At 62.6% G+C, this 110,777-nt stretch carries 118 protein-coding genes, 2 tRNA genes and 1 riboswitch (2 of these 121 only partly in view); of the genes, 71 read left to right on the top strand and 49 right to left on the bottom strand.

Annotation, left to right across the window (positions count from 1 at the left end; genetic code table 11):
* Positions 1-679, bottom strand: the 5' portion of a protein-coding gene (locus AWT76_RS09600) for a BCCT family transporter (RefSeq protein WP_072246156.1). 983 nt of this gene lie to the left of the window's left edge; 679 of the gene's 1,662 nt are visible here — the first part of the coding sequence; it begins with the start codon at positions 677-679; its stop codon lies beyond the left edge, outside the window.
* Positions 680-730: 51 nt separating this feature from the next.
* Positions 731-1,144, bottom strand: a complete 414-nt coding sequence (locus AWT76_RS09595; RefSeq protein ID WP_072246155.1) for a universal stress protein — start codon at positions 1,142-1,144, stop codon at positions 731-733.
* 182 nt (positions 1,145-1,326) lie between these two features.
* On the opposite strand from AWT76_RS09595, the gene AWT76_RS09590 reads away from it, so the two are divergent.
* Positions 1,327-2,106, top strand: coding sequence for an SDR family oxidoreductase (locus AWT76_RS09590; protein WP_072246154.1), 780 nt, complete (start codon positions 1,327-1,329; stop codon positions 2,104-2,106).
* A complete protein-coding gene (locus tag AWT76_RS09585; RefSeq protein ID WP_072246153.1) occupies positions 2,093-2,995 on the top strand; it encodes a DMT family transporter in 903 nt (300 codons plus the stop codon). Before AWT76_RS09590 ends, AWT76_RS09585 begins: the two co-directional genes overlap by 14 nt.
* Positions 2,996-3,020: 25 nt before the next feature.
* Here the strand turns inward: AWT76_RS09585 and AWT76_RS09580 are convergent, their stop codons facing one another.
* Positions 3,021-3,950, bottom strand: a complete 930-nt coding sequence (locus AWT76_RS09580; RefSeq protein ID WP_072246152.1) for a class I fructose-bisphosphate aldolase — start codon at positions 3,948-3,950, stop codon at positions 3,021-3,023.
* A 174-nt stretch (positions 3,951-4,124) separates the two neighbouring features.
* Entirely contained in the window at positions 4,125-4,616 is a 492-nt protein-coding gene (ssb, locus tag AWT76_RS09575; RefSeq protein ID WP_072246151.1) for a single-stranded DNA-binding protein, read from the bottom strand.
* Positions 4,617-4,754: 138 nt separating this feature from the next.
* Here ssb and AWT76_RS09570 point away from each other — a divergent pair, with 138 nt between their 5' ends.
* From AWT76_RS09570 to AWT76_RS09550, 5 genes are read left to right on the top strand one after another with little or no spacing between them, the layout of a single operon-like run.
* Positions 4,755-5,363: a lytic transglycosylase domain-containing protein gene (locus AWT76_RS09570; RefSeq protein WP_072247622.1), complete on the top strand. Its 609-nt coding sequence runs from the start codon at positions 4,755-4,757 to the stop codon at positions 5,361-5,363.
* 56 nt (positions 5,364-5,419) lie between these two features.
* Positions 5,420-6,649, top strand: coding sequence for an aminotransferase class V-fold PLP-dependent enzyme (locus AWT76_RS09565; protein ID WP_072246150.1), 1,230 nt, complete (start codon positions 5,420-5,422; stop codon positions 6,647-6,649).
* A gap of 19 nt (positions 6,650-6,668) precedes the next feature.
* Entirely contained in the window at positions 6,669-8,114 is a 1,446-nt protein-coding gene (locus AWT76_RS09560) for a cryptochrome/photolyase family protein (RefSeq protein ID WP_245638802.1), read from the top strand.
* Positions 8,107-9,348, top strand: coding sequence for an SAM-dependent methyltransferase (locus AWT76_RS09555; RefSeq protein WP_245638801.1), 1,242 nt, complete (start codon positions 8,107-8,109; stop codon positions 9,346-9,348). Before AWT76_RS09560 ends, AWT76_RS09555 begins: the two co-directional genes overlap by 8 nt.
* A 42-nt stretch (positions 9,349-9,390) precedes the next feature.
* Complete coding sequence (locus AWT76_RS09550) at positions 9,391-9,681, top strand: DUF4389 domain-containing protein (RefSeq protein WP_072246148.1); 291 nt, start codon at positions 9,391-9,393, stop codon at positions 9,679-9,681.
* 3 nt (positions 9,682-9,684) lie between these two features.
* Here the strand turns inward: AWT76_RS09550 and mgtE are convergent, their stop codons facing one another.
* Positions 9,685-11,067 (bottom strand): magnesium transporter, encoded by a 1,383-nt coding sequence (mgtE, locus tag AWT76_RS09545; protein WP_072246147.1) that lies wholly within the window; start codon positions 11,065-11,067, stop codon positions 9,685-9,687.
* 266 nt (positions 11,068-11,333) lie between these two features.
* On the opposite strand from mgtE, the gene AWT76_RS09540 reads away from it, so the two are divergent.
* The 14 genes from AWT76_RS09540 to AWT76_RS09475 all read left to right on the top strand — a co-directional run bounded on the left by AWT76_RS09540 (position 11,334) and on the right by AWT76_RS09475 (position 24,696).
* Positions 11,334-13,175 (top strand): M3 family oligoendopeptidase, encoded by a 1,842-nt coding sequence (locus AWT76_RS09540; protein ID WP_072246146.1) that lies wholly within the window; start codon positions 11,334-11,336, stop codon positions 13,173-13,175.
* Between the two features lie 68 nt (positions 13,176-13,243).
* A riboswitch (SAM riboswitch) is annotated at positions 13,244-13,321 on the top strand.
* A gap of 54 nt (positions 13,322-13,375) precedes the next feature.
* Positions 13,376-14,557, top strand: a complete 1,182-nt coding sequence (gene metZ / locus AWT76_RS09535) for an O-succinylhomoserine sulfhydrylase (protein WP_072246145.1) — start codon at positions 13,376-13,378, stop codon at positions 14,555-14,557.
* Between the two features lie 102 nt (positions 14,558-14,659).
* Entirely contained in the window at positions 14,660-15,751 is a 1,092-nt protein-coding gene (gene folE2 / locus AWT76_RS09530) for a GTP cyclohydrolase FolE2 (protein ID WP_072246144.1), read from the top strand.
* Between the two features lie 141 nt (positions 15,752-15,892).
* A complete protein-coding gene (locus AWT76_RS09525) occupies positions 15,893-16,438 on the top strand; it encodes an AprI/Inh family metalloprotease inhibitor (RefSeq protein ID WP_072246143.1) in 546 nt (181 codons plus the stop codon).
* 59 nt (positions 16,439-16,497) lie between these two features.
* Positions 16,498-17,946, top strand: a complete 1,449-nt coding sequence (locus tag AWT76_RS09520; protein ID WP_072246142.1) for a TrkH family potassium uptake protein — start codon at positions 16,498-16,500, stop codon at positions 17,944-17,946.
* Positions 17,947-18,687, top strand: coding sequence for a glutamine amidotransferase (locus AWT76_RS09515; protein ID WP_072246141.1), 741 nt, complete (start codon positions 17,947-17,949; stop codon positions 18,685-18,687).
* A 79-nt stretch (positions 18,688-18,766) separates the two neighbouring features.
* Positions 18,767-18,842 (top strand) — tRNA-Thr (locus AWT76_RS09510).
* Positions 18,843-18,897: 55 nt separating this feature from the next.
* Positions 18,898-20,070 carry an ABC transporter permease gene (locus tag AWT76_RS09505; RefSeq protein WP_082700159.1) on the top strand — a complete coding sequence of 391 codons (1,173 nt, stop codon included), beginning with the start codon at positions 18,898-18,900 and terminating at the stop codon, positions 20,068-20,070.
* On the top strand, positions 20,070-20,849 hold the full coding sequence (locus AWT76_RS09500) for an ABC transporter ATP-binding protein (protein ID WP_072246140.1): 780 nt from the start codon (positions 20,070-20,072) through the stop codon (positions 20,847-20,849). The genes AWT76_RS09505 and AWT76_RS09500 overlap by 1 nt, the downstream gene beginning before the upstream one ends.
* A 3-nt stretch (positions 20,850-20,852) precedes the next feature.
* Positions 20,853-22,565 (top strand): MlaD family protein, encoded by a 1,713-nt coding sequence (locus AWT76_RS09495; protein ID WP_072246139.1) that lies wholly within the window; start codon positions 20,853-20,855, stop codon positions 22,563-22,565.
* 59 nt (positions 22,566-22,624) lie between these two features.
* Positions 22,625-23,191, top strand: a complete 567-nt coding sequence (locus AWT76_RS09490; protein WP_176699376.1) for an ABC-type transport auxiliary lipoprotein family protein — start codon at positions 22,625-22,627, stop codon at positions 23,189-23,191.
* Between the two features lie 58 nt (positions 23,192-23,249).
* The gene (locus tag AWT76_RS09485; RefSeq protein WP_072246137.1) at positions 23,250-23,828 is read left to right on the top strand and encodes a YqaA family protein; all 579 of its coding nucleotides are present in this window, start codon (positions 23,250-23,252) and stop codon (positions 23,826-23,828) included.
* Positions 23,825-24,286 (top strand): disulfide bond formation protein B, encoded by a 462-nt coding sequence (locus AWT76_RS09480; protein WP_072246136.1) that lies wholly within the window; start codon positions 23,825-23,827, stop codon positions 24,284-24,286. Before AWT76_RS09485 ends, AWT76_RS09480 begins: the two co-directional genes overlap by 4 nt.
* Positions 24,287-24,345: 59 nt before the next feature.
* Complete coding sequence (locus AWT76_RS09475; RefSeq protein WP_072246135.1) at positions 24,346-24,696, top strand: DUF6614 family protein; 351 nt, start codon at positions 24,346-24,348, stop codon at positions 24,694-24,696.
* A gap of 89 nt (positions 24,697-24,785) precedes the next feature.
* On the opposite strand, the gene AWT76_RS09470 is transcribed toward AWT76_RS09475, so the two are convergent.
* On the bottom strand, positions 24,786-25,772 hold the full coding sequence (locus AWT76_RS09470) for a 2-hydroxyacid dehydrogenase (protein ID WP_072246134.1): 987 nt from the start codon (positions 25,770-25,772) through the stop codon (positions 24,786-24,788).
* Positions 25,773-25,930: 158 nt separating this feature from the next.
* On the opposite strand from AWT76_RS09470, the gene AWT76_RS09465 reads away from it, so the two are divergent.
* Entirely contained in the window at positions 25,931-26,443 is a 513-nt protein-coding gene (locus AWT76_RS09465) for an SH3 domain-containing protein (RefSeq protein WP_072246133.1), read from the top strand.
* A gap of 63 nt (positions 26,444-26,506) precedes the next feature.
* Here the strand turns inward: AWT76_RS09465 and AWT76_RS16980 are convergent, their stop codons facing one another.
* The 4 genes from AWT76_RS16980 to AWT76_RS09450 form a co-directional block, all read right to left on the bottom strand.
* The gene (locus AWT76_RS16980; RefSeq protein ID WP_176699326.1) at positions 26,507-26,683 is read right to left on the bottom strand and encodes a hypothetical protein; all 177 of its coding nucleotides are present in this window, start codon (positions 26,681-26,683) and stop codon (positions 26,507-26,509) included.
* On the bottom strand, positions 26,680-27,798 hold the full coding sequence (locus tag AWT76_RS09460; protein WP_072246132.1) for a YeeE/YedE thiosulfate transporter family protein: 1,119 nt from the start codon (positions 27,796-27,798) through the stop codon (positions 26,680-26,682). Before AWT76_RS09460 ends, AWT76_RS16980 begins: the two co-directional genes overlap by 4 nt.
* Positions 27,799-27,878: 80 nt before the next feature.
* On the bottom strand, positions 27,879-28,811 hold the full coding sequence (locus AWT76_RS09455; RefSeq protein WP_072246131.1) for a sulfurtransferase: 933 nt from the start codon (positions 28,809-28,811) through the stop codon (positions 27,879-27,881).
* A 218-nt stretch (positions 28,812-29,029) separates the two neighbouring features.
* A complete protein-coding gene (locus tag AWT76_RS09450; RefSeq protein ID WP_072247619.1) occupies positions 29,030-29,956 on the bottom strand; it encodes a DMT family transporter in 927 nt (308 codons plus the stop codon).
* Between the two features lie 138 nt (positions 29,957-30,094).
* On the opposite strand from AWT76_RS09450, the gene AWT76_RS09445 reads away from it, so the two are divergent.
* The 5 genes from AWT76_RS09445 (at position 30,095) to AWT76_RS09425 (ending at position 33,318) form a co-directional block, all read left to right on the top strand.
* Positions 30,095-30,877, top strand: a complete 783-nt coding sequence (locus tag AWT76_RS09445; protein WP_072247618.1) for a hypothetical protein — start codon at positions 30,095-30,097, stop codon at positions 30,875-30,877.
* Positions 30,878-30,916: 39 nt separating this feature from the next.
* The gene (locus AWT76_RS09440) at positions 30,917-31,687 is read left to right on the top strand and encodes a YiiX/YebB-like N1pC/P60 family cysteine hydrolase (RefSeq protein ID WP_072246130.1); all 771 of its coding nucleotides are present in this window, start codon (positions 30,917-30,919) and stop codon (positions 31,685-31,687) included.
* A gap of 137 nt (positions 31,688-31,824) precedes the next feature.
* The gene (gene rplM, locus AWT76_RS09435; RefSeq protein WP_072246129.1) at positions 31,825-32,286 is read left to right on the top strand and encodes a 50S ribosomal protein L13; all 462 of its coding nucleotides are present in this window, start codon (positions 31,825-31,827) and stop codon (positions 32,284-32,286) included.
* 2 nt (positions 32,287-32,288) lie between these two features.
* A complete protein-coding gene (gene rpsI / locus AWT76_RS09430; RefSeq protein ID WP_072246128.1) occupies positions 32,289-32,783 on the top strand; it encodes a 30S ribosomal protein S9 in 495 nt (164 codons plus the stop codon).
* Positions 32,784-32,901: 118 nt separating this feature from the next.
* Complete coding sequence (locus AWT76_RS09425) at positions 32,902-33,318, top strand: universal stress protein (RefSeq protein WP_072246127.1); 417 nt, start codon at positions 32,902-32,904, stop codon at positions 33,316-33,318.
* Positions 33,319-33,401: 83 nt separating this feature from the next.
* Here the strand turns inward: AWT76_RS09425 and rpsU are convergent, their stop codons facing one another.
* Positions 33,402-33,608 (bottom strand): 30S ribosomal protein S21, encoded by a 207-nt coding sequence (rpsU, locus tag AWT76_RS09420; RefSeq protein WP_071470372.1) that lies wholly within the window; start codon positions 33,606-33,608, stop codon positions 33,402-33,404.
* 108 nt (positions 33,609-33,716) lie between these two features.
* Here rpsU and AWT76_RS09415 point away from each other — a divergent pair, with 108 nt between their 5' ends.
* The 3 genes from AWT76_RS09415 to AWT76_RS09405 all read left to right on the top strand — a co-directional run bounded on the left by AWT76_RS09415 (position 33,717) and on the right by AWT76_RS09405 (position 36,440).
* Positions 33,717-34,406, top strand: coding sequence for a COQ9 family protein (locus tag AWT76_RS09415; RefSeq protein ID WP_072246126.1), 690 nt, complete (start codon positions 33,717-33,719; stop codon positions 34,404-34,406).
* Positions 34,407-34,465: 59 nt separating this feature from the next.
* Complete coding sequence (locus tag AWT76_RS09410) at positions 34,466-35,365, top strand: branched-chain amino acid aminotransferase (protein ID WP_072246125.1); 900 nt, start codon at positions 34,466-34,468, stop codon at positions 35,363-35,365.
* Between the two features lie 79 nt (positions 35,366-35,444).
* Positions 35,445-36,440, top strand: a complete 996-nt coding sequence (locus AWT76_RS09405) for an NAD(P)H-quinone oxidoreductase (protein WP_072246124.1) — start codon at positions 35,445-35,447, stop codon at positions 36,438-36,440.
* Positions 36,441-36,494: 54 nt separating this feature from the next.
* On the opposite strand, the gene AWT76_RS09400 is transcribed toward AWT76_RS09405, so the two are convergent.
* Positions 36,495-37,505, bottom strand: a complete 1,011-nt coding sequence (locus tag AWT76_RS09400; RefSeq protein WP_072246123.1) for an extracellular solute-binding protein — start codon at positions 37,503-37,505, stop codon at positions 36,495-36,497.
* A gap of 203 nt (positions 37,506-37,708) precedes the next feature.
* On the opposite strand from AWT76_RS09400, the gene AWT76_RS09395 reads away from it, so the two are divergent.
* Complete coding sequence (locus tag AWT76_RS09395; RefSeq protein ID WP_072246122.1) at positions 37,709-39,364, top strand: ABC transporter permease; 1,656 nt, start codon at positions 37,709-37,711, stop codon at positions 39,362-39,364.
* Positions 39,365-39,536: 172 nt separating this feature from the next.
* On the opposite strand, the gene AWT76_RS09390 is transcribed toward AWT76_RS09395, so the two are convergent.
* From AWT76_RS09390 to AWT76_RS09380, 3 genes are all read right to left on the bottom strand, one after another.
* On the bottom strand, positions 39,537-40,718 hold the full coding sequence (locus AWT76_RS09390; protein WP_072246121.1) for a M24 family metallopeptidase: 1,182 nt from the start codon (positions 40,716-40,718) through the stop codon (positions 39,537-39,539).
* A gap of 68 nt (positions 40,719-40,786) precedes the next feature.
* On the bottom strand, positions 40,787-42,163 hold the full coding sequence (locus AWT76_RS09385) for an aminotransferase (protein WP_072246120.1): 1,377 nt from the start codon (positions 42,161-42,163) through the stop codon (positions 40,787-40,789).
* 57 nt (positions 42,164-42,220) lie between these two features.
* A complete protein-coding gene (locus AWT76_RS09380) occupies positions 42,221-42,460 on the bottom strand; it encodes a hypothetical protein (protein ID WP_072246119.1) in 240 nt (79 codons plus the stop codon).
* Between the two features lie 138 nt (positions 42,461-42,598).
* Between AWT76_RS09380 and AWT76_RS09375 the strand changes: the two genes are divergently transcribed.
* Together AWT76_RS09375 and AWT76_RS09370 are read left to right on the top strand one after the other, a co-directional pair.
* Positions 42,599-43,786 carry an RSP_2647 family RNA methyltransferase gene (locus AWT76_RS09375; RefSeq protein WP_176699424.1) on the top strand — a complete coding sequence of 396 codons (1,188 nt, stop codon included), beginning with the start codon at positions 42,599-42,601 and terminating at the stop codon, positions 43,784-43,786.
* Positions 43,786-44,322, top strand: coding sequence for an RSP_2648 family PIN domain-containing protein (locus AWT76_RS09370; protein ID WP_072246117.1), 537 nt, complete (start codon positions 43,786-43,788; stop codon positions 44,320-44,322). The genes AWT76_RS09375 and AWT76_RS09370 overlap by 1 nt, the downstream gene beginning before the upstream one ends.
* Positions 44,323-44,342: 20 nt before the next feature.
* Here AWT76_RS09370 and AWT76_RS09365 read toward each other — a convergent pair whose 3' ends face one another.
* The gene (locus AWT76_RS09365) at positions 44,343-45,134 is read right to left on the bottom strand and encodes a sulfite exporter TauE/SafE family protein (protein ID WP_072247617.1); all 792 of its coding nucleotides are present in this window, start codon (positions 45,132-45,134) and stop codon (positions 44,343-44,345) included.
* A 26-nt stretch (positions 45,135-45,160) separates the two neighbouring features.
* Entirely contained in the window at positions 45,161-45,586 is a 426-nt protein-coding gene (locus tag AWT76_RS09360) for a SufE family protein (protein ID WP_072246116.1), read from the bottom strand.
* 133 nt (positions 45,587-45,719) lie between these two features.
* On the opposite strand from AWT76_RS09360, the gene AWT76_RS09355 reads away from it, so the two are divergent.
* Entirely contained in the window at positions 45,720-46,187 is a 468-nt protein-coding gene (locus AWT76_RS09355) for a hypothetical protein (RefSeq protein ID WP_072246115.1), read from the top strand.
* A gap of 26 nt (positions 46,188-46,213) precedes the next feature.
* On the opposite strand, the gene rnd is transcribed toward AWT76_RS09355, so the two are convergent.
* Complete coding sequence (gene rnd / locus AWT76_RS09350) at positions 46,214-47,398, bottom strand: ribonuclease D (RefSeq protein WP_072246114.1); 1,185 nt, start codon at positions 47,396-47,398, stop codon at positions 46,214-46,216.
* A 100-nt stretch (positions 47,399-47,498) separates the two neighbouring features.
* Between rnd and AWT76_RS09345 the strand changes: the two genes are divergently transcribed.
* The 3 genes from AWT76_RS09345 (at position 47,499) to AWT76_RS09335 (ending at position 51,447) form a co-directional block, all read left to right on the top strand.
* Positions 47,499-47,575, top strand: a tRNA-Pro gene (locus AWT76_RS09345).
* Between the two features lie 421 nt (positions 47,576-47,996).
* Complete coding sequence (locus tag AWT76_RS09340; protein ID WP_176699375.1) at positions 47,997-49,355, top strand: GntP family permease; 1,359 nt, start codon at positions 47,997-47,999, stop codon at positions 49,353-49,355.
* A 241-nt stretch (positions 49,356-49,596) separates the two neighbouring features.
* A complete protein-coding gene (locus tag AWT76_RS09335; RefSeq protein ID WP_072246113.1) occupies positions 49,597-51,447 on the top strand; it encodes a dihydroxy-acid dehydratase domain-containing protein in 1,851 nt (616 codons plus the stop codon).
* Positions 51,448-51,715: 268 nt separating this feature from the next.
* Here AWT76_RS09335 and AWT76_RS09330 read toward each other — a convergent pair whose 3' ends face one another.
* Positions 51,716-52,522, bottom strand: a complete 807-nt coding sequence (locus AWT76_RS09330) for a ferredoxin--NADP reductase (RefSeq protein WP_072246112.1) — start codon at positions 52,520-52,522, stop codon at positions 51,716-51,718.
* Between the two features lie 205 nt (positions 52,523-52,727).
* On the opposite strand from AWT76_RS09330, the gene AWT76_RS09325 reads away from it, so the two are divergent.
* Positions 52,728-53,204, top strand: a complete 477-nt coding sequence (locus AWT76_RS09325; RefSeq protein ID WP_072247615.1) for an Lrp/AsnC family transcriptional regulator — start codon at positions 52,728-52,730, stop codon at positions 53,202-53,204.
* Positions 53,205-53,213: 9 nt separating this feature from the next.
* Here AWT76_RS09325 and AWT76_RS09320 read toward each other — a convergent pair whose 3' ends face one another.
* Positions 53,214-53,663: a DUF1499 domain-containing protein gene (locus tag AWT76_RS09320; protein WP_072246111.1), complete on the bottom strand. Its 450-nt coding sequence runs from the start codon at positions 53,661-53,663 to the stop codon at positions 53,214-53,216.
* 300 nt (positions 53,664-53,963) lie between these two features.
* On the opposite strand from AWT76_RS09320, the gene AWT76_RS09315 reads away from it, so the two are divergent.
* On the top strand, positions 53,964-54,212 hold the full coding sequence (locus AWT76_RS09315; protein WP_072246110.1) for a hypothetical protein: 249 nt from the start codon (positions 53,964-53,966) through the stop codon (positions 54,210-54,212).
* Between the two features lie 4 nt (positions 54,213-54,216).
* Here AWT76_RS09315 and cueR read toward each other — a convergent pair whose 3' ends face one another.
* The 4 genes from cueR to AWT76_RS09295 all read right to left on the bottom strand — a co-directional run bounded on the left by cueR (position 54,217) and on the right by AWT76_RS09295 (position 58,366).
* Positions 54,217-54,603: a Cu(I)-responsive transcriptional regulator gene (gene cueR / locus AWT76_RS09310; protein WP_072246109.1), complete on the bottom strand. Its 387-nt coding sequence runs from the start codon at positions 54,601-54,603 to the stop codon at positions 54,217-54,219.
* The gene (locus AWT76_RS09305; protein WP_072246108.1) at positions 54,600-57,071 is read right to left on the bottom strand and encodes a heavy metal translocating P-type ATPase; all 2,472 of its coding nucleotides are present in this window, start codon (positions 57,069-57,071) and stop codon (positions 54,600-54,602) included. Before AWT76_RS09305 ends, cueR begins: the two co-directional genes overlap by 4 nt.
* Before the next feature lie 55 nt (positions 57,072-57,126).
* Complete coding sequence (gene hisN, locus AWT76_RS09300) at positions 57,127-57,939, bottom strand: histidinol-phosphatase (protein ID WP_141655922.1); 813 nt, start codon at positions 57,937-57,939, stop codon at positions 57,127-57,129.
* 64 nt (positions 57,940-58,003) lie between these two features.
* A complete protein-coding gene (locus AWT76_RS09295) occupies positions 58,004-58,366 on the bottom strand; it encodes a helix-turn-helix domain-containing protein (RefSeq protein WP_072246107.1) in 363 nt (120 codons plus the stop codon).
* A gap of 290 nt (positions 58,367-58,656) precedes the next feature.
* Between AWT76_RS09295 and AWT76_RS09290 the strand changes: the two genes are divergently transcribed.
* From AWT76_RS09290 to AWT76_RS09280, 3 genes are all read left to right on the top strand, one after another.
* Positions 58,657-59,622 carry an NADPH:quinone oxidoreductase family protein gene (locus AWT76_RS09290; protein WP_072246106.1) on the top strand — a complete coding sequence of 322 codons (966 nt, stop codon included), beginning with the start codon at positions 58,657-58,659 and terminating at the stop codon, positions 59,620-59,622.
* 128 nt (positions 59,623-59,750) lie between these two features.
* Positions 59,751-60,533, top strand: a complete 783-nt coding sequence (locus AWT76_RS09285) for a Bax inhibitor-1/YccA family protein (protein WP_072246105.1) — start codon at positions 59,751-59,753, stop codon at positions 60,531-60,533.
* 73 nt (positions 60,534-60,606) lie between these two features.
* Complete coding sequence (locus AWT76_RS09280) at positions 60,607-61,266, top strand: hypothetical protein (RefSeq protein WP_141655921.1); 660 nt, start codon at positions 60,607-60,609, stop codon at positions 61,264-61,266.
* A gap of 54 nt (positions 61,267-61,320) precedes the next feature.
* Here AWT76_RS09280 and rpmG read toward each other — a convergent pair whose 3' ends face one another.
* The 3 genes from rpmG to AWT76_RS09265 form a co-directional block, all read right to left on the bottom strand.
* Positions 61,321-61,488: a 50S ribosomal protein L33 gene (gene rpmG, locus AWT76_RS09275; protein WP_072246103.1), complete on the bottom strand. Its 168-nt coding sequence runs from the start codon at positions 61,486-61,488 to the stop codon at positions 61,321-61,323.
* A 134-nt stretch (positions 61,489-61,622) separates the two neighbouring features.
* On the bottom strand, positions 61,623-63,338 hold the full coding sequence (gene metG / locus AWT76_RS09270; RefSeq protein ID WP_072246102.1) for a methionine--tRNA ligase: 1,716 nt from the start codon (positions 63,336-63,338) through the stop codon (positions 61,623-61,625).
* 67 nt (positions 63,339-63,405) lie between these two features.
* The gene (locus AWT76_RS09265; RefSeq protein WP_072246101.1) at positions 63,406-64,728 is read right to left on the bottom strand and encodes a FliI/YscN family ATPase; all 1,323 of its coding nucleotides are present in this window, start codon (positions 64,726-64,728) and stop codon (positions 63,406-63,408) included.
* A gap of 104 nt (positions 64,729-64,832) precedes the next feature.
* On the opposite strand from AWT76_RS09265, the gene AWT76_RS09260 reads away from it, so the two are divergent.
* The 10 genes from AWT76_RS09260 to AWT76_RS09215 are packed head-to-tail and all read left to right on the top strand — an operon-like array spanning position 64,833 to position 70,656.
* Entirely contained in the window at positions 64,833-65,198 is a 366-nt protein-coding gene (locus tag AWT76_RS09260; RefSeq protein WP_072246100.1) for a FlgB family protein, read from the top strand.
* Between the two features lie 11 nt (positions 65,199-65,209).
* Positions 65,210-65,602: a flagellar basal body rod protein FlgC gene (gene flgC, locus AWT76_RS09255; protein ID WP_072246099.1), complete on the top strand. Its 393-nt coding sequence runs from the start codon at positions 65,210-65,212 to the stop codon at positions 65,600-65,602.
* Between the two features lie 15 nt (positions 65,603-65,617).
* Complete coding sequence (gene fliE, locus AWT76_RS09250; RefSeq protein ID WP_072246098.1) at positions 65,618-65,908, top strand: flagellar hook-basal body complex protein FliE; 291 nt, start codon at positions 65,618-65,620, stop codon at positions 65,906-65,908.
* A gap of 4 nt (positions 65,909-65,912) precedes the next feature.
* Complete coding sequence (locus tag AWT76_RS09245; protein ID WP_072246097.1) at positions 65,913-66,179, top strand: flagellar biosynthetic protein FliQ; 267 nt, start codon at positions 65,913-65,915, stop codon at positions 66,177-66,179.
* 1 nt (position 66,180) lies between these two features.
* Entirely contained in the window at positions 66,181-66,897 is a 717-nt protein-coding gene (locus AWT76_RS09240; RefSeq protein ID WP_072246096.1) for a flagellar hook-basal body complex protein, read from the top strand.
* A gap of 18 nt (positions 66,898-66,915) precedes the next feature.
* Complete coding sequence (gene flgG, locus AWT76_RS09235; RefSeq protein WP_072246095.1) at positions 66,916-67,701, top strand: flagellar basal-body rod protein FlgG; 786 nt, start codon at positions 66,916-66,918, stop codon at positions 67,699-67,701.
* Entirely contained in the window at positions 67,701-68,126 is a 426-nt protein-coding gene (gene flgA, locus AWT76_RS09230; RefSeq protein ID WP_072246094.1) for a flagellar basal body P-ring formation chaperone FlgA, read from the top strand. Before flgG ends, flgA begins: the two co-directional genes overlap by 1 nt.
* A 31-nt stretch (positions 68,127-68,157) precedes the next feature.
* Entirely contained in the window at positions 68,158-68,883 is a 726-nt protein-coding gene (gene flgH / locus AWT76_RS09225) for a flagellar basal body L-ring protein FlgH (protein ID WP_072246093.1), read from the top strand.
* Positions 68,884-68,900: 17 nt separating this feature from the next.
* Entirely contained in the window at positions 68,901-69,365 is a 465-nt protein-coding gene (locus AWT76_RS09220; RefSeq protein ID WP_072246092.1) for a flagellar basal body-associated FliL family protein, read from the top strand.
* 49 nt (positions 69,366-69,414) lie between these two features.
* Positions 69,415-70,656 (top strand): aminopeptidase, encoded by a 1,242-nt coding sequence (locus AWT76_RS09215; RefSeq protein WP_342667165.1) that lies wholly within the window; start codon positions 69,415-69,417, stop codon positions 70,654-70,656.
* Here the strand turns inward: AWT76_RS09215 and AWT76_RS09210 are convergent.
* From AWT76_RS09210 to kynU, 7 genes are all read right to left on the bottom strand, one after another.
* Positions 70,653-70,994, bottom strand: a complete 342-nt coding sequence (locus AWT76_RS09210) for a hypothetical protein (RefSeq protein WP_072246091.1) — start codon at positions 70,992-70,994, stop codon at positions 70,653-70,655. The two genes, AWT76_RS09215 and AWT76_RS09210, sit on opposite strands and share 4 nt — an antisense overlap.
* On the bottom strand, positions 70,991-72,076 hold the full coding sequence (locus AWT76_RS09205; protein WP_072246090.1) for an EscU/YscU/HrcU family type III secretion system export apparatus switch protein: 1,086 nt from the start codon (positions 72,074-72,076) through the stop codon (positions 70,991-70,993). The genes AWT76_RS09210 and AWT76_RS09205 overlap by 4 nt, the downstream gene beginning before the upstream one ends.
* On the bottom strand, positions 72,073-72,864 hold the full coding sequence (locus tag AWT76_RS09200) for a flagellar biosynthetic protein FliR (RefSeq protein WP_072246089.1): 792 nt from the start codon (positions 72,862-72,864) through the stop codon (positions 72,073-72,075). The genes AWT76_RS09205 and AWT76_RS09200 overlap by 4 nt, the downstream gene beginning before the upstream one ends.
* Positions 72,861-74,942, bottom strand: a complete 2,082-nt coding sequence (gene flhA / locus AWT76_RS09195) for a flagellar biosynthesis protein FlhA (protein WP_072246088.1) — start codon at positions 74,940-74,942, stop codon at positions 72,861-72,863. The genes AWT76_RS09200 and flhA overlap by 4 nt, the downstream gene beginning before the upstream one ends.
* The gene (locus AWT76_RS09190; protein WP_082700156.1) at positions 74,939-75,676 is read right to left on the bottom strand and encodes a lytic transglycosylase domain-containing protein; all 738 of its coding nucleotides are present in this window, start codon (positions 75,674-75,676) and stop codon (positions 74,939-74,941) included. The genes flhA and AWT76_RS09190 overlap by 4 nt, the downstream gene beginning before the upstream one ends.
* A 75-nt stretch (positions 75,677-75,751) precedes the next feature.
* Positions 75,752-77,110, bottom strand: a complete 1,359-nt coding sequence (locus tag AWT76_RS09185) for an oligosaccharide flippase family protein (RefSeq protein WP_072246087.1) — start codon at positions 77,108-77,110, stop codon at positions 75,752-75,754.
* A 68-nt stretch (positions 77,111-77,178) separates the two neighbouring features.
* Positions 77,179-78,372 carry a kynureninase gene (gene kynU / locus AWT76_RS09180; protein ID WP_072246086.1) on the bottom strand — a complete coding sequence of 398 codons (1,194 nt, stop codon included), beginning with the start codon at positions 78,370-78,372 and terminating at the stop codon, positions 77,179-77,181.
* A gap of 114 nt (positions 78,373-78,486) precedes the next feature.
* On the opposite strand from kynU, the gene AWT76_RS09175 reads away from it, so the two are divergent.
* From AWT76_RS09175 to AWT76_RS09160, 4 genes are all read left to right on the top strand, one after another.
* Entirely contained in the window at positions 78,487-78,882 is a 396-nt protein-coding gene (locus AWT76_RS09175; protein WP_072246085.1) for a rhodanese-like domain-containing protein, read from the top strand.
* Entirely contained in the window at positions 78,879-79,325 is a 447-nt protein-coding gene (locus AWT76_RS09170; RefSeq protein ID WP_141655920.1) for a methyltransferase family protein, read from the top strand. Before AWT76_RS09175 ends, AWT76_RS09170 begins: the two co-directional genes overlap by 4 nt.
* 275 nt (positions 79,326-79,600) lie before the next feature.
* On the top strand, positions 79,601-81,172 hold the full coding sequence (locus tag AWT76_RS09165; RefSeq protein WP_072246084.1) for a Re/Si-specific NAD(P)(+) transhydrogenase subunit alpha: 1,572 nt from the start codon (positions 79,601-79,603) through the stop codon (positions 81,170-81,172).
* A 15-nt stretch (positions 81,173-81,187) separates the two neighbouring features.
* Positions 81,188-82,624, top strand: a complete 1,437-nt coding sequence (locus AWT76_RS09160) for an NAD(P)(+) transhydrogenase (Re/Si-specific) subunit beta (protein WP_072246083.1) — start codon at positions 81,188-81,190, stop codon at positions 82,622-82,624.
* Positions 82,625-82,702: 78 nt separating this feature from the next.
* Here the strand turns inward: AWT76_RS09160 and AWT76_RS09155 are convergent, their stop codons facing one another.
* The gene (locus tag AWT76_RS09155; RefSeq protein ID WP_072246082.1) at positions 82,703-83,014 is read right to left on the bottom strand and encodes a hypothetical protein; all 312 of its coding nucleotides are present in this window, start codon (positions 83,012-83,014) and stop codon (positions 82,703-82,705) included.
* 1 nt (position 83,015) lies between these two features.
* Positions 83,016-83,849 carry a GAF domain-containing protein gene (locus AWT76_RS09150; protein WP_072246081.1) on the bottom strand — a complete coding sequence of 278 codons (834 nt, stop codon included), beginning with the start codon at positions 83,847-83,849 and terminating at the stop codon, positions 83,016-83,018.
* 231 nt (positions 83,850-84,080) lie between these two features.
* On the opposite strand from AWT76_RS09150, the gene AWT76_RS09145 reads away from it, so the two are divergent.
* Positions 84,081-85,364: a DUF3422 family protein gene (locus AWT76_RS09145; protein ID WP_072247610.1), complete on the top strand. Its 1,284-nt coding sequence runs from the start codon at positions 84,081-84,083 to the stop codon at positions 85,362-85,364.
* A 54-nt stretch (positions 85,365-85,418) separates the two neighbouring features.
* Here AWT76_RS09145 and AWT76_RS16740 read toward each other — a convergent pair whose 3' ends face one another.
* The 3 genes from AWT76_RS16740 to AWT76_RS09130 form a co-directional block, all read right to left on the bottom strand.
* The gene (locus tag AWT76_RS16740; RefSeq protein WP_072246080.1) at positions 85,419-85,826 is read right to left on the bottom strand and encodes a PIN-like domain-containing protein; all 408 of its coding nucleotides are present in this window, start codon (positions 85,824-85,826) and stop codon (positions 85,419-85,421) included.
* Positions 85,823-86,506, bottom strand: coding sequence for a hypothetical protein (locus AWT76_RS09135; RefSeq protein ID WP_072246079.1), 684 nt, complete (start codon positions 86,504-86,506; stop codon positions 85,823-85,825). Before AWT76_RS09135 ends, AWT76_RS16740 begins: the two co-directional genes overlap by 4 nt.
* Positions 86,507-86,581: 75 nt before the next feature.
* Positions 86,582-88,369: an ABC transporter transmembrane domain-containing protein gene (locus AWT76_RS09130; protein WP_072246078.1), complete on the bottom strand. Its 1,788-nt coding sequence runs from the start codon at positions 88,367-88,369 to the stop codon at positions 86,582-86,584.
* A gap of 279 nt (positions 88,370-88,648) precedes the next feature.
* On the opposite strand from AWT76_RS09130, the gene AWT76_RS09125 reads away from it, so the two are divergent.
* Positions 88,649-89,083: a universal stress protein gene (locus AWT76_RS09125; RefSeq protein WP_072246077.1), complete on the top strand. Its 435-nt coding sequence runs from the start codon at positions 88,649-88,651 to the stop codon at positions 89,081-89,083.
* 17 nt (positions 89,084-89,100) lie between these two features.
* The gene (locus AWT76_RS09120; protein ID WP_072246076.1) at positions 89,101-90,627 is read left to right on the top strand and encodes an alanine/glycine:cation symporter family protein; all 1,527 of its coding nucleotides are present in this window, start codon (positions 89,101-89,103) and stop codon (positions 90,625-90,627) included.
* Positions 90,628-90,667: 40 nt separating this feature from the next.
* Here AWT76_RS09120 and AWT76_RS09115 read toward each other — a convergent pair whose 3' ends face one another.
* Together AWT76_RS09115 and AWT76_RS09110 are read right to left on the bottom strand one after the other, a co-directional pair.
* Positions 90,668-91,285: a class I SAM-dependent methyltransferase gene (locus AWT76_RS09115; RefSeq protein WP_072246075.1), complete on the bottom strand. Its 618-nt coding sequence runs from the start codon at positions 91,283-91,285 to the stop codon at positions 90,668-90,670.
* 83 nt (positions 91,286-91,368) lie between these two features.
* Positions 91,369-91,701 carry a HesB/IscA family protein gene (locus AWT76_RS09110; RefSeq protein WP_072246074.1) on the bottom strand — a complete coding sequence of 111 codons (333 nt, stop codon included), beginning with the start codon at positions 91,699-91,701 and terminating at the stop codon, positions 91,369-91,371.
* Between the two features lie 87 nt (positions 91,702-91,788).
* Here AWT76_RS09110 and AWT76_RS09105 point away from each other — a divergent pair, with 87 nt between their 5' ends.
* The 4 genes from AWT76_RS09105 to coaD all read left to right on the top strand — a co-directional run bounded on the left by AWT76_RS09105 (position 91,789) and on the right by coaD (position 95,361).
* Positions 91,789-92,964, top strand: coding sequence for a deoxyguanosinetriphosphate triphosphohydrolase (locus tag AWT76_RS09105; RefSeq protein WP_072246073.1), 1,176 nt, complete (start codon positions 91,789-91,791; stop codon positions 92,962-92,964).
* Positions 92,965-93,097: 133 nt separating this feature from the next.
* Complete coding sequence (locus tag AWT76_RS09100) at positions 93,098-94,273, top strand: trans-sulfuration enzyme family protein (protein WP_072247609.1); 1,176 nt, start codon at positions 93,098-93,100, stop codon at positions 94,271-94,273.
* Positions 94,274-94,362: 89 nt separating this feature from the next.
* Positions 94,363-94,800: a CBS domain-containing protein gene (locus tag AWT76_RS09095; protein WP_072246072.1), complete on the top strand. Its 438-nt coding sequence runs from the start codon at positions 94,363-94,365 to the stop codon at positions 94,798-94,800.
* Between the two features lie 60 nt (positions 94,801-94,860).
* On the top strand, positions 94,861-95,361 hold the full coding sequence (gene coaD / locus AWT76_RS09090; protein WP_072246071.1) for a pantetheine-phosphate adenylyltransferase: 501 nt from the start codon (positions 94,861-94,863) through the stop codon (positions 95,359-95,361).
* On the opposite strand, the gene AWT76_RS16975 is transcribed toward coaD, so the two are convergent.
* The 5 genes from AWT76_RS16975 to puuE form a co-directional block, all read right to left on the bottom strand.
* Positions 95,349-95,513 carry a hypothetical protein gene (locus AWT76_RS16975; RefSeq protein ID WP_176699374.1) on the bottom strand — a complete coding sequence of 55 codons (165 nt, stop codon included), beginning with the start codon at positions 95,511-95,513 and terminating at the stop codon, positions 95,349-95,351. The genes coaD and AWT76_RS16975 overlap by 13 nt on opposite strands.
* 238 nt (positions 95,514-95,751) lie before the next feature.
* The gene (locus tag AWT76_RS09085; protein ID WP_072246070.1) at positions 95,752-96,351 is read right to left on the bottom strand and encodes a superoxide dismutase; all 600 of its coding nucleotides are present in this window, start codon (positions 96,349-96,351) and stop codon (positions 95,752-95,754) included.
* A gap of 108 nt (positions 96,352-96,459) precedes the next feature.
* A complete protein-coding gene (locus tag AWT76_RS09080; protein ID WP_072246069.1) occupies positions 96,460-97,884 on the bottom strand; it encodes a uracil-xanthine permease family protein in 1,425 nt (474 codons plus the stop codon).
* 71 nt (positions 97,885-97,955) lie between these two features.
* Positions 97,956-98,447, bottom strand: a complete 492-nt coding sequence (locus AWT76_RS09075) for an ureidoglycolate lyase (RefSeq protein ID WP_072246068.1) — start codon at positions 98,445-98,447, stop codon at positions 97,956-97,958.
* A 49-nt stretch (positions 98,448-98,496) separates the two neighbouring features.
* Complete coding sequence (gene puuE, locus AWT76_RS09070; protein WP_072246067.1) at positions 98,497-99,912, bottom strand: allantoinase PuuE; 1,416 nt, start codon at positions 99,910-99,912, stop codon at positions 98,497-98,499.
* A 158-nt stretch (positions 99,913-100,070) separates the two neighbouring features.
* Between puuE and uraH the strand changes: the two genes are divergently transcribed.
* From uraH to AWT76_RS09055, 3 genes are read left to right on the top strand one after another with little or no spacing between them, the layout of a single operon-like run.
* The gene (uraH, locus tag AWT76_RS09065) at positions 100,071-100,427 is read left to right on the top strand and encodes a hydroxyisourate hydrolase (protein ID WP_072246066.1); all 357 of its coding nucleotides are present in this window, start codon (positions 100,071-100,073) and stop codon (positions 100,425-100,427) included.
* 56 nt (positions 100,428-100,483) lie between these two features.
* The gene (locus AWT76_RS09060; protein WP_072246065.1) at positions 100,484-101,656 is read left to right on the top strand and encodes a glycosyltransferase; all 1,173 of its coding nucleotides are present in this window, start codon (positions 100,484-100,486) and stop codon (positions 101,654-101,656) included.
* A gap of 31 nt (positions 101,657-101,687) precedes the next feature.
* Complete coding sequence (locus tag AWT76_RS09055) at positions 101,688-102,830, top strand: HPP family protein (RefSeq protein WP_072246064.1); 1,143 nt, start codon at positions 101,688-101,690, stop codon at positions 102,828-102,830.
* Here the strand turns inward: AWT76_RS09055 and AWT76_RS09050 are convergent.
* Positions 102,827-103,735 carry a LysR family transcriptional regulator gene (locus AWT76_RS09050; protein ID WP_072246063.1) on the bottom strand — a complete coding sequence of 303 codons (909 nt, stop codon included), beginning with the start codon at positions 103,733-103,735 and terminating at the stop codon, positions 102,827-102,829. The two genes, AWT76_RS09055 and AWT76_RS09050, sit on opposite strands and share 4 nt — an antisense overlap.
* A gap of 106 nt (positions 103,736-103,841) precedes the next feature.
* On the opposite strand from AWT76_RS09050, the gene AWT76_RS09045 reads away from it, so the two are divergent.
* Positions 103,842-105,071, top strand: coding sequence for a urate hydroxylase PuuD (locus AWT76_RS09045; RefSeq protein ID WP_072246062.1), 1,230 nt, complete (start codon positions 103,842-103,844; stop codon positions 105,069-105,071).
* On the opposite strand, the gene AWT76_RS09040 is transcribed toward AWT76_RS09045, so the two are convergent.
* On the bottom strand, positions 105,029-105,937 hold the full coding sequence (locus AWT76_RS09040) for a hypothetical protein (protein ID WP_072246061.1): 909 nt from the start codon (positions 105,935-105,937) through the stop codon (positions 105,029-105,031). The two genes, AWT76_RS09045 and AWT76_RS09040, sit on opposite strands and share 43 nt — an antisense overlap.
* A gap of 90 nt (positions 105,938-106,027) precedes the next feature.
* On the opposite strand from AWT76_RS09040, the gene AWT76_RS09035 reads away from it, so the two are divergent.
* Complete coding sequence (locus AWT76_RS09035; protein ID WP_072246060.1) at positions 106,028-106,642, top strand: LysE/ArgO family amino acid transporter; 615 nt, start codon at positions 106,028-106,030, stop codon at positions 106,640-106,642.
* A 323-nt stretch (positions 106,643-106,965) separates the two neighbouring features.
* On the opposite strand, the gene AWT76_RS09030 is transcribed toward AWT76_RS09035, so the two are convergent.
* Entirely contained in the window at positions 106,966-108,096 is a 1,131-nt protein-coding gene (locus tag AWT76_RS09030) for a leucine-rich repeat domain-containing protein (protein ID WP_072246059.1), read from the bottom strand.
* 158 nt (positions 108,097-108,254) lie between these two features.
* On the opposite strand from AWT76_RS09030, the gene AWT76_RS17145 reads away from it, so the two are divergent.
* From AWT76_RS17145 to AWT76_RS09015, 3 genes are all read left to right on the top strand, one after another.
* Positions 108,255-108,599, top strand: a complete 345-nt coding sequence (locus AWT76_RS17145) for a Mov34/MPN/PAD-1 family protein (protein WP_072246058.1) — start codon at positions 108,255-108,257, stop codon at positions 108,597-108,599.
* Positions 108,565-109,872, top strand: a complete 1,308-nt coding sequence (locus AWT76_RS09020) for a DNA-packaging protein (protein ID WP_072246057.1) — start codon at positions 108,565-108,567, stop codon at positions 109,870-109,872. Before AWT76_RS17145 ends, AWT76_RS09020 begins: the two co-directional genes overlap by 35 nt.
* 119 nt (positions 109,873-109,991) lie before the next feature.
* On the top strand, positions 109,992-110,777 hold the 5' portion of the coding sequence (locus tag AWT76_RS09015) for a phage portal protein (RefSeq protein ID WP_072247608.1). The gene runs 423 nt beyond the window's last position; 786 of the gene's 1,209 nt are visible here — the first part of the coding sequence; its start codon is at positions 109,992-109,994; its stop codon lies beyond the right edge, outside the window.

Raw genomic sequence — 110,777 nt, 5'->3', positions numbered from 1 at the left:
TCGGGTAGAAGATTGAGCGCACGGTCAATGGCAGACCCTTGTTATAGGCGAACAAGGCCAGCGACAGCGCCACGATGGCATAGATCGCCCAAGGGTGCAGGCCCCAGTGGTAGATGGTCGAGGCCATGGCCAGACGGCGCGCGGCTTCGACCGTTTCGGGGTCTGCCAATTGCCCGTCGACAATGCCAAGGCTGCCGCCCAGCGGGTTGTCGCCCCAAGGGGTGCCGAAATAGTAAACCGGTTCCAGCACGCCAAAGAACATCAGGCCAATGCCCATACCCGCGGCGAACAGCATCGCGAACCAGCCCAGATAGCTGTAATCGGGTGTCGCATCGACCCCGCCAATGCGCACCTTGCCCAAGGGCGAAACAAGGATACCAAGGCAAACGATGACAAAGACATTCGCCGCTGACAGGAAAAACCAGTCAAAGGTCGAGGTCAGGAAACCCCGCATCGCGCCAAAAGCAGGCCCGACCGAATCCTGAAACATCAACGTCAGGATGACGAAGGCCACCACGACAATGCCGGAAATGGCAAAGACGGGGTTGTGAATATCCAGCCCGAACGGGCCGATCTTGGGGGTAATGTTGTCTTGGCCGATCTCGTAATCGGTTTCGATGACCTCGGATGCCCCTTCGGGCTGCGGGATTGCTTCGATGTCAGTGTCTTCTTGTGACATTCAATGTCTCCATTCTTGGCCGCATGGGGCGGCAGCACGGTGCAGGGGCGTTCAGCGCACGAGGAATACGGATACGTCGCTATGGGCCGCGATTGTGTCGCCATGCCCGGCCCAGATGTAATCCAGCGCGCTGGGCGCATGGGTCTGCATCACGACCAGATCGCCGCCAAGCTCGGTGATGGCCGCAAGCAGGGTCTTGTCGGTGTCAATGCTTGGGTCAGGGCTGATGCACGCCTTTGAGGACACGCTTACACCATGTGCCGCAGCCTGTTCGGCGGCGAAATTCGCCAGTTTCTTGGCATATTCTTCGGGGTTGTGCGCGCCGGGCGCGGGGGCGGCGCCGGTCACGCCGACATAGCAGATCTCTGCGCCGTAGTGCTTTGCAAGGTCCGCAGCGGTTGCAAGCGCCTTGGTCAGTTGGTCGATATGTGACAGATCGACCGGAAAGATGACTTTCCGATACATGGTCCCTCCATGCTTGTTTCTTATGTTAAGCTTGTTTGACAACGCTAACATGCCGCATGGGGGGACATGCAACCCCAGCGACACGAATTTGTCTGCCAGCGACAGGCGCGGGCCCCTTCGCAGCTTTTCCCCGCCGCGTGCGAGTGTTACTTCTGCACAGGTGAAGAAACGGGAGTATCGGAATGGATCTGGGAATCGCCGGCAAACGCGCCTTGGTATGCGCAAGCTCGAAGGGCCTCGGGCGCGGCTGTGCCGAGGCGCTGGCCGCCGAAGGCGTGCATCTGGTGATGAATGCGCGCGGGGCAGAGGCGCTGGAAGAAACCGCCGCCGCCATTCGCGCGGCCTACGGGGTGGATGTTGTGACCGTTGCGGCCGATATAACCTCGGAAGCGGGCCGCGCCGATGTGCTGAAAGCAGCGGGCGAGGTCGACATTCTTGTCAACAATGCGGGCGGCCCGCCGCCGGGTCTGTGGACTGACTGGGAGCGCGAGGATTTCATCAAGGCGCTTGACGCCAACATGCTGACCCCCATCGCGCTGATAAAGGCGCTGGTGCCGGGCATGATGGCGCGGGGCTGGGGGCGGGTGGTCAACATCACTTCGCAATCTGTGAAATCGCCGATCCCGGTTCTGGGCCTGTCGAATTCCGCGCGCGCCGGCCTGACCGGCTATGTTGCGGGCACCTCGCGGCAGGTGGCGGGAAAGGGTGTTGTCATCAACAACCTGCTGCCCGGCATTCATGACACCGACCGCGCGACCGCGCTGGACGGCGGGGTGGCCAAAGCCGAAGGCATCAGCGTGGCCGAGGCCCGCACCAAGCGCGAAGCGACCATTCCCGCCGGACGCTATGGCACCGCCGCCGAATTCGGCGCTGCCTGCGCGTTCCTGTGTTCGCAGCACGCAGGCTTCATCGTGGGGCAGAACCTGCTGCTCGATGGCGGGGCGGTGAATGCAACGCTCTGAACTTCAGGGAACAGCCCTATTGGTGCTGACGGCGGCGTCCTTCGGGGCGGCGCCGTTTCTGATTGCGCTGGCGGTGCAGCATTTCCCGCCACTGACGCTGGGCGCGTTGCGCGCGGCTTTCGGGTTGCCCTTGCTGCTGATCGTGGCGGGGCTGATCGGCAAACCCGGCTGGAATGGGGGCGAAGCGGTGGTGACCGCGCTGGTCGGCGGTATTCTGGTGATCGCCACGCCGTTCGTGACGCTGGCGGTGGGGTTGCAATATATCCCGTCCGGCATGGGCGGGCTGCTTTACGCGACCATGCCCATTTTCACGTTGGCGCTGGCCGCCGTCTTTCTGCGCGACGAGCCGGTGACGCTAGAGCAAACCTTGCGCATTGTGCTTGGGTTGGGTGGTGTGGCGCTGATCGCGGGGCCGTCATTTCTGGGCAATTCGCTGTCACAAGCGGGCATCGGCACGCTGTTCACGCTGCTGGCCCCGCTTAGCTACGCGGCGGGGAATGTGTGGTTCCGGCGGCGCAAGCCGGTATCGCCCCTGTTGCTGAATGCTGCGATGTTCGCGGTGGGCGCTGTGGCGACTTGGCCGCTGGCGTTATTGGTCGATGGACGCGTCAGCGTGGAACCTTCTGGCAGCGTGATCGGCATTCTGGCTGCATTGATCGTGCTGGCAACGGTGGCACCCGCGATCCTGAATTACATGTTGGTGCGGCAGGTCGGCGCTAATCGCGCGTCGCTGGTCATGTTCGTGATGCCCGGCTTCTCGGTGCTTTTGGGCATGGTGTTCCTGAATGAACGCTTGCCGCTTTTGGCCTTTGGCGGGCTGGCACTTGTCATTCTTGCCGCGCGCGGGCCGATGCCGCGTTTGCGGCGCCCCGCGATGGCGGCAGAGTAAGGGGGGCGCGCGCCCCCCGTCAATCTCAGGCCTTGCCCTTGTAAATCTCGACCAGATTGGCCAGCATTTCCAAAGCATCCTCGCGCGAGCGCTGGAAGCTGTTGCGCCCGATGATCGACCCGTTACCGCCACCGTCGCGGATGGCGCGCGCATCGTCGAACACCGCATCGGCACCCTTGGCTGCGCCGCCCGAGAATACGATCAAGCGGCGACCGTTCAGGGACGATTGCACGCAATGCTTCACGCGCGCGGCTTGGGTGGCGATGTCGATCTGTTGCTCTTCGTAGACCTGTCTGGCCTCTGGCAGCATCAGGTGGTCGGTGCCCAGCTTGATCTTGATGATATGCGCGCCCAGAAGCGCTGCGATATGCGCGGCATAGGCGGCCACATCAATGGCGGTTTCGCCGTCTTTGGTGACAGCTTCGCCGCGCGGATAGGACCAGATTACGCTGGCAATCCCCTTGGCGGCAGCTTCGCGGCGCATCTCGACGATTTCCTCGAACATCTCCAGCGCGCAATCGCTGCCCGGATAAATGGTGAACCCGATGGCCGAGCAACCCAGCCGCAGCGCATCATCCACAGATGCCGTGATCGCTTGGTTCTTGCCCGCCGTGCCCGACATCAGCGAGTTGGCGCTGTTGACCTTCAGAATGGTCGGGATCTGGCCTGCGAAAGTGTCGGCACCGGCCTCTAGCGGGCCAAGGGGGGCCGCGTAGGCGGACAGCCCTGCGTCGATAGCCAGTTGGTAATGGTAATGCGGATCATAGCCTGCCGGGTTGGGCGCAAAGCTGCGCGCGGGGCCGTGTTCGAACCCTTGGTCCACGGGCAAGATGATCATCTTGCCGGTGCCGCCCAGTTTGCCATTCATCAGCATGCGGCACAGGTTGGCTTTCACGCCGGGGGTTTCCCCCTCGTAATTGGCAAGGATTTTCTGAACGATGCGGGTTGCGCGCATATGGGCTGCTCCTGTCCGGTTTGTTTCTGAAACGGGGTTAATCCGCCGTTTGTGGCAAAACAATGAAGTTCGCGCGCGAGGTCGTGAAGTTAGCGCAACCATGCGCCGTCGCACCGCCTGTCCGCCGATTTGCGCACCATTGCAGCAAAAAGCCCGCGCGTGGCGGGCTTTCGGTTAGAAGGGAATTTCGTCATCCATATCGGACGGGCCAGAGGGGCCGCCATAGCCCGCACTACCGCCAGCATCGCCGCGGCTGTCGCCATAGCCGGAATCGCGGTTATAGCTGCCGCCACCCGACGCGCCGCCCCCATCGCCGCGCCCGCCCAGAAGCGTCATCTCGCCTCTGTAGGGGCGCAGCACCACTTCGGTCGTGTAGCGATCGGCACCCGATTGGTCCTGCCATTTGCGGGTTTCCAACTGGCCTTCGATATAAACGGTCGAGCCCTTGCGCAGATATTGCTCTGCAATGCGCACCAGACCTTCGTTGAAAATGGCGACCGAGTGCCATTCGGTCCGTTCGCGCTTTTCACCCGTGGCCTTGTCACGCCACTGTTCCGACGTGGCAATGCGCAGGTTGCACACCTTGCCGCCATTCTGGAAGCTGCGCACTTCCGGGTCGCGCCCCAGATTGCCCACCAGAATGACCTTGTTGACCGAGCCTGCCATGTGATTTCGTCCTCATCTGTTTGCGCCATGTCTGGCACCATGTTTGGGCCATATCGTAAAGATAGGGTGCACAGGCGCAAGCGGTTTTCTTGCCCGCGCTTTGTTGCTATATACGTGCAGTGCCAACCGGGGTGGATGATGCGGGTTTTGACGATTTGGTCACTGGCGCTTTGGGCGATGTGCTCTGGGGCCTATGCGCAAGGGCTTAGCCTGTCCTCCAGCGGCAACATGGCGGCCTCGCCCCTCGACCGGGTCAAGCGGGCCAGCCGTGTCATCGACGGGCGTTTGTCTGAACAGTATTCGACCTCTGTTCGGTTGCTGCCCAACCACAAGGATAAAGACGCCGCCGAAGCCGCGATCCCGCGCTATGACGGGCCGCAGGCGGGTGAATATGTGCAACTGGCGCGCGCGGCGGCCCGTGCTCAGAACGTGCCCGAAGACCTGTTCTTGCGCCTTGTGCACCAAGAAAGCCGCTGGAACCCGGCGGCCCTGTCGCACAAAGGGGCGATTGGTCTGGCGCAGCTTATGCCAGACACCGCGCGCCTGCTGGGGGTGGACCCGAATGATCCCGCGCAAAACCTGCAAGGCGGCGCGCGCTACCTGCGCATGATGTATGAGCGTTTCGGATCGTGGCGGCTGGCGCTTGCGGCCTATAATGCCGGCCCCGGCGCGGTGGATGACCATGGCGGCATCCCGCCCTTTGATGAGACGCGCAGCTATGTTGCGATCATCTTGGGGACCAGCTAGCGGCGCTTGTCTTTTCCCATGCCCCCGTTGCACTGTTCCCAAAAACCGGAGGGGACATGACCCAGCTTGATACCGATTTCGTGCGCGCGCAATTCCCGGCCTTGGCCGATCCAGAATTGCAAGGGCAGGTGTTCTTTGAAAATGCGGGCGGGTCTTATACTTGCCAGCCCGTCGTTGACCGGCTGACGCGGTTTTATAATAGCCGCAAGGTGCAGCCCTATGGCGCTTACCGCGCGTCACAGCTAGCGGGCGCAGAGATGGACGAGGCCCGCGCGCGTCTGGCAGCACTCATGGGCGTGGCGACAGAGCAACTAAGCTTCGGCCCATCGACCGGCGCGAATACCTATGTTCTGGCGCAAGCGTTCGGTGAAAGGCTGGGGCAGGGCGATGCGATCATCGTCACCAACCAAGACCACGAAGCCAATACCGGCCCATGGCGGCGGCTGGCCGCGCGCGGGGTTGAAATCCGCGAATGGCAGATCGACCGTGACACCGGGCATCTGGACCCCGCGGCACTTTGGGCGCTGGTGGATGACCGGGTGAAGCTGGTGGCTTTCCCGCATTGCTCTAACGTGGTGGGAGAGGTGAACCCCGTGGCCGAGATCTGCGCCGATCTGCGTGCGCATGGTATCTGGTCGGCAGTGGATGGCGTGTCTTATGCGCCGCATGGCTTGCCCGATCTGGGCGCGCTGGGCGCCGATATCTACCTGTTTTCGGCTTATAAAACCTATGGCCCGCATCAGGGGCTGATGGTGCTGTCGCCCGAATTGGCCGAGTGGCTGCCCAATCAGGCGCATTATTTCAACGCCGATACGCCCTATAAGCGCTTCACCCCCGCTGGCCCCGACCATGCGCAGATCGCGGCTTGCGCGGGCATGGCGGATTATATTGATGCGCTGCATGCCCATCATTTCGGCCCGTCCCAAGCCGCGCCCGCCGCGCGCATGGCCGCCGTGCATGACCTGATGCGCGCGCATGAAACCGCCTTGTTGCAACCGCTGCTGGATGATCTGCGCGCGCGCAATGATCTGCGCTTGCTGGGGCCTGCCCATGCCGACCGCCGCGCGCCGACCGTCGCATTGGTCCATGCGCGCCCCGGTACCGATCTGGCGCGCGCGCTGGCGGGGCATGGCATTATGGCCGGTGGCGGCAGCTTTTATGCCAACCGCGCGTTGCAGGGCCAAGGGGTTGATCCCGCCCATGGGGTGTTGCGGCTGTCTTTCGTGCATTACACATGCGTCTCGGACCTTGACCGCCTGCGCGCGGCCCTAGATGAGGTGTTGTAAGGCTGCGACAGGGACAGATGTGAACGAAACGCCCCCGATTATCCTATGGTTGCGCCGCGATTTGCGGCTAAGCGATCATCCTGCACTGTTTGCTGCGTGCCAATCGGGCCGCCCGGTCATCCCCGTCTTCATCCATGATGACGAGGTGGCAGGGCTTGGCGCGGCACCCAAATGGCGGCTGGGCCTGGCGCTGAAGCATTTTGCGCAAGAGCTGACCGAAAAAGGGTCGCGGCTGATCTTGCGCCGCGGCGCGGCCTTGGATGTGTTGCGCGCGCTGGTTGTAGAAACCGGCGCGCGTTCGGTTTTGTGGACGCGCGGCTACGCGCCCGGCCAGATTGCTCGGGACACAGCGGTGAAAGCGGCGCTGAAGGCCGATGGGCTAGAGGTGCAAAGCCATCCCGGTCATCTGCTGTTCGAACCATGGGACGTGGCCACCAAGGATGGCGGGTTCTACAAGGTCTATACGCCAATGTGGCGTGCCGTGCGCGACCGCGAAGTGCCTGCGCCTGTGTCCGCGCCCGCCCGCATTGCTGCGCCAGATGTCTGGCCCGCCAGCGACCGGCTGGACGATTGGCAGATGGGCCGCGCCATGGATCGCGGCGCGGATGTGGTGGCCCAACACATCCATGTGGGCGAAGCGGCCGCGCATGGGCGGTTGGGCGCGTTTCTGGCGCATCGCGTCGCGCGCTACAAATCCGACCGCGACCGGCTGGACATGGATGCCTGTTCGGGCCTGTCGGAAAACCTGACCTATGGCGAGATTTCGCCGCGCACCATCTGGCACGCAGGCTGGCGCGCCTTGCAGGACGGGCAGGCGCAGGCCGAAGATTTCCTGAAAGAACTTGTCTGGCGCGAATTCGCGTATCATCTGATCTATCACACACCCCGGCTGGAATCTGAAAACTGGCGCCCGGATTGGGACGGCTTCCCATGGCAGGGCGAGGGGGACGCGGTGCAAGCTTGGCGGCAGGGCCGCACGGGCATAGAGGTGGTCGATGCCGCCATGCGCGAATTGTATGTCACCGGGCGCATGCACAACCGCGCTCGAATGCTGGTGGCCAGTTTTCTGACCAAGCACCTGCTGGTCGATTGGCGGCTGGGGCGCGACTGGTTCGCCGATTGCTTGGTGGATTGGGACCCGGCGGCCAATGCGATGGGGTGGCAATGGGTGGCAGGCTCTGGCCCCGATGCCGCCCCGTATTTCCGCATTTTCAACCCCGACACGCAGGCGCAGAAATTCGACCCGAACGCGGGCTATCGCAAGATGTGGCTGGCCGAGGCCAGCCGCACGCCGCCCCAAACCGCGCTTGATTTTTACAAAGCCTGTCCGCGCGCATGGAAACTTTCGCCGAGCGACACACGTCCCATACCCATCATCGATCTGAAAACGGGCCGCGAGCGCGCGCTTGCCGCCTATCACGACCACCGAGAGAAACAGAAACAGGAAGACTTGGCGCATGGCTGACATCGCATTTCCATCGCGCCCGATGGGTGAGATACTGACCTCCTTGGACGGGCAGCATGACCTGCCAAGGTATTTTGCCGCCGCTTATTCCATCGGGCAAAAGCTGAACAAGGGGCGGCTGGACGTGCATCTGCCCGATGGGCGCGTGTTCCGTCTGCAAGGCAAACACTCCGGCTATGTCGCGGAAATTCATGTGCATGATCCGGACCTGTTTGGCCGCATGATCCGCGAGGGCGATCTGGGCTTTTCCGATGCTTACCTTGACGGCGGCTGGACCACGCCCGACCTGCAAGCCCTGATGGACCTGTTGGCCGATGACAACCCGGCGCTTTATGACGAAGTCTTGCCGATGAAGGCGATCCGCTTTGTGGAACGCTTCCGCCATTGGCTGCGGCGCAACCACAAGGCGCAGGCGCGCAAGAATATCTCGCATCACTACGATCTGGGCAATGATTTCTACAGCCTGTGGCTGGATGAAAGCATGACCTATTCCTCTGGCCTGTTCACCACCGGGCAGGAAAGCCTGGAAGCGGCGCAGGAAGCGAAATATGCCGCCATGGTGGACCGGATGAACGTGAAGCCGGGCGATCATGTGCTAGAGATCGGCTGCGGTTGGGGCGGCTTTGCCGAATATGCCGCCGCCAAGCGGGGCTTGCGCGTGACGGGGCTGACGATTTCCCAAGCGCAGCATGATTTCGCGGTCGCACGCATGGACCGGCTGGGCCTGTCCGGGCAAGTCGATATCCGCATGCAGGATTACCGCGACACGCGCGGGGAATTCGACGGCATCGCCTCTATCGAGATGTTCGAGGCGGTGGGCGAACGCTATTGGCCCACCTATTTCAAGGCCGTGCGCGACCGGCTGCGCCCCGGTGCGCAGGCGGTGATCCAGATCATCATGGTGGGTGATGCGCGTTTTCCGGCCTATCGCCGCAATGTCGATTTCATCCAGAAACACATTTTCCCCGGTGGGATGCTGGGCGCGCCGACCCCGGTGCGGCGCGTGGCCGAAAGCGCGGGGCTGACCTATGTCACCACGCATGATTTCGGGCAAAGCTATTCCGAAACCCTGCGCCGCTGGCATGATAGTTTCTCGCAGGCTTGGGATGAGATTTCGGCCATGGGCTATGATGCGCGCTTCAAGCGGATGTGGGATTACTACCTGACATCCTGCGCGGCGGCATTTCGCGGCGGCACCTGCGACGTAACGCAACTTGTGTTGCAACGTCCTTAAGGTCGGGTAAACTGCGCGCATCCGCAACAGGGAGCGCGCCCCATGCAAGATGTCGATGACGACCGCGATACTGCGCCGCTCGACAAGCTGACAGAGCCTTTGGGCCTGCGGCTGGTCTATATGGTCATTATCGGTGTGATGCTCAGCTTCGCGCAGTCCGTACTGATCCTGCTGGCGGTCATCCAGTTCGTGATCGTCCTGATCGACACGCGCCAGCCCAATGCGCGGCTGGCCGATCTGGGCTGCATGGTGGGCGCATGGGTGGCCAAAGCCGCGCGCTACATGGTGGGCGCGACCAACGCGAAACCTTGGCCCTTCCGCGAGATGGACTGACGGCTACAAAAGCAAGATCGTGGCCAGCCCAAGGAAGGCGAAAAAGCCCACCACATCGGTCACGGTGGTCACGAACGTGCCCGAAGCCAGCGCCGGGTCCACGCCCAGACGGTCCAGCAGCGCGGGCAGGCCAATGCCCGACAGCCCCGCCACCACAAGGTTGATGACCATGGCCGCCGCGATCACGCCCGCCAGCATCAGCGACCCGAACCACACATAGCCTACCGCGCCCATGACCACGGCGAAGATCATGCCGTTCAAAAACCCGACAACGGTTTCGCGGCGGATCACCCGCCAGACATTGGCACCGGTCAGGTCGCGCGTGGCAAGCCCGCGCACCGCCACCGCCATGGATTGCGTGCCCGCATTTCCCCCCATAGAGGCGACGATCGGCATCAGCACGGCAAGTGCGACCAGCGTTTCGATGGTCGTCTCGAATATGGCGATGACCAAAGAAGCGATGATCGCGGTCAACAGGTTTACCCCCAGCCATGGCAAACGCTGCCATGTGGTTTCAATCACCCCGTCCGACAGGCTGCCTTCACCGGCACCGGCCATGCGCAGCATGTCTTCTTCATGTTCTTCATCCAGCACCGCCATCGCATCATCGATGGTGATGACACCGACCAAGCGGCCATCGGTATCGACCACGGGGGCCGAAATCAGGTGATACTGGTTGAATGCATAGGCGACATCGCCTTCTTCCTCGTCCAGATCGAAGCTGCGGAAACTGTCTTCGAGGATCGACAGCAGGGCCGTCTCGCGCTTGGAGGACAGCAGCCGCCCCAGCGTGACATAGCCGGTCGGCAGGTTTTGGGGCGTGACAAGGAACACGTGGTAGAACTGGTCGGGCAAGTCCTCGGCGGTGCGCATCATGTCAATCGTCTGGCCCACCGTCCAATCCTCTGGCACGGCGACGAATTCGCGCTGCATCAAGCGCCCGGCGGAATATTCCGGGTAGCTGAGCGCTTGGCGCGCGGCGTCGCGGTCGGGCGCTTCCAGCGCATCAAGGATCGCGCTGTGCTGCGATTCGTCCAGATCTTCCAGCAGGTCGACCACATCGTCCGAATCCATGTCGCGCACGGCTTCGGCCAGCACTTCGGGGCGCAGGTAGCCCACCACCTCGTCGCGGATATTCTCGTCCAGTTCCGACAGGATATCGCCGTCGAATTCGGTGCCATATAGATGCACCAGCGCGCGGCGAGTCTCTGCCCCGATCTGTTCCAGAATATCGGCAATATCGGCCGGGTGCAGCGGGTCGAACAACTCGAACACACGCTGCGCGTCTTGTGCCTCGACCGCCTTCAGAACCTGTGTCAGGTCGCCGCGTTCCAGATCAAGGCCATCCTCGTCGTCGCGAAAGCCGTCATTCGGTGCATCGCTCATCGGGGCCTCCATCAGTTACAGGACACGCGTGCAGGTTACAGGACACGCGTGCAGGTTACAGGACACGCGTGCAGGTTACAGGACACGCGCGCGGTCTACAGTCTTGGCGTGAAAAGTCGACAGATTTCGCCCCGGGCCGCTTTGACGTTTTCCTGTGTTGCCAAAAAACACGCCCGCTTTGCCGCATGTTAACCAACGCGCAGAGCGCTGCGGCTTGCAGCGACGCATCTCAGGGCCTAAGTCTGAAGAAACGATTGGAGTTTCTCATGTCACTGACCCCGCGCACGCGTGCTGCTTCCCCCGTATTCGACATTGATCGCCCCAAGGGCAGCGGCGATCTGGGCGATCTGCCGGTCTGGGATTTTTCCAGTCTTTATACGTCAGAGGACGCGCCCGAAATCGCGCGCGATTTCGACTGGCTGGAACAGGAATGCGCGGATTTTGCCACCGATTACGAAGGCAAGCTGGCCGGGCTGGATGCCGCCGCGTTGTTGGGCTGCGTGGTGCGCTACGAACGGATCGAACAGGTCGCCGGGCGGCTGATGTCCTATTTCGGTTTGCGCTATTACCAGAACACGGTGGATCCCGCGCGCGCAAAGGACATGTCCGACGCGCAGGACCGCGTGACCAATGCGACCACGCCGCTTGTGTTCTTCTCGCTGGAGTTGAACCGCATTCCCGATGCGGATTTCGACGCCACGCTCCATGCCAATGCCGAGCTTGCCCGTTACAAGCCCGTGTTCGAGCGGATGCGCGCCATGCGCCCGCACCAACTGTCGGACGAGTTGGAGAAATTTCTGCATGACCAATCCACCGTCGGGTCCGCCGCGTGGAACCGGCTGTTTGACGAAACCATGGCGGGGCTGGAATTTCCGGTCGCCGGAGAGGACGAACCGCTTGGGCTGGAATCCACGCTCAACCTGCTGACCGACCGCAACCGCGACCGCCGCGAGGCGGGGGCACGCGCGCTGGCAGAGGTGTTCGGGGCCAATATCCGCCTGTTCGCCCGCGTTCACAACACGCTGGCCAAGGAAAAAGAAATAGAGGACCGCTGGCGCAAGATGCCCAGTCCGCAGCATGCTCGCCACTTGTCGAACCATGTCGAACCCGAAGTGGTGCAAGCGTTGCGCGATGCGGTCGTGGCCGCCTATCCAAAGCTGTCGCACCGCTATTACGCGCTGAAGGCCAAATGGCTGGGCTTGGAACAGTTGGAAGTCTGGGACCGCAACGCGCCCTTGCCCACCGAAGCGGCGCGCACCATCGCTTGGCCAGAAGCGCAAAACATGGTGCTGGATGCCTATGCAGGGTTCTCGCCGAAACTGGCGGATCTGGCCGCGCCCTTTTTCGACAAGGGCTGGATTGACGCGGCCGTAACGCCCGGCAAGGCACCCGGTGCCTTCGCGCATCCGACCGTGACAGATGCGCATCCGTTCGTGATGCTGAACTATCTTGGCAAGCCGCGCGATGTGATGACACTGGCGCATGAACTGGGTCATGGTGTGCACCAGCGCCTTGCGGCAGGGCAGGGCGAGCTGTTGTCATCTACCCCCCTGACATTGGCCGAAACCGCCTCTGTGTTCGGCGAAATGCTGACCTTCCGCCGGATGCTGGCCAAGGCGTCTAGCCCCGAGGAACGCAAAACGCTGCTGGCGGGCAAGGTCGAGGATATGATCAACACCGTCGTGCGCCAGATCGCGTTCTACGATTTCGAATGCAAGCTGCATGAGGCGCGCCGCAGCGGCGAGTTGACGCCCGACGACATCAACGCGCTGTGGATGAGCGTGCAGGCTGAAAGCCTTGGGCCGGTCTTTACCTATATGGAAGGGTATGAAACCTTCTGGTCCTATATCCCGCATTTCGTGCATTCGCCGTTTTACGTTTATGCCTATGCCTTTGGCGACGGCTTGGTGAACGCGCTTTATGCGGTTTACGAAGAACAGCCCGAAGGCTTTCAGGACAAGTATTTCGAAATGCTGGCGGCAGGCGGGTCCAAGCACCACAAGGATTTGTTGGCCCCCTTTGGGTTGGATGCGTCTGACCCCGCGTTCTGGGACAAGGGCCTGAGCATGATCGCAGGCTTTATTGACGAATTGGAAGCGATGGACTGACCAAGCCGCCCCCGCGTGGCGTGTTGACGCGCAGTGCGGGGGGCTATAATCAGGCGCATGTGTGGCATCGGCCGCGCCGTGGCGATTTGTTACCCGATTGCGGGCCACGTTAATCCATCCGCTAAAGAGGTCTGGGTGCACCCCCGGCCTGCTTCAGGGTCGGGGTTTTTTCGTGGCCGACTGGCCCAGTAAGGACGACTATGACCGACAGTTGGAACACACGCACCAAACTTGTGCATCAAGGCGCGCGCCGCAGCCAATATGGCGAGGTGGCCGAAGCGATCTACATGACGCAAGGCTTCGTCTACCCCACGGCAGAGGCCGCAGAGGCGCGGTTCTTGGGCACCGGGCCGGATGAGTTTATCTATGCGCGCTACGGCAACCCGACCGTTGCCGCCTTTGAAGAACGCATTGCCGCAATCGAAGGGACAGAGGACGCTTTCGCCACGGCATCCGGAATGGCCGCCGTGTCGGGTGCGCTGATGGCGATGCTGCGCGCGGGCGACCATGTGGTCGCAGCGCGGGCACTGTTCGGGTCGTGCCTGTATGTGCTGGAAAACGTGCTGGCGCGCTACGGGGTAGAAGTGACGCTGGTTGACGGCACCGATCTGGACGCCTGGCGCAGCGCGATCCGCGACGGCACCAAGGCGGTGTTCCTCGAATCTGTGTCCAACCCCACGTTGGAAGTGATTGACCTAGCTGGCGTGGCCAAGCTGGCCCATGCGGTAGGGGCGACGGTTGTGGTGGACAATGTCTTTGCCACGCCCGTGTTCAGCCGCGCGGTGGAATTGGGCGCGGATGTGGTGATCTATTCGGCCACCAAGCACATAGACGGGCAGGGCCGCGCGCTTGGCGGGGTTATCTGCGGCACGCGCGATTTCATTCGCGGCACGGTAGAGCCCTATCTGAAACATACCGGCGGGGCGCTGTCGCCTTTCAACGCGTGGATCATGCTGAATGGCATGGTCACGATGGATTTGCGGGTGCGCGCGCAAGCGGCCAGCGCACAGGCGATTGCGACCGCGTTGCAGGGCGATGCCCGGCTGGCGCGTGTAATCTATCCCGGTCTGCCCGAGCACCCGCAACACGCCATCGCGGCGGCGCAGATGTCCGGGTTCGGCACCGTGCTGTCCTTCGAGGTCGCAGGCGGGCAGGCGGCAGCCTTTCGCGCGCTGAACGCGCTGCGCGTGGCGGTGATTTCCAACAATTTGGGCGACGCGCGCACGATTGCCACGCACCCCGCGACCACCACGCATCAACGCCTGCCCGATGACCAAAAGGCGCTTTTGGGCATTACCCCCGGTTTGGTCCGTCTCTCTGTGGGGTTGGAGGACACGGTCGACCTGATCGCGGACCTGCGCGGGGCGCTTGGCGCGATTTGACCCCAGAGAGTCGCGTTGCGCGGGGTATGTGCCGTGAAAAAAGTGGAAAAGCCGGATAGAGCGCTTACCTTTGGGTCCGACAGACAGGAAGGACCATCCCTGATGAACGTGCATGTCCCCGGCCTAGAGCAGACCCCCTCGGAAGCAGAGGCGCAAGCGGCGCTGGAAACCTTGCGCCGCTTTGCGGATGGCGCGGCGGATGATGCGCGCGCGCGTGTCGAAGCCGCGGCAACTAGCCTGCTGCCGGCCTTGACCTATCCGGATTTGAACCGCGATTACCCGCAAGGCTTTCGCGCCGATGCCGATTACAAGGCGGGCTTGCCCGATTTGCAGAACGGCCCCGCCAGCCTGATCGTGGGCGCTAAGGCCCCGATCCAGCATGTCGGCATTTCCAATTTCCGCCTGCCCATCCGCTACCACACGCGCGACAATGGCGATTTGATGCTGGAAACCTCTGTCACCGGGTCGGTCAGCTTGGAGGCCGAGAAGAAAGGCATTAACATGTCGCGCATCATGCGCAGCTTCTACGGCCATGCAGAGCGCACGTTCAGTGCCGATGTGGTGCGCGCGGCGCTGGATGATTACAAGGCCGATCTGGACAGTTTCGACGCGCGGATCATGATGCGCTTCAGCTTCCCGGTGAAGGTGGAAAGCCTGCGTTCGGGCCTGCAAGGCTACCAATATTACGACATCGCCATGGAAGTGGTGGACCGCGCGGGCGTGCGGCAGACCTTCATGCATCTGGATTATGTCTATTCCTCGACCTGCCCCTGTTCGCTGGAACTGAGCGAACATGCGCGCGCCACGCGGGGGCAATTGGCCACGCCACATTCGCAACGCTCTGTCGCGCGGGTGTCGGTGCAGGTGCTGCCCGGCAACAAACTGTGGTTTGAAGACCTGATCGACCTGTGTCGCGCCGCCGTGCCCACGGAAACCCAAGTCATGGTCAAGCGCGAGGATGAACAGGCTTTTGCAGAGTTGAACGCGGCCAACCCGATTTTCGTGGAAGATGCCGCGCGCAGCTTTTGCGCGCAACTGGATGCGGACCCGCGCATCGGCGATTTCCGCGTGCTGGCCAGCCATCAGGAAAGCCTGCACAGCCACGATGCGGTCAGCGTTCTGACACGCGGAGAGACGTTCGATGCCGACAGTCTGGACCCGCGCCTGTTTGCCAGCCTGTTCCACGTTGGCTAAGCGGTCCGAAGCGGGATGAAGCGATATGGCGCGGTGGTTCACCGCGCTATTTTTTGGCCCGTCCCCTGCGGTTAACTATCTTCGCGCGCGTGCAGTTTGTGCTATGAACCAAGGTGCACACATCAGCCTTGAAAGACGATCATGACAAAGCAGTTCCTGTTTCTCGCATCTGCGATGATTGCCCTTGCTGCCTGCGATATCGAAGGCGCGCCGCAATCCACATCTCCGGCCGCGGCGCCTGCACAGCGCGATATCATGCCGGCCCCTGCGGCCAATGCCGCCAGCCTGTCCGAAAGCAGCACCCGGACCACCACCACGGTCGAAGGCAACACCACCCGGACCGAAACGACCAGCACCTCCGTGGGGGTGAATGCGGGCGGCTTTCTGGCAGCCCTTGCGGGTGGCGGGCAGGCCACCAAGAATACCGCCGCCGATTATGCCGGCACATGGAATGTGACCAGCCCCAACAACCGCCAATGCCGCATGGTGCTGCGCGCGCCCGCGAATGCATCGGCCCCGGCAATGGTAACGAACCAAGGCTGTTTTCAGGAACTGTTCGGCGTTACCCGTTGGAGTTTGCGCGGCAGCGAACTGGTCCTGACTGACGGGTTCGGCAACCCATTGGCAAACCTGCGCGCGACGGGGCGCAACCGGCTGGAAGGCGGCGACGTGCAGATGTGGCGTTAACCCACCATTCCCGTTTGTGCGCTTGACACCGGCGCGCGCCCCGGCAAAGGCTGCGCCTTATGTTGGATCCTCGCCCCGTCATTTACCTTATTGGTATGCTGGCCCTGACGCTGGGCGCACTTATGCTGTTGCCGATGGCGATGGATCTAAGCCGGGATGACCCGAACTGGCGCAGTTTCGCGCTATCGGGCTTTGCCACGGCTTTCGTAGGCGGTGGGCTTGCCGGGGCGACCCGCAATGCGCTGCGTGACGGTCTGGGGCGGCGGCAATCCTTCCTGTTGGCCAGCAGCCTGTGGCTGGTGCTGCCAGCCTTTGCCGCGCTGCCCTTCATGTTGGGTGCGCCCGGCGCAAGCTGGACCGATGCCTATTTCGAGGCGCTGTCAGGCATGACCACCACCGGGACCACGGTTTTCGTGGGGCTGGATGACATGCCGCGCGGGGTGCTGTTGTGGCGTTCGATCCTGCAATGGCTGGGCGGGCTTGGCATTGTGGTGGTGGCGCTGGTGTTCCTGCCGGTGCTGCGCGTGGGTGGCATGCAGCATTTCCAATCCGAGGGGTTTGACACCTTGGGCAAGGTCATGCCGCGGGTCTATGACATCTCGCTGGCACTGTTGCAGGTCTATCTGGCGCTGACACTGGCCGCGATCATCGCTTTCATGGCCTTCGGCATGTCGGGGTTCGACGCGCTGAACCACGGCTTGACCACAGCCGCCACGGGCGGGTTTTCGACCACGGACCAATCCTTTGCGATCTATACGGGACCGCTGGAATATGTCGCGGTGGTGTTCATGGTGTTGTCGGGCCTGCCCTTCATCCGGCTGATTCAGCTTATGGGCGGCCAACCCAAGGCTTTGTTGCAAGACGTGCAGGTGCGCGCCTTTCTGCGCTGGATCGCTTATGCGGTGGGCGTGATCGTGGCCTACCGTCTTGCCACGCAAGACGGCAGCTTTCACGACATTCTGCGCGGCACATTGTTCAACGTTGTCACCTTGTTTACCGGCACCGGTTACGGCAGCGAGGATGTGTCAGCCTGGGGCGATTTTCCGTTGATGGTTGTCATGCTGGTGGGGTTTATCGGGGCCTGCACGGCCTCTACCGGGTGTTCCATCAAGGTGTTCCGCTTCCTCGTTCTGTTCGAGGCGATCAAGCTGCGGATGCGCCAGCTTGGCAGCCCCCATCAGGTGGTTGCCCTGCGATTGGGTGGCAAGCGGCTGGAAGAAGACGTGGTCTCTTCGGTGATCGTGATGTTCACGGCCTTTGCCGCCATTTTCGCGGCCTTGACCGCAGCACTGGCCCTGACCGGGCTGGACACCCGCACCGCGCTGACCGCAGCCTGGACCGCGATTTGCAATATCGGCCCGGCCTTCGGGCCAGAGGTGGGGCCAACCGGGGCGGTGGACCAATTCCCGACCATTTCAAAATGGCTGATGATTCTGGGCATGTATCTGGGCCGCCTAGAGGTTCTGGCCGTCTTGGTTCTGTTCTTCCCGCGCTTCTGGAGGGGGTAGATGAAACCGTTTCTTGTCATACAGTTGCGCCCCGAAGCTGAAGTTGCAGATGATGAATATGCCGCTATTCTGCGCCGTTCTGGGCTGACAGATCATGCCACGCGGCGCATCCGGCTGGACCGCGAAACCTTGCCCGATGGGCTGGACCTAAGCGCTTTCAGCGGTGTCATCGTTGGGGGTGGGCCGGGCTGTGTCAGCGACCCGCCAGAGGCGAAAACCCCGATGGAAGCGCGGATCGAAGCGCAGATCCTGTCGCTGATGCCGCGCATTGCCGAAAGTGGCACCGCCTTTCTGGGCTGTTGCTACGGGATTGGCATTCTGGGCCGCTTTCTTGGCGCGCCTGTGTCGCAGGACCACCACGGCGAAGATGTCGGCGCGATCATTTGCCGCCGTCGCCCGGAAGCGGCGCATGATCCGCTGTTGAACGGGCTGCCCGACCAGATTACCGCGCTGGTCGGCCATAAAGAAGCGCTGGATGCGCTGCCGCATGGCGCTGTGCATCTGCTGGAAGGCGAGTGCTGCCCGATCCAGATGTTGCGCTATGGCGACCGCATCTATGCCACTCAGTTCCACCCCGAGGCTGATGGCGCAAATTTCGCCCTGCGCATCGCCGTTTACAAGAACAAAGGGTATTTCGCGCCAGAGCGCGCGGCAGAATTGACGGCGGCTTGCGCCGATATCCGCACCGAAGCTTCTGGCCGGGTTCTGGCCAATTTCGTGCATCATTTCGCTCGGGATTAGCCTGCGCGCTGCGCATAGGCCGAATTGCGCACGATCCGCGATTGCACTGGCGCGCGCCTTGGGCTAAATCCCGCGTCATGCCGGCATAGCTCAGTTGGTAGAGCAGCGGTTTTGTAAACCGAAGGTCGGGGGTTCAAGTCCCTCTGCCGGCACCAGCCCTGAAAACATGCACGAAAAATCCTCACTCCGGATGGCATTGGTCGCGGGGCCATGGTGGGTGCAGACGTGCCAAGCTATAAGAGCGACTCGGACCCTGCCGGAGAGCCCGTTTTGACCGCACCTGCCGCGCCTTTAACACCTGCTGTGCCGCAACCCGCCCTTTTGGACGGGGCCGGGCAAGCGTGGCGGCTGTCGGGGGCGCTGACGGTGCGCCACGTTTCTGCGCTGGCCGAAGAATTGCCCCGCGCGGCGGGCGAACTTGACCTGTCGGGCCTGACGCGGCTGGACACGGCAGGCGCCTATCTGCTGCTGCGTCATGCCGACAGGCTGACCCTGACAGGCGCACAATCTGACCATGCGGCGCTTTTGGAACGCGTGGCGGCATCCTTGCCCGAACCACCTGCCAAAACCCCGCAAACTTGGTCGCCTTTGCAGTTGCTGGAGCGGCTTGGCCGCAATGTCGCGCGCGCCGGGGGCTTCTTGCGGGAAATTACCGGCATGCTGGGCCTGTTTCTGGTGCGGCTGGGGTGGATCATGCGCCACCCCGCACAATTGCCCATGACCGCGCTGGTCCATCACGCCGATCAGGTGGGCTGGCGCGCGGTGCCCATCGTGTCGCTGATGTCCTTCCTGATCGGGGTCGTGCTGGCCTTTCAGGGTGCGGTGCAACTGCGCCAGTTCGGGGCAGAGATATTCGTGGTCGACCTGATCGCCATTTCCATCCTGCGCGAGCTTGGCATTCTGCTGACCGCGATCATCGTGGCGGGGCGCACCGCGTCTAGCTTTACCGCTGCCATCGGGTCCATGAAGATGCGCGAAGAGATCGACGCCATGCGCACATTGGCCATTGATCCCGCACTGGTGCTGTTCGTGCCGCGCATTCTGGCGTTGTTGATTACGCTGCCCATATTGGGCGCGGTCGCCAACCTTATGGGGCTGTTCGGCGGCGCGTTGATGGCATGGATCGAACTGGGGGTGTCCCCAGGGGTGTTTCTGTCGCGCCTGCTGGCTGAAACCGGCGCGAATCATGTGCTGGTGGGCTTTGTGAAAGCGCCGGTTTTCGCGCTGATTATCGGGGTGATCGGCTGTCATGCAGGTATGCAGGTCGGTGGCAATGCCGAAAGCCTTGGCGCGCAGACCTCCAGCGCCGTGGTGCGCGCGATCTTCGCGGTGATCGTGGCCGATGCGTTGTTCTCGATCTTCTTTGCCATGATGGATATCTGATGCAGCGCGAGCCGGTCATAAAACTGCGCGGCATCAGCAATGTCTTCGGGCAGCATGTTGTGCATGAAAACCTTGATCTGGACGTTTATCGCGGAGAGGTGCTGGGCGTGGTCGGCGGCTCTGGCACCGGCAAATCTGTGCTGTTGCGCTGTATTGCGGGGCTGCGTCCGCCGCAGGCGGGCCGCATCCAGATTTTCGGACAGGACGCGTTGGCATGTTCCGAATCCGAGCGGCGCGAGATTGACCAGCGCATGGGCGTGATGTTTCAGGATGGGGCGCTGTTTTCCAGCCTGACTGTGCGCGAGAATGTCGAAGTGCCGTTGCGCACCATCGACGGGCTGGATGCGGGTCTGCGCCGGGACTTGGCCGATCTGAAAATTGCCATGTCAGGGCTGCCCTACAAGGCGGGCGACAATTACCCCTCGGAACTGTCGGGCGGGATGCGCAAACGCGCGGGCCTTGCGCGCGCGCTGGCGCTGGACCCCGAAATCGTGTTTCTGGACGAACCCACGGCAGGGCTGGACCCAATTGGCGCGGCGGCTTTTGACGAGCTGATCCGCGGATTAAGCCGCGCCATGGGGCTGACGGTGTTCATGGTCACGCATGATCTGGACAGCCTTCATGCCTGCTGCGACCGGATTGCGGTTTTGGCGGACAAGCGGGTGAAGTATACAGGCACGATGGAAGATATGCTGAAGGTCGACCACCCATGGGTGCATGAATATTTCCACGGACCGCGGGCGCGCGCAGCGATCGCCACCAAGAATAAGGTCATTTAACCCATGGAAACAAAAGCAAATTACGTTCTGGTCGGGGTGTTTGCGCTCTTGGGGTTCTTTGGCGTTCTGGGCTTTTTCCTTGCATTCGGCAAGGTCCAGTTTGACCAGCAATACGCCTATTACAATGTGCGATTCGACTCTGTCTCGGGCCTGTCTTCGGCGGCGGATGTTACATTCGCGGGCCTGCCGGTTGGGCGCGTGACCGATATTCGCCTCTCGCCCGAACAGGATGGCACCGTGTTGGTATCGCTTGAAGTGGAGCGCGACACCCCGGTGCGGGCCGATAGTGTGGCCACCGTGGACAGTTCTGGCATTACCGGCGTGGCCTTTATCGCGCTTTCGGCGGGCAGCCCGGACGCAGCGCTTGTCAACAACCGCGAGGACGTGCCCGAATTGCAGCCGGGGCGTTCCACCATCCAGTCATTGACCGAAGGCGCGCCGCGTATCTTGGGGGAAACCCTTAGGGTCTTGGAACAGGTCAATGACCTTATGGGCGAAGACAACCGCGCCAAGGTCGACAATATCCTGAACAATCTTGAACAATCCTCGGGCGAGATTTCGCGCGCCTTGGACAGTTTCGCAGGGTTTACCGACACCATCGAAGCCGCCACACAGACCTTTGCCGAATTCGCGGATAATCTGGAACCGATCCTGCTTCAGGGCGAAGCAACGCTTGAAAGCCTGCAATTCGCCGTGGATGAAGGCGCGCTGGCGGCCACGAATGCGTGGATCGCCTTTGAGGCGGGCACGAAAACGTTGCAATCGGTTGATACATTCGTGGCCCGCGACCTGACCGATATGGTTGCGCAACTGCGCGCCGATGCAACCGCGCTGCGTACAGAGTTGGAAACAGCCAGTGCGGGCGCGACAATGATGTTCGAAGACCTGTCGCGCACCGGGGCAGCGGCCACCGAACGGATGGAAGCGCTGGACCCGGCCTTGGCGCGGCTGGAGCCGCTTTTGCTGCGCGCCGAATCCACCTTTCGGGCGGTCGAGGACATGTCAAACACCGTTGAAACCTTGGTTAGCGGCGATGGCACGCTGCTGGTATCCGAGGCCCGTGTAATGGTCGGGCGCGCGACCAGCGCTATCGACAGCGTGGCGCAGGTGGCCGAAACTGATCTGCCCGTCATCATGGCCGATATTCGCGCGGCAACGGCCGAAGTGCGTCAGGTTGTCGATACCGTGGGCACGGATCTGAGCAACGTCTCGGGCAATATCGACGCGCTTAGCACCTCGGGCTTGCAAACGCTGGATCAGGTGACCGAAACCTTCGGCAACGCCAACACCACGCTGGCCGCGATCAACCGCGCGCTGGACTCGGGCGAGGGCGCGCTGGATGCCGCCGAGCGTGCCTTTGTCGGCGCGGATCGGGTCATCAACGAGGATGTCGCCGCCATCACCACAGACCTGCGCGATGTGCTGGACCGGCTGGGCACGGCGGTGGATGCGGTCTCTGCCGATATTCCCGCGGTGACTGCGGATCTACGCGCCACCGCCGCCAGTGCCGCACGCACCTTCGACGATCTGGGCGTGGTGGTGCGCGAGAGCGCCGGTCCGGTGCGCGATTTCACCGCCGCGGGCCTGCCCAACATCACCCAACTGGCCCGCGAAGCGCGCGGGCTGATCGCAAATCTGGACGGGCTGGCGCGCAAGCTGGACAAAGATCCTGCGCGCTTGCTGCTAAACAGCCAGACACCGGAGTTCAGAAGATGAAGAATGCGAGATTAGCCTTTGTTTTTGTAGGACTAATGGCGCTTACTGGCTGTGGGGCTGTGTCGGCGCTTAACAAGGCCGCAACACCGCTTGATGCGTATGAGTTGCGCGCGCCCGTCGATATTCCGCAATCCAGCCGCAACCTTGATCGCGCGCTCAGCATAGAGCCGCCGACCACCTCTGGCGCGCTCGACACGGACCGCATTTTGGTCAAACCCAACCCGGTGCAATCGCTTTACCTGCCAGATGGTCGTTGGGCGTCGGAACTGCCCGCAATGTGGCAGACCATGGCCCTGCGCGCGTTCGAGGATACCGGCGCGCTGGCCTATGTCGGTCGCCGACCCTTGGGCAGTGTGGGCGATTTTGCGCTAATTAGCGAGATCACAGATTTTCAGGCCGAACTGGACGACGACAGCGCCCTGATCCGCCTGCGCCTGACCGCCCGGATGGTGCGCGAAAGCGATGCGCGCGTCATGGCGCGGCGCGTTTTTTCTGCCAGCGTTCCGGTCGAGGACACCGAAACCCTGTCGCTGGTGAACGGGTTCAATGCCGCGTCCGATCAGGTGTTGGCACAGATGGTGCGCTGGGGATTGCAACAGATGGGTTTGCGCTTGCCAGCATCGTAACCGGGGCGCCACCCCGGATGACAACGTATTTCAATCAAGTTGAAGATGGACGCCTAACATGTTGAGATCACTTTACGACTGGACTATGTCCATGGCCAGCCACAAGCATGCGCTCTGGGTCTTGGCATTCGTTGCTTTCATCGAATCTTCGGTCTTTCCCATCCCGCCCGATGCGCTGATGATCCCGATGATTATCGCGCGCCCATCGCGCGCCTTTCTGATCGCGGCGATTGCAACGGTCGCGTCGGTTGCCGGGGGCTTGCTGGGCTACTGGATCGGCGCGGCCGCGTTCGAGCTGATCGGCCGCCCTGTGCTGGAATTTTACGGCAAAGACGCCTATTTCGCCGAATTTTCCATTCGCTATGCAGAATGGGGCGCTTGGGCGGTCTTGGTCGCGGGCATCACCCCGTTCCCTTACAAGGTCATAACCATTCTGTCTGGGGCAACCGCGCTGTCGTTGCCGGTGTTCATTGTCGCTTCAATCGTCGCGCGCGCGGCGCGGTTTTTCATTGTCGCGGCGCTGCTCTGGAAATTTGGCGCACCAATACGTGATTTCATAGAGAAGCGGCTGGGCCTTGTGTTCATTGTCTTCATGGTGTTGCTGATCGGCGGGTTCTACATGGTGAGGTTCCTGTGACACGTTCCCGACAGGTTCAACTGTTGGCGCTGGCCGGGTCCGCCGGGCTGTTGCTGGGCGCCTTGGCCTTTCAATATCTGGGCGGCATGGCGCCTTGTGCGCTGTGCATCTTGCAGCGCTGGCCCCATCTGGTGGCGCTGCTGGCTGGCGCAGGGTTGGTGTGGGCCGGGCCATGGGCGCTGCTTGGGGCGCTTGGGGCCGGGGCCTCGGGTGCGATTGGTGTTTACCATACCGGGGTCGAGCGCGACTGGTGGGAAGGGCCGGCAAGCTGCACCTCCGGCGGTGATCTGTCCGGGCTGAGCGGGCAAGAGCTGCTGGACCAGATCATGTCCGCCCCCGTGGTGCGCTGCGACGAAGTGCCATGGGAGATGCTGGGCCTGTCCATGGCAAGCTGGAACGCCGTTTTGTCCTTCGGGTTGGCCGGGCTTTGGCTGGTTAGCCTGCGGCTGCGGGGTTAAGCGTTTCTTCAGCTTCCTGCCCTATGGTTTTGCCTTGGCTTCCCGATAGGCAGGGCAGGATGACCACATATCATTGCATGATCGACCTTAAACCGAACGCCAATGAACTGGCCTTCGCGCGGGCTGTCGCCCTTTGGTTCGGGATGTTGCAGGCAGCGGGCAAGGTCGCCGGATGGCACTTGTCGCGCCGCAAATTGCGGCTGGCCGGGCCCGGCTTCGGGGATTTTCTGCTGGTGGTTGAATTCGAGGATATGGCCCAGATGGACCGCGCTTTTGCCCATCTGGCGCAGGGCGAGCACGATGCCGTGCAGGCATATACCCAGATGCATGGCATGATTGAACGGGCGGAAGCAGGGCTTTACAGGCCCTATCCCGACCCGGTACCGGTTGAACGGCTATCGCTGATATGACCGGCATCTTGGCAAACTGCCCCCGGCTGGCATCTGTCTGCCATGCCATCCGAAAGGGTCGCGCGGCATGGGGCCGATGCCTTCGCGCGCTACAGCATGGATGGCAGGACCAGATCGGGCGGGCGGTGGCCATCTGCAAAGGTCTTGATGTTGATGATGACCTTCTCGCCCATTTCGGCCCGCCCTTCGCGCGTGGCCGACCCCATATGCGGCAACAGAACGACATTGGGCAATTCGCGCAGCCGCGGGTTCAACTGCCGCCCGCGTTCGAACACGTCCAGTCCGGCCCCGGCAATCTCTCCGGCCCGCAAGCCGCGGGTCAGCGCGTTCTCGTCAATCACCTCGCCGCGCGAGGTATTGATGACGATGGCCGATGGTTTCAGCAATTTCAGACGCCGCGCATTCAGCAAGTGGAACGTGGCCGGGGTATGCGGACAATTGACCGAAATAATGTCCATCCGCGCCACCATCTGGTCAAGGCTTTCCCACCAAGTGGCCTCCAGCGGGCCTTCCACATCCGGGCGCAGGCGGCGACGGTTGTGATAATGGATCTGCATACCAAAGGCCTGCGCCCGGCGTGCCACCGCCTGACCGATCCGGCCCATACCCAGAATGCCCAGCCGCTTGCCGCCGATTCGCGTGCCAAGATTGGCCATGGGCGACCAGCCTGCCCAGTCGCCCGCCTGCATCTGCGCCAAACCGGCGGGGATGTTGCGCGTCACCGCCAGCATAAGGGCCATGGTCATGTCGGCGGTGTCCTCTGTCACCACACCGGGCGTGTTCGACACCAGAATTCCGCGCTGCCGCGCGGTCGCCACGTCGATATGGTCTACCCCCGCGCCGTAATTGGCGATCAGCTTCAGGCGTTCGCCGGCCTGACCCAGCAAAGCCGTGTCGATACTGTCGGTCAGGGTTGGCACCAGAACATCGCAGTCCCGGATCGCCGCAATCAGCGCGGCGCGGTCCATCGGCGTATCCGTTTCGTTCAGGCGCAGATCGAACAATTCCGACAAACGGGTTTCGACCGCGTCGGGCAAGCGTCGCGTAACGACAACACTCAGGCGGGATTTCGGCATGTTGGCGGCTCATCTCTTGCGTATCGGGTTCCTTGTGGCAAACTGCCCGTTATAAACCCGCGCGACAAGACCGGCTTTTGCATTCCGGCGGGTGCGGGCCACGAGCAGGTATCAAAAATTGCAGGGGAACCGGCGCGAATGGGCCGGGACAGCAGCGTATGACAGTAACGTTCAGCCGGATCGCCGCGGTTTTGGTGGCGGCATTGGTGGCTGCAAGCGGCCCGCTGGATGCAGCGTCACAGCAACGCGGGCCGGTCACGAACCTGCCCTTGCCGCGATTTGTTTCACTGAAGGCGAATGAGGCGAACGCCCGGCGCGGGCCGGATTTGTCGCATCGGATAGATTGGGTCTATAAACGCCGCGATATGCCCTTGCGGGTAACGGCAGAGTTCGAGCATTGGCGCCGCATCGAAGACATGGACGGGCAGGGCGGGTGGATTCACTCGACCCTGTTGTCGGGGGTGCGCACGGCGCTTGTGCAGGCGGACATGGTTCCGCTGCGCCAGCGCCCTGACCCGGAAGCTCGTGACTTGGCGCTGGTGGAACGCGGTGTGATCGGCACCTTGCAAAGCTGCAACGCGGGCTGGTGCGAGCTGGACATCGGCGCATTGCGCGGTTGGTTGCCGGTCTCTGCGCTATGGGGGGTTGACCCGGACGAAGTGCTGGAGTGATCCGGGCCGCGGTCTGCGCGGCCACCGGTGTCACGCATCTTGGTCTGATGCTGCCGTAAGCGTCTATTGCGCGGTGCAATGCGCGCCGCTCGGCGCTTGCCCAGAGCCGAGCGCCAGCGCGGATGGCGCATCGAACAGATCGGGCGTGCCTGTGGCGGCCAGATCAAGCGCAAGGATCAGCCCAACCAGCGCCACGGCGCCAAGGCCCACGATCTGGCGGGGCAGGGTGGACAGGGTCATGCGAAAGCTCCTTTCGGCTGTGCGGCGGGGCGCAGGATGACGGGGCGCAGCTTTAGCCCCAAGGTCGACCCGGCAAAGGCCGCGGCCAGCCACACCCAACCATGCAGTGACCCGGTCGAGATGCCGCTGAAAAATGCGCCGACATTGCAGCCGAAGGCCATGCGCGCAGAATAGCCCAGCACCAATCCGGCCAAAAGCACCAGCACATAAGAGCGCGCGGTCAGCGCTTGTGCGGGCGCGCCGGGATTGGCGCGCAGGCGCATCACCGCGAAAGCCCCCAGCACCAGCCCGATACTGGTCAGCGAGGTAACATCGGTCAGGAGCGACGCGTTCAACCGCTCGGCATTGCCGGGATTGGCCCAGAATCCGCTCGCGGCCAGATCCGCGCCACCCGCTTGCGCGATCTTGGCACCCCACAGGCCCAGCCCGTAGACAATGCCCCAAGGCTGGCCCGCAACGACCAGATTGGCCAGTGCCAGCGCCGCGATCAGCGCCGCCGCCCACCACAGCCGCACCGGCGGCAGGCGTTTGCCGGGTGCTGCGCGCCAGATGACCAGCGCGGCCAGCGCCGCCAGCCCTGCTAACGTGACCACCAGCCCGCCATTTGCCCCGAACAGCCCTTGCAAGGACAATACCGGCAGGCTGGCAAGCCCCGTCCACCAGCCCAGATGCAAGCTGCCCGCAAAGCTGCCGCCGATAAAGCCCAGCAGCGCGATCAGCCCCACCAGATTGCCCGATCCGGCATTGACCAGCGTGCCCGACCCGCAACCCATGACCAGTTGCATCGCCGCGCCAAAAACGAAAGCGCCCAGGACCATGCCAAGGCCAATCGGCGCATGGGCGGGCGACAATTCGCCCCCATGTGCGGCCAGCAGCGGAAAGGCGACCGATGCCACCAGCCCTATCGCCAAGAACTGCGCCAACAGCCCGCGCCCGTCGCGCTCTGCGACGATCATCCGCCACGGCCCGGCAAAGCCGAAGCGCAGCCCCTCCAGCACCAGCCCAAAGCCAATACCAATGGCGATCAGCAAGCCCGCGCGGGGACCGGCCATGACCAAACCAAAAAGCGGGGCGAACAGGATCAGGGCGATCACGAATGCGCGGCGCAAGAACATGGGGCAGCCTTTCAGACTATGCCCCGGCACTAGCTTGGGCAGGCCGGGGACGTCGCGTTGTCATAACAAGTTGAAACAGGTCAGAACAGACCGTCCACCCAGCGCTTGGTCGCGTGCCACAGATAGGCAACGCGCCCCGGTTCGTTATCCAGCGCGTGGCCGTGGATCGAGTATTCGGCCATGCTTTCGGCATAAAGGCGCGTATTGGGCACTTTGGCCAATTCGCTCAGCGCGAACCAGTTCAGCGCAGCCCAATGCCCGGTATTGCAAAAAGACACGGTCGTGGCCGAGTCTTGCAGCCCCTGCGCAACGGCGATTTCGCGCGCGCGCTCCGGCCCGACCAGCAATCCATCCTCAAAAAACTGGGTGTATTGAAGGTTCTCGGCGCTGCGGATGGTGCCGGGGCGGGCGATGGACCATGCAATGCCCTCGAAGAAGCCTTCGGGGCGGCTGTCCAGCAAGCGGGCATCGCCGCTTTCGACCAGTTCCACCACTTCGTCGGTCGGAATATACCAATCGTCGCGCCATTCGGCGTAGAAGTCGGATTCGGTCGGCGTGACCTCTCCTGTGGCGGTGGGCAGGTCAGCGGCGGCCCAAGCCTGATAGCCGCCATTCAACAGCGCCAGATCCTGCACGCCCAAGGATTTCAACGTCCAGTATACGCGGGCGGCGGCACCCATGTCGGATGGTGAATCGCCATTGTGCACGATCACGGTGGGGCGGTCCTCGCGCACGCCGATGCGCACGGCCTCTGCCTCGTATTCCAGTTCGGGTTTCAGCGCGCCGGGATTGGTCGGGCCTGCGCGCCATGCGTCATAGGGTGAAAACACGGCGCCGGGGATGTGACCGGCTTCGAAATCGCCGGTGACGCGGATGATATGGATATCCTCGCCGCGTTCCAGCATTGCCGACAGATCGGACGGGGACAGCAGGGGCTGCCAGCCCTCGGGCGCGGCGGTCGCCAGCGTGGGCAGGGCGGTTAGCGTCAGGGTAAGAGCGGTCTTGCGCAGCATGTCAAAGCCTCCGGGCCATGGGGTATTGGTGGGCAGCTAGGCCGATAGCCCGCACCGCGCAAGGGATGACGCGCGCGCGCGCCGCCGCCCTGCACGGCGGATTTTTTTCCGGTCAGGCGGATGGGAAAACGGGTGTTTCGACTATGCCTGCCCCGGCGGAACAACATCGTGCAACCGTCGCGCGGGCTGGCAAATGGCCCTTATTTGCGCCCGTGGCCCTAAAGCGGCGTTTCGCGCCGCCGCGCCTGTTTGCCCAGCCGCGATTCGCGCCATGCGATCAGCAGGCCCGCCCCGATGACCAGCCCGGCGCCGATCAGCATCTGCGCGGTGGGCACCTCGTCGAACAGCAAAAAACCCAGCACTGTTGCGAACAGAAGTTGCGCATACCAGAAGGGGGCCAGAGCCGAGGCGTCGGCATAGCGGTAACTGGCGGTCATCATCAACTGGCCGATGCCGCCAAGCAGGCCAGAGGCGACCAGCAACAGCGCCACATCGCGCGTGGGCCAAACCCAGCCGAAGGGTGCGGTCAAAAGCCCCATCAGGCTGGCGGTCAGCGCGAAATAGAACACGATGGCGGGTGTGCTTTCGCGCTCGACCATGCGGCGCAGCAAGATCTTGACCAAAGCCGCCGCGGTGGCCGACCCAAGGGCTGCCAGCGCGCCGATGCGGGCAAGGCTGTCGGCCCCATCCCCCAAGCCCAGCCGTGGCCAGACCACGATCATCACGCCCGCAAAGCCGATGATGACCGCGCCCCAACGCAGCAGGCGGACCTGTTCGCGCAGAATGACCACGGCAAAGACCAGCGTGACCATGGGCGCGGCGAAACCGATGGTGGTCACTTCGGGCAAAGGCAGCAGCGAGAGCGCCAGAAAGTTCAGCGACAGGGCCACCGTTCCCAGCGCGCCGCGCAGCAGGTGCAGGCGGGGGCGCGCCATGCGCAGCCCGTCCGACAATGGCCCTTGCGCGGCGATCCAGCCCAGGATCAGCGGCAGCGAGAATGCCGCGCGCGCGAACACGGCCTGCCCGGTCGGCACCTCTGCGGTTGCGGCTTTGACGCAGGCGGCCATGCAGACCAGCACGAACAGCGCCGATACATTCAACGCAATGCCGGTCAGGGGTTTGGCGGAATGGCCGCGCGTCAGCATGTTGGGGCCTGCAAAGTTGTTCACATGTGCAATATGCCGGATCGCGCAAGAATGCAATTCGCACGGCGGGGCGTTCGGGCACCTTGCCATTCGGGCGCGCGCCTTCTAGCCATGGCACCATATGCCACGGGGGCCTTTATGACCGAAACACCGCTAGATCTGGCCTTTGCCGCGACAGAGGCCGCGCCCGACGACATCCCGACCCGGCTGCGCTACTATGCGCGCCTGACAGAGGGCGAGTTGTTCTTGCTGCTGGAACGCGAGGCGGCGGGTGACAAGCTGGACCCCAAGGTGTTCGATCTGGAAGATGGCCCCATCGTGCTGGCCTTTGACCGCGAGGACCGCTTGACCGAATTCACCGGCTTGCCCGCGCCCTATGCGGCGCTGCCGGGCCGCGTGGTGGTCGAGATGCTGGCGGAAAGCAACATGGGGCTGGGGTTGAACTTGGGCGTGGCCCCTTCGGCGCGGGTGTTCCCGCCCGAAATATTGGCATGGCTGGCAGAGACCTTGTCAGAGCGCCCGGAAGAGTTGGAAAACCGTGTCACCGCCTTTCACCCCCCGCGCGGGTTGCCGGAAATGGTTTTGACAGCGCTCGATGCCCGTTTGGCGCGGATGGAGGGGCTGGCCGCGCTCGCTTATCTGGTTGGCACGGAATATGAGAGCGGGCAGAAGGGCTACATGCTAGCCTTTGTCGATGCGGCCACGGGTGCTGAAAACGTGCTGGCGCAGGCTGTGCAAGGCGCGCTCGGGTTTTCCGGGGTGGAAGCGGGCCAGTTGGACGTGACCTTTGTGTCCGCCGATGATGGCCGTGCGGCGGAACTGGCGCGGGTCGGGCTGCGCTTCGATCTGCCGCAACCCGCCAAACCGGTCGAGATGAAAGCGCCGGGGCTGGACCCGAACGCGCCGCCGCGCTTGAAATAGGCGCGCGGCGCAGGCCCGCGGCGACAGGAAGAGGCTGGTATGAGTGGCGCAATCTCTATCCGTGACCGCATTGGGCAGGCGCTTGGCCGCTGGCTGGAACGCGACCGGGCGCAATTTGAACCGCGCGCGGCGCTTGACCCGGACATGCTGATCCGCACCTTGCGCCGGGGCGATGTGCTGCTGGTCGAGGGGCGGGCCAAGATTTCGACCGCGATCAAGTATCTGACGCAAAGCACATGGTCCCATGCCGCGCTTTATGTGGGCGACATGCTGCCGGGGCAGGGGCCGCATATGCTGATCGAGGTGACGCTGCAAAACGGCGTTCATGCTGTGCCCTTGTCGAAATACGCCCGTTCCAATATCCGCATCTGCCGCGCCGTGGGGTTGTCGGAAGCAGAGCGCGACGCGGTGGCGCGCTTTATGCTCGACCGGATCGGGTATGAATATGACCTGCGCAACATTATTGATCTGGCGCGCTACCTGTTCCCCACGCCGCCCGTTCCGATCCGCTTTCGCCGCCGGATGCTGGCGCTTGGCTCTGGCGATCCGACGCGCGCAATCTGTTCATCGCTGATCGCGCAGGCGTTTCAATCGGTGCGCTACCCGATCTTGCCCGAGATTCGCCGCTCGCGCGCACATGGGTCCGACTATTCCCGGCGCGAGATTTTTCACATTCGTCACCATTCGCTGTTCGTGCCGCGCGATTTCGACCTGTCGCCTTATTTTGAGATCGTCAAACCCACCATTCGCTACGGATTCGACCATGGCCGGATCAAATGGGCTGCGCCAGATGCGGAAATTTTGGGGTAATATAATACCTAAATTGTAAGCCATTGATTTTGATTATAAAATGAAGGCGTGCACCCCTTGACCGCCGCGCGAATATGCGTAGAACACCCGCAGCGCCCCGGATGGGGGCTGAAATGTTCTCTCTCAAGGGTCTCGTCATGAAAACCTTCTCTGCCACACCGGCGGATATCGAGAAGAAATGGATCATCATCGATGCCGAAGGCGTCGTGCTGGGCCGTCTTGCCTCGATCATCGCCATGCGCTTGCGCGGCAAGCACAAACCGTCCTTCACCCCGCATATGGATATGGGCGACAATGTCATCGTGATTAACGCCGAGAAGGTGCAGATCACGGGCAACAAGCGCACCAAGCCGAACTACTGGCACACCGGCCATCCCGGTGGGATCAAGTCGCGCACCACGGGCCAGATTCTGGAAGGTCGCTTTCCAGAGCGCGTGCTGATGCAGGCGGTCAAACGCATGCTGCCCGGTGGTCCGCTGTCGCGCCAGCAGATGACCCATCTGCGCGTCTATGCCGGCACCGAGCATCCGCATGAAGCCCAGCAACCCGAAGTTCTGGATGTCAAATCCATGAACACCAAGAACACGCGGAGCGCATGACCATGAGCGACGATCTGAAAACGCTGGACGATCTGAAATCGGTCGTCACCCCGGTTGCCGAAGCGGCACCCGCCCGCGAACCCGTCCGCGACGAGCTGGGCCGGTCCTACGCCACCGGCAAGCGCAAGGATGCGGTTGCCCGCGTCTGGATCAAGCCGGGTTCCGGCAAGATGCTGGTGCGTGACAACAAGGGCCAGTTCATCGACTACACCAAGTATTTCGCACGCCCGGTGTTGCAGATGATCCTGCGTCAGCCCTTCCAGGTGGCTGGTGTTGTCGACCAGTTTGACGTGATCGCAACGGTCGCCGGTGGCGGCCTGTCCGGTCAGGCTGGCGCTGTCAAGCACGGCATTTCCAAAGCGTTGCAGCTTTACGATCCGACCCTGCGCCCGGCGCTGAAAGCCGCTGGTTTCCTGACCCGCGACAGCCGCGTGGTGGAACGCAAGAAATTCGGCCGCGCGAAAGCCCGCCGCAGCTTCCAGTTCTCGAAGCGTTAAGCGCCTTACACGTGCTACCGCAAACGCCCGGACCGATTGTCCGGGCGTTTTGCATTTTGGGTTTCTTTCTGCTGGTCGTCTTGGTTTAGTGGCTGCGCCAAACCAGACAGGAGGCCGCATGTATTCCCATCTACTTGTTACCGTTGCCTATGAGGGCGAACATGACGCCGCGCGCTCGTTGCAGGTTGCGCGCGCATTGGCCGCGCCGGGGGCGAAGGTCACGCTGATTCATGTGATGGAACCCGCGCCGCTATTCACCTTGGACTACCTGCCAGAGAATTGGCGCGAGGATATGCACAGGGCGATCACGGCCGATCTGGGCGGCTTGGCGGCAGGCTTCGAGGATGGCCACGCTGTTGTGGTCGAGGGCGATCCAGCGCATGAGGTGCTGGATTACGCGCAAGAAAACGGGGTTGATTGCATCGTCATTGCCTCGCACCGGCCCGGCACGCATAGGCTGATGCTTGGCTCTACCGCTGCCAAGATCGTGGGCCGCGCGCTCTGTGCGGTGCATGTTGCGCGCCGCGCTGACTGACATCAAAAAACCCCCGCAGGCTGGGCCTTCGGGGGTTTGCTTTTATGTGCAAGGGCCAAGCCCTGCTTCGGTTCTGCCGAAGCTCAGAGTCCGTTCTCGCGCTGCGCCTTTTTACGCGCCAGTTTGCGCGCACGGCGAATCGCTTCAGCCTTTTCACGGGCTTTTTTCTCGGACGGTTTCTCGAAATGCTGCTTGAGCTTCATTTCGCGAAACACACCTTCACGCTGGAGTTTCTTCTTCAGCGCACGAAGGGCCTGATCGACATTGTTGTCACGAACCGATACCTGCATGTGGTTTTCACCACCTTTCCAAGTTAAAGTTGCATAAATCGCAGGAAGCGGTCGCATAGCAGAGCCTTGGCGCTATGTCCAGCCGTATGACCAGATAGAGGGTGTTCCATGAGTGATCTGACCGAGAAATTGCTAGATGCCGCGCTGATCCATGTGCCGTTCGACGGCTGGGGAGATGCCGCCCTGCGTGCCGCTGCCGCCGATTGCGGGGTGGATATGGCCGCCGCCAAGGCGGTCTTTCCGCGGGGCGGTGTCGATATGGCGCTGGCCTATCACGCGCGGGGCGATGCGTTGATGCTGCGCGCGCTGGCCGATCACGACCTGTCGCATTTGCGTATCCGCGAGCGCATCGCGCTGGCGGTGCGGTTGCGTCTGGAAGCGGCCGAGGACCGCGAATTGGTGCGCCGCGGCACGACGCTGTTCGCGCTGCCGCTCTATGCCGCCGATGGCGCGCGCGCAATCTGGGGCACGGCAGATACGATTTGGACCGCATTGGGTGACACGGCCACCGATTACAACTGGTATACCAAGCGTGCAACGCTGGCCGGGGTCTATTCCGCGACGGTGCTGTTCTGGCTGGGCGATGACAGCCCGAATGCGCAAGCCACATGGGAGTTTCTTGACCGCCGCATCGACGGGGTGATGCAGGTCGAGCGGGTGAAATCTGCGCTGCGCAAGAACCCGGTTCTGAGCACACTCTTTGCCGGGCCAAGTGCGGCGCTTGCCTGCATCAAGGCGCCCAGCAGCCGCGTGCGCCCCGATCTGCCGGGCTATATGCCGCGCACGCGGCAGGGTTGACGCGGGCCAGCCCAAGCCGCAAGTTGCGCTGATCCGAAAAACAAGACGGGACAGGCGCGATGGCAGTCGGCAAGGAGATTCTTACTTGGTATGAAGGCACTTGGCATGAAGGGGCCGCGCCGATCATTACGGCAGCGGACCATGCCGCATGGCTGGGCAGCACGGTGTTTGACGGTGCGCGCCAGTTCGATGGCGCGCGCCCCGATCTGGACCTGCATTCTGCGCGCATCATCCGCTCTGCCGAAGCAATGGGGATGATCCCGCCGGTTGATGCCGAAACCGTGCAGGGCCTGATGGAGGAAGGCTGCGCGCGCTTTGGCGCAGACCGCGCGCTGTATCTGCGCCCGATGATGTGGTCGCGCGATTCCGCGCCCGGCATTATCGACGTGGTGCCAGAGAATACCGGGTTCTCAATCTGCATCGAAGCGTTGGACATGCCGAGTGTCGGGGGCTTTTCGCTGACCGTCTCGCCGTTCTGCCGCCCACGCCCCGATATGGCGGTGACAGAGGCCAAGGCGGGTGCGCTTTACGCCAACAATGCCCGCATCATGGCCGATGCCCGCAAGCGCGGCTTTTCCAACGCGCTGTCGCTGGACGTGGAGGGGTTCGTCGCCGAAACCGCATCGACCAATGTGTTCATGGTCCGCGATGGCGTTGTCTTCACGCCGGTGCCCAATGGCATGTTCCTGAACGGAATTACCCGTCAGCGGGTCATCGGCCTGCTGCGCGCCGACGGGGTAGAGGTGGTTGAGACCAGCCTGACGCTGGAGGATTTCGACACGGCGGACGAGATTTTCGTGACCGGAAATATCGCCAAGGTCATGCCTGTTGCGCGCTACAAGGACCGCGCCATGGGCGCGCCCCGGATGGGGTTGCGCGCGCGCGATCTGTATTGGGATTATGCGCTGTCGGGAGGAGAGACTGTCAAGGCGCTGCGCGAAGTGGCAGCCGGGGTTTAAGGGGCTTTGCCCCTCTGGTCCCTGCGGGACCATTCACCCCAGGATATTTTTGCAAGGATGAAACGGGAGGAGTGCAGGGATGGATCTGCCACATACAATGCGCGCGGTCGAGATCGCGAAGCCCGGCGGGCCGGAGGTGCTGCGCGCGGTCGAGCGCCCGGTGCCGGTGCCCGGCGCGGGGCAGGTGGTGGTGCGCGTGGCTTATGCCGGTGTGAACCGCCCCGACGCCTTGCAGCGCGCGGGCGCCTATGACCCGCCCCCCGGTGCCAGCGACCTGCCGGGGCTGGAAGGGGCCGGCACCATTGCCGCCGTGGGCGCGGGCGTCGCGCGCTGGAAAGTGGGCGACCGGGTCTGTGCGCTGTTTCCCGGCGGGTCGTACGCCGAACATGCCGCGACCGATGCCGGGCAGGTTCTGCCGGTGCCGGATGGCATGAGCCTGCGCGAGGCCGCGTGTTTGCCCGAAACCTGTTTCACTGTCTGGTCCAATGTCTTCATGCGGGGCGGTTTGCAGGCGGGCGAGCGGTTCTTGGTGCATGGCGGGTCGTCCGGCATCGGCACGACGGCGATTCAGCTTGCCCATGCTTTTGGCGCGCGGGTTTTTGCCACTGCGGGGTCGGCCCAGAAATGCGACGCCTGCACCCGGCTTGGGGCCGAACGCGCGATCAACTACCGCGACGAGGATTTCGTGTCGGTGTTGAAGGGCGAGGGCGGGGCAAACCTGATTCTGGACATGGTGGGCGGCGACTACCTGCCGCGCAACCTGAAAGCCTTGGCCGAGGATGGGCGCTTGGTGCAAATCGCCTTTCTGCAAGGCCCCAAGGTAGCGGTGAATTTCGCGCCCCTGATGGTGCGGCGCTTGACCATTACCGGGTCTACACTGCGCCCGCAATCGGATGCGGCCAAGGCGGCGATTGCAGCCGATCTGGAAGCCAAGGTCTGGCCGTTGATCGCCGCCGGGCGGCTGGCCCCGGTCATGGACAGTGAATTCGCACTGGCCGATGCGGCAAGCGCCCATGCTCGGATGGAAAGCTCCGAACATATTGGCAAGATCGTTCTGGCCATCGCGCCCGAATAAAGCAAAAGGGCCGGTCGCGTGACCGGCCCTTCGCATATCAGCCCAAAGGCCGGATCAGGGGAACGCGGCGCGGTCCCAGACAGCAATCGCTGCGGCCTGATTGGTGCCGTAATCTGCGATATTGGTGTCGCTGCGCTTGAAATCGGCCCAGTCACGCATCGGACCGGAAATGACCGTATCTTCGACCACTGGGTATTCGTTGTTCGAATCGGCCAGAATGCTTTGGACGAAGGGCGAGGTCAGGAATTCGATGAACTTGACGGCGTTTTCCGCGTTCGGGGCATTTGCCACAACACCGATGCCGGACACGTTCACATGCGTGCCGCGATCATCCTGGTTGGGGAAGATCGGCAGAACTTTGGAAGCGACTTCGCGGTCGGCCGGATTGGACGAGGTTTGCAGGCGACCCCAGTAATAGGTATTCGCCACGGCCAGGTCGCATTCGCCAGCCGCCAGTGCGCGGATCTGGTCGGTATCGCCGCCCTGGGGTTCACGTGCAAGGTTGCCCTTCAGGCCCTCGGCCCAAGACTGTGCGTCTTCCTCGCCGTGAACATGCACCATCTCTGCCATCAGCGAGACGTTGTAGATGTTCGACGAGGTGCGGATGCAGACCGACAGGCCCAGATCGTCGCGCGCGAGGTCTTCGTAGGTGGTGACACCTTCGGGCATCCCGGCTTCGGCGTTGTAATAGATCACGCGTGCGCGGCTGGTCAGGCTGAAGTGCAGGCCATCGGGGTGGCGCAGATCGGCGGGGATACGCGCGTTCAGCACGTCGCTTTCGACCGGCTGGAAAATGCCCGCTTCGACGGCGCGGTGCAGGCGGCCACCATCGACGGTCCAGAACAGGTCAGCGGGGGAGTTGGCGCCCTCGGCCTCGATGCGGGCCTGAAGCTCATCGCCAGAGCCATCCAGCACATTGACCTTGATACCGGTTTCCTCGGTGAACCGTTCGTAAATAACAAGGTCGGTGTCGTAATGACGCCCGGAATAGAGGTTGATTTCTTGCGCGAAAGCGGGAAGTGCGGTTGCCAGTGCCATCACGGACACGGTTGCAAAGCGAAGCATGGATCTCTCCTTCATGTTACAGCTTTCCGCCTGCCTGGGCAGGGCTGCGCGCCCCACTGGGTTGGCTGTTCGGGCCGGGTCTGCTCCCCGGCTTGGTCCTGACATAACGCGAGAGGGCAAAGTTGACAATAATAATCGGTTATTATTCTCGCACTTTCCGATATTTGCTTTTCCTGCTCCGCCAAACCCGGTAATCAACCGCCATGACGGACCAGCCAATTCCCAGATTTGCCAAGTCGCGCCCGCGCTATTCGCTTTGGGCGGTGCTGGCGCTGATTGTCGCCGCAATCATCCTGATGCCCATTGCCAGCGTCGTCAGCCGGGTGTTCGTGCCCGCCGAAGATGTCTGGGCGCAGCTGATCGACACGGTGCTGCCGCTGTATATCCAGAACTCTGTAATTATGGTTCTGGGGGTTGTCAGCCTTGCCACGTTGATCGGGGTCGCAACGGGCTGGCTGGTGGCCGCCTATGATTTTCCGGGCAGGCGCATTTTCGAATGGGCACTGATGCTGCCCTTGGCCATGCCGGGATATGTGATCGCCTATGTCTATTACGACCGGCTAAGCTATTGGGGGCCGATCCAGTCGGGGCTGCGCGATCTGTTCGGATGGAGCGGTCAGGGCTATTGGTTTCCGCAAATCGCGTCGGTTCCCGGTGCGATTTTCGTGCTGGCGCTGGTGCTATACCCCTATGTCTACCTGCTGGCCCGCGCGGCCTTTATGGGGCAGTCACAACACCTTATGGAAGCTGCGCGCACATTGGGCCATAGCCGTGTATCGGCGTTTTTCCGTGTGGCGCTGCCCATGGCATGGCCCGCGATTGCAGCCGGCGCGGCCTTTGTCGCAATGGAAACGCTGGCCGAATATGGCGCAGTGCTGCATCTGGGGGTGCAAACCCTGACCACGGGCATTTTCCGCACATGGTTCGCGCGCGGCGCGCCGGTGGCGGCAGCCCAGCTTGCGGCGCTGCTTTTGTTCCTTGTGGTCGCCCTGTTTTATGCTGAGAAGCTGGCGCGCGGAAAACGATTTTTCGCCTCTGACAGCGGCGGGCGGTCGGCGCAGCTTGTGCGCAAACGGCTGACGGCGGGGCCGGGGATGGTCGCGATGCTGGTCTGTGCGGTGCCTTTGGCCCTTGGGTTTGTCTTCCCGGCGGGCGAATTGGCGCGCCTTGCCTATATCGCGGGCGACCCACTTTGGGGGGTGCGCTTTTACGAATTCATCTTCAACAGCCTGACCATGGCGGGCGGCGCGGCCGTGCTGCTTGTCGCGGTGGCGCTTCTGCTGGCCTATGCCAAACGCCTGCAAGGCGGCCCGCTCGTGTCGGTGGCTACGCAAGCGGCCAGCTTGGGCTATGCGCTGCCGGGTGCGGTGATCGCGGTCGGCATTCTGATCCCCATGGCCGCGTTCGACAACGCGCTCGACAGCTTTATGCGTGCAACATTCGGCATCTCGACCGGGCTTTTGTTGACCGGCACCATCATCGCGCTGATGTTCGCCTATGTCGTGCGGTATTTGGCTGTGGCGCTTAAAACCACCGAAGCTGCCTTTACCCGCATCCCCCGCAGCATGGATGACGCGGCGCGCAATCTGGGGCTGGGGCCATTTGGCTTGCTGACCCGTGTGCATATCCCGCTTTTGCGCCGGGGCATGCTGACCGCCGCAATCTTCGTCTTTGCCGATGTCATGAAAGAACTGCCCGCCACGCTCATCGTGCGCCCGTTCAATTTCGACACGCTGGCCATTCGCGTGTTCCGGCTGGCCAGCGATTCGCGGCTGGAAGAGGCGTCGACCGCCGCGCTCATGATCGTCGCGGTCGGCATCCTGCCGGTCATCATCCTCAGCCGGGCGATGAACCGCTAACCGCTTCATCTTGCCATAAATACTCGTGACACGCGGCGCACCGCATGCGCGCCGCGCCATAATGCGCATCACTTGGCCAAGCTCCACGCCCCCCGCGCAAGCCGGGGGCGTCTCTCGTGGCCTGACGGGTGGGGCGGGGCTTGGCCCGGCCCCACCCGTCAGGGCGCTTCCCTTATTTCACGAATATCTCGCGCGGGGTGGTGCACAAGGGTTCTGGCCCGTGTTCTGTAATAAGCACCGGTTCGGTAATCTCCAGTCCGCCATCTTCCAGCCAAAGCGCGGGCATGAAATGCATCACCATGCCGGGTTTCAATTCGGTCATGTCCCCGCGGCGCAGCGACAACGTGCGCTCACCCCAATCCGGCGGGTAGCTTAGCCCGATGGAATAACCGCAGCGATTGTCCTTTTCAAACCCGCGCTTGTTCAGCGCGGCGTTGAAGGCATTGGCCACATCTTCGGCCCGCGCGCCGGGGTAGCATTGCGCCAGACCCGCCTCGGTCGCTTCCAGCACCGCTTCCTCGGCATGACGATACAGATCCGGCACCGTGCCGAAGAACAACGTGCGCGATTGCGGGCAATGATAGCGGCGGTGCACGCCCGCGATCTCGAAAAACGTCGCCTCGCCCGCGCGCATCGGCCGGTCATCCCATGTCAGGTGCGCCGCCGTTGCGTCCAGCCCAGAGGGTGCCATGGGCACGATGGCGGGGTAATCCCCCCATTGCCCATCCGCGCCTTCGATCCCGGACTTGGTGATTTCGGCCACCAGCTTGTTCTTGGCCATGCCCGGTTCGGCCACCTCCAGAATGACGCGGTGCATGCGTTCCACGATGCGCGCGGCGCGGCGCATATACAGCAATTCCGATTCGGATTTGACCAGCCGTTGCCAGTTCACCAGCCCGGTCGCATCCTCGAACCGCGCTTCGTGCAGATGGTTGACCAAGGTCTGATGGGCGGCGGCAGAATAGTAGTAATTGTCCATCTCCACCCCGATCCAGCCGGTGTTCCAGCCGCGATCCACGATCAGCGCCGCCAGCGATTCCATCGCGTGTTTCTGGGGGTTCTGGACATAGGTGTCATCATAGGGCACCACGCTGTCGGGGCTGCGCATGAACACGGTGCGCGCGGCCCCCGGCCCGTCAATGCCGCGGCCCCACCAGACGGGTTCGCCCTCGATTGGCAAAAGCACGGCCTGATGAACATAAAAGGTCCAGCCGTCATAGCCGGTGATCCAGTTCATGTTCGACGGGTCCGAGATAATCAGCAGGTCCAGCCCGCGGATTTCCATTTCAGCGCGGGTGCGGGCGATGCGGGCTTCGTATTCGGCATCGGTAAAATTCGGGTTGGTGGTGGTCATGGGCGCGATATTCCTGTGGCGCGAGACAAGAAAAACCCCGGCGCGATGGGCGCGCCGGGGCAGGGTGGTTAAAGCTGGCCGGTCACATCTTCCAGCGCGTGAAGCGTTGCATCGGCGATCACATCGACCTCTGCGGGTGTAATGCACAAGGGCGGTGCAAAGCCGATGATCTCGCCTTGCGGCATGGCGCGGGCGATGACACCGCGCTTGGCCATGGCCCCGACAACCTGCGCGGTAATCTTGTCACCTGCATCAAAATCGGTGCCCGCGCCGGGGTCGCGCTGCAATTCCACGGCTGCCATCAGCCCTTCGCCGCGCACATCGCCCACAAAACGGTGGCTGCCCAGCCGCGCTTTCAGCGCGGTCTGGAAATAGGCGCCCGTGTCGCGCGAATTTTGCACCAGACCCAGATCATCCACCAGCTTCAGGTTGGCCACGCCAGCGGCGGCCCCGATCGGATGCGCCGAATAGGTCCAGCCATGGCCGAAGGGGCCGAATTTGTCGGTGCCTTCCTCCAGCACCGTGAACATGTCATCACTGACAATGCTGCCCGACAGCGGCGCATAGGCAGAGGTCAGCCCCTTGGCAATGGTGATGATGTCGGGCGTGATGCCGTAATGGGTGGACCCCATCATCGTGCCCAGACGGCCAAAGCCCGTGACCACCTCGTCGGTAATCAGCAGAATGTCGTGCTTTTTCAGAATTGGCTGGATCGCCTCCCAATAGCCCGCGGGCGGTGGGACAATACCGCCGGTGCCCAAGATCGGCTCTCCGATAAAGGCGCCGATAGTGTCTGCGCCCTCGCGGTCTATCAGCGCCTCCAACTCTGCCGCGCAATGGGCGGTGAATTCGGCTTCTGTCATGTCGCGGCGCGGGCGGCGGAAATAATAGGGTGCTTCGGTATGCACGACTTCGGCCATGGGCAGGCCGAACTTGGCATGAAACGGCGTCAGCCCGGTCAGCGAGCCGGTAATCAGCCCCGACCCATGATAGCCGCGCCAGCGCGAGATGATCTTGCGCTTTTCCGGGCGGCCCTTCACGTTCCAGTAATACCAGACCAGTTTGACATTGGTCTCATTCGCGTCCGACCCGGACAGGCCAAAATAGACCCGATTCATATGCGCAGGCGCACGTTCGGCCACCATATGCGCCAGCGTGATCGACGCCTCGGTGCCATGGCCGACATAGGAATGGTAATAGGCCAGTTCATGCGCCTGTTTGGCGATGGCCTCGGCAATTTCGGTGCGCCCATAGCCGACATTCACGCAATAGAGGCCTGCGAAGGCGTCCAGAAAGCGGTTGCCGTCGCGGTCCTCGATATGCACGCCGTCCGCCTTGGTCACGATCCGCGTGGCGCTTTCCCCGCGCGCATGTTGCGCGAAATGCGTCGAGGCGTGCAGGAAATGGTCGCGGTCCCACTGGTTCAGCTGGTCATTGGTCAGCATCGGATATCCTTTCTTGCCCGTGACACAGGCAGGTCTGTTGGAAGGCCGTGGCCGCGCTTATTGCGCTTTGCGCACCAGCCGATAGCTTCCCTCGGGCAGGTCAAGTGCTGCGGCCAGATCGCGCAGCTGCGACAGCGACAGCGTGACGACCACTTCGGTCTGGCTGTCCGGGTCGAACTGCACCACGCTCACCCGGTCATCGGCGGCGCGGATGGTAATATCCTCGCGCAGGGCAGGGCCGCCCTCGTCGATCAGGGTGATGATGGTCGCGTCGAAATCATGCTCGATGGTAAACATGTGCAAAGCCTAGACGAGTGGCGCGCCCATTGAAAGGGGGGCAATGGAACGCCGGTTAAGCTTTTGGGGGGCCGCGCGCCCCCTTTCGTCCGTGGCCTAAAGCGGCTATGGGCTGCGCTTGATCTGCCAGAGAAAGTGCTGCCCATGCCCATCCTCCGCCTGTTGCCCAAGGCCGAAGCCCGTGCCGTCCGTCATGGTTTTCCGTGGGTGTTCGCCAACGAGGTAGTTCTGGACCGCCGTACCCGCGCCATCGCGCCCGGAAGTTTCGTGCGGCTGGAAGAAAATGACGGGCGCGCCCTTGGGCTGGTCACGGTCAACCCCGCGTCCAAGATCATTGGGCGGATGATGGACCGCAATCCAGAGGCGCAGATCGACCAGCCATGGATCGCTGCGAAGATTGCCCATGCACTGACCCTGCGCGCGGCACTTTACGACACCCCGCATTACCGCCTTGTCCATGCCGAAGCCGATGGGCTGCCCGGCGTGGTCATTGACCGCTTCGGCGATGTGGCCGTGATCCAGCCCAATGCCGCTTGGGCAGAGGTGCAATTCGACCTGATCGCCGATGCGCTGGCAGAGGTGACGGGCGTGCGCAGCATTATCCGCAACGGGTCTGGCCGCGCGCGGGCGCTGGAAGGGCTGCCAGAGGTAACGGAAATCGCGCGCGGCGCGGTCGATGGGCCGGTGCCGGTGCCGATGAACGGGGCCACCTATATGGCCGATGTGCTGGGCGGGCAGAAAACCGGCCTGTTTTTCGACCAGCGCCCGAACCATGCGTTTGCCGCGACATTGGCCAAGGGCGGCTCTGTGCTGGATGTGTTTGCACATGTGGGCGGCTTTTCGCTGGCCGCGCTGGCGGCAGGCGCGACAGATGCCTTGGCGGTGGACAGTTCCGCCCCCGCCCTGGCGCTGGCCGAAGCCGGGGCCAAGGCCAGCGGCATGGCCGACCGGTTCAACACGCTGCAAGCCGACGCCTTCGACGCGCTGCAAAAGCTGGCCGATGAGGGCCGCCGCTTCGATGCCGTTATCTGCGATCCGCCCGCGTTCGCGCCCAATAAACCCGCGCTGGACGCGGGCCTGCGCGCCTATGAGCGCGTGGCGCGCGGCGCGGCAGCGCTTGTGGCACCGGGCGGCTATCTGGGCTTGTGTTCGTGCTCGCACGCGGCTGACCTTGCCAGCTTTCGCAATGCCAGCGCGCGCGGTATAGGCCGCGCCGGGCGGCGCGGGGTGATGCTGCATACCGGCTTTGCAGGGCCGGACCATCCGCAACTGCCGCAACTGGCCGAAAGCGGCTATCTGAAAGCCGTGTTCTTCCGGCTGGATTGATGCGGCTGGTTCTGGATGCCTGCGTGCTGTTCCCGACCATCTTGCGGGAAATCCTGATCGGGGTGGCCGGGCAGGGGGCATTCGTGCCCCTTTGGTCGGCGCGAATCTTGGGTGAATGGCAACATGCTGCCGCGCGGCTGGGACCGGCTGGCGCAGCGATTGCCTCGGGCGAGATTGCGCTGTTGCGCGCGCGCTGGCCCGATGCCGAGATCCCCGCCGATCCGGTGCTTGAAGCGCGGCTCTATTTGCCCGATCCGGCGGATTGTCACGTTCTGGCAGCAGCACTTCTGGGCGGGGCCGACAGCGTGATCACGCTGAACCTGCGCGATTTCCCCACCCGGCAGATGGAAGGGCTGCGCGCGCGCGCGCCCGATGATCTGCTGATGGACCTGTGGCTGGCCGACAGCGCCATGGTCGAGATGGTCGTGGCAGATGTGCAGGCGCGATCGGCCGCGATCTCTGGCCAGCCGCGCCCGCTGCGCGCCATGCTGAAACGTGCCAAACTGCCAAGGCTGGGCAAGGCGCTGGACGGGTAGGTCCGTCACCGCGACCGACGTTAAAACCCCAGCGCCTTGCGCAGCATGTTCAGCGCCATGACCATGATGAACACCGCGAACACGCGCTTTAGCGGTTTCGGGTCCATTGCATGGGCCAGCTTGGCGCCCATGGGCGCGGTGATCAGGGTCATTGCCACGACCAGTGCGAAGGCGGGCAGGTTGACCGCGCCGATGGTGAAAGGCGGCGCATCGACAATCGGCACCAGCAAAAAGACCAGAACCGAAGGCGCTGCGATGATTATCCCAAACCCCGCCGCCGTGGCGACCGCGCGGTGAATGGCCACGCCGTGCAAGGTCATCAGCGGCACGCCGAACGACCCGCCGCCAATGCCCATCAGCACCGACAAGAACCCGATCAGCGGTGCGAGCACCGCCTTTTTCAGCCCTGACGGCATGACCGTGCCCAATTGCCAACTGTTGCGGCCAAACCCGAAATAGAGGCCGATCAACACCCCCAGCACGCCGAAAATGCCCTGTAACACCACAGAGCGCAGGCCAGAGGCCACCAACACCCCCAGCACCGCGCCAAAACCGATCCACACCGCCCAACCGCGCAGGATGGCCCAATCCACCGCGCCCTTGCGGTGATGGCTTTGCACCGACCGGGCAGAGGTGACGATGATCGTGGCCAAGGACGTGGCAAGGCAGACCTGCATCAGCTGCGCGCTGCCATAGCCCAAGGCCGTGAACAGGTAGAAAAACGCAGGCACCAGAACGATGCCTCCGCCCACGCCCAGCAGCCCTGCGACAATCCCCGCAAAAGCACCGATGACCAGCAAAAGCCCGATCATCTGCGCCAGAAGCCAAGGGTCGGCGCTCACGCGGCGGCCTCTGCGGCTTTGCTGCGAATCCGTGCGACCATCGCGCGCAACCCGTTCGAGCGTTGCGACGAAAGATGCTGGTCCAGCCCCAGCCGCGCCAGTTCGGCGGGCGCGTCAATTGCGGCCACATCACCCAGTTTCTGCCCGGCATAAAGCGCGTGCAGCACCGCGATCAGGCCCTGCACGATCATTGCGTCGCTTTCGCCTGCGAAATCGAACCTGGCCTCGGCACCCGTGCCGTCGATCAGCGGCTGAATCCAGACTTGGCTTGCGCAACCATCAACCTTGGTGGCCGGGGTTTTCAGCGCCGGGTCCATCGCGGGCAGGGCGCGGCCCATCTCGATCACATGGCGGTAGCGGTCTTCCCATCCGTCCAGAAATTCGAACGTTTCGACAATATCTTCGAATGCCGGGCTGGCCATGGTCTTCCCCTTTTGCACGATTGACACACAGGTAAAGCGCCCCCGCAACAAGGTCCAGCCTGCGAGAACACTTTTCAACCGGGCACATATGCGCTAACCCGAAGCAACGCCGTGCCAGATAAGGACCGTTTCGATGCAAAAGCCCGCACTTGCCGCTCTTGTCCTTGTGCTTGCGCTTGGGGCCTGCGGGTCTGGCGGCTGGTCGCGCCTGAACCCGATGACGTGGTTTGGCAGCGATTCAGAAGAAACCATTGCGCCCGCTGGCGGGTGGGCAACAGAGATTGACCGCCGCGCACTTGTTCCGGTTGTGCGCGAATTGGAAGCCCTGCGCACGCCCGAAGGCGCGATCATCCGCGCCAGCGGCGTGACCGAAACCCAAGGCTGGTGGGATGTCGAACTGCGCCCGGTCAATGACACGCGCCCGGTCGAAGGCGCGCTGATTTTCGAATTCGTGTTGGCCGGGCCGCGCACGCAGACGGGCACGGGGCCAGAACCGTCGCGCAGCGTCAGCGCCGGGGTGAAGCTGTCGAATGCAGAGCTTGCTGGCGTGCAGCGGATCGTGGTGCGCGGCGCACAAAACGCGCTGAGCGTGCGCCGCTAACCGCGTCGGCGCACGCCGGGCGCAGGCTATAGCGCGATGACTTCGACCTGCTCGCCCTTGAGCGCGAGTGCGATTTCGCCCGAACACAGGCGCAACGCATCCTTTCCGAACACATCGGCGCGCCAGCCGCGCAGCGCAGGCGCATCGCGCAGCCCCGCCGCGATCTCGTCCAGATCGGTGCTAGAGGCGATCAATTTGGCCGCCACCCCTTCATTGTCGGATTTCGCCTTCAAAAGCACGCGCAGCAAATCCGCCAGCGCCGGGTTGACCTGAAGATTATCGCGCGTCTTGCCCGGTTTGGGGTGGTTTTCCGGAGGGCAATCCAGCCCGCGCGCAACGGCGGCCAGAATGCCATCGGCAATGTCGCCGCGCCGCGCCTCGCGCAGCAAAAGCCGGGTGCGGCCAAGGTCGTCGGCGTTGCGGGGCTTTAGCGCGGCCAGTTCCAACAGCGCGTCATCCTTGAACACGCGACCGCGCGGAATGTTCCGGGTTTGGGCATAGCTTTCGCGAAAGGCCGCCAACTCGCGCAGGATGGCCAGAAACTTGCCCGAATCGTTGCGGGTCTTGACCCGTTTCCAAGCATCTTCCGGGCGGATGATATAGGTTTCGGGGTCCATCAGCGTGGCGATTTCCTCGTCCAGCCATGGCGCGCGCGCGGTTTCTTGCAACATGGCCTCCAGCTTTTCATAGATCACCCGCAAATGCGTCACATCGGCCAGCGCGTAGGTCGCCTGCGCATCCGATAGCGGGCGGCGCGACCAATCGGTGAAGCGCGAGGATTTGTCGATATTCGCGCGGGCCAGCTTGCGAGCAAGGGTCTCGTAGCCGACCTGATCGCCGAAGCCGCAGACCATTGCGGCCACCTGCGTGTCAAACAGCGGTCGTGGCAGCGTGTCGCCCTCAATGCAGAAGATTTCCAGATCTTGCCGTGCGGCGTGCAACACCTTGACGACACGTTCATCCCGCAAGAGCGCATAGAAGGGCGCAAGGTCCAGCCCCTCTGCCAAGGTGTCCACCAGCACGGCCGGACCTGTGGTCGGACCATCGGGGCCCGGCAGCGCCATCTGCAACACGCAAAGCTTGGCGTAATAGGTGCGCTCGCGCAGGAATTCGGTGTCTATGGTGACATAGGGCGCCTCTGCTGCTTGCGCACAAAAGGCGGCAAGCGCGTCGGTCGTGGTGATAAGCGGGAGGGAACTGGGTTTTGTCATGGCCCCGAGCCATAGGCAAATTCCCCTGCCTTGAAAAGAACTTCTTGCGCGCTGCCCCCTTGCCAAGCCGGGCGCGCGGTCGTATACGCCGCGGCACGGTCGGAGTGTAGCTCAGCCTGGTAGAGCACTGTCTTCGGGAGGCAGGGGCCGGAGGTTCGAATCCTCTCACTCCGACCATATTTCAGAACCCCAAAAAAACCATCTCATGTGCAACGCTTGCATTGGTGTTTATGCCGGTTTAATCGCGGGATCGCTGCCAGATGATATGCCCCGAATGGGCGCGGCCTATCCCGGTTCAGTCCGTGTCATCAGCTTCCAGACCCCACTTTGTGCCGTGGCAGCGTGAAACTGCCATCTTCTTAGACAAGCCCTTCGCCCATTTGCAAAATTCCCGCGCCGCGTGTGCATGACCGGGGTGTGGCGCCTTGCGACCTTTGCTGCGGGTGCCGTTTGGCGCGGCCTGATCCACCGACGGGCGAGCGGCACGGGTCTAGCACCGTGGCAATAAATATTGCAGCCACGGCGGCACGCGGTTCTCACAGCCCTCTCGCATATGCCGAGCTGTTGGTATATGCTGCGGCGCAGCAGGAGCGACCTGATGAGCATTTTCCTGATCCTTCTCGCCTTGGCGATCTTGATTGCAGGTGCGTGGCGCGGCATGTCCGTTCTGGTGCTTGCGCCGGTTCTGGCCATGCTAGCCGCGCTGGCGTCGGGAATGCCGGTTCTTGCCGGGTATACGCAGGTCTTTATGCAGGCGGCGGGCGACTTTGTCGTGGCCTTCTTTCCGCTGTTTTTGCTGGGCGCGCTGTTTGGCAAGGTGATGGAAGCGTCCGGCGCGGCCGCGCGTCTGGCCACTGCTATTGTGATAAGGCTGGGACCGCAAAACGCCATCGTCGCGGTGGTGCTGAGTTGCGCCTTGCTGACCTATGGCGGGGTGTCGCTTTTCGTGGTGGCCTTTGCCGCATGGCCGTTGGCGCGCGCCTTATTCGCGCAGACCGGACTGCCGGCGCGGTTGATCCCGGCGGCTATCGCTTTGGGCGCATTTACCTTTACCATGACGGCCTTGCCCGGCACACCATCAATTCAGAATGCGATCCCGATGGCTAGCTTTGGCACGACAGCCTTTGCAGCCCCGGGGCTGGGGTTGATCGCGGGCGGCTTGATGCTGGCCCTTGGGCTGGTCTGGCTGCAATTCCGCGTGCGGACACTTGCCGATGACGCGCCACCCGATGCGCCCGACACCGCACCAGATGCGCCGTCCCTTCCGCTATGGGTGGCACTGGTGCCGATCCTTTCGGTTGGGGTGGTCACATTGCTGATGGGCAATGTCGTGCTGCCCGCCTTGGACACCGGATATCTGGCCGATCCGGCATATGGCATGACCGAACTGTCGCGGGTCCGGGGGCTGTGGTCGGTGGTCACGGCGCTTGGCGTCGCGCTGGCCTTGGCGCTTATCCTCTCTCGTCCGTCCGGGATGATGCAGGTGCTGAACACCGGCGCGGAATCTGCCTTGCTGCCTTTGTTCAATACCGCCAGCCTTGTGGGCTTTGGCGCGGTGATCGCATCTTTGCCGGGTTTCGAGGTGTTGCGGGAAAGTCTGGACGCGCTGTCGGGCGGAAATGTCCTGATCTCGGCAGCGGTGTCATCAAGCGCTTTGGCGGGCATTACCGGGTCTGCCTCGGGGGGCATGTCGATCGCGCTGGACGTGTTGGGTCCGTCGCTAATGGCGCAGGCATCGGTTCAGGGGGTGGATCCGGCGCTGCTGCACCGCGTTGTCGCCGTTGCAACCGGCGGCCTAGATACGCTGCCGCACAATGGCGCAGTCATCACACTTCTGGGGATCTGCGGCATGACCCATAAGCAGGCCTATGGGGATATCTTTGTGGTGGCGGTGCTGGTGCCCACGATCGCCTGCATCCTAATCATTGCGCTGGGTCTGGGGTTTGGCAGTTTTTGATCTGCACAAGGTCTGGTCATCTACGCTAGGTATTCGTTTTGTCATTCGGCACACTCGGGATGGCTCAAGCCGGCACGCTCTTGGCGGGCCTATGCCACATCGGGCTGGTGATTTTGCAGCCACGGCTGTGCAAAACGCCACAGTGGCACTGGCCAGATGCATTTCGACTGGCTAGGTTCGGCTGGCAACGGGCCTTCTGGCATCGCGTGCTGTGTGCCACCGCAATCCGAAAGAGTTCACATTGACCGATCGAAAAGCAGTTCTGATTGACCGCCACCCCGGCCGTTCCACCCAAACCATCGGGCTTGCCCGCGCGCTTGGCACGGACCCAGAGTTGATTCATGACCCGTCAGTGGGTGTGGTTGGCACGAAAGGTGACAGCCAGTGCTATCTTGGCGTTGCCGAAAAGGTCGAGGCTATCCATCAAGCCCTGAAAGCGCGGATCGGGACCGGCCCCGGCCAATTCCGCTTTCGACTGGTGCAACCGGAATTCACCATCGCAACCTCTGACGGTATGCGCAACGGCACGCCAGAGATGCGCTATTCGCTGATTGGGCGCGAGGTGACGCAGGATGCGCTGTGCGAACATCTAAGCGCGACCGGTCTGGCGGGCACCATTGCAGTGGTGGCTTGTGACAAACCCCCGGTCGGCACGCTTGCCGCCATGCTGGAACATAATCTGCCCGCCATCATCATGTCGGATGGTCCAATCCGCCCCGGCACCGACCCCAAGACGGGCGAAAAGCTGGACATCGTCAGCGCCTTTCAGGTTGCCGGGCATCCGGACCCGGAGTATCGCCACCATATTGCCTGCCATGCCTGCCCGGGCTTTGGCAGTTGCGGGGGCATGTTCACCTATAACACCATGCAGACCTTTATCGGCGTGCTGGGCATGCAACCGCTGCACATGGTTGCCCCCCCATCGGATGACCCGCGCCGCCTGACCGAATTCCCGCAAGAGCTGGTGACCCTGCTGGCCCGGATGATCGAAACCGGGCTGAAGCCCCGCGATATTGTCGGGCGCGATTCCCTACGCAATGCGACCATTGTGGCCATGGCCATTGGCGGGTCGACAAACGCGCTGCTGCACGCGCCAGAGATTGCGCGCGCGGCAGGGTTTGCCGATTACTGGAAGGACATCATCACGCCCGAAGAGTTCAACCATCTTTCGCAGCATGTTGTCCCTGTCGTGACGAATGCACGCCCCTATGGCACCTATTCCATGGTGGATATCGACAATGTCGGCGGTGTGCAGGTGATCGTGCGCGAATTGCTGGATGCCGGTTTGCTGAATGGCGATGCGCTGACCTGCACGGGCGAGACATTGGCAGAGCAGGTCTCGCGCCTTGGGGCCAAGCCTGCGGATGGCGAGGTGATCTACCCGGTCGCCGCCCCCTACAAACCGACCGGTGGCCTGCGAATGCTGGGCGGGAACCTATCGCCCGAATTCTCGGCCATTCTGAAACTGGCCGGGGTCGAAGGCGGGCTGGAAAACAACCTGTTCAAGGGCAAAGCGCGCGTGTTTGACGGGCAGCAGGCGCTTTTGGACATGCTCGACCAGACGCCAGAGGCCTTTGAAGATAACGACATGATCATCGTGCGGTATGAAGGACCAAGCGGCGCGCCGGGCATGCCGGAGATGCTGGACCCCACCGCCCGCATCACGGCGCTATGCCGCGAACGCGGGATCGTTGTGGCGCTGATGACTGATGCGCGCTTTTCCGGCGGGTCGATCGGCTTGGTCATAGGCCATGTCGGGCCCGAAGCCGCGCTTGGCGGGCCGATCGCGCTGGTTGAGGATGGCGACGAGATCCTTGTGGATCTGAACACCAACGAGATCAATTGCACGCCGCTGAACGATCCGGCGGTTGCGGCGGCGCGCAAGGCCGCTTGGAACAAGGCCGTGGCCGATAACGGCGGCTTTCATCCAAGCCTGCCCGCCGCCGAAAGCCGATTGTTGCAGCGCGCGCGGCACATGGCCGTTCCGGCAGTGCGCGGTGCGGGGCTGCACCCGAACCGGACGGTCTGGGTGCGTGACCCGCGTGAGGCGGTCGATACGGGGTTCCGGCCCCAAAACAGGTTCCGCACCTGACCGCACCGGCCATGCCTCCATGTCATGGCCGGTGTCATGGCCGGTGTCCCATGGGGGCGCTGCCCCCGTCGCGCGGTTCACGCGCGACTCCCCCGGGATATTTTTGCAAGGATGAATTGGGCGAGTTGGCGCAAGCGACCCGGCCAGTATGAAGTCTGGCGCGTATTAGAGCGCGTCGCGCTCATTCGCATTCACGCGCCCCACTCTAACCTTTTATGGTCGCACGTCATTTTGCGCAAAACCGGGAACCACTTTTGCGCGACGTGCTCTAGTCCACGAACGCCTTTTCGACGACATATTCCGCAGGCGCGCTATTGGCACCTTCGGACAGGCCCGCAGCTTCAAGCACCTTCTTGATATCCAGATTGAAGGCCAGAGAGCCGCAGACCATGGCGCGGTCAATGCTTGGGTCCAGCGGCGGGATGCCCAGATCGGCAAAGACTTTGCCAGAGGCCATATTGTCGGTAATGCGGCCCATCTGCGCGCTCGGCTCGCGCGTGGTGGTGGGGTAGTAAAGCAGCTTGTCCGCGACCAGCTCGCCAATCAGCGGATCATTGGGCAGGGCCTCAACAAGGGTGCGGCCATAGGTTAGCTCTGCCGCCTCGCGGCAGGTATGCATGACGATGACCTGCTCGAATTTTTCCCATGTTTCGGGATCGCGCAAGAGCGAGGCAAAGGGCGCGATGCCCGTACCCGTGGCCAGCATCCACAGCCGCTTTCCGGGCAACAGCGCGTCGATGACCAGCGTGCCGACAGGTTTGGGGCGCAGTATGATCGGATCGCCCGGCTGAATATGTTGCAGCCGCGAGGTCAGCGGACCATCAGGCACCTTGATGGAGTAGAATTCCAACTCTTCGTCCCATGAGGGCGAGGCGATGGAATAGGCGCGCAGCAGCGGTTTGCCATTGTCGCCCAGAAGCCCGATCATCACGAATTCGCCCGAGCGGAACCGCAGGCTTTGCGGACGGGTGCAGCGAAACGCGAACAGCCGGTCGGTATAATGCGTGACCGAGGTGACGGTTTGCGCATCGGGCAGGGTAGGGGTTGCCTTGGCAACGGGGGTCTGGTCGGTCATGGCGGCAACTCTCTTGGGGTGCGGTCAAACTTGTGGCGGTGATACGGCGTTTGCGCGTGACTAAGCCTTGATACAGGTCAAGATCAAGGCTTTGGCGCACGATAAGAACGGCTGCGCGCAAGTGGCTGGAAAAATGTTCCATATTGCCCTTTTCATTCCGGGCAAGGTGGAATATTTTTCTAGCGAATTACCGAAGGAGAGGGCCATGTCCGGAGATCTGGACGATCTGGACCGCCGCATCTTGGCGGAGTTGCAACGCGATGCCAGCCAGTCGCTGGACGAGATTGCACGCAAGACCGGGTCCAGCAAGACGCCGGTTTGGAACCGAATCCGCAAACTGCGCGCGGCGGGGGTTATCCGGCATTATACCGTGTTGCTGGATGAATATGCGCTGGGGCTGGAAGCTTGTTTCTTCGTGCTGGTGCGCACCGCCTCGCACGAAGCCGCGTGGCAAGCCGCGTTTTTGGATGCCGTGCGCGCCCGGCCCGAGGTGATGGAAGCGCACCGGCTGGCGGGTGATATCGACTATATCCTGAAGGTGAAGGTCGCCAATGCGCGCGCTTATGACCGATTTTACCAATCGCTGATCGCGGATGTCAGTATTTTCAATGTTACCGCGCTGTTGTCGATGGAAGAAATCAAGTTCACCACCGAAATTCCACCCGAACAGATGAAGGCCTGAGCGCTTGGCCTATGGGGCCAGCGCGGCGATCCAGCGCTCCAGTCGTTCGCGGTTGGCGCCCATGTCGGAATGGCCGAACCGCGCCCGGGCAAAGCCGGTCAACATGGACCCGGCGCCCGCCGGTTCGATCAGCACCGTGGTATAATCGGGAAAGCCCATCAGGCGCGACCGTGTCAGGTAGGTCATATGCCCATCGGCAACGCGCCCGGCGATCCGGGTTGCACCGCTGTCAGTGGCGATCTTGTCGAAGGCTTCAGCCAGTTGTTGTGGGGGCAGATCGAAAATCGGGGCGGGGGCATCGCCATCGCCCATGCGCAGCAGGTGGAAATTCGGCGTCGCGGGCCGGGCTTCGCGGCGCGGGTCCAGATGCCAGCGCGCCGGGTCGCTTGGGGCGATGCGCACCCATACCGCACCTGCAAGCGCCACCGCGCCCAAAAGGATCAGGATCAATTTCAGCATGGCGCGCTCCTGGTCTGCCTGCCTGTTAGATGGCCGTTCCGCGGGCGCAAGGCAAGCCCATGCCGCGCCAATGCCAAAACGCTGGGCAGTTGCGCATTCGTGAGCGTATGTGAGCTTCCTTGGCTTTGACAGGGCGGTAAACAGGCCGATACTTGTTTTGCTGCCCATGTTTGCGCCGACATTACGCGAAAACCTGCCTTGGGCTGCGCAAGATCAACACATCTCGCGCGAAAGGCTGCTAGGGTCAGGTCACGAGGGTAGAGGACCGCGCCGCCGCGCGTATCACGACGGGAGGGATGAATGCCAAGCGATCCACTGACATTCTGGCTGAAAGGGTCGATGTTCTGGGCCACGATCTTGCGGGCGCAGCATCAGGCGTATCTGAAAATGCTGTGCAACATGGCAAATGCCTTGCCGCGCGAAACGGCGGCAGAGGTTGCCGCCGGGGCTGAAAGCCTGCGCCGTGACGCGCCCAAGCCGACACCGCTGCACCGGCGTCCGCGCGCCGCCAAAAAGCCGGAACAAGCCGCCAAGCCGGTTCCCGCCTAAGCGGTCATTCGCGCGCAAGGTCTGACAGGATTGGGCAATCGGGCCGCGCGTCGCCCGCGCAGGCCGATACCAGATGTGCCAATGTCCGGCGCATTTCCTGCAATTCGGCCAATTGCGCGTCGATCCGCGCCAAATGCGCCGTCGCCAGCGATTTTACATCCGCGCTGGCGCGGCTTTTGTCGGTGTAAAGCCCCATCAACTGGCGGCATTCTTCGGTTGTGAACCCCAAGGCCCGCGCGCGGCGCAGGAAGGCCAGCTTGTGCAGGTCTTCCTCAGAGAAATCACGATAGCCATTCGCCTGCCGCGTGGGGGTAATCAGCCCGATCTCCTCGTAAAAGCGGATGGTCTTGGGCGGCAGGCCAGAGCGTTTGCCAGCATCGGAAATATTCATGTGACCCCCTGAATGCGGATATACCGCAGGCGCAATGCATTCGACAGCACGAAGGCGGAACTAAGCGCCATGGCCCCCGCCGCCAGCATGGGTGACAGCATCAGCCCTGTGGCGGGGTAAAGCGCGCCTGCGGCAACCGGCACCAGCGCGGTATTATAGGCAAAGGCCCAAAACAGGTTCTGGCGGATATTGCGCATGGTCTGCGCCGACACATCCAGCGCGCCCAGCACCGCGCGCGGCTGGCTGGAGGCCAGCACGATATCGGCGGCCTCGACCGCGATATCGGTGCCACTGCCGATGGCCAGACCGATATCGGCTTCTGCCAATGCGGGGGCGTCGTTGATCCCGTCGCCGACGAAAGCAACCGGCCCATGCGCCGCGCGCAGCTCTTGCAGGGCGGTCAGTTTGTCCTTGGGCATGACCTCTGCCATGACATGGTCGATCCCCAGAGCGCGCGCCACGGCCTGTGCGGTCGCGGTCGCGTCGCCCGACAGCATCGCAACTTTCAAACCTTTGCGGTGCAGTGAAGCGACCATTTCGGCGGCGCCCGGTCGAACCCGGTCCGCCACGCAGATCAGCGCCACCGCAACGCCATTCACGGCAAGATAAAACGGGGTTTCCCCCTGTTGCGCGGCGTCTGTTGCCGCTTCGGCCAGCCGGTCTATGGCGATGTTTTCGGCCTGCATCAGCCGTGCGGCCCCCAGCAGCACGGATTGCCCGTCAACCTGCCCGCGCAGCCCAAGCCCAGTCAGTGATTTGATCGTCTCGGTTTGCGGCACATCCAGTTTGCGGGTCTCGGCGGCCTCGCGCAGACTAAGGGCGATCGGGTGGTCCGAATCGCGCTCCAGCGCAGTGGCCAAGGCAAGCGCCGTATCTTGCGACATGTCAGCGGTGGTGATGATCCGCGACAGGCTGGGCCGCCCTTCGGTCAGCGTGCCGGTCTTGTCAAAGGCCACCACGCGCACTCGTTCCAGCGTTTGCAGCGCGCTGCCCTTGCGAAACAGCACGCCCAGTTCCGCGGCGCGGCCCGTGCCCACCATGACAGATGTTGGCGTGGCCAGCCCCATCGCGCAGGGGCAGGCGATAATCAGAACCGACACGCCTGCCACCAGCGCCAAATTCAGCCCCGCGCCAAAGGCCAGCCAGACCGCAACGGTCAGCGCCGCGACAGCCATCACGGTTGGCACGAAATACAAGGTCACCTTGTCCACCAGCGCCTGCACCGGCAGTTTCGCGCCTTGCGCGCGCTCTACCATGCGAATGATCTGCGACAGCACGGTTTGCCCGCCCGTGACCGTTACGCGCATGTCAAAGGCGTCGCCCGCGTTCACAGTGCCGCCGACCAGCTTTGCGCTGTGGTCCTTGGCGGCAGGCAAGGGTTCGCCGGTGATCATGCTTTCATCCAGCAGGGCGTGATCGGACAGCAAGGTGCCATCGGCGGCCAGCCGCTCGCCCGGCCGCAGGCGCAGCGTGTCGCCGGGCGCGATATTGTCCAGCGTTACCTTGGTTTCCTGCCCGTCGACCAGCTTGCGCGCATGGCGCGGTTGCAGCCCGACCAGCCGGGCAATGGCGGCCCCGGTGCGCCCGCGCGCCCGCGCTTCCAGCCAGCGGCCCAGCAAGATCAGCGTGACGATAACGGCGGCGGCCTCGAAATACACCGCTTGCGCGCTCTCTGGCAGCAGCGCAGGGGCAAACAGCGCGACGGTGGAATAGCCCCATGCGGCCAGCGTGCCGATGGCGACAAGGCTGTTCATATCCGGAGCGGCACGCATCAGCGCAGGCAGGCCCGCAGTGTAGAACCCGCGCCCCGGTCCGATCAGAACCGCCGTGGCCAGCAGAAATTGCCCCAGCCAAAGCGGGGTTTGCCCAATAGTCTGCACCAGCCAATGATGGAAGGGCGGCACCAGATGCCCGCCCATTTCCACCACGAAAACCGGCAGGGTCAGCACCAAGGCCAGCCAGAAGCGCTGCGCAAGCGCGCGCGCTTCGACCGCTTGGCGTTCGGTCGGGTCAGGGGTGGCGGTGTCGGCCACAGGCTGGGCGGGGTGGCCCGCAGATGTCAGCGCGCGCGCCAATTCCGCGCTGGCGGCGGGGTCCAGCACATCGGCCTGCACGCGCCCGGAGGTCAGGTTGGCACTGGCGCGCAGAACCCCCGGCTGCATGGCCAGCGCCTGTTCAACCCGCGCAATGCAACTTCCGCAGCTCATATTGCCGACGTCGAATTCCAGCGTGTGAACCCGCATCGGATAGCCGGCGCGGCGCAGCGCGGTTTGCAGATCAGTCAACCCGGCTTCGGGGCGGGCCGTGACCTCTGCGCGGTGCGTGGCCAGATTCACCCGCGCTGCAACCACGCCCGGAACGGCGGCCAGAGCCTTTTCGGCCCGGCCAACGCAGCCTGCGCAGCTGATCTTTTCAACCTCGAACCCCAGTTCCGTGTAGCGCCCGTTTGGCGCGGCTTGCGTGTTCACGACTCACCTCTGATCTATGTCAGAGCATCAGATAGGGTTTCCACAAGCTGGAAGGTCAAGCCTTCTGTTGCAGCCGTGCCAATGCCGCGGCGTGCAGATCGGCATTTGCGGCGGCCAGAACCTGCCCCCCGGCATGGGCCGGGCCGCCCTGCCAATCGGTCACAATGCCGCCCGCGGCCTCGATAACCGCTATTGGCGCGCAAATGTCGTAGCTGTTCAGTCCGGCTTCGATCACAAGGTCAATATGCCCGGCGGCAAGCAGCCCGTAAGCGTAGCAATCCATACCGTATCGGGTCAGTTTGCAGGCCGCCGACACGGCCTGAAAGGCCGCGCGTTCGGCCTCGGTGCCGATTTCGGGAAAGGTCGAAAACAGGATCGCAGCGCTCAACTCATGCGTGGCGCGGGTCTGCAAGGGCGCGGTGCCGCGCGGGCCGCTGAGATGGGCCTGCCCAAGCCCGCCCACGAACCGCTCGCCTGTATAGGGTTGGTCGATCACGCCAAGAAATGGCCCCTCCGCGTCGCATAGCGCTATCAGCACGCCCCATGTTGCGGTGCCGCTGATATAGGCGCGGGTGCCGTCAATCGGGTCCAGCACCCATTTCAGACCGCTGGTGCCGGGGCGTGCGCCGTGTTCTTCGCCCAGAACGGCATCGGCAGGGCGCTCTGCATCAAGGATCTTGCGCATGGCGGCTTCGGCTGCGCGATCCGCCTGCGTGACGGGGTCAAACCCGTCAGCCAACTTGTTGTCGGCGGTCAAATCGCGGGTGCGGAAATACCGCAGTGCTTCTGTTCCGGCCACATCAGCCAGCCTGTTGCACAGCGCGATCAGGCTGGTGATGTCCTTGTCGGTCAGGTCGGCGCGGCGCATGGCAGATGTCCTAAAATCGCAGGGTCTGCCTTTTTTATCGGTCCCGCGCCGGGATGCAAGCTGTTCAGGCCGCGTCGCCCAGCGAGCGTGCAAGGTCGAACAACCGTCGCCGCTGCGCTTCGGGAATGGCGTAATAGGTGCGCAACAGGTCCAGCGTTTCTTTGCTGCCCATAACATCCAGGGCGGGGGCGTTGGGGCCGTCTTCGGCGGTATTCAACCCTTCAAAGAAAAAGCCGACAGAGACATCCATCGCTGCGGCAATATCCCACAGGCGCGATGCAGACACACGGTTTGCCCCGGTTTCATATTTCTGGATTTGCTGGAACCGGATGCCCACAGCGTCGGCCAGTTGTTGCTGTGTCATGCCGATCATCCAGCGCCGGTGCCGCATTTGCTGCCCGACATGCTGATCTACGGGATGTGCCATGTTTACCTCCTGCTGTCATGTTCACTCATACGGCGAGCAGTCGCGTCTTTAGCGCCCGTGGCGACGATACGGCGCTGCACCACTCGCAGTTGCAACGTGGCGATATTTTTCTGGAAAAGGTGTAAAAATTGCCCCTCACGGATGGGATCGCCAACTTTGTGCAAATTGCATTGCAAAATGCAAAACAACTTAAAAGAGAGTTGCGGATTGCACAACTTCTGCGTGACGCATTGCCGCTTGCGCCCGGTTTCGTCACGCGGCAGGCTGGCGCTGATGACACGGGGTGACAGATGCGCGCTTTTCGATTGACGGATTACGAATCACATCCAAAGCTGGAGCAGATCCAGACCCCCGACCCCGGACCGGGTGAGGTGCGCCTAAGCGTGGCAGCTTGCGGCCTGAACTTTGCCGATCTTCTGATGATGCGCGGGCAATATCAGGAAAAGGTCACGCCGCCCTATACGCTTGGCATGGAAATCGCCGGCACGGTCGATGCGGTCGGGCCAGATGTGACCGCGTGGCATGTGGGCGACCGGGTGGCAGCGTTTGCGGGGCAGGGCGGGCTTGCCGACTACGCCTTGTGCAAGGCTGCAAGCTGCGTCAGGATGCCAGACGCCATGCCGTTCACAGATGCTGCCGCGTTTCTGGTCGCCTATGGCACATCGCATCTGGCGCTGGCGCATCGCGCCCATTTGCAGCCGGGCGAAACGCTGGTCGTTCTGGGCGCGGCAGGGGGCGTGGGTTTGACAGCGGTTGAAATTGGCGCGCGGATGGGGGCACGGGTTGTTGCCGTGGCGCGCGGGGCGGCAAAGCTGGACGTGGCGCGCAAGGCCGGGGCAACAGAATGTCTGGACAGCGGGGCGACCGGCTTTGACCTGCGCGCGGAACTAAAAGCCCTTGGCGGCGCACATGTCATTTATGACGCCATTGGCGAGCCGCTGGCCACCCCGGCCATGCGTGCGCTGCTGCCCGAGGGGCGCTTTCTGGCCATCGGTTTCGCGGGGGGCACGCCGCCTGCTTTTCCGGCCAATATACTGCTGGTCAAGAACCTGAGCGTGATCGGCCTGTATTGGGGCGCCTATCTGCGCTTTGCACCGCAGATCATGGCCGGGTCTATCGCCACCCTGTTTGACTGGTATAACACCGGCGCATTGCGCCCCCATATTAGCAGTATCTTGCCGCTGGAGCGCGCGCTTGAGGGGCTGGATCTGCTGCGCCATAGGGGGTCAACAGGCAAGATTGTCATCACAATTTGAACAGCGGTAACCGATTTGCGCGATTTCCAGTGCCTGCGATACGGGTTTTGCTTGAAAACAGCACCCGACATGCAAATATTCATCCTGAGGTGACTTATCACCGCCCGTTTTCGCCTATGGAGGATTCAATGGCAGATTTCAACACGATGCGCGCGCAGGTAAGCGGCGCTCGCGCTGAACAGATCGATACCGGGCTGCGCGCCCATATGAACAAGGTCTACGGCACGATGTCCGTGGGCATGTTGATTACAGGTGCCGCCGCATGGGCCATTGCAGGTCTGGCGACCACTGCCGATCCGTCGGCGGCTGTCGCGCAATTGCCCAATGGCACCTACCTGAACAGCCTTGGCGGCGCGATTTACATGTCGCCGCTGCGCTGGGTCATCATGTTTGCCCCGCTGGCCTTCATCCTGTTTGGCTGGGGCGCGCTGATGCGCCGGGCCTCTGCCGCAGGGGTGCAGCTTGGCTTCTTCGTTTTCGCGGCGGCGATTGGCTTGTCGCTCAGCTCTATCTTCCTGGTCTTCACCAGTTTCTCGATCGCGCAGACCTTCTTCGTGACCGCGATTGCCTTTGCGGGGCTTAGCCTGTTCGGCTACACCACGAAAAAAGACCTGTCCGGTATGGGCACCTTCCTGATGATGGGTGTGATCGGGTTGATCGTGGCGATGATCGTCAACATCTTCCTGCAAAGCCCGGCCATGATGTTCGCCATCTCGGCCATTGGTGTGCTGGTTTTCGCCGGTCTGACCGCGTTCCACACGCAGATGATCAAAAGCGAATATGTCGAACATGCCATGGCAGGCGATCAGGAATGGCTGGACAAGGCCGCCATCGACGGTGCGCTGTCGCTGTATATCAGCTTCCTGAACATGTTCCAGTTCCTGCTGATGTTCATGGGCCAGCAAGAATAAACCGCCCGTTTCGGGCAATAAGGGCCGGTCGGTTGACCGGCCCTTTTTTGTGGGAAATTCAATGGCTCAAAGCGTGACACAGCTTCGCGCGGCATGGCGCATTGTTGCGGCCAAGCCCAAGCAGATAAAGCGGTTGCTGCTGCCGCCCTTCCTATTGGCAATGGCAGTCAAGGCTTGGCTCAGCGTTCAGGTCACAGGGCAGGTCTGGCCCGATCTGCCTGTGGACGCGTCATGGTCGCTTGATTTGGCGCTGCGCGGCAGTTTGGGGCTGGCCTTGGCGGTCATGGGCCTGCTGTGGCACCGTGCAATCTTCTTTGGTCCGCGCGCGCGGCTGACAGCCAATCTGGCGCTGCGCTACTGGGGGCAGGGGGCGGCGCTAAGCCTTTTGGCGCTGCTGCCGTTCGTGCCGCTTGTCATAGGGGGTCTGCCACCGCATGCCATTTTTGCGGCTGATGCCGTTTCGCTATGGCTGCTGCTTTGGCTGGGCTTTGGGCTGACGCGTGCCGCCGGGGGCAAGCGCGCCAAATGGGGCAAGCTGTTGGACCGGGCGCAAGCCGGTATCGCGGCGGGCCTTGCATTGGCGCTGGCGGTTGCGCTGCAACTTCAGACATTTGCCGTGGCTGCGGTTGTGCAGCTTCACTCTGGCGCGGCCTTCTTGCTGGACGGGGCGCTGACCTTCGCTTTGATCGTTGCGGTCCTTACGCTAATGGCGCGCCCCAGCCCCGCAAACTGAAAAACCGCGCCTTGGGGGCGCGGTCATCAACACTGCCAAAATGCGGCGGCAAGATTACTTGATCTTGCCTTCCTTGTATTCGACATGCTTGCGCAGAACGGGGTCGTATTTGCGCACGGTCATCTTCTCGGTCATGGTGCGGGCGTTTTTCTTGGTTACGTAGAAATGCCCGGTCCCCGCGGTCGAGTTCAGACGGATCTTGATGGTGGTTGGCTTCGCCATGTCATTCTCTCCTGCACCGGACAGATGGTGCTACACACCTTGCCCGCAAATTCTTGAACCTGCCTTCTACTGGCCCGCCCGCGCGTGTCAACCGGATTCCGCGCGGTTTTGGCCTGCATCTGGGGATTTTCGCCCTAGCGCCCCCCTGCGAACCGGCTTTCCCAGTCTTCGCGCTGGTCGTCGGTGATCTTGGCAAACAAGACATCGGGCACGGTAAAGGCATGGCCAGCGGGCAAGGTGCCCAGTGCCGCGTCCAGATCTTCGGGCCAAGACCAGTCGTCGCTGCCCATGGCCGCCATCAGGCTGGCCGCCGCATCGGGGATAAACGGGCGCGAGGTGATGGCGTAAACCCGGATCAGGTTTAGCGCCAGACGGATTTGCGCCGCCGCGGCATCCGGGTCGGTTTTGAAAATAGACCAAGGGGCGGCATCTTGCAGGTATTCATTGCCAAGCACCCATAGCGCGCGCAATTCGGCGGCGGATTTGCGAATATCCATCGCTTCCATATGGGTTTCATAGGCGCGCAGGCGGGTGGTCAGATCGGCGATCAACTGCGCTTCGCGCGGGCCGTAAGCGCCGCCCTCTGGCACCACTTCGCCGAATTTGGAACGGCAGAACTTGGTCACACGGCTGGCCAGATTGCCCAGCACATCGGCCAAATCCTTGTTGACCGAGGATTGGAAGTTTTCCCAAGTGAATTCCGAATCCGAGCTTTCGGGCGCATGGCTGAGCAACCACCAGCGCCAGTAATCGGCGGGCAGGATGGACAGAGCCTGATCCATGAACACGCCGCGCCCCAAAGATGTCGAAAACTGCCCGCCATCATAGTTCAGGTAATTGAAGGATTTGATGTAATCGACCATCTTCCACGGCTCGCCCGACCCCATCAGCGTGGCGGGAAAGCTGAGGGTGTGGAAGGGCACGTTGTCTTTGCCCATGAACTGCACATAGCGCACGTCCGCTGCGCCTTCATCCGTGCGCCACCAGCGCCGCCAAGCGCTGTCATCCAAGCCCTGCGCTTCGGCCCATTCGGCGGTGGCCGCGATATATTCGATGGGCGCATCGAACCAGACATAGAACACTTTGCCATCCATGCCCTGCCACGGTGCGCCGTCAAACTGCGCGGGCACGCCCCAATCCAGATCGCGGGTGATGCCGCGGTCCTGCAAGCCATTGCCGTCATGCAGCCATTTCTTGGCAATAGAGGTCGTCAGGATAGGCCAGCCCTGTTGGCTGTCGATCCACTGGTCCAGCCGGTCGCGCAGCGTGGATTGGCGCAAGAACAGGTGTTTCGTTTCGCGCACTTCCAGATCGGTCGCGCCGGAGATGGCCGAGCGGGGGTTGACCAGATCCGTCGGGTCCAGCTGCTTGGTGCAGTTTTCGCATTGGTCGCCGCGCGCGCGGTCATAGCCGCAATTGGGGCAGGTGCCTTCGATATAGCGGTCCGGCAGGAAACGCGCGTCGGTGATGGAATAGACCTGTTTCTCGGTCACTTCCTCTATCAGCCCGGCTTCGCCCAGCTTGGCGGCCAGATGTTGCGTCAGCGCATGGTTCTGCGGGCTGGAAGAGCGTCCGTAATGGTCAAATGACAGCCGAAACCCGCGCGCCAGTTCGGCCTGCACATCATGCATACGCGCGCAATAATCGGCCACGGCCTCTCCGGTTTTGGCGGCGGCCAGTTCGGCGGGCGTGCCGTGTTCGTCGGTGGCGCAGATGAACATCACCTCATGCCCGCGCCCGCGCATGTAGCGGGCATACAGGTCTGCGGGCAGTTGGCTGCCCACCAGGTTGCCCAGATGCTTGATGCCGTTGATATACGGCAAGGCCGAGGTAATCAGGATACGCGCCATGTCGCCCTCTGTGATGCAGGTTCGCGCATGGGTTTAGACCTATCGCGCCACCGGGAAAACCCCTTATCTAGGGCTTGGCGGGTGGGTCCAGACATTGGGCAAGTTTGGCGAATGCCCCGCGCACCCCATGCGGTGCCATCTCTGCCATGAAGGCATCCAGCGCAGGCCAGACCGCCACGGCGCGATCCAGCAGCGGGTCTGTGCCGGGCTCATACAGGCCCGCCTGTATCATCATCTCGGACCGGTCATAGGCGCCCAGCAGGCGGCGCGCCTCTGCCAGCCTTGCGTTTTCTTCTGGGCTGGCCGCGCGCGGCAGCGACCGGCTGACAGAGCGCAGCACATCCACCGCCGGAAAGCGGCCACGTTCGGCAATGGCGCGGTCCATGACCACATGCCCGTCCAGCACCCCGCGCAATATGTCGGCCACCGGTTCCTCCATATCGGACCCAGCCACCAAGACGGTGAACACCGCCGTGATCGCGCCAACCCCGTCTTGCCCCGGCCCCGCACGTTCGGCCAAGGCCATGATGCGGTGCGACAGCGACGGGGGAAAACCGCGCAAAGAGGCGCTTTCACCGCTGGCCAGCGCCACCTCGCGGTGGGCTTCGGCCATGCGTGTGACGCTATCCGCCAGCAGCAGCACATGCTTGCCCTGATCGCGGAAATGCTCTGCCACGGTCATCGCGGCCTCGGCGCAGCGTTTGCGGGTCAGCGCGGGCTGGTCGGATGTCGCGGTCACGATCACCGCGCGTTTCAAGCCATCTTCGCCCAGCACGTCTTCGACAAACTCGCGCAATTCGCGGCCCCGTTCCCCGATCAGCCCGATAACCACCACATCGGCCTGCACCAGCCGCGCGAAATTGCCCAAAAGCATGGTTTTGCCCACGCCAGAGCCTGCGAATAGGCCAATGCGCTGCCCGGCAACCAAGGGCAGGAACGTGTTGAAAACGGCCATGCCGGTATCCAGACGCTGGCCCAAACGCCCGCGCCGTGCGGGGTTGGGCGGTGCGGAAGTGACCGTGCGCGGGTGCGGGCCCATTGCCAATGGCCGCCCGTCCAGCGGCTGGCCAAACGGGTCGATGACGCGGCCGATCCAGCTTGTGTCGGGCGCAAGCTGGCGCGGCCCCAGCAATTCGGCACTGTCGCCCAAGGCCAGACCGACCGGGTCACCATTTGGAAAGGCGTGAAGGCGGTCGCTTTCCAGCCGCACAACCTCTGCAAGAATGGGCGCGCCTTGCGCCGGGTGCAGCGCAATCCAGTCGCCCAAGCGCGCATTTTGCGACAACCCGTCCAGCACAACGCATTGTCCGTGGCTTTCAATCACATGCCCGAACAATCGCACCGGGCGAAGCGTGGCCACGGCAGCGCGGAGTTTTGCGATACGATCCATCTTCCCTCATTCAACTTAAACGCGCATAGGCACGGTCTTGCTTACCGAACATTAAGCGAATCAGCCTTAAGGCTTTGTGTATCGCAATGACGGGAGAAGCCCTCATGTTAGACACACCAACCATCATGCGGCTGTCACAGGCCATGGCGCGCCACGCCGCGCAGCGTCAGGTCGTCATCTCGCAGAACGTGGCCAATGCTGACACGCCCGGCTTTCGCGCGCGTGACGTGGCGTCCTTCGGCACCTACCTGCAACAGGCAGGGGTTATGGACAATCTGCGCGCAGGCCGCCTGCACCACATGGACCCGCCACGCCTGTTCGAAATTGGCGGCGCCCAAGCCCCCAATGGCAACAGTGTTTCGTTAGAGCATGAGATGATGCGCGCCGCTGAAACCCGGCAGTCGCATGATCTGGCATTGGCTGTCTATGGCTCTGCCCGGGGCATCCTGCGCGCGGCGCTTGGCCGATAGAAGGGGGGCCTATGGCAGACCTGTTTTCCACCTTCAGCATTGCCGCCTCTGGCATGGATGCGCAATCGCGCCGGATGCGGCATGTGGCAGAGAATATCGCCAATGCCGACACCCCCGGCTACCGGCGCAAAACCATCGATTTTATCGCCCAACTTGACCGCGCGCGCGGGGTCACAACCGTGGCCACAGGACCGGTCAAGCTGGACCGAGGCGAGCTGCCACGCGTTTATGACCCCGGCCACGCGTTGGCGGATGAGGACGGCTATTACCTGGGCTCGACCGTCTCCACCATGATCGAGATGGCCGATGCCCGCGAGGCCGGGCGCAGTTACGAAGCAAATCTGGCGATGTTCGATCAGGCGCGGCAGATGTCACAAAGCCTGATTGACCTGCTGCGACGCTAACAAGGATTGAAACCAATGCAAATTCCATCTTCTCTTGCCATCAGCGGCTATGACCGCGCCCGCGACGCGGCCCAACCCGGCCCAACCCCAGCCCGCGCCGAGGCGGCTTTTGGGCAGGCGGTCGGGGGGGTCGTGTCTGGGCTACATGCCAATGAACAGGCGGCCACGGCCTCTATGGTCAGCGGGGCCGACCCCCATGCGCTTGTGCAGGCGCTGGCCGATACAGAGCTTGCCGTGCAGACCGCCGTCAGCGTGCGCGACAGGGTGGTCGAAGCCTATCTGGAAATCCTTCGGATGCCGGTCTGACACCATGGATGAGGTGATCTTTTTCGACACTCTGCGGCAAGGGCTGTGGATCGGCACGCTGATCTCTGCGCCCATCCTTGGGGCGGCGCTGGTAGCGGGGGTGGGCGTTGGCTTGTTTCAGGCGCTGACTTCTATTCAGGAAATGTCGCTAACCTTCGTGCCAAAACTTTTGGCCATTGTCGCGGTGTTCTGGGTCTCGATGAGCTTTATGACCGCCACGCTGGTCAGCTATTTTCAGGACGAAATCCTACCACTGATCGCGGGGGGCTAAGATGGACAATGCATCTTATGTTATGCTGACCCGAATGTCGGGGTTGCAGCGCGAATTGCAGGTGGTGGCGCATAATATCGCCAACGCCGCCACCACGGGCTATCGCCGCGAAGGCGTTGTCTTTTCCGAATTCGTGGTCGGCATGGGAAGGGCCGAGCCGTCAATCTCGATGGCGTTGGGCAATACGCGCCAGACAATACAGCTTCAGGGGGGCATGTCGCAGACCAATGCTCCGTTTGATTTCGCGGTCGAAGGCGACGGGTTTTTCCAGTTGGAAACCGCCCAAGGCCCAAGGCTGACACGCGCGGGTATATTCACCCCGAATGCGGCAGGTGAACTGGTCAACCCCGATGGTCATCGGCTGCTTGATGCCGGGGGCGCGCCGATCTTCGTGCCCCCGGATGCGCGCGATGTGAAACTGGCGCGCGATGGCACTCTGTCGGCAAATGGCGTGCCGTTGGGGCAGGTCGGGCTGGTCATGCCCGCCGACCCGGTCGCCATCTCGCGCGCGGCAGGCACGCTTTTCGCGGTCGAGGGCGACGTGGTCCCGGTCGAGAACCCGCAAATCCTGCAAGGTTTCCTCGAAGAATCGAATGTCGACCCGATGCTGGAATTGTCGCGCATGATCGAAGTGCAGCGCGCCTATGAGCGCGGCAAAAGCCTGATGGACCGCGAGGATGACCGCATCAAGGGCGTGATCCAGACACTTGGCCGTTAACCAGAACCGGAGGTTCGAATGAAAGCCCTGCAAATTGCCGCGACCGGCATGACCGCACAACAAATGCGTGTGGATACAATTTCCAACAATCTCGCGAATATGAGCACCACGGGGTATAATGCCCGCCGCGCCGAATTCGCCGACCTGCATTACCAGCAATTCGCGCGCGCCGGTTCCATCTCGGCCTCTGACGGCACGGTGTTGCCCACCGGCGTGCAGGTTGGGCTTGGCGTGCGACCAGCCGCGGTGGGGATGCAAATCCAGCAAGGGGCTTCAACCTATACCGGCAATGATCTGGATGTCGCGATCGAAGGCAAAGGCTATCTGGAAGTGACCCTGCCCAATGGCGATGCGGCCTATACCCGCGACGGTGGCCTGAAGCGCACCGGCGACGGGTTGATCGTGAATTCCGAAGGCTACGAACTGGCCCCCGGCATCGTTATCCCGAGTGACGCGCGCGATCTAAGCATCAATTCAGAGGGTGAGATATTCGCCTATTTCATCGGCAATATCCAGCCGCAGCGTCTGGGGCAGTTGACCCTTGCCAATTTCACCAATGAAAAGGGGCTAGAGGCGATCGGCTCGAACCTGTTTTTGGAAACCGAAGCCTCTGGCCCCGCCTTTCAGGGCGTGCCGGGCCAAGATGGCTTGGGCACCTTGCGCCAAGGCTATCTGGAAGAAAGCTCAGTCGACCCGGTGCGCGAGATGACTGAACTTATCAAGGCGCAGCGTGGCTATGAACTGAATGCCAAGGTCATCACCGCCGCCGACCAGATGATGGGCGCAACGACGCAGGTGCGCTGATGTGGCCGCTTGTGCTGCTGGTGTTGGTGCCGCTGCCGGCCTTTGCCGACGCCTTGGTCGCAACCCGGCTTATCCGCGCGACAGAGGTGGTGCGCGCGGGCGATGTGGCCGTGCAGCGCGGCCAACTTCCGGGCGTGGCCAGCGACCCGGTGCAGGTGGTTGGGCTGGAAGCGCGTGTCGCCATCTATCCGGGCCGCCCGCTGCGGCTGGCCGACCTTGCGCCCGCCGCGGTGATAGAGCGCAACGAAACCGTCACGATGCTCTATCGCCAAGGCGGTCTGACCATACGTTCGGAAGGGCGCGCGCTGGGGCGCGCGGCACTGGGCGATACGGTGACGGTGATGAACCTTGCCTCGCGCCAATCGGTGCAGGGCCGTGTCACCAGCTTCGGCCAGGTCGATGTCGGCCCGACAACAACGCCATGAGACATGCACCCCCTGCCGCGAAGGAAACCCCATGCGCCCGCTGATACTGCCTTTGATGTGCCTGCCGCTTTTGGCCTGCGAACCGCTATCCCAAGTGGGGCGCGCACCAGATTTCACCGCCCCAGAGGATGGTTTCGAACATGCTGCCCTATATCGGGTGCCGTTGCCCGATGAAAGCGTGGTTGACACGCCCAAGGACCGCGCCTCGCTCTGGTCGGCCGGGGAGCGTTCTTTACTTGGGGACCGGCGCGCGTCCTCGCCCGGCGATATTCTGACCGTGGTCATAGAGATTGACGACAGCGCGCAGATGTCAAACACCACCGCGCGCGGGCGCAGCGGTTCCAATAGCATGGCCGGTCCGTCGCTTTTCGGCATTCCCGAAGCGATTGACCGCAATTTGCCGGGGGGCCTAAGCCTTGCAGCCGGGATCGAAACCCAAGGCGGGACAGAGTTTTCCGGCAGCGGGTCCGTCAGCCGCAATGAACAACTGACCCTGCGTGTCGCCTCGACCGTGGTGGAACGGCTGCCCAATGACATTCTGCGCATCGAAGGGCGGCAAGAGGTGCGCGTCAATCATGAATTGCGCGAATTGCTTGTCACCGGCTATGTGCGCCCCGCCGATATCTCGCGCCAAAATGAGATCGGCTATGACAAGATCGCCAATGCGCGCATTTCCTATGGTGGGCGCGGTATCCTCTCTGGCGTGCAGCAGCCGCGCTATGGATCGCAGATTCTGGAAATCATCACGCCTTTCTAAGGGCATCTGGAGGGGCCATGGCCAAGATCCTACCGATCCTGTTGATGTTGCTGGGCCTTGCGGGCGGGGCGGGGGCTGGCTTTGTGCTGCGCCCGGCGCCAGAACCGCTGCCCGAAGGCACGCAGACCGAAGCGGCAGCGCCGATCGAAGCCCCTGTGACCGAGCTTTACGAGTTCGACGGACAGTTCCTTGTCCCGTTGGTCGCGGCGGGGCGCGTGACCTCTATCGTGGTGATCGAACTGGCGCTGGAGGTTGAGGCAAGCAGCAGTCTTGCGGTTGCCGACAAAGAGCCGTTGCTGCGCGACCGGATGCTGCAAATCCTGTTTGACCATGCCAATACCGGCGGGTTCGAGGGGATGTTCACCGCGCATAACACCTTGGCGCTGCTGCGCAAGGCGTTGCTGGAATCGGCTGTGCAGGTCATGGGCGACGGCGTGGTGTTTGAAGTGCTTATCACCAATATCCTGCGCAACGGCGCTTGACCCCGCGCCTGTGATGACCCAGCTTCTGGCCAATAACATGGAGGCTGGGATGCGTGATATGACCGATCTGGACCAAGATATGTTGCAGGCGCTGGCGCGGCTTGCGGTGCGGGTTGGTGTAAACCTGCAACCCGAGCAGGAATTGGTCATGACCGCGCCCACAAGCGCCTTGCCCTTGGCCCGCGCTATCACGGCAGAAGCCTATCGCGCCGGGGCAAAACTGGTAACACCCATCCTGAGCGACGCGGAAATCACGCGCGCGCGCTATCTGCACGGCACGGACGCCGCGTTCGATCATGCGCCGGGCTGGCTGTATGACGGGATGGCGCAAGCCTGTAGTGACGGGGCTGCCCGCTTGGCGCTGGTGGGCGAAGACCCGTTTTTGCTGTCGGACCAGAACAGCGCCCATGTCGGCCGCGCCAACCACGCCAATGCGTCGGCCTACCGCCCGGCGCTGTCGCATATCGCTGGGTTTCGGATAAACTGGTCGATCATCGCCTGCCCGACACCGGCCTGGGCTGCACGCATCTTCCCCGATTTGCCAGAGGCCGAGGCGGTGGCGAAACTGGCCCAGTCAATTGCGCGCACCGCGCGACTGGACCGCGACGACCCGGTCGCCGCTTGGGCCGAGCATAATGCCGCGCTGGCTGCCCGCTGCGCCGCGCTGAACACAGCGCGCTTTGACGCGCTGCATTTTACCGGCGCAGGCACGGATTTGCGTGTCGGTTTGGCCGATGGCCATGTCTGGCAAGGCGGCGCGTCACAGGCGCGCAACGGCGTAACATGTAACCCCAATATTCCGACCGAAGAAGTGTTCACCACCCCCCATGCCGACCGGGTCGATGGGGTGGTGCGTGCGACGAAACCCCTGTCGCACCACGGCACGCTGATCGAGGCGATCGAGATGCGCTTTGAGGGCGGGCGGGCGGTATCCGCCACGGCGACTCGCGGACAAGACGTGCTGTCGCAGATGATCGGCACCGATGCGGGGGCGGCACGTTTGGGCGAAGTGGCGCTCGTGCCGCATGGCTCGCCGGTGTCGCAATGCGGGCATCTGTTCTACAACACGCTGTTTGATGAAAACGCGGCGTCGCATATCGCCATGGGGCAATGTTATGCGTCATGCTTGGACGGGACCGACCTGTCCCCGCAAGAGATCGCGGCGCGCGGCGGCAATTCCAGCCTGATCCATGTGGATTGGATGATTGGCGACGGGCGCACCGATGTGGACGGGCTGCGCAACGGCGCCGACCCGGTGCCGCTGATGCGCGCGGGTGCTTGGGTGATCTAGCGCTCCTGACCTTTCGGGGCGCGTTTGGCGCGCAGTTTCTCCAGCACTTGCGCGCGCCCCATGCTGCGGGCGCAAACCGCTTTTTGGGCCATGACCTGCGCGGTCTGGCGGGCCAGAACCGGGTTCAGGCGAATGCGGTTTTGCTCTGCCCAGCGCGCATGGGCCAGACGCGCGGCATTCAGTGCCGGATCTTCGTCAATCTCGATCCGGGTGGATAGGCGGTCGATTTTGTTCGCAAGCGCCTGACGTTCGCGCGCAAGCCTGCCCAGCCGCGCAAGATCGCGGTCGCGCAACAGCGCGGCAAGCTGGCCCAATTGCTCCAACCCAGCGCCGCTCATGCCCAGCGGCCTTTGGCGGCCTTGGCGCGCATCGCCTCTGCAAAGCGGATGGCGGCAGCGACCGCGCCGTAATGTTCCGGCGCAATTTCCGCGCCGATATCGACACTGGCATGCAGCGCGCGGGCAGTGGGCGGGTCGCGGTGCAAGGGCACACCTGCTTCTTGCGCGCGCTCGCGGATGCGCGCGGCAACCTCATCGGTGCCCTTGGCCACGCAGACCGGCGCGCCCAGATCGGTGGCGGACCATTTCAGCGCGACGGCATAATGTTCGGGGTTCACGATCACCACATTCGCTTGCGGCACATCTGCCAACATGCGGTTGGTGGCAATCTCGCGCCCTCGGCGGGTGCGTTCGCTTTTGGCATGGGGGTCGCCCTCTGTCGACTTCATGTCGTCGCGCATTTCCTTGTGCGACATGCGGTTCTTGCGCAGATGCTCTGCGCGTTGCCAGAAAAAATCGATCGCGCCGATAAGCATGGACAGCACGAAAACCAGCAGCAAAAAGCGCAGGACCATCTGCATCAGCTCTGTCGAGGCGAGCGCCGGGGTCAGATACAGGCTGTGCAGAATATTGGGCAATTCGTGCAACAGGAACACCCACAGCACCGCAGAGATGACCGCCAGTTTGACGGTGCTCTTGGCGAATTCGAACAAGCCGCCCCGCCCGAACTTGTTTTGCGCGTTCGAGATCAGGGAAATGCGCGACAGCTTGGGGTGCAGTTTCTCGGGGGCGAAAATGACGGCGCGCTGCGCAAACAAGGCCGCCCAGACCAGCGCGAAGGGCAGTGCGAATAGGGGCAGGCTGGCCAGCACGGTGTCAGCAATGACGGTGCCGATCACAGGGCGCGCGCCCTGTGCGGCCAGTGCCGACAGGCTGTCGGCCTGTTGCAGCAGCACGGTGCCCAACTCTCCAAGCCGGGTTATGCCGGATTGCCCAAGTGCCACGGCCGCGATCAGCAGCCCCAGATAGGCGGCGGCGGTATTGATATCGGTCGAGCGTGGCACCTCGCCCTTGCGGCGCTGCTCTTCCAGCTTGCGCTGGCTTGCCTCGAATTCCTTTTCGGTGCTGTCCTCTTCGCTCATGGCGTGCCCTCCAACGGGTCGGCAATGAAGCTGGCAAATGCGTCATGCCAGATTGGCAGGATCATCGGCACGGTCAGCAACAAAAGCGCCAGCCCGGCAAAGGTGATCGCGGGCGCCCCGACAAAGGCGACCATCAATTGCGGCATGGCTTTGTTGATGGCGCCAAGCGCAACGTAGAAGACCAGCGATAGGATGACGAATGGCATAGACAGCGAAAAGGCCAGCGCGAAAGCGCGCGAGACCTGCGCCACGCCCCAATCGCCCATATCGCTTGCGTTGGGGAAGCGGCCGGGCGCAATGAATTGATAGGACAGCAGCAGCAATTCCGTCAGCCGCACATGCAGCCCCAATGTGACCGCCAAGGCCAGCCCGCCCATGACCAGAATTTGCGACATGGCCGGTTGCGGGTCCACCCCTGCGCCACCAAAAAATTGCGATAGCGACGTGGCTTGCGCGGCGATGGTTCCGGCAATTTGCAGCACCACCACGAACAAGCGCAGCCCCGCGCCCAAGGCAAACCCGGCAACGGTTTCCGTGGCAACAAGGGAAAGAAGTGGCACCGGGCTTTGCGGCAAGGGGGGAAGATCGGGGGCCAGCGCGGGGGTGATGACGGCGGTGAAGGCCAGTGCCAATGCGATGCGCACCCGGACCGGGACGACCGCTTCGCCGAAGGCGGGCAGCAAGGTCATCATCGCGCCGACGCGCAGGAACACGACCAATGCGGCCTGCAATATGGGGCCGAAAGCCGCGCCAAGGTCATTCAGCGCTGCGACCAGATCGGCGCTCATGCCGCGACCGTTCCGACCAGCGCGGGCCGCGCCTCGAAGCCGATTTCCTCGTAGCTGAGCACTGGCGCTTGCAGCCCCTTGGCCACCATCGCCGTGCGCAGGAACCGGCGGCGGCGCGACGAAATGACCAGCGCCGGGCTGATGCCATTTGCGCCAAGCCCTGACAGCTTCTCGGCAATGCTGTTTGTCAGGCGTCCGAAATCCTCTGGCGGCAAGGCGATGTCGGCGCTGCCCTGATCGCCGGAAAGTTGGTAAGTGGAAAACAGGGTTTCCCATTCCGGGGCAAGCTGCACCAGCGGCACTGTGCCATCGGGGCGCTTTAGCTTGGCGACAAGCTGAAAACCCAACCGCTGGCGCACATGTTCGCACAGGGTTTCGGGCGATTGGCCCGTGCCGCGCATTTCTGCCAGCGCTTCTAGGATAAGCGGCAGGTTGCGGATTGACACACGTTCGTCCAACAACAAGCGCAGCACGCTTAGCAGCGTGTCGAGCGGCACCTTGTCGGGGATCAGTTCTGACAGCAGCCGTTTGTTGGCATCGGCGCGCGTGGCATCGCTCAGGCTGCTCAATTCGTCCAGCACGCGGTTCAGGCTGCGATATGTCAGAAGCCGCCCAAGGTTCGCTTTCAGCACTTCCAGCAGATGGGTGGCCAGCACTTCTATGGGGGCAACGACCGTTGCGCCCGAGAGTGCGGCGTCTTCCTGTGCGGCGCGGTCAATCCAGCGGGCCGGGGCATGGTATACGGGTTCGGACACGTCCTCTCCCGGTGTGGCAAGGGTCTTGTCGGCGCCGATCAGGGCCAGCACCTTGTCTTGCCGCAGCCGGTCGCGGGCCTGTTCGACCCCGTGGATCAGAATGGCATAGCTGCCTGCGGGCAGGCTGGCCTCGTCCGTCAGGCGGATTTCGGGCAGGATCAGCCCGAATTCGCGCGCGACATGGGCGCGAATGTTGCTGATACGCGCATCCAGCCCAAGCGCGGGGTCCAGCACCATTGGCACAAGGTCGGGGGCGAATTGGACATGAATTTCGTCAAGGTCGAGCACGTCTCCCAAGCCCGGCCCGGGCGCAGAGGCAGGCAGCGGGACAGCTTCGGGTTCGGCGGCCTGCGCGGCTTTGCGCTGCGCGATCCAGGCCAGACCGATAAGCAGCGCCGCCCCCGCCATGAAGGGCACGAAGGGCAAGCCCGGCACCAGCGCGAACAGGCCCATCAGCACCCCCACCGTGGCCAGCGCCGAAGGGTAGCGGCCCAATTGGTCGAAGAGCTGGCTGTCGGTTGCGCCATTTGCCCCGCCACGCGCCAGCAGAAGTGCGGCCGCGATAGAGATGATGACCGCCGGGATCTGGCTGACCAGCCCGTCGCCCACGGTCAGAATGGCGTAGGTTTCAAACGCGTTGCCCAGTGACATGCCATGCATCATGGTGCCGTTTATCAGCCCCATGATAATATTCAGAAGGGTGATGAGCAGCCCCGCCACCGCGTCGCCCTTGACGAATTTCGACGCGCCATCCAGCGAGCCGTAGAAATTGGTTTCCGCCTGTTCGGTTTCGCGGCGGCGCTTGGCTTCGGCATGGTCGATGGCACCCGCCGACATGTCGCTGTCAATGGCAAGCTGTTTGCCCGGCATCCCGTCCAGCGCGAAGCGTGCGCCCACTTCGGCCATGCGGCCTGCGCCCTTGGTGATGACGATGAAATTCACGATCAGCAGCACAAGGAAGATCACGACCCCCAGAAACACCGATCCGCCCATGACGAAATTGGCAAAGCCTTGGATCACGCCGCCAGCCGCATCCGTGCCGGTATGCCCTTCGCCTATGATAAGTTTGGTCGAGGATACGTTCAGCGACAAACGCAGCATGAGCGACGCCAAAAGCACGGTCGGGAAGATCGAAAAATCCAGCGGGCGCTGAATGAACAGTGTGACCGTGAACATCAGGATCGCCAGCCCGAAGGACAGGGCCAGCCCAAGGTCCAGCGCCCAAGCCGGGATGGGCAGGATCATCATCACGATCACTGCCATGAGGGCGAGCGCCAGCAGGATCGTGGGTTGAAACACCAAACGCGGGTTGAGCAGTGTCATTTCGCGGTTTTCCCAAGCTGGATCAGTGGCCGCGCCCCGCCCAATATAGAGGCCGGCACGAGCGAGCCGCGACTGCCCGCGCCGGGGCCTGTAAGCAGCGCAAAGCCAGTCTGTGCGGGGCGCGTGGCGGTGGGGTGCGCCAAGGGGTTCACTGCCAGATCAGCAGCGGGCAGAAGTTGGCGCGCATAGCCTTCATAGCGCGCCAGATAGCGCTTGGCATGATCGGGGTTGCGTGAGTGATAGGCCCCGACCGCTTCTTTCCAGTCGCCCAAGCGCTGATAATGCGAGCGTAGGTAGCGCGCCGCATAATCGGCATTCTGCGCCGGGTCGAGCATGTCGTCGAGGCTGGCGAAGTTTTCGCCATGCCAGCGGTAGTTCAGCTGGAAACAGCCGAAATCGAGATTGCGCCGCCCGCTGTCGAGGAGGGCGCGCGCGGTGGCCTTGGCACCTGATTTGTCGGGCAGCCAATGGCTTTGGCCACCTGCGTTCAGCGCCCATGGCCAGGGGCGCATGGCCCCGCCCTGTTTGCGCCCGGTTTCCAGCAAGGCCACCGTGCGCAGCACATCGGGGGGCACGTTGTGCCTTTGCGCGGCGGCAAGGGCTGCGCGGTCGCAAAGTGCAGCGTCCGACGCCGCCAATGCAGGCCCAAAGGCTGCGATCAGTATTGCCGAGGCTGCGGCAAAGCAAAGCCAAGCGGATTTCAGGCCATAACGGGCGGGTCTGGATGCGGGCAAGGCACACTCCGATTCGAACGCTTCTGCAAGTTCGAGATCAGAAATAGCCCGCAGGGGGTTACGATAGTGTAAGCATTACGGAAGCAGCGGTGCGATCTTGTCCCAGTGCAGGCTGAGCGCCGCCGCAATAGGCACGAACGCCAGCGCCCCAAAGATCGCGTCATGCCGTTTGTCCCAGACGCCTGTATGCCGCGCCAGTGCCGCCACCGCCGGATAGGCCAGCACAAAGGCGATGGCCTGTCCCAAAAGCGCGCCCGGCAACCCTGCCAGTGCGGCCCCTGTCACAAAGCAGCCGGTTTGCACTGTGGCGCGAAAGGCGACGACCCAGAAAAACCGTCGCGAGTCGCCCCGCGCGAGCGCCGCCTGTTCATAAGTCAGGATAACCAGCGAGAACATCTGCGCGCAGCTAATCATGACGATGATCGGCCCGGCCTCTGCATAGCGGTCGTCGTAAAGCAGGTCGATCAGCGCAGGCCCGATCAGCGCCATGATGGTCAGCATTGCCATGACAGCCGCGGTCAAGCCCATGCGCATACGGCGGATTTTGCGGTCATGTTCGCCGTCCCGCCCGGCGAACATTTCGCGGTAGGACGGGATCAGCAGTTTCGACATCATGGTATGGGCCATGAGAACGGGAAAGAAGGCTAGGAAATAGGCGATATTGTAGATGCCCAGTTTTTCCACCGTCAGGAACACGCCCAAAATGGCGCGGTCGCCTTGCAGCAGCACAAAGCCAAAGGCGGATGACAGCATGATCCAACCGCCAAAGCGCAGCAATTCGTGGCCCGCCGCCTGTTCCCAGCGCAGGCGGTTGCGCGGGCCGGTCAGCAGGGTCCATTCCATGACAAGCTTGGCAAGCCCGGTGACCAGAACGCCAGCGACCAGCGCCCAATAGGTCTGATACAACCAAGCCAGCGTGACCATGGCAAGGATGCCAACGAACTGCGATCCAAGCTCTATGCCCATGATGCGCCCCAATTGCAGGTGGCGCTGCGCAAGGAACACGCGCGTGGGCGCGGCCCCCAGCATGACCAGCGACAGACCGCCCAAGGGCAGAATCCACATCAGTTCCGGCGCTTCATAAAGCCATGCGGCAGGCCAAGCCAAGGCACAGGCGATCAACCACAGCACGACGCCGCGCATCAGGTTCAGGGTCCAGGCGGTGTTCAGAAAATCCGGGTCTTCGCCGCGTTTGTTTTGCATAATGGATTGCGGCACACCGGTATCCGACAGCATGGTCAGCCCGGTCAGCACCATGGCCATCAGCGCCATCAGGCCAAAGGCTTCGGGAAACAGCAGGCGCGCTAGAATCAGGTTAGAGGCAAAGCGCATCCCCTGCGACAGGACAAACCCGCCAGAGGTAAAAGCCGCGCCGCGCATCACGCGCTGCACGAAACTGCGGGGGGGCTGGATCGGATCTGTGCCTGCGCTCATGCGTGTCGGGCCTTTGGCTTGGGGTGTCGCCGGGCTAATCCGAAAACCCGGCAATCTTGTGACACGCCTTAGGTGACTTTGGCGCGTGCGTGAAATTCGGGACGGTCCCAGCGGCCTGTGGCCATGATGTCGCAAAGCGTTTCGGCGGCTTGCGTGACATCTTCGGGCGACAGGTAAAGCGGCGTGAATCCGAAACGCAAAATATCGGGTGCGCGGAAATCGCCGATCACACCCTCGGCAATCAGCGCCTGCATGATCGCGTAGCCTTGGCTATGGCGGAAGCTGACTTGGCTGCCGCGCTGCGCGTGCGCGCGCGGGGTGGCAAGGGTCAGGGCAGGGCAGGCGGCCTCGACCACGGCGATGAACCTGTCTTGCAATTCCAGCGACCGGCTGCGCAGATCGTTCATATCCACGCCTTCCCACACGTCAAGTGCTGCGTCGAGTGCTGCCAGTTGCAACACCGGCGGCGTGCCCACGCGCATCCGCTCAATGCCTGCGCCGGGGCGGTAGTCTAGGTCAAAGGCGAAAGGCGATTCATGCCCCAGCCAACCCGACAGCGCCGGGCGCACTTGGTCAGCCAGCCGTGGCGCGACATAGATGAAGGCCGGGCCACCGGGGCCGGAGTTGAGGTATTTGTAGCTGCACCCCACGGCGAAATCCGTGTCATTGCCCGCCACATCGACCGGGATTGCCCCCGCCGAATGCGCCAGATCCCAGACCACCAACGCGCCCGCGGCATGGGCCTTTGCGATCAGGCGGGCCATGTCATGTTTGCGCCCGGTGCGGTAATCGACTTCGGTTATCATCAGAACGGCGACGCTATCGTCAATCGCATCTTCGACCGCTTCGGGGGCGACGGTTTTTAGGGCATAATCCGACCCCAGCGTGCGGCACAGCCCCTCGGCCATATACAGGTCTGAAGGGAAATTGCCGGTATCGGACAGGATGACCCGCCGGTCGGGCCGCAGCTCCAACGCAGAGGCCAGCGCCTGATAAACCTTGATCGACAGTGTATCGCCCATCACGACCGTTCCCGGTGCCGCCCCGATCAAGCGGCCCACGCGGTCGCCGACGCGGGCGGGCAGGTCCATCCAGCCTGCCTTGTTCCAGCCGGTAATCAGCATTTGCCCCCATTCATCGGCAATGGCCCGCGCGACCCGCTCTTTCGCGGCGTGCGGCAGCGGGCCAAGCGAGTTTCCATCCAAGTAGATCACCCCTTTGGGCAGGTCGAACATGGCGCGGGTGGCGGCGAAATCGGTCATGGGCGGGTTCCTTTTGCTGGGCCTATCGGTGGCGACACGGGGCGCAAAGGTCAAGGCTCTTGCATTCCAGATGCACATACTTGAATGTCATCACATGTTTGAAGGGAGAGCGTTATGCGCATTATTCTTGCGTCGGTGATGGCAGCCAGCTTGTGGGGTGCGCCCGTCGCGGCCAGCGATCTGGCCGACGATATTGCAGGGTATCTGGATTTTGCAGGCTATACAGAGGGCGTTGTCCAGCCCGAACAACTGACCGCCGACATCTTGCCCGGTGTTACCTTTGTCGATGTGCGCTCTGCCGAGGAATACGCCGCCGATGCGATTGACGGGGCCATCCATATCGAATGGCGGCAGGTCGTGGCGCGTGCCGATGAACTGCCCGCAAGCGGTATGGTGGTGATGTATTGCAACACGGCCATTCTGTCATCGCAGGCAATGTTGGTGGCCCGGCTGATGGGGCATGACAATGTGCTGGTGCTGCAAGGCGGGCGCGCGGCGTTCCAGCCGTGAAGCTGACGCTTGATTACCCACCGGTCTGGCTGCTGGGGGCCTTGGGCCTTGCCAAGGTTGAAACGCTGCTGCTTGGCCCGGCCTTTCAGGTCGATGCGCTGACATTGATCGGCAATCTGCTGTTTTGGGCGGGTCTGGCGCTCATGGGGGCGGCGGCGCTGTCTTTCTTGCGTGCGCGGTCCACCATTGTGCCGCATGAACAACCCGCCAAGCTGATTACCGGCGGTTTGTATCGCCTGTCGCGCAACCCGATCTACTTGGCCGACCTGCTGCTTCTGGGCGGGTTGGCCTTGGTCTGGGGGTCTGTTGCGGGGCTGGTCTTGGTGCCGGTTCTGGGCCGGATTCTGACCCGGCGCTTCATCGAACCCGAAGAAGCGCGCTTGCGCGCGGCTTTCGGCCCTAAGGCAGACGCGTTTTTCGCCCGCACTCGGCGTTGGGTCTAATCCGGTCTGTCACAGGGCGCAACGTCGCGACACCCGGTCGCATCGGCGCGCCAAACGGTCGGAAATGTTTGGCAACCCTTGCAAATCGGGCACATTTCCGCAATTCAGGATGCGTGATGAGAGGAGCGGATCGCTGCACTGCCGCAACGATCTTATCGTAACGTTTATTGGCACCTTGTGAAATATTCTTGCGCAAGCTATGCAGGCGCAGGATCGAAAAGATCGCGGGTTTGTCCGCATCACGGGCGCATCAACAAGCAAAGGGGGGACGACGGGTGAAAGTCGGGGCCTTAAAAGAGATCAAGCCGGGCGAAGCGCGTGTCGCATTGACGCCGGACTCAGCTGCGCAGTTGCAAAAGCTGGGGCATGAATGTGTTGTTCAGTCCGGCGCGGGCGATGCCGCCGGGTTCAATGATGCAACCTACGAGGCTGCTGGCGTGACCGTTGTGGCCGATGCGCAGGCTGTGCTCGATGCGTCGGATATCGTTGTCAAGGTGCGCGAACCGGAACTGGACGAGGTCAAGCGCCTGCGCGAAGGGCAGACGCTGATTTCCTTCTTCTGGCCAGCGCAGAACGCAGAAATGCTGGAAGCGGCCAAGGCAACCGGCGCGACCGTGATCGCCATGGACATGGTGCCACGCATCAGCCGCGCGCAGAAAATGGATGCGCTGTCATCCATGGCCAATATCGCGGGCTACCGCGCGGTAATCGAAGCGGGCAACAATTTTGGCCGTTTCTTCACCGGGCAGGTGACGGCGGCGGGCAAGATCCCGCCCGCGCGCGTGTTGATCGTGGGCGCTGGCGTGGCGGGCCTGGCCGCGATTGGCACCAGCACAAGCCTTGGCGCGATTACCATGGCGTTTGATGTGCGCCCGGAAGTGTCCGAGCAGATCGAATCGATGGGCGCGGAATTCGTGTTCCTTGAATTCGACGAACCGGCGCAGGACGGTGCGGCAACCGGGGGCTATGCCGCCCCGTCCAGCCCCGAATTCCGCGAAAAGCAGCTGGCGAAGTTCCGCGAATTGGCGCCCGATGTCGATATCGTCATCACCACGGCGCTGATTCCGGGGCGGCCCGCGCCCAAGCTGTGGACCGAAGACATGGTCGCGATGATGAAGCCGGGATCGGTCATCGTTGACCTTGCCGCTGAAAAAGGCGGCAATTGCGACCTGACCGTGATGGATGAGCGCGTTGTCACCGAAAACGGTGTCATCATCATCGGTTACACGGATTTCCCGTCGCGGATGGCCACGCAATCTTCCACGCTTTACGCGACGAACATTCGCCACATGCTGACCGACCTGACCCCCGAGAAGGACGGTGTCATCAACCACAACATGGAAGATGACGTGATCCGCGGCGCGACGGTCACCCATGCGGGAGAGATCACCTTCCCGCCGCCACCGCCCAAGGTGGCCGCGATTGCCGCCAAGCCCAAGGAAAAGGTCAAGGAACCGACGCCGGAAGAAAAGCGTGCGGCAGAGATTGCGGCCTTCAAGGCGCAGACCCGGCAACAGGTTACATTGCTGACCGTGGCAGGGGCGCTGTTGCTGGCCGTGGGGCTTGTGGCCCCCGCCAGCTTCATGCAGCATTTCATTGTTTTCGTGCTGTCGGTCTTCATCGGGTTCCAGGTTATCTGGAATGTCGCGCATTCGCTGCACACACCGCTGATGGCCGTGACCAACGCGATTTCGTCGATCATCATCTTGGGCGCATTGATCCAAATCGGGTCAAGCAGCATGCTGATCACGATCCTTGCCGCGGCAGGCATCTTCATGGCGTCGATCAATATTTTCGGCGGCTTCCTCGTGACACGGCGCATGCTCGCCATGTTCCAGAAATCCTAAGGCGGGGGACACGTCATGGAATACGGATTCACGATTGCGACCTATGCGGTCGCGGCAGTTCTTTTCATCCTTAGCTTGGGCGGTTTGTCTGGCCAGGAAAGCGCCAAACGCGCGGTCTGGTATGGCATTGCGGGCATGGCGATTGCCGTGATCGGCACGCTGATCGGGCCGGGCGCGGGGCTTTGGGGTGCTTCCCTTGTGCTGATCGCGCTTGGCGCGGGCGTGGGCTACCAACTGGCCACCAAGGTTCAGATGACGCAGATGCCCGAGCTGGTGGCGATCATGCATTCGCTGGTTGGTCTGGCGGCGGTCATCGTGGGCTTCAACGCCGATATGACCATCAACATGGTGCAGGCCGCACAAGCGGCCGGTGACGCCGTGGAAGGCGCCTTCGCCACGCTGGTGGCCAAGAAGGACGGCGTTGAAATTGCCATTCTGCGCATCGAACTGGTGCTGGGCATCTGGATTGGTGCTGTCACCTTCACCGGGTCGGTCATTGCCTATGGCAAGCTGGCGGGCAAGGTCGACACATCGGCCAAGAAACTGCCGGGCGGGCATATGCTGAACGCGGCCGCAGCCGCAGGCTCTCTGGCGTTGATGTTTGCCTATCTGGGCGGAAGCGGTAGCTGGACGCTGATCTTGCTGACGCTGCTGGCATTGTTCATCGGCTATCACCTGATTATGGGCATCGGCGGGGCCGACATGCCGGTCGTGGTGTCCATGCTCAACAGCTACTCGGGCTGGGCGGCGGCGGCGATCGGCTTCAGCCTTGGCAATGACCTGCTGATCGTGGTGGGCGCGCTGGTCGGCTCTAGCGGTGCAATCCTAAGCTACATCATGTGCAAAGCGATGAACCGCAGCTTTGTCAGCGTCATTCTTGGCGGCTTCGGCGGCGGCGCTGCTGGCGAGCAAATGGCGGTCGAAGGTGAACAGGTCGCCATTGACGCAGGCGGCGTGGCAGCTGCGCTGAACGAGGCGGACAGCATCGTCATCGTGCCGGGCTATGGCATGGCAGTGGCGCAAGCCCAGCAGACAGTGGCGGAACTGACGCGCAAACTGCGCGCGCAGGGCAAGACGGTGCGCTTTGCCATCCACCCCGTGGCGGGCCGCTTGCCGGGGCATATGAACGTGCTCTTGGCCGAAGCCAAAGTGCCCTATGACATCGTGCTGGAAATGGACGAGATCAATGACGACTTCCCGGATACGGATGTGGTCATCGTCATCGGCTCGAACGACATTGTGAACCCGGCGGCACAGGATGACCCAAACAGCCCCATCGCCGGTATGCCGGTGCTGGAAGTGTGGAAAGCCAAACAGGTTTTCGTGTCCAAACGCGGGCAGGGCACCGGCTATTCCGGCATCGAAAACCCGCTATTCTACAAGGACAACACCCGTATGTTCTACGGCGATGCGAAAGCAAGTTTCGACAGCTTGTTGCCGCTGATCGACTGATCGTATTGTCAAGCGAACAGAAAAAGCCCCGGCCTTGTGCCGGGGCTTTTACGTTTGCTTATTATGCTAGCCGAATGGTTATGTGATCGATGTCGCTTCGCGATCAAAGACGAAGACAGCCACGGCGCTGCGCTGCACGATTTCTCGTAGGTTGAAAACAGATTCGAGCGTTTGTAGAATCGTCTTTTGCAGGCGTTCGAATTCCTGCATGTCCTGCAAGGTGTCAAAGCGTGCCAAAAGCGTTACGTTTCCATCCTTGTGCAAAAGAATACTGAGACTGACGATATTCGAGTCTGCAATACTTCCGCCGAGTTCTTGTGACAGATGGCCGACCCCGATCTTTGCAGCTTCGAGAGACGGGAATTTCAGTGTATAGACCTTCGAATACATGTCAGTCTTCTTCGATTGTCATCATATCAAGCATTGACGACAGCAAGGCTTCGTTATGGATGGGTGCCGCGCGTTGCTTGTATTGTGATGGCCCCAAACCTTGGCCGGTTTTCACAGAATTGCCCTTGTCGCTTAGGCACAGAGCGCCGTCTTGCAACATGGCCAGACCCAAGGACAAAAGCGCCTCGCGGCTATCGTGGCGAACCGGCAGTCCCATACATAGGTTTAGAAAGGCCCGCGCGGTCGCAAGCGTGGTCACGCCTTGATCCTGCAAGGATGCCATTAGGTGCTCGCAGTTCTTGGCCCTGGTTTCTTGATGATCGGTCTGAAGCTGAATGGTTAGGGTCATATCGGCGGCAACCCCGGTCAAAAGCTCTACCTGTGCCGCGTCCAGCGTGCGCGGTGTGAAATCGACCAAGCAGACCGTGCCAAGAACATATCCCTCTGGCGTGACCAAGGGGAAACCCGCCCAAAAGACCCAAGGCGGCGTATCATGCACAAGCGGATGATCCTTGAACGTGGGGTGCACCCGCATATCGTTAACGATGAAGGGTTTGGTCGTCGCCAACGCGTGTTGGCAAATCGTTTCCTGCCGGGGGACTTCGGTTGCACCGGTCAGGCAGCCTTGGAAGTTCTCTGACAAGAAATACTGGCGCGCCTCGTCGATCAGGCCGGTATAGGATACCGGCACCTGACCAATATGCCGAAATAATTTGGTATACAGGTCAAAGCGCGCTTTGTTGTCCGTGCCGATCAGGCCAGAGCGTTTTACACTTTGTAGCCTGTTGGTTTCATTCGCCGGCAATCGCGCCGGTTGAAAACCTTCGGCTGTCATGTCGAACCCCTTTTTGTATACTTAAATAAACGAGTTTTCTTGGCGCAATCTTAGGGGCCAAAGAGGATAGCTGGAAAAATGGCTAAAGAAAGCTGAACGCCCGTCGATCTTGGGCTTGACCGGTGTTGCCCGCTTGCAAGTATGCGCCGGGACACCGCGCGCAGGCTTTTCTTTGCGGCGGCGCAGAATATGCTTTAAGGGCAGTCCGACATGCCAACCAAGGTCAGCCCCATGCCGCCCATTCAGGACCATCCCGACCGCTACGCCATGGTCAACGAGTTGCACGCACGCCCGGCGGCCAAGATCACGGCACCGGCGACGGCGACCTTTTTGGCCATCAAGCCGCCGCGCTTTGCCGCCAAACGCTCGCGCAGCGATGACCGCGCGCATTTGTTGGCGCTTCTGGACCGGCACGGCGCGGCGCACCCGGCCCCCGATGCCACGCATTTCTCGACCGATATGGGCCGCTACCACATGAAGTGGGAAAGCCATACAGAGTTCGTGACCTATACCACGTTTGAGCAGGGCCTGACCGACCGGCCCTTTGACCCCTCCAGTTTCGATGTCTACCCGGCCGACTGGCTGGGGGCTGCGCCGGGCAATCGGCTGACTTCTATCATCATGCGCATAGAGGTGATGCCGGATGACACCGCCAGCATGATCGAAAAGATGCTGGAGTGGTTCGTGCCCGAAAGCCTTGCGGCATCGAGCGTGCTGGACGGGGTGGCAGTGATCGCCAGCGACTTCCGAATAGATGCGGCGGGCCATATCCGCATGGCGATGTTCGTCAAACCCGGCACCGGCGGGCGGCGCGTGGGCCGCATTGTCCAGCGCATGTGCGAGATTGAGACCTACAAGACCATCTCCATGCTGGGGCTGCTGCGCGCGCGCGCCATGTCGCCGCAGATGGGCGCGCTGGATGATGAGCTGACACGGCTGACGCGGGCCATGAATGACGGCGCGTCTCGGTCCGAGGAGACGCTGGAAGCGCTTCTGCGCATTTCGTCCGAGTTGGAGAATATGGTCGTCGAATCGTCGTTCCGGTTTGGCGCGACGGGCGCCTATGAGGCGTTGGTGCATCAACGCATCGACGTGCTGCGCGAGGCGCGGTTCAATGGCCGCCAGACCCTGCATGAATTCATGATGCGCCGCTTCGACCCGGCCATGCGCACGGTGAAATCCGCCGAAGGGCGCTTGGCGAAAATGGCCGAACGCGCCATGCGGGCGGGGCAGTTGCTATCGACGCGGGTGGATGTGGAACGCTCTGCCCAGAATCAGGAATTGCTGGCCAGCATGGACAAACGCGCCGACCTGCAACTGCGCCTGCAACACACGGTCGAGGGGCTGTCGGTGGTCGCCATCAGCTATTATGCGGTGAATTTGGTGGCCTATCTGGTCATGCCCTTGGCGGAACCTGCGGGCGTGTCGAAACCCGTCGCCATGGCGGTGCTGGCGCCCGTGGTGGTGCTGGGGGTCTGGGGGATGGTGCGGCGGATCAGGGCGAAGTTTGAGTGAGCTTGGAATAGAATTCACGAGATCGTTGTTAAGCTTGATTTTATAATCTCTAGTTCAAAGCGGAAGAATCTTGATCTTTGATGACTGATTGATTGAAAGTTCGACCAAGTATGGAGCGGCTATCTTCGAAGTGAAATCAAGTACATCGTCCCATCTTGCTACGATATTTCCGCAACATTTCCCCATTGGGGTCTTTTGATAGGCAGGAGCTAGCAATACTCCTTTCAATTTTGCACGGCGGTATGCTGTCCGTTCGGCAGGGTTTTTTCTTATGCGACCATCACCAGAAATGATTAGCCAGTCTTCACCCGTTGCAGAAAGATGTTCGATCCACTCAACGTCTGGTTTCTTGTGTAAACCGAGATCGCGCGCATGGTAAACCTCATGGGGAGTTCGCAACAAATAGCCACCCAAAGTGCTCGCCATAACTGGGGATGTGCAATTATCAAAGTAGACTTTCAAGCCGCCATACCATGGAATGAATTTTCAAAATTGACTGCCCTTTGAATATGCTTTTTATCAACCATCCAAGCTTTTGCCGCTTTTGAAATGCTTCCTTCGGCAGTGACCGCATTCGCGAGAACAGAAGTTGGAATTCCTGTCTCGTGTTCGATTGGCTGCCCAAAAGAAACGCTTGGATCAATAACGATACCAGCATTCTGGGATTGGACCCACCATCGCTTGGGCGAAATGCCTTCAAATTCTACATCTTTAAGACTGCGTTCCATGATCTTTGAAAACGCGTACTGTCTTTTGAACAAGTCGAGAAGTTTTTTGTCTTCTTCGCCTTGCGCAATCTCTAAGAAAATTGTTCGACCATCAGTCCTGAATCTGGTTGTTGACAACGGTCGCTCATTGTCGACCAGATCTCTTGCAAGAACAATCGCTCTCCTCACTGTTTGTGGGGATACTCCGGCAAGTATGAACTGATTGGCAGCGCGAACTTCCATCAAGTCGTAGAAGCTTAAATATACACGATTATCCTGCAAGTCCACTTGAGGCGTCCAGAGTGCCTCATAGCATATACCATTCCGCTCGTAGCCATGAAGCCAACGCTTGATTTTGGTGGTTGGAACACCAAGCAAGCGCTGTGCTTCAGAGGCAGTATAAAGCCCAATACCTACGAGATCAGTGTCAATCATAGTTTGGGTGTAGTCTTTGGCGAGCCGATTTGGCAAGTCACAAGTACTAACTCGTGACCGAATTCTCGTGATCCATCACGCCGCCCGATCCGCCGTGAACTGCAACCGCGCCAGTCGCGCGTATAGCCCGCCCTCGGCCACCAATTCGTCATGCCGCCCCTGCGCGACGATGCGGCCTTCCTCGAATACCACGATCCGGTCGGCTTGCTTCACGGTTGCCAGCCGGTGAGCGATCACCAGCGTCGTGCGGCCTTGCGACAGCTTGTCGACCGCCTTTTGCACCAAAGCCTCTGACTCGGCATCCAGCGCCGAGGTTGCCTCGTCCAAAAGCAAAATAGGCGCGTCGCGCAGGATAGCGCGGGCGATGGCGATGCGTTGGCGTTGCCCGCCCGACAGCATCACCCCGCGCTCGCCCAATTCGGTCATGTAGCCCTTGGGCAGCTTTTCGATGAACTCATCGGCGGCAGCGGCGGTTGCTGCGTCCTTCACCTCTGCATCGGTGGCACCGGGCCGCCCGAAACGGATGTTTTCCAAGGCAGAGGTGGCAAAGATCATCGGGTCTTGCGGCACCAGCGCCATGACTTGCCGGAAATCGGTGCGCGCCATGTCGCGCAGGTCCATCCCGTCGATCATGACCTTGCCTGCTGCCGGGTCATAAAACCGCATCAGCAGTTGCAGGATGGTCGTCTTGCCCGCGCCCGACGGGCCGACAAGCGCCACGGTTTCGCCCGGTTGCACATCAAGCGTGACACCGTTCAGCGCGCGCATGTCGGGCCGTGTGGGGTAGTTGAAGGTCACGTCCTGAAGCCGCACGGCCCCCCGCGCGGGGCGGGGCAGGGCCTTTGGGGCGTCAGGGTCCAGCACCGTGTCGATGGCGGTCAGAAGTTCCACCAGCCGTTCGGTCGCGCCCGCCGCGCGCTGCAATTCGGACCAGATTTCGGACAAAGCGCCCACGGACCCCGCGACGATCACGGCGTAGATGACGAATTGCGCCAATTCGCCCGGCGTCATGATGCCTGCCGACACATCGCGCGCGCCCACCCAAAGCGTGCCCAGAATGCCCGCAAAGACAAGGAAAATGACCACGACCGTCAGCGCTGCGCGGGTGAAGATGCGCTTGCGCGCCACGTCAAAGCTGATCTCTGTCACGCGGTCGAATTCGGCGCGGCTGGCGGCCTCTGCGGTGTTGGCCTGCACGGTTTGCACGGCGCTAAGTGCTTCGGATGCATTGCCGGAACTGGCGGCGATCCAATCTTGGTTCTCGCGCGACAGCTTGCGCAGCTTGCGCCCCATGACCACGATCGGCACGATGATGACCGGCACCATCAGCAGCACGAAGCCGGTCAGCTTGGCACTGGTCAGGGCCAGCAGCGCCAGCCCGCCGATCAGCATCAGCGCATTGCGCAGCGCGATGGACACGGAAGAGCCGATGACCGACTGGATCAGCGTGGTGTCGGTGGTCAGGCGCGACAGCACCTCGCCCGTCATGATGCGTTCGTAAAAGGCGGGCGAGCGGTCGATCACGCGGGCAAAGAGCGCCTTGCGGATATCGGCCACAATGCGTTCACCCAAGCGGGTCACGAAATAATACCGCAACCCCGTGCCAAGTGCTAACAGCCCCGCCAGCCCCAAGGCCGCGCCGAAATACTGGTTCAGCATGGCCATTTCGCGCGCTTCGAACCCGTCAACCACGCGGCGCACGGCCAAGGGCAGCGCCAGCGTGATCGCGGCGGTCGAAACCAGCGCCACAATCGCCACGATCAGCAGTTTGCGATACGGTCTGATGAAGGGCCAAAGACCGCGTAGGGCCGATAGGTTCTTCGATTTGGCCCGCGCATCGCGCTCGGCAGTCGTGTCGGTCATGGCGGTTGGCTCTTGTTGTTGCCGGGAATGTGTAGTCAAGCGCCGCCTTTGGGGCAAGCCCTTGGCCGCACCCATCACGCCGCGGGCTGCGGCAATCGGGCGCGGCTAAGGCCGGGGACGTATACACGGGGTGCGCGCAAGATTCGTCGCTTTTGGGCATTCCGTGTCGGTTTTTTCCGCAGGGGTGCCGGTCATGCGGGGAATTTTCGGAAAATTGTGTGTCACATATTTGTTATTCCGCCGTCACTGACGGATTGGGTCAGACAACAGGAGAGTGTTATGACAGAAATATATCTTGTCGCGGTGGATGGCAGCAGCGCCAGCCACCGGGCGCTGCGCTATACTGCGGAACGGGCCAAAGCTTCTGGCGCCAAAGTGGTGCTGGCGCATGTGCTGGAATGGTCGCCCTATTCCTTTTTGACAAAAGAAGAACTGGAAGAACGCCATGCCCGGCGCAAGCAGGAAGTGGCGCGCGCGGAAACGATCGTGCTGGGGCCGATGCAGAAAATCCTGGCGGATCAAGGTTTGGACGCGCAGAGCGTGGTGCGCTACGGCCATGTAACCGAAACCCTGTGCGAGATTGCCAAGGAGTTCAACGCCACGCAGATCGTGGTCGGGCGGATGGGCCAGTCGGGGCTGACCGCGCGGTTGTTCGGCTCTGTGGCTGGCACGCTGGCTCAGGCTGCGCCGGTGCCTTGCACCATCGTCCCATAATGCCCGGAGGCAAGCACATGAAAAAGTTAACTTTTGCCACTTTGTTGGCACTTCTGGCCGCAGGCCGCGCACAGGCCAATATCGGAGAGACGATTGACGGTGTCTTCTCTGCCTCTACCGGGTGGTTCGTGGCCCTGATCTTCGCAAACCTGCCGGGCACAAATGTTCCATGGATCGTGGGCTGGCTGGTGATCGGTGCGGTGGTCTTCTCGCTCTATTTCGGCTTTATCCAGTTTCGGGCCTTTGGCCATGCCTTGGCGCTTGTGCGCGGCAAGTATTCCGACCCGAAAGACGCGGGCGAGGTCAGCCATTTCCAAGCGCTGGCCACCGCGCTTTCGGGCACCGTTGGGCTTGGCAACATTGCCGGTGTGGCCGTGGCCGTCAGCATTGGCGGGGCCGGGGCCACGTTCTGGATGATCCTTGCGGGCATTCTGGGGATGGCGACCAAGTTCACCGAATGCACCTTGGGCGTGAAATACCGCAACGAATACCCTGATGGCACCGTGTCGGGTGGCCCGATGTATTACCTTGAAAAAGGGTTCCGCGAGCGCGGCTTGCCCTTGGGCAAGTTCATGGCGGTGTTGTTTTCCATCTTCTGCGTGTTGGGCGCATTGGGGGGCGGCAACATGTTTCAGGCCAACCAAGCCGCAAGCCAGGTGCAAAGCGTGCTGGGCGTGCCCGCCTGGGTGACGGGGCTGGTGCTGGCGGGCATCGTGTTCGTCGTGATTATCGGCGGCATCAAATCCATCGCGCGGGTCACGGAAAAGGTCGTGCCCTTCATGGGCGTGGGCTACGTGCTGGTCGGGCTGCTGATCTTGTTTGCCAATGCAGATATGATCCTCTGGGCCTTTGGCGAAATCTTCCGAGGTGCGTTTACCGATACCGGCATTGTCGGCGGGATCATTGGCGCGATCATTCAAGGCTTCCGCCGCGCAGCATTTTCGAACGAGGCCGGGATCGGGTCTTCGGCGATTGCCCATTCGGCCGTGCGGACCAAGGAACCGATTACCGAGGGCTTCGTGTCGCTGCTGGAGCCGTTCATCGACACCGTGATCGTCTGCACCATGACCGCGCTGGTCATTGTCATCACGCAACAGTTGATGATCGACGCTGAAACCGGGCGCTACATTCTGAATGACGCGGGCGGCATTGCCACCGTGGGCAATGTCGAAGCGGGCGTGCCGCTGACCTCTGCGGCCTTTGGGGCGGCGTTTTCTTGGGCGCCTTACGCCTTGTCCGTCGCGGTGTTCCTGTTTGCGTTTTCGACGATGATTACATGGTCTTACTATGGCATGAAGGGCTGGACCTACCTGTTTGGCGAAGGCAAGAGCAAGGAAATGATCTTCAAGGTCATTTTCTGCTTCTTCGTCTTTGTTGGGGCCGTTTCCAGCCTTGGGTCGGTGCTGAACTTCTCGGATGCGGCGCTGTTCGCCATGGGCGTGGTCAACGTGATCGGGCTGTATCTGCTGATGCCGATCGTCAAGCGAGAGCTGAAAAGCTACATGGACCGGCTGAAATCGGGCGAGATTAAAGCCTATAAGTAACACCAGAAAACCGGGCCGCTCTGGCCCGGTTTTTTCTACCTCAGGCGGCTTTTTCCATGCGCAGGAAGGTAAACAGGCCCAGCTTGGTCAGGTGCTTTTCCTCGACAAGGCTAAGCGCATCCACCCCAAGAACGCGGTCCTTGGGGAAGTTGGAATGCCAGCCCAGATAATCGGCAAAGGGCGCGAATTTGCGTTCGAACCACGCAAGCCAGCCTTCATCGCGGGCGAAATGGTTGACCACCAGAATTTGCCCGCCGGGTTTGCACACGCGCGCCATTTCCAACATGACCTGTTCGGGGTCCGGCACGACCGAAATCAGGTGCATCGCCACCACGGTGTCGAAGCTGTTATCCGGAAACTCTAGTTTGCGTGCGTCCATCTGGCGCAATTCGCGCACATGGGTCAGGTTCTCTTCGGCAACTTTGGCGCGGGCGCGTTGCAGCATATCCTCGGAAAAATCTATTCCCGTGACGGTCACACCGGGCGCATAGAACGGCAGGGCCAGCCCTGTGCCCACGCCCACTTCCAGCACATCGCCGCCGATCTGGTTGGCGACCTTGGTGGCGTGATGGCGCCCGGCATGGGTGATCTTGCCAAAAGTTGCGTCATAAATCGGGGCCCAGCGTTTGTAGCTGGAGGTAATCGCTTCGGGTTTCATGTATCTCTCCCTATTGCCCGCAGGATCACGGAGCTTTGGAGAAATTTCAACCCGCTATACAGCTTTTGCCCATGACGTGCGCGTTACATCGAGAAACTGATGCCACAACCGCAACTGGAAGAGGCATTCGGGTTGTCGATCACGAAACGCGCGCCGATCAGGTCTTCGGAAAAGTCGATCACGGCGTTTTCCAGAAAGGGCAGCGACACAGGGTCGACCAGCACCTTGTAGCCGCCCTTTTCCAGCACAAGATCATCCTCTGCCGGGTCATCGAAGCGGATGTCATACTGAAAGCCCGAACAGCCGCCGCCATCGACGGCAACGCGCAGGGCCTTGACCTCGCCCGCGTCTTCGGCAATCTCGGCCAAGCGGGCAAAGGCCCGGTCACTGACGCGGGGGGGGATGGCGAAGGACATTGAAAGCGCCTTTTCCTGTCATATTCCCGATAACTCCACTCTGATATAAGCGTGCAGAGCGCGCGGGGCAAGCCGGACGGAGAAATCATGCTCAAACCCTATGCCACCCAGCCCGACCAGTCGCGGGGCCGCGCGCACGCGGAAGCGATGAGCACCTTCCGCTCGCCCTTTCAACGCGACCGCGACCGGATTATCCATTCCAGCGCGTTCCGGCGGCTGAAGCACAAGACACAAGTGTTCATCGAACATGAGGGCGACTATTACCGCACCCGCCTGACCCATTCGATAGAAGTGGCACAGGTCGCGCGCACGCTGGCCTCCGCCTTGGGGCTGAACACCGATCTGGCCGAAGCCATTGCGCTGGCGCATGATCTGGGCCACCCGCCCTTTGGCCATACGGGCGAGGACGCGCTCTGCGCATTGATGGCCCCCTATGGCGGCTTTGACCACAACGCTCAAGCCCTGCGCATCGTGACCAAACTGGAACGCCATTACGCCGATTTCGACGGGCTGAACCTGACATGGGAAACGCTGGAAGGGATCGCCAAGCATAACGGCCCGGTGACGGATGCCGCAGGCGCGCCGCTGAAAGACGGGGTGCTGCCCTATGCGCTGGCCGAATGCAATGCAGCCTTCGATCTGGAATTGTCGGGCTATGCCAGCGCCGAAGCACAGGTCGCCGCCATTGCCGATGACATCGCCTATAACCACCATGATTTGCACGATGGTTTGCGGTCGGGCCTGTTTACCGAAGCTGACCTGATGGACCTGCCGATCACCGGCCCGGCCTTTGCCGAGGTTGACCGGCTTTATCCGGGGCTGGAGGTGATGCGCCGCCGCCATGAGGCGCTGCGCCGCGTGTTCGGGGTGATGGTCGAGGATGTGCTGCTGGTGGCAGGCACGCGGCTGGGACCGGCGGATCTGCGCTCGGCGCAGGATATCCGCGATCTGGGGCTGACGATTATCCGGTTTTCCGACCGCCTGTTCCGCGAATTGAAGGTGATCCGGCAGTTCCTGTTCACCCGCATGTATCGTGCGCCCAGCGTGGTCGAAATGCGCGCCAAGGTGACCGCCATGGTCGAGGAGTTGTTCCCTTTGTTCATGGCGCGGCCCGACCTGTTGCCGGCGGAATGGCGGCTGGATGTGGCGCAGGCCGCCGATGAGACGGCGCTGGCGCGGATCGTGGCGGATTATGTGTCGGGGATGACCGACCGTTTTGCCATTCAGGAACACGCGCGGCTGGTTGGGGCGCCTGATCGGTAAAGGGGGCGCCGCACGCCCCCCATCGAGGGGGCCGCGCGGCGGCGCGTGAAACGCGCGGGGGCTTTGCCCCCGTTGCGCGTGCCGCGCAACTCCCCCAGGATATTTAGGCAAGGATGAAACAAGGGAGATGGTGATGAGTGAGCATGAGAGCCTGGTGCGGCGGATGGGTTGGCCTGAAAGCGTATCGCGGGCTGTGGGAACACCGATCCAGCCTTCGGTGGTGTATGCCTCTCCCGACCCCGACACGCTGGATGCCCAATACGAGGGCCGCGCGCAGGGGTATACCTATGCGCGCGAGGGGCACCCCAATGCCGATGTGTTGGCCCGCAAGATTGACCAGATGGAAGGGGCGACAGGGGGGGTCGTGCTGGGGTCCGGCATGGCGGCGGTCGCGGCGGTGCTGATGGGGCTGACGCGCGCGGGCGATCATGTGCTGGGGGGCGACCAGCTCTACGGGCGGTCCTTGCGGCTTATGCGCGAGGATCTGCCGCGTCTGGGCGTGGCGACATCGCTGGCCGATCCGACCGATGCGGCGGCCTTTCTGGCAGCGCTCCGGCCTGAAACGAAGCTGATCCTGCTAGAGGTGGTGTCGAACCCCACGCTGCGCGTGGCGGATTTGGCGGCGATTATCGACGGGGCGCAGGCGCGGGGCGTGCTGGTGGTGGTGGACAATACCTTTACCACGCCGCGCGGCTACCGCCCGTTTGACCATGGCGCGGATATTGTCGTGCATTCGGTCACGAAGATGCTGGCCGGGCATTCGGACGCGACCTTGGGCTATGTTGCCGCCCGCGACGCGAGCCATCGCAAAGCGATTTACGATTTCGCCGTGACCGTGGGCTTTACCCCCAGCCCCTTCGATTGCTGGCTGGCCGAGCGGGGGCTCTATTCATTCGAGCTGCGCTATGACCGGGCCGAGGCGAATGCGGCAGCCTTGGCCGATCATATCGCGGGCCTGCCGGGGGTAAGCCGTGTGCTATACCCCACGCGCCCTGACCACCCCGACCATAACCGGGCCGTGGCGCTGCTGGGCGCGCGCGGCGGCCATATGGTTAGTTTCGAGATTGGCGGCGGGCGCGCGGCGGCCAACCGGCTGACGCAGGCCGCGCCAAACATCGCCTTTGCGCCCACCTTGGGGGATATCGGCACAACACTGTCGCATCCGGCCAGTTCTTCGCACCGGGCGCTGGGGCCCGAGGGGCGCGCGGCGCTTGGTATCTCGGAAGGGTTCTTCCGGGTGTCGGTCGGGGTGGAAGATATTGGGATGCTGTGTTCCGAGTTCGAGACGGCGATCCGCGCTGCGACGTGATCGCTACGCTTGACAGCGATGGGCCTGCTGGCGGATGCTGTGGCACGGTGTCGCACATGTTGCGGCCCGCCAGCGAAGGAGGAATGCCCATGCTTGTCAGTCAGATCGTGCGCAACAAAGCCGGAAGCGGCGGGGTGGTCACCTTGCCGCGCGGCGCGTCGCTGGAACAGGCCGCGCAGCTTTTATCGGAAAAGCGGATCGGGGCGGTGGTCATCTCGGATGACGGTGTGACGGTGGCGGGAATCTTGTCCGAGCGCGATATCGTGCGTGAATTGGGCAAGCGCGGCGCCGCTTGCATGGCCGACAAGGTCGATTCCGTCATGACGCGCGATGTGTTCGGCTGTGCGCCAGAGGATGACGCCGATGTGGTGTTGCAGACCATGACCGCGAAACGCTTTCGCCATTTGCCGGTGATGGAGGATGGCCGCATGATCGCGCTGATTTCGATCGGGGACGTGGTTGCGGGCCGTTTGTCGGAACTGCAACTGGAGAAAGACGCGCTGACCGGCATGATCGCGGGCTATTGACGCCAAGGGTTGCGTTTTGCCGCGCAATATTGTTGCGTGTGCCAAAACGCGAGGGACAGAATGCGCATCGGATTATACCCCGGAACCTTTGACCCGCTGACGCTGGGTCATGTCGATATCATAACGCGCGCGGCACAATTGGTGGACCGTCTGGTGATTGGCGTGGCGATCAACCGCGACAAGGGACCGTTGTTCAGTCTGGAAGAACGCGTGAGGATGATCGAGGCCGAGGTGTCGGAGCTGTCGCGCCGCACCGGGGTCGAGATTGTGGCCCATCCGTTCGAGAACCTGCTGATTGACTGCGCCCATGACGTGGGCGCGACGATCATCATTCGCGGTCTGCGCGCGGTCACGGATTTCGAATATGAATTCCAGATGGTCGGCATGAACCGCGCGATGGATGACAGCGTGGAAACGGTGTTCCTGATGGCAGAGGCCCGCCATCAGGCGATTGCATCGAAACTGGTCAAGGAAATTGCCCGGCTGGGCGGGGATGTCACGAAATTCGTGCCCCCCGCGATCAGGGCATCGCTGCTAGCGAAGCTGGATCAGCGCCCGTAAACGGCCTGCGCCGCGATCTTGGCGGCGTCGGGTTTGTAGATATCAAGGTCGATTGCCACGTCGAGCGGCATGGCTTCCAGTTCCGCCTTGGTGCGGGCATAGGCGGCGCGTTGCTTCAGGCGGGTCTGCAGGGTTTCGAGAAGCGCGGTCATGTCAGGCTCCTTTCGGTGTTTGCGGCAACTTGCCCCAGAGATGGGCCATGCTGCGGCGCAGCACAAGCCACAGGGATGCAAAGCCGCGTTGCATGGGATGCAAGGGTTGGGGGCAAACGGGGCAGCATGGCCAAGCTCTGGTGCGGCAGGCGGTGCCCTTGTCCTGCCACATGATGGGGTCAGATCATGAAAAAGGGCGCCCAGTTGGGGCGCCCTTTTGCTGTGCGATTGTGTTGGGTCACATCCGCGATGCGACGTTTTCCCAGTTCACCAGCTTTTCAAGGAAGTTCGACAGGTACGCCGGGCGCTTGTTGCGGAAGTCGATGTAGTAGCTGTGCTCCCACACGTCGCAGCCCAGCAGGGCAGTCTGACCAAAGCACAGCGGGTTCACGCCGTTTTCGGTCTTGGTCACGCGCAGCGAGCCATCCTTGTCTTTGACCAGCCAGCACCAGCCAGAGCCGAACTGGCCCGCGCCCGCAGCGGCGAAATCTTCTTTGAACTTGTCGACAGAGCCGAAGCTTTCAACCAGCGCTTTTTCCAGCTCTCCCGGCATGCCGCCGGTGCCCGGGCCCATCATCTCCCAGAACTGGACGTGGTTCCAGTGCTGGCTGGCATTGTTGAAGATGCCCGACTGCGCCACCGCGCCCGACTGGTAGGTGCCGGTGATGATATCTTCCAGCGATTTGCCTTCCCACTCGGTCCCGGCGATCAGCTTGTTGCCATTGTCGACATAGGCCTTGTGGTGGATGTCATGGTGGAATTCCAGCGTCTCGGCGCTCATACCCAGATCGGCCAGCGCGTCATGGGCGTAGGGAAGGTCGGGAAGCTCAAAAGCCATGGTGTTCCTCGTCTTTCGTTATGGTTTCGCTGCCCCTTATAAGAGACCTGTGCCCGCAACCGTCAAGGGGCGGCGGGCAAAAACCCCCGCGCGCCCGGTGCGGTCGGCTTAGCCTTTGCGGTCGGCGGGGTGCAGCCCCGCGCCACTGCCATGCAGCCCGCCAGAGACTTCTTCGGTCGCTTCCCCAGCCAGTTCCTGCGGCAGGATCAGGTTTAGCAGAATGGCGATGAAGGCCGCGGGCAGGATGCCGGATGTCAGCAGCACGCGCGGCGTGTCGGGCAGGTGTTGCAGCGCCGACGGTTCCAGTTGCAGCCCCAGCCCCAGCGACAGTGCGATGGCGAAGATCACCATGTTGCGGCGGTTCCAATGCACGTCCGACAGCATGGAGATCCCGGCGGCCACGACCATGCCGAACATCACGATCACGCCGCCGCCCAGCACTTCGATGGGGACGGTGGAAATGACCGCGCCCACCTTCGGAAACAGCCCCGCAACCACCAGCAGCACCGCGCCAAAGGTCACGACATGGCGCGACATGACGCCGGTCATGGCAATCAGGCCCACATTCTGGCTGAAGCTGGTATTGGGCAGCGCGCCGAACAGGCCCGATACGGCGGTGCCCAGACCATCGGCATAGGTGGCACCCGCGATTTCGCGGTCGGTCGCCTCACGCCCCGCGCCGCCCTTGGCAATGCCCGACACATCGCCCACGGTTTCGACCGCCGACACAAATGCCATGGCGCAAAAGCCAATGATCGCGGCGGTGCTGAATTCCATCCCGAAATGGAAAGGGTTGGGCAGCGCGAAGGCGGCTGCGCGGCCAACACTGTCAAAGCTGACCATGCCAAGCGCGAAGGCCAGCGCGTAGCCCGCCAACAAGCCCAGCAGCACCGCCGAAATGGCCAACATGCCGCGTGTGAAGAATTTCAGCCCCAGCGTGACAAAGATCACCACCAACGCCACTGTCCAGCTTTGCAGGTTGCCGAAGGCTTCTGTTCCCATGGCGGGCACGCCGCCGGCGGCATATTGCACGCCCACCTGCACCAGTGCCAAACCGATCATGGTCACGACCAACCCCGTGACCAAGGGCGGCAGCGCAAAGCGAATGCGCCCGATCACCAATCCCAGCGCGGCATGAAACAGCCCGCCCACAAGGATGCCGCCCATGACGGCCGCCATCGCATCCACCCCTTTGCCCGCAACCAACGGGATCATGATGGGGATGAAGGCGAAAGATGTGCCTTGCACAATGGGCATACGCGCGCCTACGGGGCCGAAAGTGATGGTCTGGAACAGTGTTGCCACGCCCGCCATGAACATCGACATCTGGATCATGTAGATCAGGTTTGGAAACTCGGGCGAGTTCGACCCAAAGCCGAAGCCCGCAGCCCCCGCCACGATGATCGCGGGGGTGACGTTCGACACGAACATTGCCAGCACATGCTGCACGCCCAGCGGGATCGCCTTGTGTATGGGGGGCATGTAATCCACATCGCGTAGCTGTTCGGGCGTGCCAAGGGTGTTGTCTGCCATTGTCTGTCCTCCTCCAAAGACATGACCGATCCTGCCGCCAAGGCGGGTGTGCCGGTCGGGTAGGGCTGTGGTCAGGCGGTGCGCACCTCCCACGGGGTGGTGAACCAGTGCTCCTCTAGGTTCGGGGGGGGGCCGATGCGGTCGATAACCGCGAATAGCCCCGGCGCGGCTAGGGGTGTCAAAACCCCGTGCCAGATGTTGCGGTGCAGGTTGATGGCCTGCGCGCCGGTGGTGATGAAGGCTTGCGGCCTGCCCGGGGTGCCGTTTTCATCCGGCGCCACGACAACCAAAAACGGATTCTGGTGCAGCGGGATGAAGGCTTGCGACCCGTCCGGGTGGCGTTCGACCATTGCCAGCGCAAAGGGCAAGGCGCAGGGTTCGGCGTTGAACATGGAAATCCCCGCGCGGCCATCTGCCCCGAAATCGAGCGTTGCGCGGTCATGAAAGCGCGCGCACAGCCCTTGGTTTATCAGCTTGTCGGGCGCGCCGGTGGCGTCCAGCACATCGCCATAGGGGGCAAAGGCGGCGGCGTTTAGGGGGTGGGCAATCAAGACCTGCGTCATGTCCGGCCCCCGCCGCGCTGCCCTGTCTTGTCTGGGCACGATGGCGCGATCATGGCAGCAGTTCCGCCAGCCGCAGCGCGGCAATCCGTTCGACCTGCGCGCAGGCGGTGGCGAATTCGGTCGCGCTGTCATTGTCGATGCGGCTGTGGAACGCGGCTAGAATGCTGTCCTTGGTGTTGTCGCGCACCGCGATGATGAAGGGGAAGCCGTGTTTTTCGACATAGGCCGCGTTCAGCCGCTGGAAGGTGGCGCGTTCTTCGTCGGTCAGGGCATCGAGGCCCGCGCTGGATTGCTCTGCCGTCGACTCAGCAGTCAGCCGCTTGGCGGCGGCCAGTTTGCCCGCAAGGTCCGGGTGCGCGCGCAAGACCTGCATCCGCGCCTCCGCACTGCCCGACCGGAACGCGCGCGCCATGGCATTGGCCAGCCCCGTGGCGCTGTCATGCGCGGGGCCAAGTTCAAGCGCATGGGCGGCTTCGGCCACCCAAGGCGAATGTTCATAGATGCCGCCGAATTTGGCGATGAAGGTGTCGCGGTCCATGGCAGAGGGGCGCTCGATGCGCTTATGCGGGTGCTGCGCGGCCCAATGCGCCGCGATCTGCCCGCGCGTGGCGAACCAGACGCCCTCATGCGCCATGGAGTGGTCCAGAAACCGCATCAGCCCCGCGATCTTGCCCGGACGCCCGACAAGGCGGCAATGCAGCCCGATGGACAGCAGCTTGGGCGCGCCCGCGTGCCCTTCGTCATAAAGCGTGTCGAAGGCGTCTTTCAGGTAATCCTCGAAATCGCGCCCCGTGACCCAGCCGGGCGCGGTCGCAAAGCGCATGTCATTGGCTTCCAGCGTGTAGGGCAGGATCAACTGGTCGCGGGGGCCGAATTCCATCCAATGCGGCAGGTCATCGTCATAGGTGTCAGAAATCCAGTCGAACGCTCCAGTTTCAGCCACCAGCCGCACGGTGTTGACCGAACAGCGCCCGGTATACCAGCCGCGCGGGGCTGCGCCTGTCACTTCGGTATGCAGGCGGATGGCCTCTGCAATCGCGGCGCGTTCTTCCTCCTCTGGCATGTCGCGGTGTTCGACCCATTTCAGCCCATGGCTGGCAATCTCCCACCCGGCGGATTGCATGGCCGCGACCTGTTCGGGGCTGCGCGCCAGCGCGCTGGCCACACCAAAGATGGTCACGGGCAGGCCCCGGCCCGTGAACAGCCGGTGCAGCCGCCAGAACCCGGCGCGCGCGCCGTAATCATAGATCGATTCCATGTTCCAATGGCGCTGGCCCGGCCAGGGCGCGGCACCCGGAATGTCGGACAAGAAGGCTTCGGACGCGGCATCGCCATGCAGCAGGCAATTTTCGCCGCCCTCTTCATAGTTCAGCACCAGCGAGACGGCAATTTTCGCCCCGTTCGGCCAAGCGGCCTTGGGCGGGGTGGCACCATAACCTGTCAGGTTGCGTGGGTATCGTTGCAAGAGAGCCTCCGATCTGATGATTATGTGTTAATACGGAATAATCATTTCCGCTTTCTGGAATTTCTTGAAAGACCTGCGCGCGCCGCGCAAGCCCGCAGGCTGGTATTTCGCGCGTGTTTGCGCCTAGATGCGGGAAATCACCCCAACTGGAGGGCATAATGGCCGGATTTCTGACCACCCATGTTCTGGACACCGCGCGCGGGCTGCCCGCAGCGGGGCTGGAGGTTGTGCTCTATCGGCTGGACGGGGCAGAGCGCCATGAATTGGCGCGCATGACCACCAATGCCGACGGGCGCACGGACAGCCCGATCTTGCCGCAGGACCGTTTCGGTCCGGGCCGCTATGAACTGGTTTTCGCGGCTGGCGCATATCTGCGCGCCACCGGGCAGGCCGGGGCGGACCCGCTGTTTCTGGACGAGGTGCCGATCCGCTTCGGCATGAGTGACCCGGACAGCCATTACCATGTGCCCCTGTTGCTGTCGCCCTTCGGGTTTTCCACCTATCGCGGCAGCTAAGGCGCTTGACCGGCCTTGCCCGCTTGCGCATAGCTTGCGCACAGGCGGGAACAGGCATGACAGGCAGATTGGTCATATATTCCAGCGCTCCGGCGCAGCAACGCGCCGATGGGCTGTGGCTGGACGCGAAATTCGTGCAGGGCATGGAACGGCATGTGGCCGAATGGCCGGGGCCGGTTTCTGTGGTGTTGCGCGATGCGGGTCTGCCTTTGCCTTTTGGCGTGCATTGCCCGCCGGGGTCGCTTGGCTTTGATCTGGCGATCGTGCCGCGCAGGGCCGCGGTCGCGCCGCATCTGGGGCGGGATGTGGCGCTTTTGGCGGCAGCGGCGGATGACCACGAGGCGCTGGATTTCCCCGCCTTGGCGCAGGCGCTGGGGGCCAAGCTGGTCTATGTGCTGGAATACACCTTGGGCACGCGGCTGCGCATTGTCTGGATGGACCGCACGCGCAACCCATTGCGGCGCGCACGCTCTGCGCTATGGACCTTGCAGCAGGAACGCCGCCTGCGCCGGGCCTTGCGCGTGGCAGATGCGGTGCAGTTCAACGGTTACCCGGCCTACGACGCCTATCGCGGGCTGGTGCGCGATGCGCATCTCTATCTGGACAATCGCCTAAGCGCCGCGATGCTGGCCACCGCGCCAGAGATGACTGCCCGCGCCGAAAGGCTGCGTTCGGGCGCGCCCTTGCGGCTGATCCATTCGGGCCGGTTGGAGCCGATGAAAGGCGCGCAAGACCTGCTGCCGGTGATGGATGCGCTGGCCACGCGCGGGGTGGATGCCACGCTGGATATTTACGGCACGGGCAGTCTGGAAGGGGATATACGGGCGGGGCTGGACCGTTTCGGCGGGCGCGTGCGGCTGCACGCTCCGGTCGATTTCGCGCGCGAATTGGTGCCGATCAACCGCAGTCGGGCCGATGTGTTCCTGTCCTGCCACCGCCAGTCAGACCCGTCCTGCACCTATCTGGAAGCAATGGGCTGCGGCTTGGCGGTGGCCGGGTTCGACAATGCCATGTGGCGCGGGGTCCAGACCCGCAGCGGCGGCGGCGCGCTGGCGCAGTTGGGCAATGTCGCCGCGCTGGCCGATGTGGTTGCGCGCTGGCACCATGACCGCGACGCCTTGATTAGGGCCTGCGGCCATGCGCGTGCCTTTGCTGCCGATCACGAATTCGATGGCGTGTTTTCCGCCCGCATGGCGCATTGGCGCAAGGTGGCGGGTTTGGCGGGATAGGCGCCAAAGGCACAGACAGGGGCAGATCGACATGTGGAAATCCCTTGGCCCGGCGATGGCGCGCGTTACCCCCTTAGAGGCCCTGCGCGCCAGTTTCGGCGCGCTTGTGGCCATCGCGCTGATCGCGGTGTTCCTGCTTGCGCCAGAGATTGATACGGAATTTGGCCTTTATCTGGTTGCGCCTTTCGGGGCATCGGCGGTGATGGTCTTTGCCATTCCCAACAGTCCGCTGGCCCAGCCATGGTCTGTGATCGTGGGTAATATGCTGGGCGCGCTGATTGGCGTGGCGATGTGCTACCTTGTGCCGGATGCGTCTTTGCGCGTGGCGCTGGCCGTGGCGGGTGCGGCCTTTGCCATGGCAATGCTGCGCGCCTTGCACCCGCCTGCGGGCGGGGTGGCCATGGCCGCCGCGCTGCACCCTGAAGAGGTTTTCCCGCTGGGTTTTTGGTTCGTGCTGACCCCGATCGGGCTGGGTGCTGTGTCGCTGGTTGCGATGGCGGCAGTCTATGCGCGGCTGACTGGGCGGATCTATCCGTTTCGCCAGTATGAGGGACCGGACCGGCGGGCGGGCAATGTGCAAGGCGTCAGCGCCCGGCTGGGCCTGTCGGAAGGTCAGCTATCGGCGATCTTGGAGCGGTATCGGCAATCCTCTAACCTTGGCGCGGCGGATCTTGCCCGGCTGATCGGCGCCGCGCAGATGGAAGCGGCGGCGCAATTTGCTGGCCCGCTGACCGCGCGCGAGATCATGTCGCCCGACCCGGTGACAGTTGCGCCGGATACACCTTTGGGCAAGGTGGCAGAGCTGTTCCAGAAACACCGCTTTACGACCATTCCCGTAGTCGGGGCGGATGGGCGCTACATGGGCAGCTTGCACCAGATTGACCTGATCGCGCGCGCGGCGCGCAATGCAGGGGCGCTGAAAGGGCGGTTTGGCGCAGCCATGGCGCGCTTGCTGGGGCAGGGCGGCGCCACGCCAGAGGTCGCGCAGGACATCCTGCGCATGGGGGCGGATGGCGCGGCCCCAGAGACCCCCCTCGCCGCACTGTTGCCCCTGATGGCGGATGGAGAGGTCCACGCCGTTCCGGTCATAGATGCGGGCCGCGTGGTGGGCGTGGTGTCGCGCACCGATCTGGTCGCCGTGCTGGCGCGGCGCGCGGCTTTGGGGGCCGATTAATTGCCCGCCATAGCTGCGCGGATATGCGTGGCGATGAAATCGGCAAACAGCATCACCTTGGGGTCGCGCAACCGGCGGTGCGGTGTCAGTGCCGCCAAGGTCACGGGCAGGGGCGGCGTTTGGCTCGCCACTTCCACCAGCGCGCCGCTGGCCAGATGGTCGGCGACCTCGAAGACGGGTTTCAGGATAATCCCGCGCCCATCCAGCGCCCAACCGGTCAGCACGTCCCCGTCATCGGATTCGAATGGCCCCGATATCTTGAAGCGGCGCGGCCCGTCGGGCGTTTGCAGCGCCCATTGAAACTCTGTCGCGCCGGGAAAGCGCAGGGTCAGGCAATCATGCCCGTCCGCGACCAGCGCCGCGCCGTCGCGGGGCAGGCCACGGCGGGCGATGTAATCGGGCGCGGCGCATAGCACGCGCGGGCATTCGGCCAGCACCCGCATTTTCAGCCCCGAATCTTCGAGCGTGCCAAGGTGAAAGGCCAGATCCAACCCTTCTGCGGTCACATCCACCTTGCGGTCCGACAGGCGCAGGCGCAGGTCAATCTGGGGGTGTTCGTCCTTGAAGGCGGGCACATGCGGCGCAATTAGCCGCCGCCCAAGGCCCAAGGGTGCTGCCACGAACAGCGTGCCACGCGGCTGCGAACTGGCATGGGTCAGCGACGCTTCTGCCTCTGCCACGGCATCTAGCACGCGCTGCGCGCCGTCATAAAACAACCGCCCATTCGAAGTAGGCTGCAACGACCGCGTGGTTCGGTTGAACAGCCGCACGCCAAGGTGCTTTTCCAGTTCCGCCACGCGCGAGGATGCCACCGCAGGCGATGTGCGCTGGTCGCGCGCCGCCGCCGACATGCTGCCCAATTCATAGACACGCACGAACATGCGCAGATTGCTCAGATAGGCCATTGGTATTTTCAGGCTGCATTTGAAAGTGCTGGGTGTTTTATGGAATTAACAGAAAACGCCGCGCCGGTATAGCCTGCGGCGAGTGACCAACAGGAAAGGGGCCACCATGTTCGAACTTGCCGTGATCGGTGCATGGGCTGAATTCGCCGTGCGCTGGCTGCATGTGATCACCGCGATTGCATGGATCGGGTCGAGCTTCTATTTCATTGCGCTGGATCTGGGCTTGCGCAAGTCGCCCAGCCTTGCGCCGGGTGCGCATGGAGAGGAATGGCAGGTCCATGGTGGCGGCTTTTATCATATCCAGAAATATCTGGTCGCCCCCGACAAGCTGCCCGACCACCTGATCTGGCACAAATGGCAAAGCTACTGGACATGGATCTCCGGCTTCATGCTGCTGGTGCTGGTCTATTATGTTGGCGCGGAATTTTACCTGATCGACCTAGAGAAGATGGATTTGCAGGTCTGGCAGGCGGTGGGCATTTCCATGGCGTCGCTGGGGTTTGGCTGGGTGATCTATGACCAGCTTTGCAAATCCCGCTTTGGCGAGGACAACACCCGCCTGATGGTGTTCCTGTTCGTGCTGCTGGTCATCATGGCTTGGGGCTACACGCAGATGTTTACCGGCCGCGCCGCGCTTTTGCATTTGGGCGCGTTCACCGCCACCATCATGTCGGGCAATGTGTTCTTCATCATTATCCCGAACCAGAAGATCGTTGTGGCCGATCTGAAAGCGGGCCGGGTGCCAGATGCCAAATACGGCAAGATCGCCAAGCAACGTTCGACCCATAACAACTACCTGACGCTGCCGGTGTTGTTCCTGATGCTGTCCAACCATTACCCTATGGCTTTTGCGTCCGACTATAACTGGCTGATTGCAGGGCTTGTGTTTCTAATGGGGGTCACGATCCGGCATTTCTTCAACTCCATGCATATGGGGCAGGGGTATAAATGGTGGACATGGGGCGCGACGGCGGTGTTGTTCGTGGGCGTGGTGATCCTGTCGGTCATGGGCCAGCCCAAAGATGCGCAAGAAGAGGTCGCCAGCCTGTCCCCCAGCGCTGCACGCTTCATGGAAGATCCTGCTTTCGAAGATGTGTATTGGACGGTGCAGGGCCATTGTTCCATGTGCCATGCCGAGGACCCGCTTTGGCCGGGCCTGCACTGGGCGCCGAAAGCAGTCAAGCTGGAAACCGAAGCGCAGGTCGCCCGCGCCGCCCAAACCATCTACCTGCAATCGGGGATCAGCCATGCCATGCCGCCGGGCAGCACCGTGCTGATGGACGACTATGCCCGTCAGGACATCCGCGACTGGTATGAGCGCGTGACCGGGTCGTGACCGTTGGTTGTAAATTCGGCCAACGCGGCCTGATGCCCCAGCCCAAAGATCCAGCCTTCTTCCGGCAAGGTCTTGGGCGGCGGCGGGGCAAACAGGGCGTTTAGCCGGCCCGCCCGCGCCATGCCGCGCAAAGCCTGTGCCAGAAGCGTGACCTGCGCCGCATCGCGCACCAAGGCCGGGTCGGCGCGGCGCACGGGTCCATCCACCAGCGCGGTATAGGTTTCGACCAGCACGATGGGGGTGTCGGGTGCCTGAAACGGCCAGACCGCCACCGCCGCACCAAACCGCGCGCGCAGTCGCGCCAGAACCGGCAGGCCAACAAGGTTCTGCGCGCCCACCGCGCCCGCGCCGGCCAGTTGCCAACTCGATTTCGGGTTCAGACCCTGCGCGCGGGCCAGATCTTCGGTCTGGCGAAACTCTGCCAGTCCGTCGGGCAGGGCGGGTTTGCGGCGGGGCAGGCCGGGCACCTCCAGCTTCGCGCCATTGCCCCAGAATGGGCCGCTGCCGGGGAAATGCCCGTTCGCCAGCGCCGCCACCTCGCGCAGGTTGTGGCGGTTGCTGGCGTCATCCTGAATGTGGCGCGCCAGCCAATCCCAGACCGCAAGCGCATGGGGTTGCCCGGCCACGACCGGCGCAAAACCTGCCGGAAAGCCGAAAGACAGATCGCAGGCCAGCAACAGCCGCGCCCCGCGCGCCAATGTGGCGTTAAACAGGGCGGCCAGCCGTTCGGCGGCCAGCGCCCGCGTGGGCAGGTTTTCGGCCTGCACCCCCTCTGGCCCGGCCAGACCCAGCCAGATCGAATCGCGCCCGCGCTTGGGCGTGCTGGCCGCCGACCAGTCCAGAACGGCGATGTTGTCAAAGCTCATGTTTGCGGTTTCGCTTTACCGGGGAATGCTTTAGCCAAAGCTGAGGCAAAGGGGTTTCATGTCAATGCATTACACTCTGGCAGCGCGGAAATGATTACACTTTCCGTGTTTCTGACCGGCCTTGGTGTTGGTCTTGGGCTGATCTTGGCCATCGGCGCGCAGAACGCGTTTGTCTTGCGCCAAGGCCTGCGGGGCGAACATGTGCTGGCCGTGGTTCTGGCCTGCGCGATATCCGACGCGGCTCTGATCGTGCTGGGTGTGACCAGCTTTGCGCGGATCGCTTTGGTGCTGCCATGGCTGGACCCGGTCATGCGCTATGCGGGGGCGGCGTTTCTGGGCTGGTATGGCTGGCGCGCGGCGGTCAGTGCGTTTCGGTCAACCGAAGCGCTGGTGGTCGCAGGCGGGGCAGAGGCTGCGCCCTTGGGCCGCGTGCTGGCCACCTGTCTGGCGCTGACATGGCTGAACCCGCATGTGTATCTGGATACGGTGGTGCTGTTGGGCACCATCTCGACCCGGTTTCCGGGTGCGGAATTCAGCTTTGGGGCAGGGGCCGTCATGGGGTCGTTCCTGTTCTTTTTCAGCCTTGGATATGGCGCGCGCCTGCTGCGCCCCTTGTTTGCCAGCCCGCGCGCGTGGCGGGTGCTGGACGGGCTGATCGCGCTGGTGATGTGGGGCATCGCGCTGAAGCTGGTCTGGATGGGGTGATCCCCAGCCAGATCGCGGGGCCGGAATGAGAAGCTGCGGCGCGATTGGGCGCAAGCTGGGGCGGTCAGACAGAGCAAAACCGTTGATGGGTTTTCGCTGTCGCCATAGCTGCGCGCCCTTTCGCGAACGCCAGTTACGGCATCAGGGCGTGACCCCATTCAGCACCCCGGCTGCTGAAACCAGCCCCTAAACCCAAGCACTGACGACCCCCCAAGCGAAATTTGGCACCGCCGCCTATGCGCTCTGGGCGGCCTTGCCTGCGTCCCGGGGGGCGTGCGCTCGCGGGGTGTCGCGCTGGGGCGTGATGAGTGTTTACGGATGTGTCAGCTTTTGGGCAAGCGTCCCATGGCGGTTAGAAACGCTTGAACCAAAGGATGCTCCACTCCAAGAAAATAGATCGCAGCGGTTGGCACACCGACAGTGGCTATTGAAACCGTGGCGGCTCCAGAAAACCATCCTGCGCTCTGCCTATACTTTGACCAGAACCCTTCTTTTTTCGCCAAAGCCTCTGCCGCTTCGCGTGCCAATGTTTCATCCGCAAGCTGGCGTGTCAGGCGGTCGACCAATGTTTCAAGCTGAGCGATCCGCAATTCCAGATGCGCGCGGTCCAATGGGTCCGATGGTGGCTCGCTATCTGGCGCGAGGTTGCGCAGAACCTCTGCAAAATCGAGCATTGTTTGGAACGGTTCGGCAAGCCTGTTACCATACGAGGCTGGCATATCTTTCAGCGCGGCTTCTATTTGAGTTGCGAAATTCTGCGCGCTGATACGTGTGACGGTCGCGCTATGGATCAGATGCTGGATTTGCGTTTGCGCAGTCTTGATCTTCTTCCGCTCTGGCACACCCCCAATCGGCTTGGGCGGGGAGCCATCCGGGGTGGCGGCGGGGGTGTAGGGGTCCGGCCAAGGCGGCAGGCTGCGCAGGTAGGCGAGGGTTTGGCGAGTGCGGTCCTGGGTGTCTTCGAGTTCGGCCAGTTCTGTTAGCTTGGCGTCGTGGTCGGCGGCAGGCGTGTTTTGGAAAGTAAGGCCGAGGATATCTGTCCTCAGCTTGTGCAAAGCTTCAATCGGGCGCAGGTCCGTGATCTGGGTGCTGTGGAGGTTGAGGCGCTTCAACCCCGTCAACCCAGCGAGGGGCGCGAGGTCCGTGATCTGGGTGTTGCAGAGGTCGAGGCGCTTCAACCCCGTCAAACCAGCGAGGGGCGCGAGGTCGGTGATCTGGGTATTGCGGAGGACGAGGGTCTGCAACCTTGTCAACCCAGCGAGGGGCGCGAGGTCCGTGATCTGGGTGTTGCGGAGGACGAGGGTCTCCAACCCCGTCAGTTCTGCAATCTCTGGCGGGAGCGTCGTCAGGGCGCGATAGTCTTCGGCGTCGAAATACAGCGTATCCCCAACAGTTGCCTTCACCCGCGCAATCTCGGCCCGTGCCGCCTCATACGCCTGTTCCGCCGCATCCATCCTTCAAATCCCCTGATCCAATCGCACCAGCATCCCCCAAACGGGGGCCACCCACAACCCCGCCGTGCGCTGCCCGAACCCGGTCTTCACGCCGCCCGCCTATCCTGCCCCCTGCGCCCAAGACGCGCCAAGGGGGACCAACAGCACAGGCAGACCGAATGAGCACACGCCACACGCCCCCGGAAGGGCCGACGCCGGAAAACATGGTGTCCTATTCCGAGCAGTTGCTGGCCCTCAGCATCGCGCGGCTGACGCGCTTGCTGGAAGGGTATGATGAGATCACACCGCAAACCGGGAAAGAGCTTGCCGAAGAGTTCCGCAGTTTGCGCAAAGCCTTGGAGATTGCCTATCATGAACGCGCCAATATTCAAAAGCTCAAGGGCATTGGGCCGGTCGGAGGGGCCGCTCTTGACCTGCACGCCGCCCGAGACGAGATCGCCCGCCGACTGGATCGCCTGCGCGCCGCCCATGGAGAGGGCGGCGTTTCTGGACAGCCTGAGTGAGAACGCTTTGGCCAGCTTGCCTTGGCTGTTTTCGTTCTGGGCCGCCCCGCACCAAGTGCCCCCTGCGGGCGACTGGCGCACATGGGTCTGCCTTGGCGGGCGCGGCGCAGGCAAGACTCGCGCGGGTGCTGAATGGGTGCGCAACATGGTTGAGGGGGCGAGGCCGTTGGATGCTGGTACCGCGCGCCGCGTGGCATTGGTGGCCGAAACCTATGACCAAGCGCGCGAGGTGATGGTCTTCGGCGATAGCGGCATTCTGGCCTGTTCGCCCCCCGACCGCCTGCCGCAATGGGAAGCGACACGCCGCCGTTTGGTCTGGCCCAACGGGGCGGTGGCGCAATGCTTCAGCGCGTCGGACCCAGAGGCACTGCGCGGTCCGCAATTCGACGCGGCATGGTGCGACGAATTGGCGAAATGGCCGCGCGCAGAAGAGACATGGGACATGCTGCAATTCGCGTTGCGGCTGGGCACGCATCCGCGCCAATTGGTCACGACCACGCCGCGCAACCAAGACACGTTGAAAGCAATCCTTGCCGCGCCATCGACGGTGATGACCCATGCCGCAACCGAAGCGAACCGCGCGTGGCTGGCCCCGTCCTTTCTGGCGGAAATTCGTGCGCGCTATGCGGGCACGCATCTGGAACGGCAGGAGTTGGACGGCGCACTTGTGGCCGATGCCGAGGGCACGCTTTGGCCGCTGGAACTGCTGGCGCGCGCGCGGGTGCGCGATGTGCCGGGGCTAAGCCGCGTGGTGGTTGCGGTGGACCCGGCGGTGTCCTCTGGCGCGAAATCGGACCTGTGCGGGATTGTCGTTGCCGGCGTGTGGGCAGAAGGGCCGCCCGCCGACTGGCGCGCTTATGTGCTGGAGGATGCATCCTTGCGCGCCTCTTCGCCCACGGCTTGGGCGCAGGCGGCCATAGACGCCGCGCGCCGCCATGGCGCCGACCGCATCGTGGCCGAGGTGAACCAAGGCGGCAACCTTGTGGGCGAGGTGCTGCGGCAGGTGGACCCGCTGGTCCCCTACCGTGCCGTTCACGCCGCGCGGGGCAAGGCGGTGCGGGCGGAGCCTGTGGCGGCTTTGTATGAGCAAGGCCGGGTGTTCCATGCCGCGCCCTTGCGCGAATTGGAGGACCAGATGGGGCTGATGACCGCGCAAGGGTTCACCGGCACCGGCAGCCCCGACCGGGTGGATGCGCTGGTCTGGGCCTTGCATGAGCTGATGCTTGCCCCTGCCGCGCGTTGGTCGCAGCCCAAGCTGCGCACGCTGGGCTAGCGCCGCGTTCATATCCTTTCGTTAGGGTTTGATCCATGCAGGCGGGGGGCTGTCTGCCCCCCGCGCCCCCCGAGGATATTTTTGCAAGGATGAAGGGGGCAGGTTTTGGAGAGGCGGATATGTTCGAATTCCTGCGCAAGGGGCGTGCGCCCGAAACAGCGGCCCGTCCGGTGGAAGAGGCCAAGGCCAGCGCCGTTGGCCCGCTGATGGCCGGGCGGCTGGGGGCGCGCTTGCCCGAAGCCGTGGGCGCGGTGGGCCAGATGCGCGATGGCGTGTCGCTGGCGCGGGCCGGGTTCATTGGCAACCCGGTGGGCTTTCGCGCCGTGCGCCTGATTGCCGAGGCCGCCGCCGCTTTGCCCTTGGTGTTGCAAGATGCCGAGGCCCGCTACGAGCGCCACCCGTTTCTGGACCTGCTGGCGCGGCCCAATCCGGGGCAGGGGCGGGCCGAGTTGCTGGAGGCTTTGTATGGCCAGCTTTTGCTGACGGGCAATGCCTATGTGGAAGCCGTGCCAGATGCCTTGGGCGGGGTGCAGGAATTGCACATTCTGCGCGCGGACCGGATGCGGGTTGTCCCCGGGGCTGACGGCTGGCCTGTGGCCTATGAATACCGCGTCGGCGGACGGGCGCACCGGTTTGCCATGCAAGACGGTGTGGGGCCGATCTGCCATATCCGGTCCTTTCACCCGCAAGACGACCATTACGGGTTGTCGCCGTTGGAAGCGGCCAGCCGGGCTGTCGATGTGCATAACGCGGCCTCCAACTGGTCGAAAGGGTTGCTGGACAATGCCGCGCGGCCCACGGGTGCGATTGTCTATCGCGGCGTGGATGGCCATGGCAGCCTGACGCAGGACCAATATGACCGCCTGCAAGCCGAGATGGAGGCCCATCACATCGGCGCGCGCAAT

Source organism: Roseibaca calidilacus, from assembly GCF_001517585.1.
Lineage (GTDB): Bacteria > Pseudomonadota > Alphaproteobacteria > Rhodobacterales > Rhodobacteraceae > Roseinatronobacter > Roseinatronobacter calidilacus.
Note: the sequence above shows the minus strand (reverse complement) of the source record. Positions and strands in the feature narration are given on the sequence as shown.

Coding starts and splice junctions, on each gene's coding strand:
- AWT76_RS09595 (WP_072246155.1), bottom strand. CDS start 1,144: ATGTATCGGAAAGTCATCTTTCCGGTCGATCTGTCACATATCGACCAA.
- AWT76_RS09590 (WP_072246154.1), top strand. CDS start 1,327: ATGGATCTGGGAATCGCCGGCAAACGCGCCTTGGTATGCGCAAGCTCG.
- AWT76_RS09585 (WP_072246153.1), top strand. CDS start 2,093: ATGCAACGCTCTGAACTTCAGGGAACAGCCCTATTGGTGCTGACGGCG.
- AWT76_RS09580 (WP_072246152.1), bottom strand. CDS start 3,950: ATGCGCGCAACCCGCATCGTTCAGAAAATCCTTGCCAATTACGAGGGG.
- ssb (WP_072246151.1), bottom strand. CDS start 4,616: ATGGCAGGCTCGGTCAACAAGGTCATTCTGGTGGGCAATCTGGGGCGC.
- AWT76_RS09570 (WP_072247622.1), top strand. CDS start 4,755: ATGCGGGTTTTGACGATTTGGTCACTGGCGCTTTGGGCGATGTGCTCT.
- AWT76_RS09565 (WP_072246150.1), top strand. CDS start 5,420: ATGACCCAGCTTGATACCGATTTCGTGCGCGCGCAATTCCCGGCCTTG.
- AWT76_RS09555 (WP_245638801.1), top strand. CDS start 8,107: ATGGCTGACATCGCATTTCCATCGCGCCCGATGGGTGAGATACTGACC.
- AWT76_RS09550 (WP_072246148.1), top strand. CDS start 9,391: ATGCAAGATGTCGATGACGACCGCGATACTGCGCCGCTCGACAAGCTG.
- mgtE (WP_072246147.1), bottom strand. CDS start 11,067: ATGAGCGATGCACCGAATGACGGCTTTCGCGACGACGAGGATGGCCTT.
- AWT76_RS09540 (WP_072246146.1), top strand. CDS start 11,334: ATGTCACTGACCCCGCGCACGCGTGCTGCTTCCCCCGTATTCGACATT.
- metZ (WP_072246145.1), top strand. CDS start 13,376: ATGACCGACAGTTGGAACACACGCACCAAACTTGTGCATCAAGGCGCG.
- folE2 (WP_072246144.1), top strand. CDS start 14,660: ATGAACGTGCATGTCCCCGGCCTAGAGCAGACCCCCTCGGAAGCAGAG.
- AWT76_RS09525 (WP_072246143.1), top strand. CDS start 15,893: ATGACAAAGCAGTTCCTGTTTCTCGCATCTGCGATGATTGCCCTTGCT.
- AWT76_RS09520 (WP_072246142.1), top strand. CDS start 16,498: ATGTTGGATCCTCGCCCCGTCATTTACCTTATTGGTATGCTGGCCCTG.
- AWT76_RS09515 (WP_072246141.1), top strand. CDS start 17,947: ATGAAACCGTTTCTTGTCATACAGTTGCGCCCCGAAGCTGAAGTTGCA.
- AWT76_RS09505 (WP_082700159.1), top strand. CDS start 18,898: ATGGTGGGTGCAGACGTGCCAAGCTATAAGAGCGACTCGGACCCTGCC.
- AWT76_RS09500 (WP_072246140.1), top strand. CDS start 20,070: ATGCAGCGCGAGCCGGTCATAAAACTGCGCGGCATCAGCAATGTCTTC.
- AWT76_RS09495 (WP_072246139.1), top strand. CDS start 20,853: ATGGAAACAAAAGCAAATTACGTTCTGGTCGGGGTGTTTGCGCTCTTG.
- AWT76_RS09485 (WP_072246137.1), top strand. CDS start 23,250: ATGTTGAGATCACTTTACGACTGGACTATGTCCATGGCCAGCCACAAG.
- AWT76_RS09475 (WP_072246135.1), top strand. CDS start 24,346: ATGACCACATATCATTGCATGATCGACCTTAAACCGAACGCCAATGAA.
- AWT76_RS09470 (WP_072246134.1), bottom strand. CDS start 25,772: ATGCCGAAATCCCGCCTGAGTGTTGTCGTTACGCGACGCTTGCCCGAC.
- AWT76_RS09465 (WP_072246133.1), top strand. CDS start 25,931: ATGACAGTAACGTTCAGCCGGATCGCCGCGGTTTTGGTGGCGGCATTG.
- AWT76_RS16980 (WP_176699326.1), bottom strand. CDS start 26,683: ATGACCCTGTCCACCCTGCCCCGCCAGATCGTGGGCCTTGGCGCCGTG.
- AWT76_RS09460 (WP_072246132.1), bottom strand. CDS start 27,798: ATGTTCTTGCGCCGCGCATTCGTGATCGCCCTGATCCTGTTCGCCCCG.
- AWT76_RS09455 (WP_072246131.1), bottom strand. CDS start 28,811: ATGCTGCGCAAGACCGCTCTTACCCTGACGCTAACCGCCCTGCCCACG.
- AWT76_RS09450 (WP_072247619.1), bottom strand. CDS start 29,956: ATGCTGACGCGCGGCCATTCCGCCAAACCCCTGACCGGCATTGCGTTG.
- AWT76_RS09445 (WP_072247618.1), top strand. CDS start 30,095: ATGACCGAAACACCGCTAGATCTGGCCTTTGCCGCGACAGAGGCCGCG.
- AWT76_RS09440 (WP_072246130.1), top strand. CDS start 30,917: ATGAGTGGCGCAATCTCTATCCGTGACCGCATTGGGCAGGCGCTTGGC.
- rplM (WP_072246129.1), top strand. CDS start 31,825: ATGAAAACCTTCTCTGCCACACCGGCGGATATCGAGAAGAAATGGATC.
- rpsI (WP_072246128.1), top strand. CDS start 32,289: ATGAGCGACGATCTGAAAACGCTGGACGATCTGAAATCGGTCGTCACC.
- AWT76_RS09425 (WP_072246127.1), top strand. CDS start 32,902: ATGTATTCCCATCTACTTGTTACCGTTGCCTATGAGGGCGAACATGAC.
- rpsU (WP_071470372.1), bottom strand. CDS start 33,608: ATGCAGGTATCGGTTCGTGACAACAATGTCGATCAGGCCCTTCGTGCG.
- AWT76_RS09415 (WP_072246126.1), top strand. CDS start 33,717: ATGAGTGATCTGACCGAGAAATTGCTAGATGCCGCGCTGATCCATGTG.
- AWT76_RS09410 (WP_072246125.1), top strand. CDS start 34,466: ATGGCAGTCGGCAAGGAGATTCTTACTTGGTATGAAGGCACTTGGCAT.
- AWT76_RS09405 (WP_072246124.1), top strand. CDS start 35,445: ATGGATCTGCCACATACAATGCGCGCGGTCGAGATCGCGAAGCCCGGC.
- AWT76_RS09400 (WP_072246123.1), bottom strand. CDS start 37,505: ATGCTTCGCTTTGCAACCGTGTCCGTGATGGCACTGGCAACCGCACTT.
- AWT76_RS09395 (WP_072246122.1), top strand. CDS start 37,709: ATGACGGACCAGCCAATTCCCAGATTTGCCAAGTCGCGCCCGCGCTAT.
- AWT76_RS09390 (WP_072246121.1), bottom strand. CDS start 40,718: ATGACCACCACCAACCCGAATTTTACCGATGCCGAATACGAAGCCCGC.
- AWT76_RS09385 (WP_072246120.1), bottom strand. CDS start 42,163: ATGCTGACCAATGACCAGCTGAACCAGTGGGACCGCGACCATTTCCTG.
- AWT76_RS09380 (WP_072246119.1), bottom strand. CDS start 42,460: ATGTTTACCATCGAGCATGATTTCGACGCGACCATCATCACCCTGATC.
- AWT76_RS09370 (WP_072246117.1), top strand. CDS start 43,786: ATGCGGCTGGTTCTGGATGCCTGCGTGCTGTTCCCGACCATCTTGCGG.
- AWT76_RS09365 (WP_072247617.1), bottom strand. CDS start 45,134: ATGATCGGGCTTTTGCTGGTCATCGGTGCTTTTGCGGGGATTGTCGCA.
- AWT76_RS09360 (WP_072246116.1), bottom strand. CDS start 45,586: ATGGCCAGCCCGGCATTCGAAGATATTGTCGAAACGTTCGAATTTCTG.
- AWT76_RS09355 (WP_072246115.1), top strand. CDS start 45,720: ATGCAAAAGCCCGCACTTGCCGCTCTTGTCCTTGTGCTTGCGCTTGGG.
- rnd (WP_072246114.1), bottom strand. CDS start 47,398: ATGACAAAACCCAGTTCCCTCCCGCTTATCACCACGACCGACGCGCTT.
- AWT76_RS09340 (WP_176699375.1), top strand. CDS start 47,997: ATGAGCATTTTCCTGATCCTTCTCGCCTTGGCGATCTTGATTGCAGGT.
- AWT76_RS09330 (WP_072246112.1), bottom strand. CDS start 52,522: ATGACCGACCAGACCCCCGTTGCCAAGGCAACCCCTACCCTGCCCGAT.
- AWT76_RS09325 (WP_072247615.1), top strand. CDS start 52,728: ATGTCCGGAGATCTGGACGATCTGGACCGCCGCATCTTGGCGGAGTTG.
- AWT76_RS09320 (WP_072246111.1), bottom strand. CDS start 53,663: ATGCTGAAATTGATCCTGATCCTTTTGGGCGCGGTGGCGCTTGCAGGT.
- AWT76_RS09315 (WP_072246110.1), top strand. CDS start 53,964: ATGCCAAGCGATCCACTGACATTCTGGCTGAAAGGGTCGATGTTCTGG.
- cueR (WP_072246109.1), bottom strand. CDS start 54,603: ATGAATATTTCCGATGCTGGCAAACGCTCTGGCCTGCCGCCCAAGACC.
- hisN (WP_141655922.1), bottom strand. CDS start 57,939: ATGCGCCGCGCCGACCTGACCGACAAGGACATCACCAGCCTGATCGCG.
- AWT76_RS09295 (WP_072246107.1), bottom strand. CDS start 58,366: ATGGCACATCCCGTAGATCAGCATGTCGGGCAGCAAATGCGGCACCGG.
- AWT76_RS09290 (WP_072246106.1), top strand. CDS start 58,657: ATGCGCGCTTTTCGATTGACGGATTACGAATCACATCCAAAGCTGGAG.
- AWT76_RS09285 (WP_072246105.1), top strand. CDS start 59,751: ATGGCAGATTTCAACACGATGCGCGCGCAGGTAAGCGGCGCTCGCGCT.
- rpmG (WP_072246103.1), bottom strand. CDS start 61,488: ATGGCGAAGCCAACCACCATCAAGATCCGTCTGAACTCGACCGCGGGG.
- metG (WP_072246102.1), bottom strand. CDS start 63,338: ATGGCGCGTATCCTGATTACCTCGGCCTTGCCGTATATCAACGGCATC.
- AWT76_RS09265 (WP_072246101.1), bottom strand. CDS start 64,728: ATGGATCGTATCGCAAAACTCCGCGCTGCCGTGGCCACGCTTCGCCCG.
- AWT76_RS09260 (WP_072246100.1), top strand. CDS start 64,833: ATGTTAGACACACCAACCATCATGCGGCTGTCACAGGCCATGGCGCGC.
- flgC (WP_072246099.1), top strand. CDS start 65,210: ATGGCAGACCTGTTTTCCACCTTCAGCATTGCCGCCTCTGGCATGGAT.
- fliE (WP_072246098.1), top strand. CDS start 65,618: ATGCAAATTCCATCTTCTCTTGCCATCAGCGGCTATGACCGCGCCCGC.
- AWT76_RS09245 (WP_072246097.1), top strand. CDS start 65,913: ATGGATGAGGTGATCTTTTTCGACACTCTGCGGCAAGGGCTGTGGATC.
- AWT76_RS09240 (WP_072246096.1), top strand. CDS start 66,181: ATGGACAATGCATCTTATGTTATGCTGACCCGAATGTCGGGGTTGCAG.
- flgG (WP_072246095.1), top strand. CDS start 66,916: ATGAAAGCCCTGCAAATTGCCGCGACCGGCATGACCGCACAACAAATG.
- flgA (WP_072246094.1), top strand. CDS start 67,701: ATGTGGCCGCTTGTGCTGCTGGTGTTGGTGCCGCTGCCGGCCTTTGCC.
- flgH (WP_072246093.1), top strand. CDS start 68,158: ATGCGCCCGCTGATACTGCCTTTGATGTGCCTGCCGCTTTTGGCCTGC.
- AWT76_RS09220 (WP_072246092.1), top strand. CDS start 68,901: ATGGCCAAGATCCTACCGATCCTGTTGATGTTGCTGGGCCTTGCGGGC.
- AWT76_RS09215 (WP_342667165.1), top strand. CDS start 69,415: ATGCGTGATATGACCGATCTGGACCAAGATATGTTGCAGGCGCTGGCG.
- AWT76_RS09210 (WP_072246091.1), bottom strand. CDS start 70,994: ATGAGCGGCGCTGGGTTGGAGCAATTGGGCCAGCTTGCCGCGCTGTTG.
- AWT76_RS09205 (WP_072246090.1), bottom strand. CDS start 72,076: ATGAGCGAAGAGGACAGCACCGAAAAGGAATTCGAGGCAAGCCAGCGC.
- AWT76_RS09200 (WP_072246089.1), bottom strand. CDS start 72,864: ATGAGCGCCGATCTGGTCGCAGCGCTGAATGACCTTGGCGCGGCTTTC.
- flhA (WP_072246088.1), bottom strand. CDS start 74,942: ATGACACTGCTCAACCCGCGTTTGGTGTTTCAACCCACGATCCTGCTG.
- AWT76_RS09185 (WP_072246087.1), bottom strand. CDS start 77,110: ATGAGCGCAGGCACAGATCCGATCCAGCCCCCCCGCAGTTTCGTGCAG.
- kynU (WP_072246086.1), bottom strand. CDS start 78,372: ATGACCGATTTCGCCGCCACCCGCGCCATGTTCGACCTGCCCAAAGGG.
- AWT76_RS09175 (WP_072246085.1), top strand. CDS start 78,487: ATGCGCATTATTCTTGCGTCGGTGATGGCAGCCAGCTTGTGGGGTGCG.
- AWT76_RS09160 (WP_072246083.1), top strand. CDS start 81,188: ATGGAATACGGATTCACGATTGCGACCTATGCGGTCGCGGCAGTTCTT.
- AWT76_RS09155 (WP_072246082.1), bottom strand. CDS start 83,014: ATGTATTCGAAGGTCTATACACTGAAATTCCCGTCTCTCGAAGCTGCA.
- AWT76_RS09150 (WP_072246081.1), bottom strand. CDS start 83,849: ATGACAGCCGAAGGTTTTCAACCGGCGCGATTGCCGGCGAATGAAACC.
- AWT76_RS09145 (WP_072247610.1), top strand. CDS start 84,081: ATGCCGCCCATTCAGGACCATCCCGACCGCTACGCCATGGTCAACGAG.
- AWT76_RS09135 (WP_072246079.1), bottom strand. CDS start 86,506: ATGATTGACACTGATCTCGTAGGTATTGGGCTTTATACTGCCTCTGAA.
- AWT76_RS09130 (WP_072246078.1), bottom strand. CDS start 88,369: ATGACCGACACGACTGCCGAGCGCGATGCGCGGGCCAAATCGAAGAAC.
- AWT76_RS09125 (WP_072246077.1), top strand. CDS start 88,649: ATGACAGAAATATATCTTGTCGCGGTGGATGGCAGCAGCGCCAGCCAC.
- AWT76_RS09120 (WP_072246076.1), top strand. CDS start 89,101: ATGAAAAAGTTAACTTTTGCCACTTTGTTGGCACTTCTGGCCGCAGGC.
- AWT76_RS09115 (WP_072246075.1), bottom strand. CDS start 91,285: ATGAAACCCGAAGCGATTACCTCCAGCTACAAACGCTGGGCCCCGATT.
- AWT76_RS09110 (WP_072246074.1), bottom strand. CDS start 91,701: ATGTCCTTCGCCATCCCCCCCCGCGTCAGTGACCGGGCCTTTGCCCGC.
- AWT76_RS09105 (WP_072246073.1), top strand. CDS start 91,789: ATGCTCAAACCCTATGCCACCCAGCCCGACCAGTCGCGGGGCCGCGCG.
- AWT76_RS09100 (WP_072247609.1), top strand. CDS start 93,098: ATGAGTGAGCATGAGAGCCTGGTGCGGCGGATGGGTTGGCCTGAAAGC.
- AWT76_RS09095 (WP_072246072.1), top strand. CDS start 94,363: ATGCTTGTCAGTCAGATCGTGCGCAACAAAGCCGGAAGCGGCGGGGTG.
- coaD (WP_072246071.1), top strand. CDS start 94,861: ATGCGCATCGGATTATACCCCGGAACCTTTGACCCGCTGACGCTGGGT.
- AWT76_RS16975 (WP_176699374.1), bottom strand. CDS start 95,513: ATGACCGCGCTTCTCGAAACCCTGCAGACCCGCCTGAAGCAACGCGCC.
- AWT76_RS09085 (WP_072246070.1), bottom strand. CDS start 96,351: ATGGCTTTTGAGCTTCCCGACCTTCCCTACGCCCATGACGCGCTGGCC.
- AWT76_RS09080 (WP_072246069.1), bottom strand. CDS start 97,884: ATGGCAGACAACACCCTTGGCACGCCCGAACAGCTACGCGATGTGGAT.
- AWT76_RS09075 (WP_072246068.1), bottom strand. CDS start 98,447: ATGACGCAGGTCTTGATTGCCCACCCCCTAAACGCCGCCGCCTTTGCC.
- uraH (WP_072246066.1), top strand. CDS start 100,071: ATGGCCGGATTTCTGACCACCCATGTTCTGGACACCGCGCGCGGGCTG.
- AWT76_RS09060 (WP_072246065.1), top strand. CDS start 100,484: ATGACAGGCAGATTGGTCATATATTCCAGCGCTCCGGCGCAGCAACGC.
- AWT76_RS09055 (WP_072246064.1), top strand. CDS start 101,688: ATGTGGAAATCCCTTGGCCCGGCGATGGCGCGCGTTACCCCCTTAGAG.
- AWT76_RS09050 (WP_072246063.1), bottom strand. CDS start 103,735: ATGGCCTATCTGAGCAATCTGCGCATGTTCGTGCGTGTCTATGAATTG.
- AWT76_RS09045 (WP_072246062.1), top strand. CDS start 103,842: ATGTTCGAACTTGCCGTGATCGGTGCATGGGCTGAATTCGCCGTGCGC.
- AWT76_RS09040 (WP_072246061.1), bottom strand. CDS start 105,937: ATGAGCTTTGACAACATCGCCGTTCTGGACTGGTCGGCGGCCAGCACG.
- AWT76_RS09035 (WP_072246060.1), top strand. CDS start 106,028: ATGATTACACTTTCCGTGTTTCTGACCGGCCTTGGTGTTGGTCTTGGG.
- AWT76_RS09030 (WP_072246059.1), bottom strand. CDS start 108,096: ATGGATGCGGCGGAACAGGCGTATGAGGCGGCACGGGCCGAGATTGCG.
- AWT76_RS17145 (WP_072246058.1), top strand. CDS start 108,255: ATGAGCACACGCCACACGCCCCCGGAAGGGCCGACGCCGGAAAACATG.
- AWT76_RS09020 (WP_072246057.1), top strand. CDS start 108,565: ATGGAGAGGGCGGCGTTTCTGGACAGCCTGAGTGAGAACGCTTTGGCC.